The sequence below is a fragment of the Desulforegulaceae bacterium genome (assembly GCA_034006035.1).
Lineage (GTDB): Bacteria > Desulfobacterota > Desulfobacteria > Desulfobacterales > JACKCP01 > JACKCP01.
In genome coordinates, this window is record JAVETN010000007.1 from 1 (window position 1) to 115343 (window position 115343).

The 115343-nt window shown below is 33.2% G+C and carries 109 protein-coding genes, 4 tRNA genes, 1 rRNA gene and 2 riboswitches (1 of these 116 running past the window's edge); of the genes, 59 read left to right on the forward strand and 55 right to left on the reverse strand.

The annotated features are described in order from the left end of the window. Nucleotides 1–2: 2 nt before the first annotated feature. A 5S ribosomal RNA gene (gene rrf / locus RBR53_06720) occupies nt 3–119 on the forward strand. A 317-nt stretch (nt 120–436) separates the two neighbouring features. Here rrf and RBR53_06725 read toward each other — a convergent pair. From RBR53_06725 to RBR53_06735, 3 genes are all read right to left on the reverse strand, one after another. After that, on the reverse strand, nt 437–685 hold the full coding sequence (locus RBR53_06725; protein MDY0132347.1) for a hypothetical protein: 249 nt from the start codon (nt 683–685) through the stop codon (nt 437–439). 51 nt (nt 686–736) lie between these two features. Beyond that, nucleotides 737–1693, reverse strand: coding sequence for an aldo/keto reductase (locus RBR53_06730; protein MDY0132348.1), 957 nt, complete (start codon nt 1691–1693; stop codon nt 737–739). A gap of 131 nt (nt 1694–1824) precedes the next feature. Next, nucleotides 1825–4254 carry a heavy metal translocating P-type ATPase gene (locus RBR53_06735; GenBank protein MDY0132349.1) on the reverse strand — a complete coding sequence of 810 codons (2430 nt, stop codon included), beginning with the start codon at nt 4252–4254 and terminating at the stop codon, nt 1825–1827. A gap of 161 nt (nt 4255–4415) precedes the next feature. Next, nucleotides 4416–4645, forward strand: a riboswitch (cobalamin riboswitch). 88 nt (nt 4646–4733) lie between these two features. On the opposite strand from RBR53_06735, the gene metE reads away from it, so the two are divergent. Next, complete coding sequence (gene metE / locus RBR53_06740; GenBank protein ID MDY0132350.1) at nt 4734–7013, forward strand: 5-methyltetrahydropteroyltriglutamate--homocysteine S-methyltransferase; 2280 nt, start codon at nt 4734–4736, stop codon at nt 7011–7013. Between the two features lie 70 nt (nt 7014–7083). On the opposite strand, the gene hisF is transcribed toward metE, so the two are convergent. The 3 genes from hisF to RBR53_06755 all read right to left on the reverse strand — a co-directional run bounded on the left by hisF (nt 7084) and on the right by RBR53_06755 (nt 11126). Continuing rightward, complete coding sequence (hisF, locus tag RBR53_06745; GenBank protein ID MDY0132351.1) at nt 7084–8667, reverse strand: imidazole glycerol phosphate synthase subunit HisF; 1584 nt, start codon at nt 8665–8667, stop codon at nt 7084–7086. Nucleotides 8668–8981: 314 nt separating this feature from the next. Next, complete coding sequence (locus RBR53_06750) at nt 8982–9179, reverse strand: cold-shock protein (protein ID MDY0132352.1); 198 nt, start codon at nt 9177–9179, stop codon at nt 8982–8984. A gap of 318 nt (nt 9180–9497) precedes the next feature. Beyond that, entirely contained in the window at nt 9498–11126 is a 1629-nt protein-coding gene (locus RBR53_06755) for an FAD-binding dehydrogenase (protein MDY0132353.1), read from the reverse strand. A gap of 404 nt (nt 11127–11530) precedes the next feature. Between RBR53_06755 and trpE the strand changes: the two genes are divergently transcribed. From trpE to trpA, 7 genes are read left to right on the forward strand one after another with little or no spacing between them, the layout of a single operon-like run. Then, nucleotides 11531–13015, forward strand: coding sequence for an anthranilate synthase component I (trpE, locus tag RBR53_06760; GenBank protein MDY0132354.1), 1485 nt, complete (start codon nt 11531–11533; stop codon nt 13013–13015). Next, a complete protein-coding gene (locus tag RBR53_06765; protein MDY0132355.1) occupies nt 13012–13605 on the forward strand; it encodes an aminodeoxychorismate/anthranilate synthase component II in 594 nt (197 codons plus the stop codon). The genes trpE and RBR53_06765 overlap by 4 nt, the downstream gene beginning before the upstream one ends. Beyond that, nucleotides 13596–14618 (forward strand): anthranilate phosphoribosyltransferase, encoded by a 1023-nt coding sequence (gene trpD / locus RBR53_06770; GenBank protein MDY0132356.1) that lies wholly within the window; start codon nt 13596–13598, stop codon nt 14616–14618. The genes RBR53_06765 and trpD overlap by 10 nt, the downstream gene beginning before the upstream one ends. Before the next feature lie 4 nt (nt 14619–14622). Continuing rightward, on the forward strand, nt 14623–15414 hold the full coding sequence (locus RBR53_06775) for an indole-3-glycerol phosphate synthase TrpC (protein MDY0132357.1): 792 nt from the start codon (nt 14623–14625) through the stop codon (nt 15412–15414). Then, nucleotides 15411–16076 carry a phosphoribosylanthranilate isomerase gene (locus tag RBR53_06780; GenBank protein ID MDY0132358.1) on the forward strand — a complete coding sequence of 222 codons (666 nt, stop codon included), beginning with the start codon at nt 15411–15413 and terminating at the stop codon, nt 16074–16076. Before RBR53_06775 ends, RBR53_06780 begins: the two co-directional genes overlap by 4 nt. Then, on the forward strand, nt 16076–17290 hold the full coding sequence (trpB, locus tag RBR53_06785) for a tryptophan synthase subunit beta (GenBank protein ID MDY0132359.1): 1215 nt from the start codon (nt 16076–16078) through the stop codon (nt 17288–17290). The genes RBR53_06780 and trpB overlap by 1 nt, the downstream gene beginning before the upstream one ends. Then, nucleotides 17283–18077 (forward strand): tryptophan synthase subunit alpha, encoded by a 795-nt coding sequence (gene trpA, locus RBR53_06790; protein MDY0132360.1) that lies wholly within the window; start codon nt 17283–17285, stop codon nt 18075–18077. The genes trpB and trpA overlap by 8 nt, the downstream gene beginning before the upstream one ends. A gap of 581 nt (nt 18078–18658) precedes the next feature. On the opposite strand, the gene RBR53_06795 is transcribed toward trpA, so the two are convergent. The 4 genes from RBR53_06795 to RBR53_06810 all read right to left on the reverse strand — a co-directional run bounded on the left by RBR53_06795 (nt 18659) and on the right by RBR53_06810 (nt 20846). Next, nucleotides 18659–19210 (reverse strand): hypothetical protein, encoded by a 552-nt coding sequence (locus RBR53_06795; GenBank protein ID MDY0132361.1) that lies wholly within the window; start codon nt 19208–19210, stop codon nt 18659–18661. 491 nt (nt 19211–19701) lie between these two features. Continuing rightward, entirely contained in the window at nt 19702–20076 is a 375-nt protein-coding gene (locus tag RBR53_06800; protein MDY0132362.1) for a hypothetical protein, read from the reverse strand. Between the two features lie 195 nt (nt 20077–20271). Further along, a complete protein-coding gene (locus RBR53_06805) occupies nt 20272–20568 on the reverse strand; it encodes a type II toxin-antitoxin system RelE/ParE family toxin (GenBank protein MDY0132363.1) in 297 nt (98 codons plus the stop codon). After that, a complete protein-coding gene (locus RBR53_06810; protein ID MDY0132364.1) occupies nt 20565–20846 on the reverse strand; it encodes a type II toxin-antitoxin system Phd/YefM family antitoxin in 282 nt (93 codons plus the stop codon). The genes RBR53_06805 and RBR53_06810 overlap by 4 nt, the downstream gene beginning before the upstream one ends. Before the next feature lie 78 nt (nt 20847–20924). On the opposite strand from RBR53_06810, the gene RBR53_06815 reads away from it, so the two are divergent. After that, nucleotides 20925–21173: a hypothetical protein gene (locus tag RBR53_06815; protein MDY0132365.1), complete on the forward strand. Its 249-nt coding sequence runs from the start codon at nt 20925–20927 to the stop codon at nt 21171–21173. A gap of 438 nt (nt 21174–21611) precedes the next feature. Here the strand turns inward: RBR53_06815 and RBR53_06820 are convergent, their stop codons facing one another. Further along, entirely contained in the window at nt 21612–22868 is a 1257-nt protein-coding gene (locus RBR53_06820; GenBank protein ID MDY0132366.1) for an MFS transporter, read from the reverse strand. A 522-nt stretch (nt 22869–23390) separates the two neighbouring features. Here RBR53_06820 and RBR53_06825 point away from each other — a divergent pair. The 7 genes from RBR53_06825 (at nt 23391) to RBR53_06855 (ending at nt 29773) form a co-directional block, all read left to right on the forward strand. Continuing rightward, complete coding sequence (locus RBR53_06825; GenBank protein ID MDY0132367.1) at nt 23391–23942, forward strand: LemA family protein; 552 nt, start codon at nt 23391–23393, stop codon at nt 23940–23942. A 10-nt stretch (nt 23943–23952) separates the two neighbouring features. After that, nucleotides 23953–25083, forward strand: coding sequence for a DUF2207 domain-containing protein (locus tag RBR53_06830; GenBank protein MDY0132368.1), 1131 nt, complete (start codon nt 23953–23955; stop codon nt 25081–25083). A 34-nt stretch (nt 25084–25117) separates the two neighbouring features. Next, nucleotides 25118–25816 carry a DUF2207 domain-containing protein gene (locus tag RBR53_06835; protein ID MDY0132369.1) on the forward strand — a complete coding sequence of 233 codons (699 nt, stop codon included), beginning with the start codon at nt 25118–25120 and terminating at the stop codon, nt 25814–25816. A gap of 237 nt (nt 25817–26053) precedes the next feature. Beyond that, nucleotides 26054–26482, forward strand: coding sequence for a transposase (locus RBR53_06840; GenBank protein MDY0132370.1), 429 nt, complete (start codon nt 26054–26056; stop codon nt 26480–26482). Then, nucleotides 26466–26627: a hypothetical protein gene (locus tag RBR53_06845; GenBank protein ID MDY0132371.1), complete on the forward strand. Its 162-nt coding sequence runs from the start codon at nt 26466–26468 to the stop codon at nt 26625–26627. Before RBR53_06840 ends, RBR53_06845 begins: the two co-directional genes overlap by 17 nt. 44 nt (nt 26628–26671) lie before the next feature. Continuing rightward, nucleotides 26672–27829 (forward strand): sensor domain-containing diguanylate cyclase, encoded by a 1158-nt coding sequence (locus RBR53_06850; GenBank protein MDY0132372.1) that lies wholly within the window; start codon nt 26672–26674, stop codon nt 27827–27829. Between the two features lie 369 nt (nt 27830–28198). Continuing rightward, nucleotides 28199–29773: a YdiU family protein gene (locus RBR53_06855; protein MDY0132373.1), complete on the forward strand. Its 1575-nt coding sequence runs from the start codon at nt 28199–28201 to the stop codon at nt 29771–29773. 113 nt (nt 29774–29886) lie between these two features. Here the strand turns inward: RBR53_06855 and RBR53_06860 are convergent, their stop codons facing one another. From RBR53_06860 to RBR53_06900, 9 genes are all read right to left on the reverse strand, one after another. Next, entirely contained in the window at nt 29887–31218 is a 1332-nt protein-coding gene (locus RBR53_06860) for a UDP-glucose/GDP-mannose dehydrogenase family protein (protein ID MDY0132374.1), read from the reverse strand. Nucleotides 31219–31227: 9 nt separating this feature from the next. Continuing rightward, nucleotides 31228–32235 (reverse strand): NAD-dependent epimerase, encoded by a 1008-nt coding sequence (locus RBR53_06865; protein ID MDY0132375.1) that lies wholly within the window; start codon nt 32233–32235, stop codon nt 31228–31230. Nucleotides 32236–32276: 41 nt separating this feature from the next. Beyond that, nucleotides 32277–33023 carry a 3-deoxy-manno-octulosonate cytidylyltransferase gene (gene kdsB, locus RBR53_06870; GenBank protein ID MDY0132376.1) on the reverse strand — a complete coding sequence of 249 codons (747 nt, stop codon included), beginning with the start codon at nt 33021–33023 and terminating at the stop codon, nt 32277–32279. Between the two features lie 194 nt (nt 33024–33217). After that, nucleotides 33218–34417 (reverse strand): RtcB family protein, encoded by a 1200-nt coding sequence (locus tag RBR53_06875; protein MDY0132377.1) that lies wholly within the window; start codon nt 34415–34417, stop codon nt 33218–33220. 131 nt (nt 34418–34548) lie between these two features. Beyond that, entirely contained in the window at nt 34549–35565 is a 1017-nt protein-coding gene (locus RBR53_06880; protein ID MDY0132378.1) for a Coenzyme F420 hydrogenase/dehydrogenase, beta subunit C-terminal domain, read from the reverse strand. A 206-nt stretch (nt 35566–35771) separates the two neighbouring features. Then, complete coding sequence (locus RBR53_06885) at nt 35772–36602, reverse strand: Mrp/NBP35 family ATP-binding protein (GenBank protein ID MDY0132379.1); 831 nt, start codon at nt 36600–36602, stop codon at nt 35772–35774. A gap of 82 nt (nt 36603–36684) precedes the next feature. Continuing rightward, a complete protein-coding gene (locus tag RBR53_06890) occupies nt 36685–37395 on the reverse strand; it encodes a hypothetical protein (GenBank protein ID MDY0132380.1) in 711 nt (236 codons plus the stop codon). Further along, the gene (locus RBR53_06895; protein MDY0132381.1) at nt 37392–39053 is read right to left on the reverse strand and encodes a tetratricopeptide repeat protein; all 1662 of its coding nucleotides are present in this window, start codon (nt 39051–39053) and stop codon (nt 37392–37394) included. The genes RBR53_06890 and RBR53_06895 overlap by 4 nt, the downstream gene beginning before the upstream one ends. 91 nt (nt 39054–39144) lie before the next feature. Continuing rightward, the gene (locus tag RBR53_06900; protein MDY0132382.1) at nt 39145–40083 is read right to left on the reverse strand and encodes an RNA polymerase factor sigma-32; all 939 of its coding nucleotides are present in this window, start codon (nt 40081–40083) and stop codon (nt 39145–39147) included. A 357-nt stretch (nt 40084–40440) separates the two neighbouring features. On the opposite strand from RBR53_06900, the gene RBR53_06905 reads away from it, so the two are divergent. The 5 genes from RBR53_06905 (at nt 40441) to RBR53_06925 (ending at nt 42379) form a co-directional block, all read left to right on the forward strand. Continuing rightward, nucleotides 40441–40517: transfer RNA gene (locus RBR53_06905), tRNA-Arg, on the forward strand. Nucleotides 40518–40536: 19 nt separating this feature from the next. Then, nucleotides 40537–40611 (forward strand) — tRNA-Gly (locus tag RBR53_06910). Between the two features lie 186 nt (nt 40612–40797). After that, the gene (gene cysK, locus RBR53_06915) at nt 40798–41721 is read left to right on the forward strand and encodes a cysteine synthase A (GenBank protein ID MDY0132383.1); all 924 of its coding nucleotides are present in this window, start codon (nt 40798–40800) and stop codon (nt 41719–41721) included. 6 nt (nt 41722–41727) lie between these two features. Beyond that, nucleotides 41728–41922 (forward strand): hypothetical protein, encoded by a 195-nt coding sequence (locus tag RBR53_06920; GenBank protein MDY0132384.1) that lies wholly within the window; start codon nt 41728–41730, stop codon nt 41920–41922. Next, nucleotides 41912–42379 carry a chemotaxis protein CheX gene (locus tag RBR53_06925; protein ID MDY0132385.1) on the forward strand — a complete coding sequence of 156 codons (468 nt, stop codon included), beginning with the start codon at nt 41912–41914 and terminating at the stop codon, nt 42377–42379. Before RBR53_06920 ends, RBR53_06925 begins: the two co-directional genes overlap by 11 nt. On the opposite strand, the gene RBR53_06930 is transcribed toward RBR53_06925, so the two are convergent. Together RBR53_06930 and RBR53_06935 are read right to left on the reverse strand one after the other, a co-directional pair. Further along, nucleotides 42376–42948, reverse strand: coding sequence for a hypothetical protein (locus RBR53_06930; protein ID MDY0132386.1), 573 nt, complete (start codon nt 42946–42948; stop codon nt 42376–42378). The genes RBR53_06925 and RBR53_06930 overlap by 4 nt on opposite strands. An 11-nt stretch (nt 42949–42959) precedes the next feature. Further along, entirely contained in the window at nt 42960–43433 is a 474-nt protein-coding gene (locus tag RBR53_06935; GenBank protein ID MDY0132387.1) for a hypothetical protein, read from the reverse strand. 141 nt (nt 43434–43574) lie between these two features. Here RBR53_06935 and rnhA point away from each other — a divergent pair, with 141 nt between their 5' ends. From rnhA to rmuC, 3 genes are all read left to right on the forward strand, one after another. Next, nucleotides 43575–44264, forward strand: coding sequence for a ribonuclease HI (gene rnhA, locus RBR53_06940; GenBank protein ID MDY0132388.1), 690 nt, complete (start codon nt 43575–43577; stop codon nt 44262–44264). Between the two features lie 65 nt (nt 44265–44329). Next, nucleotides 44330–44902: a class I SAM-dependent methyltransferase gene (locus RBR53_06945; GenBank protein ID MDY0132389.1), complete on the forward strand. Its 573-nt coding sequence runs from the start codon at nt 44330–44332 to the stop codon at nt 44900–44902. 211 nt (nt 44903–45113) lie between these two features. Then, a complete protein-coding gene (gene rmuC / locus RBR53_06950) occupies nt 45114–46700 on the forward strand; it encodes a DNA recombination protein RmuC (protein ID MDY0132390.1) in 1587 nt (528 codons plus the stop codon). Nucleotides 46701–46715: 15 nt separating this feature from the next. Here rmuC and RBR53_06955 read toward each other — a convergent pair whose 3' ends face one another. The 3 genes from RBR53_06955 to RBR53_06965 all read right to left on the reverse strand — a co-directional run bounded on the left by RBR53_06955 (nt 46716) and on the right by RBR53_06965 (nt 49332). Then, nucleotides 46716–47492 carry an amino acid ABC transporter ATP-binding protein gene (locus RBR53_06955; protein ID MDY0132391.1) on the reverse strand — a complete coding sequence of 259 codons (777 nt, stop codon included), beginning with the start codon at nt 47490–47492 and terminating at the stop codon, nt 46716–46718. Next, the gene (locus RBR53_06960) at nt 47479–48483 is read right to left on the reverse strand and encodes an ABC transporter permease subunit (GenBank protein MDY0132392.1); all 1005 of its coding nucleotides are present in this window, start codon (nt 48481–48483) and stop codon (nt 47479–47481) included. The genes RBR53_06955 and RBR53_06960 overlap by 14 nt, the downstream gene beginning before the upstream one ends. A gap of 63 nt (nt 48484–48546) precedes the next feature. Further along, a complete protein-coding gene (locus RBR53_06965; GenBank protein MDY0132393.1) occupies nt 48547–49332 on the reverse strand; it encodes an amino acid ABC transporter substrate-binding protein in 786 nt (261 codons plus the stop codon). 425 nt (nt 49333–49757) lie between these two features. On the opposite strand from RBR53_06965, the gene RBR53_06970 reads away from it, so the two are divergent. From RBR53_06970 to RBR53_06985, 4 genes are all read left to right on the forward strand, one after another. Then, the gene (locus tag RBR53_06970) at nt 49758–50699 is read left to right on the forward strand and encodes an acyltransferase (protein MDY0132394.1); all 942 of its coding nucleotides are present in this window, start codon (nt 49758–49760) and stop codon (nt 50697–50699) included. Then, nucleotides 50696–52048, forward strand: coding sequence for a deoxyribodipyrimidine photo-lyase (locus tag RBR53_06975; protein ID MDY0132395.1), 1353 nt, complete (start codon nt 50696–50698; stop codon nt 52046–52048). The genes RBR53_06970 and RBR53_06975 overlap by 4 nt, the downstream gene beginning before the upstream one ends. A gap of 125 nt (nt 52049–52173) precedes the next feature. Beyond that, complete coding sequence (locus tag RBR53_06980) at nt 52174–52869, forward strand: MerR family transcriptional regulator (protein MDY0132396.1); 696 nt, start codon at nt 52174–52176, stop codon at nt 52867–52869. 81 nt (nt 52870–52950) lie between these two features. Continuing rightward, nucleotides 52951–53682, forward strand: coding sequence for a flavodoxin family protein (locus tag RBR53_06985; GenBank protein MDY0132397.1), 732 nt, complete (start codon nt 52951–52953; stop codon nt 53680–53682). A 135-nt stretch (nt 53683–53817) separates the two neighbouring features. Here RBR53_06985 and RBR53_06990 read toward each other — a convergent pair whose 3' ends face one another. Further along, on the reverse strand, nt 53818–54654 hold the full coding sequence (locus tag RBR53_06990) for a formylglycine-generating enzyme family protein (protein MDY0132398.1): 837 nt from the start codon (nt 54652–54654) through the stop codon (nt 53818–53820). 106 nt (nt 54655–54760) lie between these two features. Between RBR53_06990 and RBR53_06995 the strand changes: the two genes are divergently transcribed. Next, complete coding sequence (locus RBR53_06995) at nt 54761–55450, forward strand: LysM peptidoglycan-binding domain-containing protein (protein MDY0132399.1); 690 nt, start codon at nt 54761–54763, stop codon at nt 55448–55450. A 156-nt stretch (nt 55451–55606) separates the two neighbouring features. On the opposite strand, the gene RBR53_07000 is transcribed toward RBR53_06995, so the two are convergent. Further along, nucleotides 55607–56332 carry a metallophosphoesterase family protein gene (locus RBR53_07000; GenBank protein ID MDY0132400.1) on the reverse strand — a complete coding sequence of 242 codons (726 nt, stop codon included), beginning with the start codon at nt 56330–56332 and terminating at the stop codon, nt 55607–55609. A 381-nt stretch (nt 56333–56713) separates the two neighbouring features. On the opposite strand from RBR53_07000, the gene RBR53_07005 reads away from it, so the two are divergent. From RBR53_07005 to RBR53_07015, 3 genes are read left to right on the forward strand one after another with little or no spacing between them, the layout of a single operon-like run. Further along, nucleotides 56714–57568 carry a poly(R)-hydroxyalkanoic acid synthase subunit PhaE gene (locus RBR53_07005; protein ID MDY0132401.1) on the forward strand — a complete coding sequence of 285 codons (855 nt, stop codon included), beginning with the start codon at nt 56714–56716 and terminating at the stop codon, nt 57566–57568. Between the two features lie 16 nt (nt 57569–57584). After that, on the forward strand, nt 57585–58724 hold the full coding sequence (phaC, locus tag RBR53_07010) for a class III poly(R)-hydroxyalkanoic acid synthase subunit PhaC (protein MDY0132402.1): 1140 nt from the start codon (nt 57585–57587) through the stop codon (nt 58722–58724). A gap of 39 nt (nt 58725–58763) precedes the next feature. After that, complete coding sequence (locus RBR53_07015; GenBank protein MDY0132403.1) at nt 58764–59186, forward strand: MaoC family dehydratase; 423 nt, start codon at nt 58764–58766, stop codon at nt 59184–59186. An 80-nt stretch (nt 59187–59266) separates the two neighbouring features. Here the strand turns inward: RBR53_07015 and ppdK are convergent, their stop codons facing one another. Next, complete coding sequence (ppdK, locus tag RBR53_07020; GenBank protein MDY0132404.1) at nt 59267–61990, reverse strand: pyruvate, phosphate dikinase; 2724 nt, start codon at nt 61988–61990, stop codon at nt 59267–59269. 299 nt (nt 61991–62289) lie between these two features. On the opposite strand from ppdK, the gene RBR53_07025 reads away from it, so the two are divergent. From RBR53_07025 to RBR53_07035, 3 genes are all read left to right on the forward strand, one after another. Then, a complete protein-coding gene (locus RBR53_07025; protein ID MDY0132405.1) occupies nt 62290–64128 on the forward strand; it encodes an ABC-F family ATP-binding cassette domain-containing protein in 1839 nt (612 codons plus the stop codon). A gap of 220 nt (nt 64129–64348) precedes the next feature. Further along, nucleotides 64349–64588: a hypothetical protein gene (locus tag RBR53_07030; GenBank protein ID MDY0132406.1), complete on the forward strand. Its 240-nt coding sequence runs from the start codon at nt 64349–64351 to the stop codon at nt 64586–64588. After that, the gene (locus RBR53_07035; protein ID MDY0132407.1) at nt 64585–66876 is read left to right on the forward strand and encodes a GspE/PulE family protein; all 2292 of its coding nucleotides are present in this window, start codon (nt 64585–64587) and stop codon (nt 66874–66876) included. The genes RBR53_07030 and RBR53_07035 overlap by 4 nt, the downstream gene beginning before the upstream one ends. An 84-nt stretch (nt 66877–66960) precedes the next feature. Here the strand turns inward: RBR53_07035 and RBR53_07040 are convergent, their stop codons facing one another. The 9 genes from RBR53_07040 to nth all read right to left on the reverse strand — a co-directional run bounded on the left by RBR53_07040 (nt 66961) and on the right by nth (nt 74870). After that, nucleotides 66961–67389: a peptidylprolyl isomerase gene (locus RBR53_07040; protein MDY0132408.1), complete on the reverse strand. Its 429-nt coding sequence runs from the start codon at nt 67387–67389 to the stop codon at nt 66961–66963. A 319-nt stretch (nt 67390–67708) separates the two neighbouring features. Beyond that, complete coding sequence (locus tag RBR53_07045) at nt 67709–68242, reverse strand: bacterioferritin (protein MDY0132409.1); 534 nt, start codon at nt 68240–68242, stop codon at nt 67709–67711. A 64-nt stretch (nt 68243–68306) separates the two neighbouring features. Further along, the gene (locus tag RBR53_07050) at nt 68307–68963 is read right to left on the reverse strand and encodes a lysophospholipid acyltransferase family protein (protein MDY0132410.1); all 657 of its coding nucleotides are present in this window, start codon (nt 68961–68963) and stop codon (nt 68307–68309) included. Between the two features lie 11 nt (nt 68964–68974). Then, nucleotides 68975–70405, reverse strand: a complete 1431-nt coding sequence (locus RBR53_07055) for a phospholipase D-like domain-containing protein (GenBank protein ID MDY0132411.1) — start codon at nt 70403–70405, stop codon at nt 68975–68977. A gap of 89 nt (nt 70406–70494) precedes the next feature. Then, nucleotides 70495–72300, reverse strand: coding sequence for a M48 family metalloprotease (locus tag RBR53_07060; protein MDY0132412.1), 1806 nt, complete (start codon nt 72298–72300; stop codon nt 70495–70497). A gap of 29 nt (nt 72301–72329) precedes the next feature. After that, on the reverse strand, nt 72330–72875 hold the full coding sequence (locus RBR53_07065) for an epoxyqueuosine reductase QueH (protein MDY0132413.1): 546 nt from the start codon (nt 72873–72875) through the stop codon (nt 72330–72332). Beyond that, nucleotides 72875–73561 carry a YggS family pyridoxal phosphate-dependent enzyme gene (locus RBR53_07070; protein MDY0132414.1) on the reverse strand — a complete coding sequence of 229 codons (687 nt, stop codon included), beginning with the start codon at nt 73559–73561 and terminating at the stop codon, nt 72875–72877. Before RBR53_07070 ends, RBR53_07065 begins: the two co-directional genes overlap by 1 nt. A 1-nt stretch (nt 73562) precedes the next feature. After that, a complete protein-coding gene (locus RBR53_07075; GenBank protein ID MDY0132415.1) occupies nt 73563–74153 on the reverse strand; it encodes a Maf family protein in 591 nt (196 codons plus the stop codon). Between the two features lie 54 nt (nt 74154–74207). Further along, a complete protein-coding gene (nth, locus tag RBR53_07080; protein MDY0132416.1) occupies nt 74208–74870 on the reverse strand; it encodes an endonuclease III in 663 nt (220 codons plus the stop codon). Between the two features lie 224 nt (nt 74871–75094). Here nth and RBR53_07085 point away from each other — a divergent pair, with 224 nt between their 5' ends. The 4 genes from RBR53_07085 to RBR53_07100 all read left to right on the forward strand — a co-directional run bounded on the left by RBR53_07085 (nt 75095) and on the right by RBR53_07100 (nt 79482). Beyond that, nucleotides 75095–75658, forward strand: coding sequence for an acetate uptake transporter (locus RBR53_07085; GenBank protein ID MDY0132417.1), 564 nt, complete (start codon nt 75095–75097; stop codon nt 75656–75658). A gap of 179 nt (nt 75659–75837) precedes the next feature. Further along, a tRNA-Leu gene (locus tag RBR53_07090) sits at nt 75838–75924 on the forward strand. A 1059-nt stretch (nt 75925–76983) separates the two neighbouring features. Further along, nucleotides 76984–78726: a BACON domain-containing carbohydrate-binding protein gene (locus RBR53_07095; GenBank protein MDY0132418.1), complete on the forward strand. Its 1743-nt coding sequence runs from the start codon at nt 76984–76986 to the stop codon at nt 78724–78726. Nucleotides 78727–79353: 627 nt separating this feature from the next. Beyond that, complete coding sequence (locus RBR53_07100; GenBank protein MDY0132419.1) at nt 79354–79482, forward strand: hypothetical protein; 129 nt, start codon at nt 79354–79356, stop codon at nt 79480–79482. A gap of 22 nt (nt 79483–79504) precedes the next feature. Here the strand turns inward: RBR53_07100 and RBR53_07105 are convergent, their stop codons facing one another. After that, the gene (locus RBR53_07105; GenBank protein ID MDY0132420.1) at nt 79505–79687 is read right to left on the reverse strand and encodes a tyrosine-type recombinase/integrase; all 183 of its coding nucleotides are present in this window, start codon (nt 79685–79687) and stop codon (nt 79505–79507) included. A 351-nt stretch (nt 79688–80038) separates the two neighbouring features. Continuing rightward, nucleotides 80039–80920 (reverse strand): hypothetical protein, encoded by an 882-nt coding sequence (locus RBR53_07110; protein MDY0132421.1) that lies wholly within the window; start codon nt 80918–80920, stop codon nt 80039–80041. Nucleotides 80921–81173: 253 nt separating this feature from the next. Between RBR53_07110 and RBR53_07115 the strand changes: the two genes are divergently transcribed. The 3 genes from RBR53_07115 to RBR53_07125 all read left to right on the forward strand — a co-directional run bounded on the left by RBR53_07115 (nt 81174) and on the right by RBR53_07125 (nt 82511). After that, nucleotides 81174–81530, forward strand: a complete 357-nt coding sequence (locus RBR53_07115) for a hypothetical protein (protein MDY0132422.1) — start codon at nt 81174–81176, stop codon at nt 81528–81530. Nucleotides 81531–81705: 175 nt separating this feature from the next. Further along, nucleotides 81706–81975 carry a hypothetical protein gene (locus RBR53_07120; protein ID MDY0132423.1) on the forward strand — a complete coding sequence of 90 codons (270 nt, stop codon included), beginning with the start codon at nt 81706–81708 and terminating at the stop codon, nt 81973–81975. Next, the gene (locus tag RBR53_07125) at nt 81936–82511 is read left to right on the forward strand and encodes a hypothetical protein (protein ID MDY0132424.1); all 576 of its coding nucleotides are present in this window, start codon (nt 81936–81938) and stop codon (nt 82509–82511) included. Before RBR53_07120 ends, RBR53_07125 begins: the two co-directional genes overlap by 40 nt. A 347-nt stretch (nt 82512–82858) precedes the next feature. Here RBR53_07125 and RBR53_07130 read toward each other — a convergent pair whose 3' ends face one another. Then, on the reverse strand, nt 82859–83617 hold the full coding sequence (locus RBR53_07130) for a Fic family protein (GenBank protein ID MDY0132425.1): 759 nt from the start codon (nt 83615–83617) through the stop codon (nt 82859–82861). Between the two features lie 303 nt (nt 83618–83920). On the opposite strand from RBR53_07130, the gene RBR53_07135 reads away from it, so the two are divergent. Both RBR53_07135 and RBR53_07140 read left to right on the forward strand, forming a co-directional pair. Further along, nucleotides 83921–84121 carry a hypothetical protein gene (locus RBR53_07135; protein ID MDY0132426.1) on the forward strand — a complete coding sequence of 67 codons (201 nt, stop codon included), beginning with the start codon at nt 83921–83923 and terminating at the stop codon, nt 84119–84121. Between the two features lie 18 nt (nt 84122–84139). After that, nucleotides 84140–84397: a DUF1016 N-terminal domain-containing protein gene (locus tag RBR53_07140; protein ID MDY0132427.1), complete on the forward strand. Its 258-nt coding sequence runs from the start codon at nt 84140–84142 to the stop codon at nt 84395–84397. A gap of 165 nt (nt 84398–84562) precedes the next feature. On the opposite strand, the gene RBR53_07145 is transcribed toward RBR53_07140, so the two are convergent. After that, nucleotides 84563–86269: a GGDEF domain-containing protein gene (locus RBR53_07145; GenBank protein ID MDY0132428.1), complete on the reverse strand. Its 1707-nt coding sequence runs from the start codon at nt 86267–86269 to the stop codon at nt 84563–84565. A 255-nt stretch (nt 86270–86524) separates the two neighbouring features. Beyond that, a tRNA-Ala gene (locus RBR53_07150) sits at nt 86525–86600 on the reverse strand. Nucleotides 86601–86786: 186 nt separating this feature from the next. Here RBR53_07150 and RBR53_07155 point away from each other — a divergent pair. Together RBR53_07155 and amrA are read left to right on the forward strand one after the other, a co-directional pair. Beyond that, the gene (locus tag RBR53_07155; GenBank protein ID MDY0132429.1) at nt 86787–88688 is read left to right on the forward strand and encodes a SurA N-terminal domain-containing protein; all 1902 of its coding nucleotides are present in this window, start codon (nt 86787–86789) and stop codon (nt 88686–88688) included. 66 nt (nt 88689–88754) lie between these two features. Beyond that, nucleotides 88755–89324, forward strand: coding sequence for an AmmeMemoRadiSam system protein A (amrA, locus tag RBR53_07160; protein MDY0132430.1), 570 nt, complete (start codon nt 88755–88757; stop codon nt 89322–89324). A 59-nt stretch (nt 89325–89383) separates the two neighbouring features. Here amrA and RBR53_07165 read toward each other — a convergent pair whose 3' ends face one another. Then, on the reverse strand, nt 89384–90034 hold the full coding sequence (locus tag RBR53_07165; GenBank protein ID MDY0132431.1) for a hypothetical protein: 651 nt from the start codon (nt 90032–90034) through the stop codon (nt 89384–89386). A 337-nt stretch (nt 90035–90371) separates the two neighbouring features. Here RBR53_07165 and RBR53_07170 point away from each other — a divergent pair, with 337 nt between their 5' ends. Beyond that, a complete protein-coding gene (locus RBR53_07170; protein MDY0132432.1) occupies nt 90372–92021 on the forward strand; it encodes a Na/Pi cotransporter family protein in 1650 nt (549 codons plus the stop codon). A 79-nt stretch (nt 92022–92100) separates the two neighbouring features. On the opposite strand, the gene RBR53_07175 is transcribed toward RBR53_07170, so the two are convergent. From RBR53_07175 to RBR53_07210, 8 genes are all read right to left on the reverse strand, one after another. Continuing rightward, a complete protein-coding gene (locus tag RBR53_07175) occupies nt 92101–95061 on the reverse strand; it encodes an MlaD family protein (GenBank protein ID MDY0132433.1) in 2961 nt (986 codons plus the stop codon). Beyond that, a complete protein-coding gene (locus RBR53_07180; protein MDY0132434.1) occupies nt 95062–95703 on the reverse strand; it encodes a paraquat-inducible protein A in 642 nt (213 codons plus the stop codon). Continuing rightward, nucleotides 95700–96338, reverse strand: coding sequence for a paraquat-inducible protein A (locus tag RBR53_07185; protein MDY0132435.1), 639 nt, complete (start codon nt 96336–96338; stop codon nt 95700–95702). The genes RBR53_07180 and RBR53_07185 overlap by 4 nt, the downstream gene beginning before the upstream one ends. Nucleotides 96339–96397: 59 nt before the next feature. Next, nucleotides 96398–97357, reverse strand: a complete 960-nt coding sequence (locus tag RBR53_07190) for a MinD/ParA family protein (GenBank protein ID MDY0132436.1) — start codon at nt 97355–97357, stop codon at nt 96398–96400. 135 nt (nt 97358–97492) lie between these two features. Then, nucleotides 97493–98476, reverse strand: coding sequence for a hypothetical protein (locus tag RBR53_07195; GenBank protein MDY0132437.1), 984 nt, complete (start codon nt 98474–98476; stop codon nt 97493–97495). 162 nt (nt 98477–98638) lie between these two features. After that, entirely contained in the window at nt 98639–99265 is a 627-nt protein-coding gene (locus tag RBR53_07200; protein MDY0132438.1) for a methyltransferase, read from the reverse strand. After that, the gene (locus RBR53_07205; GenBank protein MDY0132439.1) at nt 99205–99363 is read right to left on the reverse strand and encodes a hypothetical protein; all 159 of its coding nucleotides are present in this window, start codon (nt 99361–99363) and stop codon (nt 99205–99207) included. The genes RBR53_07200 and RBR53_07205 overlap by 61 nt, the downstream gene beginning before the upstream one ends. 2 nt (nt 99364–99365) lie before the next feature. Then, nucleotides 99366–99674, reverse strand: a complete 309-nt coding sequence (locus RBR53_07210; protein MDY0132440.1) for a DUF721 domain-containing protein — start codon at nt 99672–99674, stop codon at nt 99366–99368. A 137-nt stretch (nt 99675–99811) separates the two neighbouring features. Here RBR53_07210 and hflK point away from each other — a divergent pair, with 137 nt between their 5' ends. Both hflK and hflC read left to right on the forward strand, forming a co-directional pair. Beyond that, the gene (gene hflK, locus RBR53_07215) at nt 99812–100876 is read left to right on the forward strand and encodes an FtsH protease activity modulator HflK (GenBank protein MDY0132441.1); all 1065 of its coding nucleotides are present in this window, start codon (nt 99812–99814) and stop codon (nt 100874–100876) included. A gap of 18 nt (nt 100877–100894) precedes the next feature. Next, nucleotides 100895–101830 (forward strand): protease modulator HflC, encoded by a 936-nt coding sequence (gene hflC / locus RBR53_07220; protein ID MDY0132442.1) that lies wholly within the window; start codon nt 100895–100897, stop codon nt 101828–101830. 158 nt (nt 101831–101988) lie between these two features. Here the strand turns inward: hflC and RBR53_07225 are convergent, their stop codons facing one another. Then, entirely contained in the window at nt 101989–102081 is a 93-nt protein-coding gene (locus tag RBR53_07225; GenBank protein ID MDY0132443.1) for an aurora kinase A-interacting protein, read from the reverse strand. A gap of 175 nt (nt 102082–102256) precedes the next feature. On the opposite strand from RBR53_07225, the gene RBR53_07230 reads away from it, so the two are divergent. The 8 genes from RBR53_07230 (at nt 102257) to RBR53_07265 (ending at nt 112326) form a co-directional block, all read left to right on the forward strand. Then, nucleotides 102257–102898, forward strand: coding sequence for a hypothetical protein (locus tag RBR53_07230; protein ID MDY0132444.1), 642 nt, complete (start codon nt 102257–102259; stop codon nt 102896–102898). Between the two features lie 45 nt (nt 102899–102943). Then, a riboswitch (cobalamin riboswitch) is annotated at nt 102944–103125 on the forward strand. 116 nt (nt 103126–103241) lie between these two features. Next, a complete protein-coding gene (locus RBR53_07235) occupies nt 103242–104069 on the forward strand; it encodes an ABC transporter substrate-binding protein (protein MDY0132445.1) in 828 nt (275 codons plus the stop codon). Then, nucleotides 104066–104863 carry an ABC transporter ATP-binding protein gene (locus RBR53_07240; GenBank protein MDY0132446.1) on the forward strand — a complete coding sequence of 266 codons (798 nt, stop codon included), beginning with the start codon at nt 104066–104068 and terminating at the stop codon, nt 104861–104863. The genes RBR53_07235 and RBR53_07240 overlap by 4 nt, the downstream gene beginning before the upstream one ends. Continuing rightward, nucleotides 104863–105834 carry an iron ABC transporter permease gene (locus RBR53_07245; protein MDY0132447.1) on the forward strand — a complete coding sequence of 324 codons (972 nt, stop codon included), beginning with the start codon at nt 104863–104865 and terminating at the stop codon, nt 105832–105834. Before RBR53_07240 ends, RBR53_07245 begins: the two co-directional genes overlap by 1 nt. Before the next feature lie 26 nt (nt 105835–105860). Next, nucleotides 105861–106724 carry a DUF4465 domain-containing protein gene (locus tag RBR53_07250; protein ID MDY0132448.1) on the forward strand — a complete coding sequence of 288 codons (864 nt, stop codon included), beginning with the start codon at nt 105861–105863 and terminating at the stop codon, nt 106722–106724. Next, the gene (locus RBR53_07255) at nt 106714–108657 is read left to right on the forward strand and encodes a TonB-dependent receptor plug domain-containing protein (GenBank protein MDY0132449.1); all 1944 of its coding nucleotides are present in this window, start codon (nt 106714–106716) and stop codon (nt 108655–108657) included. The genes RBR53_07250 and RBR53_07255 overlap by 11 nt, the downstream gene beginning before the upstream one ends. Then, complete coding sequence (locus RBR53_07260) at nt 108658–109467, forward strand: hypothetical protein (GenBank protein MDY0132450.1); 810 nt, start codon at nt 108658–108660, stop codon at nt 109465–109467. Nucleotides 109468–109665: 198 nt separating this feature from the next. Next, on the forward strand, nt 109666–112326 hold the full coding sequence (locus RBR53_07265; GenBank protein ID MDY0132451.1) for a PAS domain S-box protein: 2661 nt from the start codon (nt 109666–109668) through the stop codon (nt 112324–112326). Between the two features lie 13 nt (nt 112327–112339). Here RBR53_07265 and RBR53_07270 read toward each other — a convergent pair whose 3' ends face one another. Then, complete coding sequence (locus tag RBR53_07270; GenBank protein ID MDY0132452.1) at nt 112340–112756, reverse strand: MarR family transcriptional regulator; 417 nt, start codon at nt 112754–112756, stop codon at nt 112340–112342. 258 nt (nt 112757–113014) lie between these two features. Here RBR53_07270 and RBR53_07275 point away from each other — a divergent pair, with 258 nt between their 5' ends. Further along, the gene (locus RBR53_07275; protein MDY0132453.1) at nt 113015–114067 is read left to right on the forward strand and encodes a hypothetical protein; all 1053 of its coding nucleotides are present in this window, start codon (nt 113015–113017) and stop codon (nt 114065–114067) included. Nucleotides 114068–114114: 47 nt separating this feature from the next. Here RBR53_07275 and RBR53_07280 read toward each other — a convergent pair whose 3' ends face one another. Continuing rightward, complete coding sequence (locus RBR53_07280; GenBank protein MDY0132454.1) at nt 114115–115068, reverse strand: DUF4340 domain-containing protein; 954 nt, start codon at nt 115066–115068, stop codon at nt 114115–114117. Nucleotides 115069–115084: 16 nt separating this feature from the next. Next, nucleotides 115085–115343: the 3' end of a Gldg family protein gene (locus RBR53_07285; protein ID MDY0132455.1), read on the reverse strand. Its footprint extends 1517 nt past the window's final position; the window shows 259 of its 1776 coding nt (coding positions 1518–1776); the start codon falls outside the window, past its right edge; the stop codon is at nt 115085–115087.

Sequence of the window (115343 nt, forward strand, 5' to 3'; positions counted from 1 at the left end):
AATTCGGTGGCGATGGAGTAAGGGTCACACCCGTAACCATCCCGAACACGGAAGTTAAGCCTTAGATCGCCGATGGTACTGCATGGTAGACTATGTGGGAGAGTAGGACGCTGCCGGATAAAATATACAAACCCCTGAAGAATTTATTCTTCAGGGGTTTTTTATTTGGTGGAATTGAATTTTGGGCTTGGACTTGTTGTGGGTGTTTTTTTGCAACCGAAATTTGACCCACCTAAAGTATAAACCTTGCAGGTTCCCAGGCTTTGATTTAGACTCGAACTCGTTGCGGGCTCGTTCCCAAGCTCCAGTTTGTGAATGTAACCATATGAAATAACAGGACTTATTCATGCTGACCCATGAGATTTGAAAAATTAAATCCCAAGGGTGTTAATAATTAAGACTGGAAACTTTTAAATAAATTATTTATAAAATAAATTCATTTTGTCAGCTTATATTTTTCAAAAAAATAGCCGCTGGATTCCTCAATATAGTCCCCTTCACACCAATAACCAAGAGCAGCGGCTTTGTTGGATAATTCAACAGGGTCATAAACCTTTGTTCCGTCATCAAGTTTTGTGCTAATTTCTTCTATTTTATTAAGCTCTTCATCTGTAACAAAAAAAAACTTTTCATTTTTTTTTATTGAATTGTTTTTTCTTTCTAAAAGTTCTTTTAAAGTCTCCATTTTTCCTCCAGTTATATAATTGATTATATCAATTAATAATATAAAAATTATTTATCCCCACATTATAGGGCTTTCTTCTGTTAAACTGATAAAGTCTTTTGATTTTTTATTTATAAAATCCATAATTTCTAAAGAAAGGTCTATGTTTAATGCTTTTGAGTTTTCCTTTGACTGTTCTTTATTTCTAGCCCCGGCAATTGCAGCGGTGTTTTCATGCTTTTTTACCCAGGCAAGGGCAAGTTCTGAAAGTGAAATACCAAGGTTGGATGCAATTGGTTTCAGGTCTTCAATAATTTCAAGGGCTTTTTCAAAAGTTTCGCCTTGGAAAAGTTTATTTGAGGCTCGGTTATCTTTTTTGTCAAATTTATGGTCTTTTTTAAATTTGCCTGATAAAAGCCCTTGGGCCATTGATGAATATGAAAGTATTGTGATCTTATTTTCTAAGCAAAAAGGCATTAAATCTTTTTCAATATGCCTCCATAAAATCGAGTAGGGCGGCTGAACAGAATCTATCCGGGAAAAGTTCAAGGCTTCTTTTAATTGCTCCCTGGAAAAGTTTGAAACTCCTATAGCTCTTATTTTTCCTTGTTCCTTAAGTTTTTTCATTGCTTCAAGGGTTTCTGAAACAGGAATTCTTTTGGAGCCGAAACTTCCTGCAGGCCAGTGAATCTGATAAAGATCTATATAATCAGTATCAAGATTTTTTAATGACTTTTCACAGGCTGAAACAAGTTTTTCCTTTGAAAGGTTGTGGGGAGCAGCTTTAGTTGCAATAATAACTTTGTCTCTTACATTTTTAAGGGCTTTTCCAAGAATTCTTTCTGAATGACCTTTCCCATACATTTCAGCGGTGTCAAAAGTTGTGATATTGTTCTCATAGGCAGTTGTTATTGCCTCAATGCTGTCTGAATCCTGAATCCCTGTCCACATTTGCTTTCCTGTCTGCCAGGTTCCCATTATAATCTTTGAAATTTTAATATCAGTTGACCCAAGGTTTAAAAAATTCATTTTTGCTCCATTGTTATAAAAAATAAATCAAGCCGACAAACAAAGTTATTCGGCCTGATAAAGTAAATTCTGTACCCAAGTTTAATTGTATTCCAAAGTTTGTCCAGTGGATAAAATTGTGTTTTTTAAAATCAGTTAATATTATCCCTGCTTTTGTAGAGTAAAAGACTGCTGCTTACAACCATTATGCTGCTCATGCTCATTGCAAATGCTGCAACCATAGGGTTGAGTTGCCTAATCCAATCTGGCATTTCAGGGAATGGGGCAAGTATCCCTGCTGCAATAGGAATAAGAAGGATATTGTAGACAAAAGCCCAGAAAAGGTTCAATTTTATAGTCTTAAGAGTTTTTTTGCTAAGCCTTATACAATAGGGCAAAAGTCTCATTTTATGTCCTGGAAGAATTATATCAGCAGATTCTATAGCAACATCAGTTCCTGTTCCAAGGGCTATTCCTGAATGTGCTGTTGCAAGTGCTGGTGCATCGTTTATTCCGTCACCTACCATTGCAGCAAATCCGTATTTAGCCTGGTAATCTTTTACAAGTTTTGCCTTTGAATCTGGTGTAGCTTCAGCAATATAATCATCAATCCCAAGTGTTTTTGCTGTATTAGCAGCTGTCTTTTCATTGTCGCCTGTAAGAAGGGTGATTTTTAAGCCTAGATTTTTAAGTTCTTTAATTGCTTGTTTGGAGTCTTCTTTTATTTCATCATGAATTTCAAAAACTCCCTTAATTGAATTGTTAGCCGATAAAACAGCGGGAGTGTTTCCCCTTGAATAAACAGTCTCAAGAATTGAAAGAGCTTTTTTGGGCAGGTTGTCAAACCATCCTGGTTTTCCGATTTTGTATTCAATATTTTCAATTTTCCCCTTTACACCCATTCCGCCGACCTCTTCAAAGTCTGAGCATTCAATTATTTCTGCATTTTCACTGATTCCTTTTTTTGTAATAGCAGAAGAAACAGGGTGGTTTGAGTTTTTTTCAATTGAGGTTGCTATGCTTAGCAGTTTTTCTTCATCAAAATCCTTGTCAATTTTATAAATATTTAAAACAGAGGGTTCACCTTTTGTAAGAGTTCCGGTTTTATCAATAATAATAGTTTTTACTGAAGCAAGTTTTTGAATAGCTTTGCCTGACTTGAATAAAACCCCTGAAACAGCTCCTTTTCCTGCTCCTGCCATAAGTGCTGTTGGGGTTGCAAGCCCAAGAGCACATGGGCATGCTATCACAAGAACTGCTGTTAGCCTTACAATTGAAGCTGTAAAATCGCCTGTAAAAAAATACCAGATGGAAAAAGTAATAATTGCTGAAATAATTACAAATGGGACAAAAACAGCGGCAACTCTGTCTGCAACTTCTTGAACAGGGGCTTTACTGCCTTGTGCATGCCTTACAATTTCAACTATTTTTGCAAGAACACTATCTTTTCCTATAGCTGTTGCTTTTATTTTTATTAATCCGTTTATGTTTAAAGTTCCACCTGTTACAAGGTCTCCTGGGTTTTTATCAGCAGGAAGAGACTCACCTGTGAGCATGGATTCGTTAATAGCGGACTTTCCATAAACAATTTCTCCGTCAACAGGGATGTTTTCACCTGGTTTTACAATAATAATATCGTTAACTTCTATTTCTGAAAGATTTTTGCTTTCAGTTGTTCCGTCTTTATTTTCCTTTAAAACCTTTTTGGGAGTAAGATCTAAAAGTTTTTTTACAGCTTCTCCTGTTTTTCCTTTTGTTCTTGCTTCAAGCATTTTACCAAGCTTGATAAGAGTTATTATAACTGCTGACGTTTCAAAATAAAGATGGTCCCCTTTGAAAGAAGTAAATAAGATCACTGTAGAATAAAAATATGCAGCCGAGGAACCAAGAGCCACAAGAACATCCATATTGGAAGACCCGTTTTTAAGACTGGTGTATGCACCTTTATAATAATCAAAGCCAGTGAAAAACTGAACCGGTGTTGCAAGAATGAAAAGAAGCAGACCCATTAAAAAAGACTCAGGATATGAAGGAAGAAGATTGGTCATATCAGCTGTCATGGAAACAAGGAATAAAGGTATGGTAAAAACAAGGCCTGTTATAAATTTAATTTTTTGATTTTTAGCTTCTTTTAAGTCTTGTGAAAGAAAGTCTTCATTATCTTTTATTTCAAAGGCTTTAAATCCTATGGACTCAATTTTTTTTATAATCTCATCAATTGAAATGATTGAATCAATGTATTCTATTGCAAGAGTTTCATCTCCAAGGTTTACGTTTGCAATGATAATTCCAAATATAGAGTTGAGATTTTTCTCTATGCTCATTGAACAATTTGTGCAGTGCATTCCTGAAATTTTTAAAAAACTTGTTTTTGTTAGAAGTTTGAATCCGGCATCTATTACAGAGTTGTTTATTTGATGTAAAACTTCCGGGTTTTCTTTTTTTAAACTGAAATTTAAGGATTCATCAGCATAGCTTACATTTATATTTTCTGGGGATTCAAGTTTAGAGATTTTTTTTTCAACACTGGCAGCACAGTTGTTGCAATGCATTCCATTAATTGGAATTCTGTAGTTTTTCACAAATCCACCTTTCATTTAAAGATTTAATGCCATGTCTATAGAAAGTAAACTTGTTTAATTTAATGTCAATCGTTTTGTTTGCAATTGAAAGAAGTTTTTAGAATCAATTTAGGTCTCACCCTTAAAGGTTTTGGTTGTTGACAATAGTTAAATCCAGATGTATCTATATATCAACATAAATTGATATATTCAGAAACGGAAAACGGTGAAATTCCGTTGCGGACGCGCCGCTGTTACCGGAGCTAATTTTTACCTGAAAAAGCAATTGATATTTTTATCTGAAAATTTACTTAGTTCAGGTTTGCAAATTGTCACTGGATTTTAAAATTCGGGAAGGCAAATTGTTAAAAAAGGCCGGAAGCCAGAAGACGACTGAATACAATCTTGCAGATTTGTCTCGCGTTACAGGCAAAATTATTGTTTTTTATAACCTGAGCGTTTCACTTCTGCTTCTTTAAACTTTTGTAAAGGAGCAAAAAATGAAGTCACACATTTTAGGATTTCCCTCAATAGGGGAAAAAAGAGAGCTTAAAAAGGCCCTTGAGTCGTTTTGGAAAAAAGAAATTTCATTTCAAGATCTTGAAAACAAAGCTGAAGGTATCAAAATTTTTAACTGGGAATTACAAAAGTCCAGCGGATTAACTTATGTTACCACAGGTGATTTTTCTCTTTATGATAATATCCTTGATACTACCTCAATGCTTGGGCTTGTTCCTTCTAGATTTGGATTTAAAAGGGAAAATATTTATCCAAAGTATTATTTTGACATGGCAAGGGGGAATCAGAAAAAAAATATTTTACCCCTTGAAATGAAAAAATGGTTTAATACAAATTATCATTATATGGTTCCTGAGTTTGAAAAAAACTTAAGACCTTTAAAATCTTCACAAAAAATTATTTCTGAAACAAGGCTTTGCAGTCAACTTGGTTATAATCCAAAACCTGTTCTTACAGGAGCCTTTACCTATCTTTTGTCAGGAAATGAAATAAAGGGGTTTGAAAGGTTTGAACTTCTTGATGAAATTTTAAATATTTATTGTGAAATAGTAAAAGAGCTTTCAAATTATACAGATCTTATTCAGATTGATGAGCCAATTCTTTCAACTGATATTGATGTAAATATAAAAAAAGATTTTAAGTGTTTTTACAAAAAACTTAAAAAAGCGTCCGGGAATTCAAAAATAATGATTGCATCATATTTTGATGAATTAAGGGAAAATTTAGATCTTATTTTTGACTGTGGTATTGATGGAATACATTTTGATTTTGTTAATCAAAATAAAGATCTGGAAAAATTAAGTTCAGATCTGCCTGAAAATATGTTTTTATCCCTTGGAATTATAAACGGAAAAAATGTCTGGATAAATAACCTTGAAAATTCAATTGAAATTTTAAGCGGTTTTAAAAAAAGATTTAAAAATGAAATTATGGTTTCTACTTCATGTTCGCTTAAACATGTTCCTGTAAATCTTGAAAATGAAACTTTAATGGATGAAAATATTAAATCTCTTTTTTCATTTGCAAAACAAAAAATTATTGAAACTTCATTTCTTGGCAGGGCATTGGATGGAAATATTGATAATACTTTTCTTGAGAAAAATAAAAAAGCCTTTGAATTTAAAAAAAGCAGCAAAAAGTTAAATATTGAAAGAGTTCGAACCAGAGTAAAAAATATTACAGATCAAATGTTTGAAAGAAAATCTCCTTTTGAAAAGAGAATAAAAATTCAAAAAGAAAAATTAAATCTACCTATTTTTCCTGTAACAACAATTGGTTCTTTTCCACAGACTCCAGATATAAGAAAGCAAAGACAAAAATTCAAAAAAGGGGATATTTCAAAATCAGAATATAATAATTTCATTGAGTCTAAAATTGATGAAATGATAGATTTTCAGGAAAAAACAGGGCTTGATGTTTTTGTCCATGGTGAACCTGAGCGAAATGACATGGTTGAATATTTTGGTGAAAATCTGGAAGGTTTTATAATTAGTCAAAATGGGTGGGTTCAAAGTTATGGAAGCAGATGTGTAAAGCCTCCTGTAATTTATGGGGATATTGAAAGACTAAGTCCTGTAACTTTAAACTGGATTAATTATGCTTCCTCAAAAACAGACAAAATAGTCAAGGGGATGCTCACAGGGCCTGTTACAATTTATTGCTGGAGTTTTCCAAGGGATGATATTTCAAAAAAAGAGATTTTATTTCAGCTTGGTCTTGCAATAAGAGATGAAGTTTGTGATCTGGAAAAATCAGGAATTAAAATAATTCAGATTGACGAAGCTGCTTTAAGAGAAGGGCTTCCTTTAAGAAAATCAAAACATGAAGATTACCTTGAAACAGCTGTTAATTCTTTTTGTCTTGCATCTTCAGGTGTTGGAGATGAAACTCAGATCCACACACATATGTGTTATAGTGAGTTTAATTCAATAATTGAGTGGATTGCAAAAATGGATGCAGATGTTATTACTATTGAAGCATCCAGAAGTAAAATGAAGCTTCTTGATGCATTCAAAAAATTTAATTATCCAAATGAAGCAGGGCCGGGCGTTTATGATATTCATTCCCCAAGAATTCCAGAAACCGAAGAAATTGTAAATCTTTTAAAACTTGCCCTTGAAACAGTTCCTGCCAACAAATTATGGGTAAATCCTGATTGCGGGCTTAAAACAAGGGGATGGGATGAAACTGAAAAGTCTCTTAAAAATTTAGTAAAGGCTGCTCAAATTTTGAGAAAAGAATATGAAAATATTATCATTTAATTGGGTAAATCCAAGGTTTAAATAAAATATTAAATTCTCCTGATTCAGATAGTCAGGAGAATTTTAAAAATCAGTAAATTTTTCTAACCTCAACACCTGTTTTTTCAAGGTGTTTTTTTACATCTTCAATTTCAACTTCTTTTCTATGAAAAATTCCTGCTGCAAGACCTGCTTCAACTTTTGTTTTTGAAAAAACCTCTTCAAAATGTTCAACTTTTCCAGCACCACTTGAAGCAATAACAGGAATGGAAACCTTTTTTTTCACAAGGTTTATAAGGTTTATGTCAAAACCTGAGTTAGTTCCATCTTTGTCTATTGAATTGACAAGAATTTCACCCGCACCAAGTTCCTGACAGATTTTGGCTAGAGTAGGAGCGTCAATATCTCTTCCTTCTCTTCCACCTTTTACAGTGCATTGATACCAGCAGTATTCTTCTCCGTTTGGGCCTTTTTCATCTGATTTTATTACCTGATGTTTTTTTGCATCTTCAGGAGAGTTAACATAAACTTTTTTAGGATCAATTGAAATTACAACAGCCTGACTTCCATAAACAGCTGAAATTTGTTCTATTGAAGACTTTCCTGTTTTATTTTTTGTTTTTAGATATTCTTCTGCAATAATTACAGCATCACTTCCAATGGAAATTTTATCTGCTCCTGACCTGAAATATTGTGAAGCAACTTCAAGGGAAGAATAGAAATTATTATCTTTGTCTGTAAAATCCCGTATTCCTCCGCCTATGGTAAGGGGTACAAAAACATTTTCAGAAGTTTTTTTAAGGACTTCTATCATGGGCAGATCTTTTAAGGGAAAATCCCTGAATCCAGTTATATTTAAAAATGTAATTTCATCAGCGCCTTCATTATAATATCTTTTGGCAAGTTCAACAGGTTTACCAAGATTTCTGACATCACCTTTTTCTCTTACATCGTATTGGTCACCTTTAGTTACTATAAGATCACCCTGGTCATTTGACCTCACATCAAGGCAGGCTATAATTCTTTTTGCAAAGCCTTTTCCCTTTGTTGGAGTATTAAAAAAAGAAAATATTTTTTTATCTGAAATAAAGTTTTCTATAATCTTTAGACCGGCATGGCCGCTTTTTTCAGGGTGGAATTGGGTAGCAATTATATTGTCTTTTTGGATTGCACTTGTAAATTCATAACCATAGTTTGTTGTGGTAAGAATATCTGAGCTGTTTTCAGGTGATGCATGATAGGAATGAACAAAATAAAATTTATCATTTTTGTTTAATTCAGAAAAAATAAAAGAATCTTTTTGTATGTTTAATCCGTTCCAGCCCATATGGGGAATAGAAAGTTCTGTATTAAACTTTTTGACTTTTCCTTTAATTATACCAAGACCTTTTTTATGTGGAGATTCTTCGCTTTCGTCTAAAAGAGCGTGAAGACCAAGACAGATTCCAAAAAAAGGTTTACCAGACCTGATAAATTCTTTTAAAGGCTCAATGTAATTTTTTTCATCAAGAATTTTTATCATGCTTTCAAAATTTCCAACTCCAGGGAAAATAAGTTTGTCAGCGGATAAAATGTCTGAAGGAGTTTTCACTATCTTAATATCTGATTGAAACTGCTTTACTGCATTTATAATGCTTCTTACGTTTCCTGCTCCATAATCAAGTATTGTTATCATTTTAACTCCAGAAATGAATTTATATTAACCTTGAATTTATTACTTTAGTATTCGCAGAAATACAAGAAGGTTTTGATTTGTGAGGATTTATATGTGCAAAAATTGATGATTTTTGGCTTTGGTGTTTCTTTTTTTGATATTTTATCAGATTTGTGAATACAAATTGAATATATAAAAAAATAAAAACTCCATAAGAGTTAAGCTGTTTGTTTTGATTTATTGAAATTTAATTGTGGAGATTGAACCTGGGAGGTTTACTGGGAATTTTGATAAAAAAATGGTGCTTTTATTGAAAAAGCACCATTTTTTAAATATTATTCAGTTACGTTGATAGCTGAAGGGCCTTTTGGGCCTTCCTGAATATCAAATGTAACTTTAGCTCCTTCACGAAGTGATTTGAAACCTGTGCTGTTAATTCCTGTGTGATGAACAAAAACGTCAGTTCCATTTTCTTGTTCAATAAAACCAAATCCTTTTGAGTCGTTAAACCATTTTACTGTTCCACTTGCCATTGTGACTTTTCCTTAATTAATTGTTTGTACATTTTGTTCGATACTTCAGGTGCTGCCACTTTGTAAATGGATTTCCTTTAATAACGAATCACTAATGTTTCTCGAATTGAGATGTTGACCGATAATGACCCTGATTGAATAATAAAGCAAGGGTTATTTTGATAATAATAAAAATCTTTAGGATTATATGAAGATATGGTTGAAAGAAATCTATCTTTTTTAAAAATAAAATATTCTATTCTTTTGAGTGCTGACAAGGCTTGCAGGTAAGCTTTTGATTAGTGAAATTTGAAAACAACTTAAATATTAACAATTAAATTAAATATTTTTTTTTATGGAATTTGCGGCTAATTGGGCAGTAACAAGACATCCTCCTAGAAAAGTTCCTTCAAGGGAACCCTGGCCATGAATCCCGCCGCCTCCAAATCCTGCTGTTTCTCCAATTGCATAAAAAGACTTTATAGGCTTACCAGAAGGGGTTAAAATTCTGCTTTCAAGATCTGTTATAATTCCTCCAAGACTTTTTCTTGTGAGAATGAATTCTCTAATGGCAATAAAAGGCTTTGCCAGCGGGTCAAGGATTGTCTGCAAATTACAGGTTCTGATTCTGTCGCCTCGATATTTTCTATAGGAAACTATTCTTCTTAGCTGGTCGTCATTTATAAGGTTTTTACCTCTAAGTATTCCTGAGTCATATTTTTTAAGCTCTGATTTTAAGACTGATTTGTCAATTTTAAAATCAGGTTCAAGGAAATTCATTTTTTCAACAAGTTCTTCAAGAGAATCTGCAACAACAAAATCATCACAATTATTGGAAAGTTTTTTCACAAGGGCTTTATTTCCAAATAAAAGTTCTTTTAAAAGATTAAATTTTTGTTTTTTTCTAAATGAAGTCATATAATCACAACCGGAAACAGCCAGCTCTTTTTTTGCGATTTTAAAATTCATTATCTGCCATGAAAATTTTCCAGGTTGTTTTAAAATTTCATCAACTAAGAACTTTGTATCGGTGTAACCCATAAGAGGAGAGGGCCCTATTCTTTTTCCATGGGCATTTATCCATACTGCTGATTTTGGTGGTACAAGGCTTAGTCCATGATTTTCCCTTAATGAATCCGGGTAATGAACTCCTGCAGCATAATGCCATTGGTTTTTTAAGTTTTTAAGCTGACCTCCTGCTTTTTCAGCTGCAAAATGAACTATTCCGTCTGCAAATTTATGTCCACCGTTTAAAAGTCTTTGGGGCAGTTCTCCTCTTTCATTTTCAGGCCAGTATTTTTTCACAAGGGAAAGATCACCTCCGCAGATTCCTCCGGCTGCCGCGATAACAAAATCAGCTTTTACTTCAAAAGGGGCGTGGGTTGATTCTATAATTCCAGAGCATCCATTGATCTGATCATTTTTTTTATTAAAGTTATTTACCCTGTGTCTGAATTTAAATGAAAGGTTGTTTGAATTGGGGTGTTTTTCAATTGCTTTAATTATTTTTTTAATTATTTCAAAACCTGTTCCCCAGGCAATATGCCATCTTGGAACTGAATTCCCCTGTTGAAACATTCCTCTTTCAGGCCAGTTTACAACAGGAAGAAATTTTATTCCCTTATCTGTTAGCCATTCATAAATATATTTTGTTGAATACTCTATGTATTTTTTGGCCCATTTTTTTTGAAGCTGGGAATTTGAGTCAAAATTAGCATATCTTTTCCAATCTTGGTAGGCAAGTTCAAATGAGTCTTTTATTCCGGATTTTCTTTGAAGAGGAGTGTCAACAGCCAGAATACCTCCAAAAGATTCTTTTGCAAGGCCTCCCAATTTTTCCTGATTATCCCGATCTAAAATGAGTATTTTTTTACCTGTATCAAGCAGTTCAAATGCAGCAGCAAGGCCGGCTATGCCTCCTCCAACAATTACAATATCTGTGGTGTATTTTTTAGCTAAGTGGGGCATTTCTTCTACTCCAAAAATTAAACTTTGGTATTTGAATTTTATTTAAATAAGTTAATGAAATTTTGCATTTAATTGGTTTTAAGGTCAAGGCTTAAATAAAGATTTTATACAAAGGGTAAGAGTGCTTATTTAATTCGGGAGCAAATAAAACTTGACATAAAATTAAATAAGTGCTTTTTTACAAAAATGTTTCTATAAGAAGAAACACAATGGAGGCAAAATGGAAATTTTTAAATTAAACAATTCTTATTTATGTTGGTGGCGTCTTTACTCATCTGGAGTGGAGCCGCTGTAAAAGTATAGTCAGGCTCCGCATTTTCCGCGGTCCCTGTTAATTTATTTAGTTTAATTCAAGCTGCGGGTTTTTTTAATCTGCGGCTTTTTTTGTTTTTTAAGGAGATAAAATGGAATTAAAATCTTTTCCCTCAAAGGCAAAGTTTGTTGAACTTGCCAAAGATTACAATGTTATTCCTGTTTGTAAAACCATACTTGCCGATTCTGATACCCCTGTATCTCTTTTAAGAAAATCATTTAGATCCGGAGTTCCTCTTTTTCTTCTTGAAAGTGTGGAAGGTGGGGAAAAGTTTGGGCGGTTCAGTTTTTTAGGAATTTCTGCAAGATATGTTATAAAAGTTTTTAATGATAAAATAAGGGTTTCGAGTTTAAATCATATTGATGAATTTGAACACAATAATGATCCTTTTAATGCTTTAAGGGAGTTTAGTTCTCAGTTTAAGGCAGCTCCAATTAAGGAAATTCAAGGGTTTTATTCAGGTTTGGTTGGATATATGACCTATGAAATGATTTCATTTATAGAAAAAATTTCAAACAAACTTCCTTCAAACGAACCCTTGGCTCTTTTTATGGTTCCCGACTCAATGCTTGTTTTTGATAATGTTTCCCATACTGTAACATTGGTGTCTGCAGCTTTTCTTGAAAAAGGGGCAGATCCTGAAATAGCATATGATGCTGCTCTTTCAAGACTTGAGGGAATCATGGCTGTAATTGAATCTGAACTTGAGACAGTAGAAAGGGAGGAAAGATCTCAAATTCCAGGACTTCTTCCTTTGTGCACAAAAGATGAATATCTTGAAAAAGTTGAAAAAATCAAAAAACATATCCATGAAGGAGACATTATTCAGGCTGTAATTTCTCAACCTTTTACAGCACCTTTATTTTTTGATCCGGTATCACTTTACAGAGCACAAAGGTATATAAATCCTTCTCCATATCTTTATTATTTTCAATGCGATGACATTGTAATAGCAGGGTCATCACCAGAAACAATGGTAAAAGTTCAAAAGGGTCAGGCAACTCTTCGTCCCATTGCAGGAACAAGGCCAAGGGGAGAAAACGAGCAGGAAGACAGAACCCTTGCTGATGAACTTTTAAAAGATGAAAAGGAAAAAGCAGAGCATCTTATGCTTGTAGACCTTGGAAGAAACGATCTTGGAAGAATTGCAGATACAGGAAGTGTTCAGGTAACAGACTTAATGTTTGTGGAAAGATATTCCCATGTAATGCATCTTGTATCAAATATTGTTTGCAATATTAAAAAAGACAAAGATGTCTGGGATGTAATAAAAGCATGTTTTCCTGCCGGAACTCTTTCAGGAGCTCCAAAAGTAAGGGCAATGGAACTTATATCAGAATATGAGGATTATCCAAGAGGCCCATATGGCGGAGCAGTGGGATATATAGATTTTAATGGTAACATGGATTTTGCAATCACAATAAGAACAGCTGTAATAAAAGATAATCAGGTAATTGTAAGGGCAGGGGCTGGAATTGTTTCAGATTCAATACCTGAAACTGAATATGAAGAAACAATAAACAAGGCAAAGTCAATTGAAAGAGCTGTAAACCTTATTGGCAGGAGTTTGATATGATTTTGATGATAGATAATTATGATTCATTTACCTACAATCTTGTTCAATATCTTTCAGGTTTTGATGAAGAGGTAATGGTAAAAAGAAATGATGAAATCACAATAAATGAAATAAAAGATCTTGATATTGAAGCAATTATTGTTTCCCCGGGACCTGGAAGGCCGGAAAATGCCGGAATTTCAGTTGATCTGATAAATGAATTTAAGGGCCAAATTCCAATTTTAGGAGTATGCCTTGGACATCAGGCAATAGCTTTTGCATTTGGAGCTCAAATTGTTCATGCCAAAAAAATTATGCATGGAAAATCTTCAATAATTACAGGAGATGAAAAAGGGGTTTTTTCAGGAATAAAAAAGCCTGTTCAGGTAATGAGATATCACTCACTTGCTGTAAATAAAGAAACTCTTCCAAATTGTCTTGAAATATCAGCTTTTACAGAAGACGGGGAAATAATGGGTTTACGTCATAAAAAATATATTGTTGAAGGAATTCAGTTTCATCCGGAATCCATAATGACTCCCCAGGGAAAAAGAATGCTTAGAAATTTTATTAAAATCTCAAAAGAATTTAAGGAGAATCAATGCCTTTAAAATCATATCTTCAAAAACTTGTTTCAGGAAAAAATTTAAGTGAAATGGAAATGAAAGAGGGAATGGATATAATTTTTTCAGGAAATGCTTTTGAATCACAAATAGGGGCTTTTCTTGCCGCTTTAGCATTAAAAAGAGAAACTTATCTTGAAGTTGCAGGGGCAGCCCGTTCAATGAGGGAAAATTCTCTTAAAATTCAAACTCCGGGACAAAATGTAATTGATACCTGCGGAACCGGTGGTGATGGAATGAGTACATTTAATATTTCAACAACTGTTGCTTTTGTTGCAGCAGGTGCCGGAGCTGTTGTTGCAAAACATGGAAACAGGTCAGTTACAAGCAGGAGCGGAAGTGCTGATGTTTTGGAAGCCCTTAATGTAAAAATTGATGTTGATCCTGAAATTGCAGAAGAATGTATATTTGAAACAGGACTTTGTTTTCTTTTTGCTCCAAGATTTCACGGAGCAATGAAACATGCTGCCAAGGTAAGAAAGGATCTGGGATTTAAAAGTATATTTAATATGCTTGGGCCCCTTACAAATCCGGCTGGAACAAGATGTCAGCTTATTGGAGTTTTTGCGCCCGAACTTACAGAAATGTTTGCATTGGCTCTAAAAGAACTTGGTTCGAGAAGGGTTTTTATTGCACATGGCCATGACGGTCTTGATGAAATTTCTGTTTGTGCTCCCACAAGAATATCAGAATTAAACGGAGATCTTATTAAAACCTATGATTTAAATCCTGAAAAATATTTTAAGGAATTTGCAAATAAAGAATCAATCATGGGCGGAACTCCAGAGGAAAATGCAGAAATTACAAAAAATATTCTTTTGGGAAAACAAACCGGTCCAAAGCAAAATATTGTTTTACTAAATTCAGCAGCAGCTCTTGTTGCAGCTGGAATTGCAGAGTCAATTGATCAAGGTCTTGAGCTTTCAAGGGATTCGATAAGTTCTGGAAAAGCAAATGAAAAGCTTGAAGCCTTAGTAGATTTTACCAATGAAAACGGATAATAAAATGTCTATTTTAGAAAAAATAGTTAAATCTAAAAAAATTGAAATAAAAAACAGAAAAAAAGAAAAACCTCTTAATTCTTTTATTGATGAAATAAAAAAGGGAAAAGATTTTTTTCTAAATAAAAACAGCTCCCAAGTTCAGGTTATTGCTGAAATTAAAAGGGCTTCTCCTTCAAAGGGAGATATTTGCTTAAATCTTGATCCCCAAAAAAAAACAAAGGAATATGAAAAAGGCGGAGCATCAGCTGTTTCTGTTCTTACTGATTTTGAGTTTTTTAAGGGAAGTATGGATGATTTTTCCAAAGTACAAAAAGCCGTTTCTATTCCTTTGCTTAGAAAAGACTTTATAATTGATGAGTATCAGCTTTATGAATCAGCTTATTTTAATGCTGATGCTGTTTTGCTCATTGTAAGAATTCTTGAAGAAAAAGAGCTTTTAAAGCTTTACGAAAAAGCCCTGTCACTAAAAATGGTTCCCCTTGTTGAAATTTATTCAGATGATGATCTTGAAAAAATAAAAAGTCTTAAAGATTGTTTTATTGGAATTAACAATAGAAATCTTGATAATTTCAATACCTCTCTTGATAATGCACTTTTTATGGCTGAAAAAATAGATTCTTCAAATCATATAATTTCCTTAAGCGGAATAAACTCAGCAGATAATGCAAAATATCTATTTGATAGGGGAATAAAAAGTTTTCTTATAGGTGAATATCTTTCAAAGTCAGAAAATTCCTCTGAAAAAATTAAGGAAATCTTATCTGTTTGTAAATTATCCGGGTGTAAAAAATGATGATAAATCCTGAAGTTAAAATTTGCGGAATAACAAATTTTGAAGATGCTTTTTTTTGCCGGTTAAATAAAATAGATTGTCTTGGATTTGTTTTTTTTGAAAAAAGCAAAAGATTTATAACTCCAAAAAATGTTGGAAAAATAACAGAAAAACTTGAAAATATTTCTTTTGCAGGGGTTTTTGTTGATTCTTCAATGGATTTTGTACTTGAAGCTGTTGAACTTGGAAATCTTGATTTTATTCAGCTCCATGGAAAAGAATCAATTGACTATATTGAAACTTTACAAAAAAAAACAAAGGCAAAAATAATAAAATGTCTTTATATAAATGATGAGCCAAATGTTGAAAAAATTGAGGAATATAAAAGTTTGACCCATGGCTTTATTGTAGAAGCCCAAAAAAATATACTTCCAGGCGGAAATGGAATTGACTGGGATTATTCCAAAGTATTTGAATTTTCCAAAAAATATAAAATTATTTCTGCAGGAGGAATTAATCCTTCTAATTTTGAAAAAGCTTTAAAATTAAGTGGAGCAACAGCTTTTGATATGAGTTCAGGTGTTGAAATTTCGCCAGGAATTAAAGACCATAAAAAAATTAAGCAAATTGCTGATTTAAAAAATAAAATAAAAATTAAAAATAATTACGGGAGAATTTTTTAATGAGATCTCTGCCTGATAAAAACGGGTATTTTGGTGATTTTGGGGGACGTTTTGTTGGAGAAACCCTTTTTTGTGCAATTGAAGAACTTGAAAAGGCTTTTAATAAAATAGTTCCTACCAGGGAATTTCAAAAGGAGCTTTATGAGCTTCTTTCAGATTATGCAGGAAGGCCCACCCCTCTTTTTTATGCAAAAAGACTTAGTAATTATGCCGATGGTGCAAAAATTTATCTAAAAAGAGAAGACCTTCTTCATACAGGAGCCCATAAAATAAACAACACAATTGGCCAGGCACTTTTAGCCAAAAAAATGGGGAAAAAAAAGGTAATTGCAGAAACAGGAGCAGGTCAGCACGGAGTTGCAACTGCAACTGCAGCGGCTCTTTTAGGACTTGAATGCAAGGTTTTCATGGGAACAGAAGATATAAGAAGGCAGGCTCCAAATGTTCAGAGAATGAATCTTTTAGGTGCTAAGGTTGTTCCGGTTGATGAAGGAAGAGGGACATTAAAAGATGCAATGAATTCAGCATTAAGATATTGGACAGGAGCTGTTGAAGATACTTTTTATATAATAGGCTCGGTTGCAGGGCCCCATCCTTATCCATATATAGTAAGGGAATTTCAGAAAATAATTGGAATTGAAGCAAAGGAGCAGATTTTAAAACAAACAAAAAAACTTCCAGAGCTTTTAATTGCTTGTGTTGGCGGAGGAAGTAATGCCATGGGACTTTTTTATGATTTTATTGAAACAGGCTCAAAACTTCTTGGAGTTGAAGCTGCAGGAAAAGGAATTGAAACAAAAGAACATGCTGCAACTCTTGGAAAGGGAAGTGTAGGGATTTTACATGGAAGCAAGTCTTATCTTCTTCAGGATGATTATGGGCAGATTAATGAAGCCTATTCTGTTTCTGCAGGCCTTGATTATCCAGGAGTTGGCCCTGAACATTCATATTTAAAGGAAACAAAAAGGGCTGAATATATCTCAGTTACAGACTCTGAAGCTCTTGAAGCCTTCCAGCTTCTTTCAAAACTTGAAGGAATTATTCCGGCACTTGAAAGTTCCCACGCCATTGCAGCTGCGTTAAAGGTTTCAAAGGATTATAAAAAAGATGATGTGATTTTAGTAAATCTTTCAGGAAGGGGAGATAAGGATCTTGCCAATGCAATGGAAAATATTGCAGGGCCCTTTTCAGGATCGGGGGTAAAAAATGATTAGTTTGAAAAATAAATTTGAAGAATTAAAAGAAAAAAATGAAAAAGCACTTGTAGGATTTATTACAGCAGGTGATCCAACCCCTGAAATTTCAATAGATATTGTTATTGCAATGGCTGAAAGCGGAGTTGATATAATTGAACTTGGGATTCCTTTTTCAGATCCAACCGCTGATGGGCCTGTAATTCAAAAATCTTCTGAAAGGGCAATTAAAGCAGGAACTAATCTTGAAAAAGTTTTTGAAATGATAAAAAAAATCAGAGAAAAAACCCATGTTCCTTTAGTTCTTTTTTCATATTACAATCCTGTTTTTAAGTTTGGTGAAAAAAAGTTTTGTGAAAAAAGTATTGAATGCGGAGCAAATGGAGTATTAATTGTGGATCTTCCATTTGAAGAAAAATCTTTAATAAAGGATTTTGACAGGGAAAAATTTCCAAAAATAAACCTTTTAGCTCCTACAACAACTGATGAAAGACTTGAAAAAATATCCAAAAACTCCAATGGATTTATTTACCTGGTTTCAAAAACAGGAATAACAGGATCAGCAGGCCTTGATCCGGAGTTAACAAAAAAAGATTTTTTAAGAATAAGAAAACATACAAATACTCCTGTATGTATTGGTTTTGGAGTTAAAACAAATGAAGATGTAAAAAATATTGCAAAATTTGCAGACGGAGTAGTAATTGGAAGTGCTTTTGAATCTTTAATTGAAGAAAATTTAAAGAACAAAAATCTTGTTGAAGTTATTGGTAAAAGGGCAGGGGAGTATAAAAAACAAACTTTGTTTTAGGGGATTTTGTACTAAATTTGGAGTTTATCTGTTTTAAAGTTGGTTCTCAAGTTAAAGTCTGGTTACCAGTTTTACTTGGGAACCTTTTTTGCTGATTTAAACTTTTCTTTAACCTAAATTGAGCGATTTTCAAGTTTGCTGCATATACAAGGCAAATTGCATCAGGCTATACTTTTGCTATGCTTGATGCAATTTAACGCCGAAGATGCAGTAAAATTGAAAAGCCCGCAGGGATTCATATTTTTAAATATAATAAGCTTGATTTATTAAAAATTTTTCAATTTAAAAATATGAAACGCTCAACTTAGGTTTAATTAATAATGTTAGTTTTGCAAAGCCAGTTGTTTTGTGGCAATTAAAAAATAAATCAGGTATGGTGCCAGCAGAACTTTTAAAGAAAAAAACAGATGTCGTTGCGGTTCAGACTCGTTACCAAACTCCAGCTCACATTCAGGCTCGTTCCCAAGCTCCTGCTCTGTCCATTATCCAGAACCACCAGAACTTTTTTCTAAAAGAGATGGCAACGGTCGGGTGTTTGGTTCTTTAAGCCAGGTAAGGCCTTACCTGGCTTTTCTCATTTTTTAACTAAAAGACCGGTTGAACAGATCTTCCATGGCCAACAGGGAATCTTCGGTTAGGTTTCGGGTGCCGGTACCGGCAAAGGTTTTGTGGTGAATGATTGGAGTCACTATCTGCCAATCATTATCTATCCATGAAAACCAAGCCTTTCGGTCCTGTTCGTATACAAAAACAGGGCGGTTGAACAATTTTCCCAGTTCAACAGCCCAACCGGTGCCGCCCTTTACAGTTTTATCCGGAAGGATCCAGCCCACAACAAAAATTTGGTATCCGTTGTTGATCATGTGGAAGATGGACTGGATGACTTTTCTGATTTTATTTCCCTTGGAAAAGGATCTGCCCAGGCGGGTGGATACGATGTCCATGGAGATATTGCCTTTTTCCAGCTCTTCCTGGTTTAATACCCGGACGCCTGAGTTTCGTTCCAGTTTATGGCCGTCAAAGGAAAAATTGATTTCTTTTATCCCGAATTTTTCAGCCAGTTTGCCGAATTCAGCTTCAGCACCCCTGTGGCCACCGCTGTACAAAGTGAATTGAGAAGGATCATTTGTCATGGGTATTTACTCCTTGATTAATTTATTTTGAATTTATCATATTAAAAAAGCTTAAAATAAACAAGCCGGTAATGCAAGTCAAGCCCGGTTGTTTAAAAAAAAGAGATCTTTAGGATTGGGAGATACCATAGTCAATTTCTTTATAATTCTTTAAAAATTTCTGAAAATGATGCAAATCTTCTTAGGGAGGCATTGGATAGGCCTGCTGAAGTAAATTTAGAGCTTAAAGCAGCACTTCAGCGTTATGAAAGTAAAAAGTGATTATGAGAACGATTTTTTTAGATAAATTAAAATATTAGTTACGGGGACACCATACTTAATTCTCCCTACAGTCATTTAAAGGGCGGTTCCTAAGCTTCTACTTGAGGATGTAACTATCTAATATTTAAATACAAAAACTTCAAGCCTGGAGCTTTGTAACGGGTGAATGATTAAAAAATGGTAATTAAGATAATATGGTGTCTCCTAAATTTGGCTCTCCTTTTGTAAATTTAACGCTTGCAGTACGCGTGTCTGCACTTGTTAATTCTTGTTCTCAAAGGTGCTTTTACAGCAGCTAAGGTTAGAGCAGTACCTGCTGCTTTAACTACGGTTTTAATGAAGCTTTTTGCTTCGTCACTACTGAATAATGGCTCTTTTTTAGAAAAAGAAGCAGCGAGCTCCGGTAATGCGTTGGCCATTTCAGATAGCGTATCGGACGATGCCCAAAGATTCTCCTTTGGATCAAGAAACCTATAAGGCTTTAATAAGCGGGTAGTCTTAAACGTCTTATTGTACTGAATACGCCAACCACTCTCGTTTACACAATCACTCCAAAATACACCAGCGTCTGCTGTCGCAGTTCCATATAGTCTTCTAATTGCCATTGTTTTCTTCTTTCAATAGATGATTTAGCTCTCTCTGAGCTGCTGGCACTCGGCTAACAATTTATTGTGTGGAACTGTATAATTTAAATAATATTTAATAGTTGGCGTTAGGGGGACAGTCTACATAGTTTAACAAGATGCTTATTAAAACCAAAGTCCACATTGTTTATCCCCCAAAAAACATGGAACGCCATGTTATGCTATAATTTCATTTATTGGTAATATTTGCTTAGAATGACGTATTGTGAGAATTGATATTTGATCTTTTTCGATGTGATAAATAATATGATAATTACCATAAAGAATTTCTCGAAACTGATTTTTATTTATTTCGGGTACAATTCGCCCCATTTTAGGCGACTCTTTTAAGAGAGTAACTTTTGAAAATACTTTCTCAATCCATTTTTCCGCTGCTGAGCGGTTGTTCATAGCTATATAATCCGCAATTGCAGAGGTTTTATCTATAGCTAATGGTGACCAAATTATTTTCATTTTAATATACGTTTTAATGCTATTTTTTTAGCGTCATCATGCTCTATTCCTGTTCCATTTTCCAACTGCCCTATAGATGTTTGAATATCAGTTAAAAGTTCAATTTTCTCTTGCATAGCTTCATATTCATGAGCACCTAATAAAACAGCAACACTTTTCCCATGTTGAGTAATTATCACGGGTCTTTTAGTGTTGTGTACTTGTTTTATAAAAGTTGCTATTTTAGTTCTTACTTCGGACAGGGGTTTTATATCCTGATCAATTTTTAAGCGTTGCATATTTTACCTCAGATTAATTTGTTTTTGTACATTATAGCGTACAATTTTTAGTATATACAAGTGTTTTTTTCTTGAACAATGGTAACTATTGATATTCAGGGTTTACCTGAAAAATTACAGCAAAGACAAAAGTTTTCAACTTCAGCCGGCTTAATTACACGCTTGGTGGTTAATCAAAAATATAAAGGAAAAGTATTTGGTGAGTGGCTGCTAGTAGATGCTCTTAAGAAACTGCTTTTTGCCAGTGAGATTGTTGCTTTTTCTTTTATAGTTGTGGATGTCAAAGAAGGAGCAAAATTATTTTATGAAAAATATGGTTTCACTTAATTCAAGGATTCCAAAAATAAATTGTTTTTAACAATTGCTGATTTAAGAGCTAGCTTCAAATGATTTTTTAATTAGATATTAGTTCGGGTGGTATCCATGATAAGTATTGTTAATAAAAAATAAGCTTTCTCTATCCAACCCACAATCAATCAGCAGGCGGCTGTTAATAAACTCAGTAAAAATAGGGGTTAATCATTACCTCTTCTTTGAATCTTTATTTGCGGAGCTCTGAGAACACCACACTTAATAAATTTATACTTTTTTCAAAATCTTAACAGTTCAAAATTTTACAGCACCTGGACAATAAATTTAGATGTCATAAACCTTGAATTTTCTAATGATTAAAACAAGGAAAAAGCAGGTAAAAGGTATACTAATTAAGTCTCGGTGTTCCCAGAATTACATAACCATGAATTATCTAAACTGTTTTTCCCAAAGCTATTGAATCTTTGCACGCTGGAATGATTGACGCAAAGCAATTGCCAGCAGCACAACCGCTATTCCACCACCTGCAATAAAGACGGCGACTGAGTTCCAGCCCATAGCGTCTACTACACCACCAACGGCAGCCGGACCGATGAGTTGTCCAAGATTGTTGCCTTGCATTATCAGCCCAAATGATACAGGGGATAGTCGTACACTAGGCACCAGCGTTGGAATGCCGCCCATTATTATTGCAGGAATTAACCCACCAACACCAGAGAAGATAATACAGGCACTAAAAACGGCTAAATTTGGCAGTATGGGCAAGAAGATACCAAAACCTGCAGCACTCATAATTATACTTGCTATAGTGATAATCTTCCATTGAGCCACGTCGCGTTCACGCAAAACACCTGCTGCCAAGTTACCAATAATATTAGCACCAATAGCGGCGGCAGTGAGTACATTGGCTAAAGCTGCCGACACGCCCATGCGTTGTTCGAGCAATACGGGTAAAAAGCTAAATAATGCAAAAAACATCGTGGCATAAAGAGTAAAGGTTGTAGCCAGCAGTAGTGGCCCGTCTGCGGTAATAGTCTGGATGGTATCGCGTCCCAGGCCAGACCATGACCAATTCTCTGATTGCACCATCCCTCGTCTACGGACAAAAGACATTACAGCAATGGTAACAATTGCTGCCAATCCAGCATTTGCAAACCACAAACCACGCCAATCTACCCAAAAAGGTCCAATCAATAAAGCGAGCGCCATACCTATGGGCATAAAACAGCTCCATATTGCCAGTGCTCGATCACGATCTGTGGTAGCAACAATGCGATTGATCAAATCTGGAGCGGCAATGACGATCAATAAGAACCCCAAACCTTCTAGTACCCGAGTGCCAAGCAGCATGGGGTAACTAATTACTAAGCCACCTGCCAGGCTACCGAAAACAATAGCTAAAAGACCTAGGACCAAAATGCGCCTATCGCCGAAGCGATGTACGGCTGCACCAGTTGGAATTCCACCTACAACACCCAATACGGAAAAAATAGATAATATCCATCCGGCAGCACTAAGATTAAGTCCAAGTTCTGCACGCAGTAGCGGTACGGAAACGATAACTTTACCCACTTGCAACGCTGCTATAATACCAGCGGCAACCACTATAGCTACTGCTAGCCAATTCGTTTTAACGGCAGACTCCCTATTTATTGTTTCAGACGAGAATTGAGCGTCAGGTGCTGTGTTTTTAGTTTTAAAATTGCTCATAACTTATCCTCCAAAAATCAATGATTTTTCTACAATAAGTACACTATAGGGATCAGGCCTTAAATTGCAAGATTTCTCTGATATCTTCAGAGAGATAAGAGTTAAAGAGACACAATATTTAATTTTACCTATAGTTTTTTAAAGTTTGGCTCTTAAATTTTACCTGGTAATCTTGATTTGCAGATCTAAGCTTTCCTTAATTAATAACATCAGATAAAGGGTTAAAGTTTACTTTTTCTGCTTTTATTACCCTTTTTTAAATGCTATAAATTTTGCACTAATATTACATATATTATCTTGTAGCAAATGAGGCCTTAGCAGCTCAAATTGTTTTTAATCTAGATTTTTATTTCATAGATGAGTCATGTCTTAAACATTGGCTCATTGATAATTGTAAATAAAGGGTTTGGAAGTGAAGAGTAGTTTGTTTTTTAAAAAAATTATGGATTGGGTGGGATTATGGTGACAATCTACTTAATTCTCCCTGTTATTTTGGACAACAATGAATAGGAGTATAAAAAAATGGTTATAGGATTAAGTTTTGTCGGGGTATTAGTTGTTATCCTTATTTATTTTATTGCAGTGTACAATGGATTTGTAACCCTTAGAAATAAATGCGAAGAGGCATTTGCAACCATGGATGCTTATTTAAAAAAACGTTGGGATCTTATTCCTAATCTTATAGAAACAGTAAAAGGTTATGCTACCCATGAAAAAGATACCCTTGAGGCAGTTATAGAAGCGCGAAATATGGCAATGAATTCTCAAAACATGAGCGAATTAAGTGCCAATGAACAATCACTTGCGGCTAGCTTAAAGTCTGTATTTGCACTTAGTGAATCCTACCCGGATCTTAAAGCTAATGAGAATTTTATTAATTTACAAAACCAGCTTGAAACTGTTGAAACTGATATTCTCCAGTCACGAAAATATTTTAATGCTGTTGTAAAATCATTTAATACAAAAAGAGAGCTTTTCCCCCAATCAATTGTTGCGGGAATGATGAATCTTGAAAAGAAAGACTATTTTGAAATTGATGAAACTGAACGCAGTACTGTAAAAGTTTCGTTTTAAGGAAGAAGATATGTATATTAAAAAAATACTCTTATCTACTGCATTGTTTTTTATTATATTTTCAAGTTCCTTTTTATCTGCAGAAGATTTTACAATTAAAAACTATCAAGTAGATATGGTGGTTCATGAAAATAATTCTTATGATATTGTGGAAACAATTGATGTTTATTTCTTAAGAGAACGTCATGGTATTTTTAGAAATCTCCCCAGATATTTTGATTCAAACCCAATAAAAATTACCAACATTTCTGTAGACGGATTTAAAAAAACAATAACAAAAACAAATACAGATTTAATAATAAAAATAGGCTCTGCTGACACCTATGTAAATGGTAATCTACGCTATATTATAAGTTATACTTATAATGTTGGTAAAGATTTTCTTCCAGATATGGATGAGTTTTATCACAATCTAATTGGAACACAATGGGACACAAGTATTGAGGCCGCCAGTTTTGTCATTAAGCTTCCAAAAGCTTTTAATGCCAATGATGTTAATTGTACATCAGGTGTATATGGTTCTAAAGATAATTCAAATGTAAAATGGGAGGTAAAAAACAACACTATTACAGGTAAGATTCTCAAGCCCTTAAACAAAAATGAAGGACTTACAATAGCTCTTCCACTTCCAGAAAGCTATTGGGTAGATGCTGTTAAGCATAGAGAAAGCGGTTGGTTGTTTTTTACTGTTTTTGGTTACCCACTATATATACTTGTTATAATATTGTCTTTTATACTGTGGTATTTAAAAGGAAGAGATACAAAGCTTTTCCCTTCTGTTCAATTTGAACCGCCTGAAGGCATGACTCCAAGTGAAATCGGATATGTAATAGATGGAGTGGTAGATGACAAAGATGTTACTTCTTTGATTTTATATTGGGCTGATAAAGGATTTCTTGAAATAGAAGAGGTTAAAAGCGGTTTTATGTCAAAGAAAACTCTGGAACTTATAAAAATTGCAGAGCCAGGACCTGATGCACGGGATTATGAACGGCATATTTTCAAAAAATTATTTAGCAACAGCACTGATGGTCGGGTTAGTACCAAGGACCTTACAGATTCTTTTTATAAAACTATTAGCTGGGCACAAAGCGCTATAACTGAAAATTTTACCAGAAATAAAGAAACTGCAATTTGTTAAGGGATCAAGTTTAAATACTTTTCTTGTAGGATTATTGGCTGGCTTACCAATAATTTTTCTTTTTATAGAAACTTTTAAATCATTGGAAATTGATGGCCCTTCAGCTCTTATAGCTATCTCTTTTAGTTTGCTTATAATTATTCCCTTGTTAAAGTTTGCAGATATAGTAGCAGGCCAAAAAAAAGGTGGGATTTCTAAAATTTTATTTCTTCTTGTTTTTGGAGGGTTTTCAGTAGTGTTTTTTGGTTTTTTAGCTCTTGATATTGCAAAAATATCTATGTCTAAATATATTGCAGGGTTGGTAAGTTGTTTTATTTGTTTTGTTTTTACAGTGATAATGTCAAAGCGAACTAAGTATGGTGATGAAATACTTGAAAAAGTGCTTGGATTTAAAGAATTTATAAAAACAGCAGAACAAGACAAGATTGAGCTGATGTTTGAATCCAATCCCAAATACTTTTATTCAATTCTTCCCTATGCCATGGTGCTCAATCTCAGCGACAAATGGGCTTCTCATTTTGACAAATTAGCAGTAGAACCTCCCCAATGGTATAGAGGTTCTACCTACGATACATTCAGAGTTAGTGGCTTTGAGAAAAATTTGAATAAAAATTTTAAAACACTTTCTTCAGCCATGGTTTCCTCCCCTTCTTCCAGTGGAAGCAGTGGAGGCTCTTCTTCTGGCGGTTCTTCTGGTGGTGGTTCCGGTGGAGGCGGTGGCGGTAGCTGGTAAAGATAAAAGTTTTATATATTTTCAGCGGTAGCTTATTTTGATCTGGTTCCCAAGTTTTACTTGCTTAGTTTCGGGGAAACCATGCTTAATTAAGAAAATCTAAAAAAAAGAAAAATAAAATTATGTCAAGAATATAAAAGTAACAACACCGAGTTTACCTCATCATAGTAATCCAGAGAGGCAACAGAAGACAGCAGACTTTTTTGTGAAGAAGATTATCTTTCATATCTAAACCTTATGTCACAGTGGTGTAAAAAACAAAATGTTGAATGTATTGCATATTGTCTCATGCCAAATCATGTACATCTTGTGCTGATTCCATCCGATGAAAAAGGTCTTCAGCTTGCTGTTGGAGAAGCTGACAGGCGTTATACAAGAATGATAAATTTTCGCAAAGGCTGGCGGGGACATTTGTGGCAGAGCAGGTTTGCGTCTTTTATTATGGATGAAAAATATCTTCTGGCATGTACAAAATATATTGAGCTTAATCCAGTGCGTGCAGGTATTGTTGATTCTCCCGAAAAATGGAAATGGAGCAGTGCCAATGCACATCTTTTGAAAAAAGACGATGTTCTTGTAAGTGCTCTTCCTTTGCTTGAAATTGTTGATGAACCTTGGGAAAATTTTTTGCAAACCGATTGCAAACCGATTGCAAACCGATGTTGATGAAAACTATATAGACTTTTTCAGAAAGCATGAAAGAATAGGACGTCCTGCAGGAAATGACATTTTTATTGAAAATCTTGAAAAAAAACTAAACAGAAAACTTGAGCCTAAAAAATCAGGGCCTAAAAATAAATTTGATAATTAAATATGGTGTTAGCAGAATTATGCAGAGCTAGAAAGGGTTTTACAATGATCAATGATGTTAAATATTGGCAAAAAGTGGCAGAAGAAGAAAAGATACGGCGAGAGCAATCTGAAAAGGCTCTTGAGGAGATGCGTCACTTTCTCTTTGATTATTTTTATCTTCTGGGGCCTGATCCCAAGAAAAACATGTCCATTGTCGTTAGCACTCTAGGGAAGGTTCTGGGTTCTGCAGTAGCACTCTATAATCGGATGGAAGCCGGTTCTCTTAAAACCTGGTGCATCGATAATGAGCCAGACGGATATCAGCGAGAAGATTCTCCTGATGGCCATATCTGTTACGACATGACTATTCGGCAGAATAATCACGTCTCTAACCTGAAGGCAGTGAAAATAAACAACCTTGAGGGAACAAAATGGGAGAAGCTGGATTCAAATGTTTCTCAGTATGGTTTAAAGTCATATCTGGGTTTTCCTGTTACTCTTGAGGATAGGGTTGTTGGTTCACTTTGTGTTGTTGATACAAAGGAAAGAAATTTTTCAGAACTAGAGGTATATATTATTCAAGCTTTTGCTTCTGCTATTCGATTGGAGGAAGAGCGTCTGTTAACTCAGGAAAAATTGGCTTTAGCTGTTGTAGATTTAAAGGAAAAAAATAAAAAGATAGAACAACTCGCTTTAACTGATTCGTTAACTGAACTTCCTAATAGACGAGCTCTTATGTTATGTTTTAACAAAGAAATAGCTGATTTTCGCCGGAAGACTTTTGACAGTCCAGATCAGGGGGGTAAAGGGTTTTCTATTGCAATATGTGATATAGATAATTTTAAGACGATTAATGATACATATGGCCATAATTGTGGTGACTATGTTTTGCAAAATATCGCTAAAATATTAGAAAAAGGTATACGGCCGCAAGATAGTATCGGTCGCTGGGGTGGTGAAGAGTTTTTATTACTTTTCCCAAATACGGATGTGACAACTGTTGCCAATATTATTGAACGTCTGCGGCAAGATATTGCACAATTTTCTTTTACCTTTGAAGAACATTCTTTTCAGGTTACAATGACTTTTGGAACGTCCACATTAGATGATATTAATATTACTATTGATTCGTGTGTTAGCGTAGCTGATGCCGCTCTTTATTTTGGGAAAAAGAATGGAAAAAATCAAGTCGTGGCTTCAGAAGAAACAAATGAAGTGTAGGCTAGGCTGTTCAAATTTATATTGTAATCCTGCTCGTTTGTAATTTCATTAAGAATTATTATATCTTTAATGGTTTTTTTCATCAATAACAAAAATAGATCTTGCAAGAAGTCTAAGCTCCTCTATAGAAATTCCAAATGAGACATCTTTATGATCAATCGGAAAGGGTTGTTAGATTGTCAACGTTATTTGCTCCGCACCATCTTTTTTGAGCAAATGGAAGGCTTGTTGAAGTCTCACAAATAAATAGTTGGAAATTTCCTTGTTACCCCTCAATTTTAAAATCTCTCAAGCTTTAATTTCCTTGACTAATTTTTTTTAGTAATAACTTTTTAGAGAAGGCTAAAAAAATTAAATAGCGGGAAAATTATGCAAAATAAAATCAATATAAAAAATTCATTTGTAAATAAACTACCTGGTGATGCTGATTTATCAAACAAGCCAAGGCAGGTTTATAACTCATGCTTTTCCTATGTAAATCCCAAAAAACCTAAAAAACCAGAACTAGTTTTATATTCAAAAGAAACAGGAGAAATTATTGGGCTGAATGAAAATGATTGCAGGTCAAAGGATTTTCTTGAAATATTTTCAGGTAAAAAAAATCTCAAAAATGCAAAACCATTTGCAATGAATTATGGAGGACATCAATTCGGCTCATGGGCAGGACAGCTTGGCGACGGACGAGCTATAAATATTGGAGAAATTAATTCTAATAATCAGAAATATTTTCTGCAGCTCAAGGGAGCAGGGCCTACACCTTACTCAAGAAGCGGAGATGGTTATGCTGTTTTAAGATCTTCTGTCAGGGAGTTCCTTTGCAGTGAAGCAATGCATTATCTTGGAATACCTACAACCAGAGCTTTATCTCTTGTACTTACTGGAAGTAGTGTTTTAAGAGATATGCTTTATGATGGAAATCCCAAATATGAGCCTGGGGCTATAGTTACAAGGGTATCTTCAACCTTTATAAGGTTTGGTAGTTTTGAAATTTTTGCTGCAAGGCAGGAGTATGAAATATTAAAACAACTTGCAGATTATACTATTGAAAATGATTTTCCTGATATTAAATCCAGTGGAAAGGAGAAATATCTTGAGTTTTTTTCAAGAGTTTTGAATCTTACTGCAGATCTTATTGTAAACTGGATGAGAGTAGGGTTTGTTCATGGTGTAATGAATACTGATAATATGTCTGTCAATGGACTGACTATAGATTATGGTCCCTATGGCTGGCTTGAAGTTTATGATCCTGGCTGGACTCCAAATACAACAGATGCACAATTTAAAAGATATGCTTTTGGAAACCAGCCTGAAATAGCTTTTTGGAATTTATCAATGTTTGCAAATGCACTTTATCCTCTGATCAATGAAGCCAAGCCCCTTGAGCTGGAACTTAATAAATTTCAGTCTTTATTTAATTCAAAATACCTTGAAATGATGTCTTCAAAACTTGGAATAGATGATTTTAAAAAAAATGAAACAAAAAATCTAATCAATGAGTTAAATAAAGTTCTTACAATTGTTGAAACAGATATGACTATTTTTTTTAGAAAGCTTTCTGATCTTGATCCCTGGAAGGATTCAGAAATGAATTTTCAAATTTTAAAAGAAGCTTTTTATAATATTTCTGAATTTACGATTGATAAGAAAAAAATATTTTTAAGCTGGATTGAAAAATATTTAGAGATTTTAAAAAAAGAAAATAAACCACCCCATATAAGAAAAAAAGAAATGGATGTTGTAAATCCTTTTTATGTATTAAGAAATTATCTAGCCCATGAATCAGCACAAAGGGCTGAAAAAGGAGAATACAATTACTTAAATGATCTTTTTAATACTCTTAAAAGACCATATAAAGAACAACCCGGTAAAGAAAAATTTGCAGAAAAAATGCCTGAATGGGCAAGACATAAACCAGGGTGTTCAATGCTTTCATGTAGCTCCTGATTAATAGTGGATGTAAAATCCAGTATAAAAAACAAAAGCTCCCCAATATTTGAAAGGGGAGCTTAAATTTGTAATAAAACTAAGATTTGAAAATATTTAGTTATAAAAGATTCTTATCTGCCTATTCCCGAATAATAAAATCCCATCTTTTTAAGCTCTTCAGGTTCGTAAAGATTTCTTCCATCAAAAACACAAGGGGTTTTTAGCATTTTTTTCAAGGCATGGAAGTCTGGCTGTCTAAAAGGCTTCCATTCTGTAACAAGAACAAGAGCGTTTGAATCTTTTACAGCGTCATATTGATGATCACAGAGTTTAATTAAGTTTTCATCAAAATAATTTTTAGGAAATACATTTTTGGCTTCATTCATGGCAACAGGGTCATAAGCCTTGATTTTTGCACCTGATTTAATAAGGGAATTTATAAGTACAACTGAAGAAGCTTCTCTCATGTCATCAGTTCCGGGCTTGAAAGAAAGACCCCAGATTCCAAAGGTTTTTCCTGAAAGGTCGCTACCGAATTTATCTGTAATTTTTTCAAAAAGTCTTTGTTTTTGGAGTTCGTTTCTTTTTTCAACAGCTTCAAGAACAAGGGGTTTAAAATCGTTTTTATTTGCCATTTTAACAAGAGCCTTAACATCCTTTGGAAAGCATGAGCCCCCGTATCCACAGCCTGGATAAATAAAATGATATCCTATTCTTTGGTCTGAGCCTATTCCTTTTCTTACGTTTTCAACATCTGCCCCAAGGATTTCACAAAGATTTGCAATTTCATTCATAAAAGAAATTTTTGTGGCAAGAAGTGAGTTTGCAGCATATTTTGTAAGCTCAGCATCCCTTACTCCCATCGTCATAATTTTATCTTTGCTTCTTGAAAACGGGGAATAAAGCTTGTTCATAATAGTTGCAGCTTTTTCAGACTCAGTTCCGATTATTACCCTGTCAGGCTTCATGAAATCATTGATTGCAGCCCCTTCCTTTAAAAATTCAGGGTTGCTTACAACGTCAAATTCAATTTTTTTATTTCTTTTATCAAGTGTTTTTTGAATGGTTTTTCTTACTTTGTCTGCTGTTCCAACTGGTACCGTTGATTTGTCAACAATTACAGCGTAGTCTTCAAGGTTTTCGCCAATTTCTTCGGCAACTGATAAAACATATTGAAGATCAGCAGAACCGTCTTCTCCAGGAGGCGTTCCCACTGCAATAAAATAAATATCTGATTCTTTCATTGCATCTGGAAGGGAGGTTGTAAATTTTAAAAACCCCTGTTTTACAGAGCTTTCTACAAGATCTTCAAGGCCTGGCTCATAAATTGGTATAATCCCTTTATTGAGATTTTCAATTTTTGTTTTATCAATATCAACACAATTAACATAATTACCCATCTGGGCAAAACAGGTTCCTGTTACAAGGCCTACATAACCTGTTCCAATAACTGTAATATCCATATTTTTTCCTTATACTTTGTAATAATCTTTGTACCAGTTTATAAAATTTCTTACCCCGTCTTTTACATTTGTGTCGGGTTTGAATCCTGTATCTTTGATAAGATTATCAACATTGGCCCAGGTGGCAGGGACATCTCCTGGCTGGAGGGGAAGAAATTCTTTTTTTGCCTTTATTTTAAGTTCATCTTCTATTGCTTCGATAAATTCCATTAAAGTAACTGTGTTATTGTTTCCAATATTGTAAATTTTATAGGGAACTTTTCCGCATGATGGATCAGGGTTTTGAGCTGACCAGTTTGGATCAGGTTTTGGAATGTTTTCCATTACCCTTGAAACTCCTTCAACAATGTCATCTATATAGGTAAAGTCTCTTTTCATTTCTCCGTTGTTAAAAACTTTAATAGGTTTGTTTTCTAAAATTGCTTTTGTGAAAAGAAATAATGCCATATCAGGTCTTCCCCAGGGACCATAAACAGTAAAAAATCTAAGTCCTGTTGTTGGAAGATCATAAAGATAACTATAGGTGTGTGCCATAAGTTCATTTGCTTTTTTTGAAGCGGCATAAAGACTTATTGGATGATCAACATTATTGTGAACTGAAAATGGCATGTTTTCATTAAGTCCGTAAACTGAGCTGCTTGAAGCAAAAACAAGATGTTTTACTTTTGAGTGGCGGCATCCTTCAAGAATATTTCCAAATCCAACCATATTTGTATCAACATAGGATGCTGGATTTTCAATGCTGTACCTTACACCTGCCTGGGCAGCAAGGTTTATTACATAATCAAAACTGTTTTTTTCAAACAGCTCCTTCATTTCTTCTCTGTTTGAAATATCAAGAAGCTCAAATTTAAAATTTTTGTTTGATTCAAGACGCTTTAATCTGTCTTTTTTTAAGTTTACATCATAATAGTCATTTAAATTATCAATGCCTATAACTTCATAGTTATTTTCAAGAAGTTTTTTTGCAAGGGTTGAACCTATAAATCCGGCTGCACCTGTTATCATTACTTTCATAGCTCATCTCCGATGAATTTTTAGGATATTCAAAATTGTTTTTAATTATCAAAGTTGTTTTTTTTCAGCAAGGTTTCAATTTTTTCAATGTCTGACTCAAGGTCAACTTCAGGAGAATCATGCTCTGTAATTACTATATCTATATCGTAACCGTATTCAAGAGCCCTTAACTGCTCAAGTTTTTCAATTTCTTCCAGATCGGATGTTGGAAGGGAAGTGAATGTTTTTAAAAAGGATTTTTTATAAGCATAAAGACCTAGATGCTTATAGTAATAATCTGTGTCTTTGTCCCTTGGATAGGGAATGGTGGCCCTTGAAAAATAAAGGGCTTTTCCTTTTTTTGAAAAAACCACTTTAACATCTTTTGGATCGGTTATTTCATTTTTATTTTTTATTTTATAGGCAAGGGTAGACATTAAAGCTGAAGAACCTTCTAAAAATGGGATTATAACCTGCTCAATTGAGTTTGAGTGAACAAGGGGCTGGTCTCCTTGGACATTTATAATTATATCCTCTTCACCCAGGTTTAAAATTTCAGCAGCTTCAGAAACCCTGTCTGTACCTGACTTGTGTTTTTTTGAGGTCATTATTGAAGGAAGATTGATGGACTTGCAAAAACTTTCAATTCTTTCATCATCTGTTGCTACATAAATTTCATTGATGTTTTCTGCTTTTTGGCATCTTTGGTAAACATGCTCAATTACAGGTTTTCCTAAAATTTTTATTAAAGGCTTGCCTCCAAGCCTTGTAGAGTCGTATCTTGCAGGAATGATAATTACTTTTTTCATTAACCAGGCTCCATTTTATGGGCAAAAAATTGTTTTTCCGGTTTCTTAAACATTTAAAGAAACAATCATATCCATATTCAGTGGTTGTCAATTGGAAAGATTGTTTCTTTTATATAATTTTGGTCAAGATTTGAATCTTTTTTTCTAAGTATTTCCTCAAATTTATTTTACAAGGATTTTGTCTTTAAAAAAGCTTATCCTTTTAAAGAACCAAGTGGGTAAAGTTTGTAAAGTACAGTTACAAGATCTTTTTGAAGCTCAATTACTTCATCAATGTTTTTGTATGCTCCCGGAGATTCACTTAAATCAATTTTTCCCCTTAGTCTTCCTCTTTTAATTTTTTGAAACGGTCTATGGTAAACTCCTCTCATTTTTCTTTTAGAAGTTTCTAAGTCAAGGATTCTGCAAGCTTCATTTCTTCCCATTTTTCTTCCTGCCCCGTGGGAACAGGACATAAATGAGTCTTCATTCCCAAGGCCCTGGACAATGTATGAAGGAGTTCCCATTGATCCTGGTATTATCCCTTTTTCATTTATTTTTGCTGAAGTTGCACCTTTTCTATGGATAAAAACATCTGTATTGAAATGTCTTTCCAGGGCTGCGTAGTTATGGTGAATATTGATTTCTTCTGTAAAATTGCAGGGAACCAGATCTGAAAGGGTGTTTTTAAAAACAATCATCATTTGTCTTCTGTTTTCTGCTGCAAAATTAAGGGCAAAGGTCATATCCCTGAAATATGCTTTTCCATCTGTAGAGTCATATTTAAGCCCAGCCAGTTCATTGGTTGGGAGGTTTATTTTGTTTGTTGAACAAAACTTTATTGCTTTAGAATGATAGTGTTCTGCTATTGTTTTTCCCAGGTTTCTTGAACCTGAATGAAGCATAAGCCATGCAAAGCCTTCTTCATCTTTTTGAAGCTCTATAAAATGGTTCCCTCCTCCAAGAGTTCCAAGACTTTTTCTGGCACGGTCAAAACTTTTTTTAGAGTACCATCCTGGCTTGCCTGAGGAAAAATCGTCTAAAAACTTATCAAACCCTTCCCAGGACTGATTTGAGCCATGGACTGAAAATCCCAGGGGAATCTTTTGTTCAAGGCGGGTAAACAATATTTTTATAATTTCAGGAGTTAATTTTTCAGCTAAGATATCTGTTTTTACTGCAGACATTCCGCATCCGATATCAACTCCAACCGCATTGGGAACAACAAAGTTTTTAAAAGCAGCAACACAGCCGATAGGCATTCCAAACCCCAGATGGCAGTCAGGCATCAGAGCTATATGATGAAAAGCAAAAGGAAGGTTTGAAACATTTTTTGCCTGGTTAAGTGCTTGTTCTTCCAAATCCGCACACCATGAATAAATTGGGAGTTTATTTTCATCTATTATCCATTCCATTGATTTTCCTTTTTCATAAAAATTAAACAAAAAATTGTACACATAAGTTTAGTTTTTTCAAATTCAGTTTGTTAATATTTGCACCTGAATTTAGGTTGTTTGGAGTTGTAAATCTCTAGCTCCTGAAAATATTAGAAAGCACTTGGAGTTTTACTTTTGTTTTGAGCAGCTTTTTCAAGCATGGTTTTTGTATTTTCAGGATAATCTGAAATTTCAAGGTAATTGTTTTTTACAGCATTATTTACAAGCTCCCGGCCTTTTTGGGTTCTTATTATAAGGGTGTTAAAGTTTTTATCAGTTTCGCAGTCACCAACTGAAATGTCAGAGTATTTCCCTGTAAGATCTGTGCAGGAAGCACATCCTTTTCTTATGAATTTTCTTATTTCATCAATGTTTAATTCAGCAGTTGAATTGTCGTTAAGTTCAAAAAAGATTTTGTTTTTATTTGAAGGATTAATAAAACAGCTTTTTATTTCCTTATTCTTGAAGTTTTTTTTAAGATAATTTGAATATTTTTCTGGATTAAGTGACCAGGTGCAAAAAAGGCTTATTTTTATTTCAGGTAAAAAAGGTTTTTGAAAATTTTTGTCCAAAGTTTCAAACTTTGCAAGAGAAAGAATCTGGCAGGGCAGACCTGTGAAAGAATAGTTTTTTTCTTTTGACAGATTTACAAGGCCAAGAGGTGAAGAAGAGCAATAGTTTGTTTTGGAAAAGTTTATAATTTCCTCTTCTGATTCTGCAAAAAAAGGAAATGGGCTTAAATCTTTCTTGGTCTTTGTCATAAGAATTTTTTTGGAAACTTTAGATTTTAAAATAAAGCAGTTCAAGGCTGTAATTGTTTTTTTCGCTGAGAATAAGTTTTCAAATCTTTTTCCTGATTTTGATTTGTAGATTTTCAAAACATTTCCCATATAAGATGTTTGATTTTCAGGAGAAGTGTTTTTTGTCAGGCTTTTAGTGTCTGCGATTGTTTTCGGGCATACAAGATCGCATTTGCCTCCTGAGTTATTACAATTAAAAATTCTTACTGCATTATTTTTGTTAAGCTTTCTATATGGGCAGATATTTATGCAGGCTCCACATCCAATGCAGTTAAAATTTTCAATCACTTCTTTTGAAGTTTTATATAGATTGTTTGTTGAGTTCATTTAAAAGGCCTGTTTGTATTTTTAAGTGTATTTGCTGATAAAGCATAACTTTAATTGAGTTTTAAATCAATAGGCCTGATAAAGACGAAAAAAAATGGAGGATTTAAAGTTTTAAAACAAACCCGGATATAAATTGAAATTTGACTTTGAAAGGAAGTTTAGTTTTAAGATAAAAAAGAGTGCTTTTAAAAAGCACTCTTTAAATTTTAAAGGCTGGACAAAATTTGCTCTGCACAAGCTTCAAGAGCCTGGGTGTAACTATTTGTTTTGTCTTTGGTAATCACAGGATTTCCGCTGTCTCCTGAATTTAGAACTTCAGCATTATAGGGAAGGGTGCCAAGGAATTTTATTCCCATATCAAAAGCTGTTTGTTTTCCTCCCCCTTTTTTAAAAATTGCTATTTCTTCACTACAATGGGGACATTGAAAAGGGCCCATGTTTTCAAGAAGACCAAGAATTTCCATTTTAACTGTTTTGCAGAAATTTATGGATTTTCTCACGTCAGAAAGGGCAACATCTTGGGGTGTTGTAACCACAATAGCTTTTGAATCAGGAATAGTCTGAATTATTGTAAGAGGCTCGTCACCTGTTCCAGGAGGAGCATCTACAATAAGAAAATCAAGCTCTCCCCAGTCAACAGTTGTGATAAACTGCTGAATCATTCCTGATTTTGCAGGACCTCTCCAGATAACTGCTTGATCTGCTTCTCTCATAAAAGACTGCATGGAAACTATTTTTAAGTTTTCTCCATAGGTTGCAGGCTTTGCAAGTTGTTTTTCAGTATCAATTTCAAGAAGGCCGGTTATTCCCATAATCTTAGCTATACTTGGGCCGTGGACATCAATATCCATCAAACCTACTTTAAAACCTTTTTCTGCAAGAAGCACAGCAAGGTTTGCGGCAACAGAACTTTTACCAACACCTCCCTTGCCGCTCATTACAAGCAACTTATTTTTTATTTTGCCAAGAATTTGATCCATCTGCTCTTTTTTTTCATCTTTTTTCTCAGGCATTTTACTTTGAATTTGACTTGCCATTACTCCTCCATATATTGATCATAAAATTTTTATAGGACGGCTTAAGAATTTAAGTCGAGCTAATATTAATAGGAAAACGAATTTACCTAGTCAATGTAAATATATTTCTTAACATTTCATTTTCAATCTTTGAGATTGACTCTGAAGAATAAAAAACTTTGTTTCCAGTTTTTTCAGAAATTAATATGAAATTTCCATTTTCTTTAAAATCGATTGTAAACTTATCTTCTCTGGTTTTAACTTCAGAAAGAAAACCCAAAGAATCTTTTTTTAGCGTTAAAGATTGTTTTTTTCTATCAGAGGAAAGAAAGAGAGTGGTTTCTCCTGAAATTTTATTAGTGAAAGCATTGTCAAAATCAATTAAAAAGATTTTTTTTGTTAAAAGAAAGGAAACAATTCTTAAATCAGGGGAAATTCCTATTGTTTTTTTAAGTACTTTACTCGGATTTGAAAAAGTTTTGGTGTTAGATCCGTCATTATCACGGAAATATAGTTTTTTTCCATCATAGGCAATGCTTAAGGCAGGAAGCCCTAATGGGGATAAAATTTCAAGCCTGACGCTGTTTTGGCCATCAGATGCAAAAGCAATTTTATATTTTTGAATTTTGTCATTAGTTATTACTAGAAGTTGCCCTGTTCCATTTGAAGGAAATTTTGAGTTATTTAGACTTAATATTTCATTTATAAACAGTTCTGCCGGCTGTGTTATTATTTTTTTTTCAGGTGTTTTGGAAGCACAAGAGCATAAAAATAAAAACATTGAAAAAACAGCAATTTGCTTTAATAAGTTCATTGTTCTTTCATCTTCATAAGTTTAGCTTTAACTTCATTGTTTTCAGGATAAAGATTTAAAATTTCATTGTAGATTTCAGCTGCTTTTTCATACTTTTCAATTTTAATATATAAATCTCCCAGGTGCTCAAGAATAACAGGGTCGTTTTTAACAATCTCAGCTGCTTTTTGTAAATAAATCTTTGCTTTTTCATAATTGCCCATTTTAAAATAAACCCAGCCAAGACTGTCGATTATATAGCCGTCATTTTTTCTTGATGATAAGGCTTTTTCAATCATTTCTTTTGCAGCTTCAAGCTCTATCCCCATTTCTGCATAGGTGTAACCAAGATAGTTTAGGGTATCTGGATTTTCAGGATTTAATTCAAGAGCTTTTTTCATATAATCAATGGCTTTGTTTTTCTTGCCTGCCCTGTCATTTATTACCCCTAGTTTATAAAAAAACGTCCATTGTCTTTCAGAGCTTATGGCACTGCCTTTAAGATAAACTGATTCTGCTTTTTCATAATTGTTTTGTCCCTCATAAATACTTCCCAAGGTAGAAAGAAGAAGAAGATTTTCAGGAGTTTTTTTCAGATATTTTGTTAAAATAAAAATTCCTTTTTCAAATTCTCCCATTGATGCCAATACCATTGCTGAAGCTGAAATTGCCTCAGGATGGATTTGACTGGTTTCAGGAACAAACTTATAAGTTTCAAGAGCTTTGTTTTTTAAACCTTCTTTTTCGTAAATGCTTCCAAGAATCATGAAAACAGAATCATCCCCAGTGGCTTGAAAAATTCTGTTTGCTGCAAAGTCAGCCTTGTCTCCGGATTGATTTTTTACATAAAAGTTGAGAAGAACAGCGGTTTCCTGCTTTTCACTATTCCATGATTCGGCAATTGCTTTAAATGTTTCATCTGATTTTTCATATTCGCCATTTTGGTTATAAAAATATGAAAGTTCAATAAGAGGTGCTTTTTCATGGGGCTTTAGTTCAATTATTTCATTGAACAAATCTATTATTTCGTTTTTATGTTCAATGGAGGTTTCCATATTTTTTATTGCTTCAATAAGGCTTAGTTTGGGTTCAATTCTGTAGGGTTCTTCTTTTACTGCTTTGTAGAGAGTTTTTTTGGCTTTTGAATATTTTTTTTCAATTAAATAAGCTTCTCCCAGATAAAAATACAGGAAGTAGTTTTCTTTGGATTTTATTTCAGCTTTTTCAAATATCTCTATCAACTCTTGTCTTTTGTTCATTTTTTCATAGAGAAAGGCAAGGGCTATGGGAGAGCTTTTGTTTTCAGGGTCAATTTCAAGTATTTTTTTATAAATTTCAGCAATCTCAGAAGAATCTTTTTGTTCAAAAGCAAGAATTCTTGCGTGAATAGCTAAAATTTCGGTGTCCTCAGGTGTTTTTTCCAAAATTCCGCTGATAAGTTCCTTGGCAAGCTCAGGTTTTTTATACATTAAATAATAGCTGGCCAGCTTTTTTTTAAGAAAGATGGATTCAGGGTCTTTTTTTTGGGCTTTTATAAGGTAATCAAAAGATTTTTGTCTGTCCTGTCTATATCCCTCGAGTTCAGAAAGTAGATAGTTAAAATATGAATTTCCCTCTGGTATGATAACTTCTTTTTTATTTTTAGTTTTTTCCATATCAGAGGGCTCGATTTTTTTCATATCTGAAAAGGAACATCCGGAAATAAAAAAAACAATTATTGTTAAAACAATAAATTTACCTGGTTTTGTTATAAAACAGTTTGACAATTTTTTAATCATCTTCTCCAAGCCTTGCGTATGACTCAAAATCAGGTATTTCCTTGTGGAGAAATTCCTTAACTTTTTTAATTATTGCCTTTTCTACCTGTCTTACTCTTTCTCTTGAGATTTGATATTTGTCACCTAAAACTTGAAGGGTTAAGGGTTCATCTGAAAACAACCGGTTTTCAAATATATCTTTTTCTCTTTCATTAAGAGTTTTAATAAATTCTTCAACTTTATCATGAAGAATCAGTTTCATTTGTTTATCGGCAACTTTATCTTCAGCAGAAGAAACATTCTCGTCTGTGATAAATGTTATTCTTTCTGTTTCCGAATCGTCTTTAACAGGGGTATTAAGAGAAAGATCCCAGTTGTCAAGACGTTGTTCCATTTCAATTATTTCTTTTTTGGTAACCCCAAGATTTCTGGATAATAACTTGGGATGGGGATCAAACCCTTCTTCAATCAGCCTTTGCTTTTCTTTGTTAAGTTTGAAAAAAAGTTTTCTTTGGGCCTGGGTGGTTCCTATTTTTACAAGCCTCCAATTATCCATGATGAACTTGAGGATATAGGCCTTGATCCAAAAAGATGCGTAATAGGAAAACTTTACTCCTTTGTAGGGGTCAAACTTTTGAACGGCCTGCATCAGGCCGATATTTCCTTCCTGAATCAAATCAAGAAGACTCTGCATCCATGCTTTTTGAAAATCAAGGGCTATTTTAACAACAAGTCTTAAATTTGATGTGGCAAGGATAAAAGCTGCATCAGGGTCATTTTCTTCCTGAATTCTTTTACCAAGCTCAATTTCTTCTTCTCTTGTCAAAAGGTTATATTTGCCGATTTCAGATAAATAAGCCTGAAGCGGATCTCTTCTTACAAGAGCATCACTTGAAGTTTTAACAACAGGCAGATTTTTTGAATTTTTTTCAGATTTTTTTTTCTTGCTCATTTATTTCCCTGATTTTTTATATTATTTTTAATTTAATAACATAGTTTATTAGATTTCTTTGTGAAAGTATACTAAAATTTAAAGTATAAATTTTCCTTTGGATAGAGTTTTCATTAGGTTTTAAGCCAGATTCTTCTCCAGGTTCCTTTATAATGGACTAAATCATTTATACCCTTATATTATACTTATGATAATTGAATTGGCAACCAGGCAAAGCTTAAAAATGTCAGTTTAAACACCTGTTTTTTATCATCATCAAAGTCAAAAAGAGTTTAATTGCTTTTAAATTATGAATAAAATAATACAAAAACCTTGCAATCATTTTTTATTTTTGTTAGAAGAATTCTGTTTTTGTCAGCGCCTGTAGCTCAGCTGGATAGAGCAACGGACTTCTAATCCGTAGGTCAGGGGTTCGAATCCCTTCAGGCGCGCCATTTTTCAAAAGCTCCAAGAGCGGGAGTAACTCAGTGGTAGAGTGCGACCTTGCCAAGGTCGAAGTCGCGAGTTCGAATCTCGTTTCCCGCTCCAAATTCCATTCTATCTAACATTAGAAAAATCATAGTTTTAAATTTTTTTATAGTTTAATGAATTATTACGAATACAATCCCTTCATTTATCTTTAATTATTGCAAATAATTAATTTGCCCCTTGCGAAAAATAAATATACAGGTTTAATCTTTAAAGACTATAAATTTTTGAACGGAGATTAAGCTGATGCAATATTTTGATTCTTTGATTTCTTCCATAGGCAGAACCTCTCTTTTTAAAATTGACCCTCTTCATTCTACAGGCAATAATGTTTTTGTTAAAACTGAATTTTCTAATCCCTTTGGGAGTGTTAAAGACAGGGCTGCCCTGTATATGATTGAAGGCGGAATTAAAGAAGGCAAAATTTATGAAGGTGTCAGGATAGTTGAACCTACAAGCGGAAACACCGGGGTCGCACTAGCGGCTTTATCTAGTATTTTAGGGTATGATATTACTCTTGTAATGCCGTCAAACATGAGTATTGAAAGGCAGAAACTTTTAAAATATTTTGGAGCAAAACTTGAATTGACAGATTCATCTCTTGGGATGAAAGGCTCAGTTGACCATGCCCTTGAAATGATAGCTGACAATAAAGCTGATTTTATACCGGATCAATTTTCAAATAAGTATAATGCTCTTGCCCATTATGAAACAACAGGGCCTGAAATTTACCAAGCTCTTGAAGGAAAAATTGCTGCTTTTATTGCAGGAGTCGGTACAGGGGGGACTATCACGGGGAGCGGCAGATATTTTAAAGAAAAAAACAAAGAAATAAAAATTATTGCTGTTGAACCGGAAAATTCTGCTGTTCTTTCCGGCAAAAAACCTTCCTCTCATCTTATCCAGGGAATAGGAGCCGGGTTTATTCCTGAACTTCTTGATACTTCAATCCTTGATGAGGTTATTGGTATCCCAGATGGAAAAGCTTTGGAATATTCAAAAAAATTGGCTTTAAAATGCGGGCTTTTTTGTGGAATTTCTTCGGGAGCAGCTGTTTATGCCTCAATTCTTTATTCTGAAAAATTTAAAAATCAAAATTTGAATATAGTTACAATTCTTCCAAGTACAGGGGAAAGATATTTAAGCACAGCTCTTTTTGAAGGCCATTGAGGCTAAGTGAATGCTGGTTTTCACCAAGAAGAGCAAGGATTAAAATATAAATCTCAATTGATTAAGGAAAATTTATCTGCTAGATTAACTTTTAAAGTTTGCCCAATTCATAGTTTATCCAAAGGAATGGGTGAAAAGACAGTTTCAGTTTATAGACCAATCAATAATAATCAACTTTGGAGAGCAATTAATGAAGGCTGAACTTGTAAATCCTTTTATAACAGCAACAATAAAAGTTCTTGAAACAATGGCTTTTATCACAGTAATACCTGGGAAACCCTATCTTAAAAAAGAATTTACAGCAACTGGAGATGTAAGCAGTATAGTAGGGCTTACTGGTTCGCCAAGCGGTTCATTTTCATTAAGTTTTGAAAAGAAAATTATTTTAAAAATAGTTTCAAATATGTTTGGTGAAGAAATAACAACTTTTAACGAAGATGTTGCAGAAGCTGCAGGTGAAATTGCCAATATGGTTTCTGGTCAGGCAAGACAGGAGCTTGAAGCTGGTGGTTTTCTTTTTGACGGTTCTATTCCAAGTGTTGTTACAGGTGAAAACCATGAACTTCGTCATATCACCGAAGGCCCAAAAATTGCAGTCCCTTTTCAGGAAAAAGAAACAGAGGGGCGGTTTACCCTGGAAATTTGTTTTGAAAGTTAATTGATTGTTTTCAAGTTCAACAAATCAAGAATAGAATTCAGTTCTTTTTTTTGAAAATTATCCATAAAATTAATATATTGTTTTGACTCAACTAGGAGTTTTTTTAGATCTGCTTTTATAAAGTCAAGTTCTTTCCAAATTGAATTGTTTTGATCAAAAAGCTCTATTTTTTTCCAGGCAGATGATTTTATAGGGGAAAAGCAAATTCTCCATTCATTCATATTAGAATTGCATTGGTTAGCAAAATAGCTTAGATTTTTAAAATTACGGGTGGAAATTTTGCTTATATTTTTGAACTGATTGATTGTAAAAACTCTTACCTTTGAGAGATCTATTTCTATCCTTGCCATTCCAAGGGCATTTATTTCTCTTTCTTTTCTAAGTCTTAAAATATTATCAGTTTTTGAAATTGAAACTGTAAAGTTTTCAAAATCAGGATTTGTTGAAAGCCATACTCCTGGTTTTTCCATTTCGGTAAAACCAGGAGTTAAAGAGATTGTTCTTTCTTTAAGAATTTTAGATAAATTAAGTCTTGTGGTGTAGTGGAAAACATTTGGCTGATTACTCATATCAATCCTTATTAATATTTGGGGCTTGAGCTGTAATAATGTTTTGCAAATTTTATCAATTGGGTAGGAGTCATAATTTCTGTGTTATTCATTAAAAGTCCCCGCCTTTGTATATTGTTGAGGGGTTTTCTTGCAAATGAATCATCTATGCCTGAGCTTGTTGTTTCAAGAACCACTTTTAATCTGACCTGCATTGCCTGGGTGATTACAAACTTTGCATCTTCATCTTTTTTAAGATCATCAATATAATCATCAATCTTTTTTTTATTGTTTTTCAGGTAGTTTTTTGCTTCCAAGGTGCTTGGAGGTAAAGAAAAAACTTCATTTACAACAGCTGCTGCAAAAAGTCCCGGCTCATCTGTGGTTTCTTTAATTTCATCATTAATTCTTGAATAAAGCCCGAATTTAATCCGATCTATTGCTCTGTCAATTTTGTTGAAAAACTTTATTTTCTTTTTTTTTCTAAACTTGTCTAATAGCTTCATCTTTATTCTCCATAAAAAATTTATTAAAGTTTAGCTATATAAAATTTAACAATTTATCAAGGACAGTTTGCATTTTTCAGCAGAAGAGGGTTAAGTTCCTGATAAATAATTATCTTTTCAGATTAAACTTTGGGAGAGTTTATGTCCAAGAAAAAATGGTATGCAGTGGCAAAAGGTAAAAAAACTGGAATTTATGAATTCTGGTTTGGAAAAAACGGGGCAAAAGAGCAGATTGACGGATTTAACGGAGCTGTTTTTAAAGGGTTTTCCTCTTTTGAAGATGCTGAAGGTTTTTTGAATTCAAAAAATGGTTCAAGTACTTCAAATCAAAATTCAGGCTCAAAGGATTGTATTCTTGTTTATACAGACGGTGGATGTATTAACAATCCCGGGCCTGGAGGGTATGGTGCAGTTATAATTGATGGGAATAAAGTTTTTGAACTTTCCGGAGGCAGAAGGCTTACAACCAACAACAGAATGGAAATGCTTGCCTGTGTTGAAGCTCTTGGGCGTTTAAATAAAATCAGAAAAAAAATAATTTTACATACAGATTCTTCATATATAGTAAATGCCATAAATAAAGGCTGGTTGAATTCCTGGATAAAAAACAATTGGATAAAGTCTGATAAAAAGCCTGTTTTAAATTCGGATTTATGGAAAGAAGTTTATAAATATATTAAAAACTTAAATGTTGAATTTAAATGGGTAAAAGGGCATTCAGGAATTAAATATAATGAAAGATGTGATCTGCTTGCCAATTCAGCTGCTAGGAATAATCCTGTTGATATAGATGAAAATTACGAAAAAAGTTTAACTGAAAAATCAGATTAAATTGGTAAAGAGATTTTCTTAACTCAATCCAGGTTAAAATCAAACAACTTATGTTAGGTGAAATTATGACTCAAAACAAATTTAATCCAAAAAATCTTGAAAGACTTAATAATCCAAAAAGACTTGAAGATATCCCGCCAGATAAAATTATAAAAAGGCTTGAAATTGAAAAAGCTGATATAATTGCTGATATTGGTGCTGGAACCGGTTTTTTTAGTATTGCTTTTTATGAGCTTTTAAACCCTTTATCTGTTTATGCCTGCGATTTGTCTGAAGTAATGGTTCAGTGGATAAAGGAAAATGTTTCTCCAAAGTATCCAAATATTATTCCTGTAAAGTCAGAAGAAAACATTTTACCACTTGAAAATGAAATTGCAGATCTTGGTTTTATGATTAACCTTCACCATGAGCTTGATAAGCCTGATTTGATTCTTAAAGAGCTGAGCAGAATCCTTAAACCCGGAGGAAAGTTTTTTATTGTTGACTGGAAAAAAGGGGCTGTGACTGGTGGCCCTCCTCAAAAAATAAGACTTCTTCCGGAAGTAGTGGTAAATCAGGCTGAAAATTGTGGATTTGTAAAGGTTTCAGCCTTTAATGATCTGTCCAAGCATTTTTTTGTTGCAGGAGAAAAGGTGTAAAAATTTAAATTACTAAGATAATTAGGGTGTCAAAGAAAGCTAAGAGCTACTCATTGGTTGGTGTTTTCCTAGCTAAAACAACTAAGTAATTAAAAGGTATTTAAAGGCCACAGACACAGCTTTTTGTAGTACAAAAAGCAGCCGCAGAAACAAAACAGTCTGCGGTCTGGGTAGATGATTAGAAAGATGTTTTTTTATTTGGGGAGTTTAAATGAATTCAGATTTAAATATATACTGCATTTTAACAGCTGTTTTTGGTTTGATTTTTGGAGTAACATTAGTTTTTTTTATATTAAAAAGAAGGTTTAGTTTAAAACAAAATATTTTTCAAAATCAATATAATGAACTTAAATTCAAATATGAATATATGGGAAACGAGGTTAACAAAAGTCAGGAATTTATAAGTGAATTAACTAATAAAAACAGTGAAAAAGACAACCTTTACAATGCTTTAAGAGAAAAGGCAGTAAGGCTTAATGAGCAGGTTTTAATTATACCTGAATTAAAGGGAAAACTTGAAAGTTATTCTTTGCAAATGGAAGAAATAAGGCAGGATTTATCAAAGGAATCTTCTTTAAGGGCCAAAGCAGAAGAAAGAAATCAATATCTTGATAAACTGGAAATTAAACTATCAGAAAAAGAAGAAAAAATAAATTTATTAAATGAAAACTTATCTCAAATCAAATCAAATTACTCAGAGCTTTCAACAAGATTTGAAGAGCAGAAAAAACAAAATGAACAAAGATTAAAAGATTTTGAAGAAGCAAAACATAGTATGAAATTTGAGTTTGAAAATCTGGCAGGGAAAATTCTTGAGGACAAAAGTAAAAAATTTACAGATTTAAATAAACTTAATATAGGTGAATTAATCAAGCCTGTTAAAGAGCAGCTTGGAGATTTTAGTAAAAAAGTAGAGCAGATTCATATTGAAGAAATTAAGGATAGAACAGCTTTAGGCGAGCAGATAAAAAACCTTCATACTATAAATCAGGAAATGAATAAGGAGGCAAGAAATCTCACAAGAGCATTAACAGGAGACAATAAAGTTCAGGGTAATTGGGGAGAAATGATTTTAGAAAAAATACTTGAAAAATCAGGTCTTAGAAAAGGAATTGAATATGAAACCCAGGGCAGTTTCAGAGATAATAATAATAATCTTTTTCGTCCTGATGTTTTAGTTCATCTTCCTGATGGTAAAGATATAATTATAGACTCCAAAGTATCTCTTGTAAGCTACAACAGGTATATTAATTCCGTGGACGACAAAGAAAGAAGTGCAGCACTTTCAGCCCATATTTTATCTGTTAAAAATCATATTAACTCCCTTTCTCAAAAAGATTATCAATCCTTAAAAGGCATAAGATCCCTTGATTTTATTCTTATGTTCATGCCCATTGACGCAGCTTTTATGTCTGCGTTTCAAAATGATGAAAGTCTTTTTAATCTGGCTTTTAGCAAGAGAATAGTAATTGTAACTCCAACAACTTTACTTGCAACTTTAAGAACCATTGAAAATATTTGGAAATATGAACGTCAAAATGAAAATGCCAGGGAAATAGCACAAAGAGCAGGTAAGATTTATGATAAAATAAGAGGGTTTTTAGAAGATTTTGAAAAAATTGGAAGGAATATAATCACCCTTCAGTCCACCTATGAGGACGCAAGAAAAAAGCTTGTAAGTGGAAGGGGTAATCTTGCATCCCAGGCAGAAATTCTAAAAAGCTACGGAGTTCCAATTAAAAAAGAAATTTCAGCTGATATTTGCGGAAGAGATTCTCTTGAATTCTTGGAAAATTAAAACATAAGGTTGGAATTAAAGAATACTTGAAATAAAATCTGAAATTCTTTCGTTTTTCTGGGCAGATGAGAAAAATTCTTCAGGGGTTCCCTGTTCCACAAAAATTCCGTTTTCCATGAAAACCACTCTGTCTGCAACTTCTCTTGCAAATCCCATTTGGTGGGTAACAATTATCATTGTCATTCCTTCTTGTGCAAGGGACTTGATTGTATTGAAGACTTCTCCTACAAGTTCAGGGTCAAGAGCTGATGTTGGTTCGTCAAAAAGCATCAGCTTTGGCTCCATTGCAAGTGCCCTCGCTATGGCAACCCTTTGCTTTTGTCCACCTGAAAGTTTTATTGGATGGGAATCTTTTTTATCTGAAAGTCCTACTTTTGCCAGCACTTCTTCTGCAATTTTAATGGCTTTTGCTTTTGGAATATTTTTTACTGTTATAGGCGCTTCCATTACATTTTGAAGGGCTGTCATATGTGGAAAAAGATTGAAATGCTGAAAAACCATTCCAATCTCGCTTCTTAAAATTGAAATGTTTTTAGGAGTGTCTACAAATCTTTTGCCTTTTTTAAACCTATATCCCACCTCTTTATTTTCAAAATAAATATGACCTTTTTCAACCTTTTCAAGAAGATTTATAGCCCTTAAAAGAGTAGATTTACCTGACCCCGAAGGGCCGACAATAACAACTTTTTCACCCTTTTGCACATCAAGATCAATATTGTCCAAAGCCGTGAGATTTCCAAAATGTTTTGTAATTCCCGTAAGGGTAAGGAGAGTGTTTTCATCGTTTTTCATAGATTCCGACCCGTTTTTCCATATTTTCAAATATAAAAGTGAAAACTGTTGTAAATATAAGGTAGATAATAGCAGCAAGGATTAAAACATTAATATTAAAGTAGGTGTTAAAAAGCCTGTCTGCTGATCTCATAAGCTCAACCATTGATATTGTTGAAACAAGGGCTGTGTCTTTTATAAGTGCAATAAACTCATTTCCAACAGGAGGTATCAGCCTTTTGTATGTCTGTGGAATGATGATTCTTTTCATTGATTGTGAATATGTCATTCCCAGTGCTTTTGCAGCTTCCATCTGCCCTGAGTCAATGGAAAGAATTCCTGCTCTGATTATTTCAGCAAGATAGGCTGAGTAATTCACCCCAAGTCCTATAAGAGCAGCCAAAAGAGGTGATAAAGTGATTCCAAGTGATGGAAGTCCGTAATAAATGAAAAAAAGCTGGAGAAGCAGAGGGGTTCCTCTGAAAAACCAGATTATAAACCAGCATAAAGTAGAAACAGGGGCAAATCCGCTTATTCTGCCAAGAGCTATGAAAAGTCCTCCAAAAGGAGACACTGCCATAGTTACAAGAACAAGAACAAGAGTCATCAGAGCCCCTTTTAACAAAGAAGGAAAAAACCTTAATGAATCTGCAAAAAAAACAGCATATTTGGGTGCTGTTTCTCTTTGGATGGAATTTAAGATTTGTTTTGCTTCTCCACTGTGGGGATTGATTTTAAGTGCTTTTTTACACGCTTTTTCAGCAGTAGAATAATCATTTGTTATACATGCAAGCTGAGCAAGTCTTATTTTTGCTTTTACATAGTTTATAATTTCGGCTTCATTATTTTTGTCTGGATATGGAATTAAGTTTAAAGTTTCCATGGCCATGTCGAAATGTCCTGATGCAATTTGATTTTCAGCTTTTAAAATCAAAGAGTAATCATCAGCAAAACATAGAAAACTTATTAAAACAAAAACAAAGGAATAAAAAAATATTTTTACGGATTTCATAAAATTTCCCTTAAATCATCCCTGGAAAAAACATTCAGGGATGATTTAAATATAAGCTTTAGATTACCATTTTGAAGGATCAGTTATGTCTTCCCCAAACCACTTCTTGGAGATTTTGGCCATTGTGCCGTCTTTGACCATGGCATCAAGGGTTTCTTGAAGCTTTGCTCTAAGACTGTCATCGCCTTTTCTGAATGCAACACCAAAAGGCTCTTTGCTTATGAAACCTGGAAGGGTTTTGAATTTACCAAGTCTTTTTGCAACTGTGTATCTTCCCACAACATTGTCTATGATAACAGCGTCAAGTCTTTTTGCTTCAAGATCAAGAAGTGCCATTGGGTTGTCATTGTATTCCCTTACTTCTTTTGCCGGGTTTTCAAGTTTTTCAACAGCACTGACAGCAGAAGATCCTTTTTGAACTCCTAGAATCTGTCCTCCAAGATCTGCCGGAGATTTGAATCTTTTATCATCAAATCTTACAACTGCAATCTGCCCATCCATTATATAGGGCTTGGTAAAAGCAACTTTTCCTGCTCTGTCTTCAGTGATTGTCATCCCATTCCAGATGCAGTCAAATTTGTTGGCATTTAAAGAAGGAATTACTCCTGACCATGCTGTGGGCTGCCATTTGATTTCAACTCCAAGTCTTTTACCTGCCTCTTCACCGATTTCAATGTCAAATCCAGCCAGTGTTCCGTCTTCAATTGTAAAGCCCATTGGCGGGAAAGCATCATCAAGTCCAACTCTAAGAACCCCGGCTTTTTTGACTTTTTCCCAGGAACCATCTCCCGCATATGAGGTTGAAAATGCGGTAAAAAGTACAAGAACAGAAATTAATAAACGTTTCATTTTTTTCCTCCAGAAATTAATAAACTTAACAATACCCTGAAAAAACTGATTTTCAAACTTATTACCAAAGCTGTGACTGTATCCGTACAATAAATATTTCATTTAATGATACAATCAAGCATAAATGCTTAAAAGTGAAAATTCAGACAGTTTCTGTATTTAAAAAACAAAAATAAAGAACACCTGATTCAGGAATAAATTACCCGGATTTTAATCTCAATCCGTATGCAAAGCTGAACATATATTAATAAAATATTTGAGTAAAGTTATTTGTTTTACAATTGTTTTACAGATATAGATCGCCTCTTGTGGTAACCTTTGCTTGAACTTTGTCGAGTGTATTTTAATCTTTAAAAACTCAATTTAATGGATTTGGAATTTAATACAAAACTGTTTTATTGAACTCAATAAGTTGGAGAAAAATTATGTTTAGTTCAATTTATAAAAAAATAAAGGCTAGTTTTGTTTTTTTACTTATTATTTTAAACACTTTGTCTATTGGTGCAGTTTTTTACGCACTTATGCCATTTAAAATTATTTTTTGGGGGTATCCTGAAGTTTTGATCTCTCGATTGTTTAACTTTCTTGCAACTATTTGGATTTCTATCAATGGTTTTTTTCTTGACAGGATTGCAGGGGTAAAAATTAACACAGATATTCCAGATTCAATTCATACAAAAGGTTGGTATCTTATTGTGTCAAACCATCAGACTTGGAGTGATATTTTAATTCTTCAAAGAATTTTCAATAAAAAAGCTCCTTTTTTAAAGTTTTTTCTAAAAAGACAGCTTATTTATGTTCCTGTTATAGGTCTTGTCTGGTGGGCACTTGATTTTCCTTTCATGAAAAGATTTTCAAAGCAATATCTTGAAAAGAAACCCCATATGAAAGGCAAGGATCTTGAAACAACTATAAAAGCCTGTGAAAAGTTTGCCCACATGCCTGTTGCTGTGATGAATTTTCCCGAAGGAACCAGAAATAGAAAGGGGAAGGCTCAAAAAATGAACAGTCCTTTTAAAAACCTTATAAGACCAAAAGCCGGGGGATTTTCATTTGTTCTTGAGGCAATGGATGGAAAAATTGATAAAATTATTGATGTTACAATTCATTATTCTTCAAAAAGGCCTTCACTGCTTGAATTTCTTTCAGGAAGTATAGAAGATATCAATGTTGATGTTAAAATAATTGACGTTGAAGACTGGATGGTTGGAAGCTATCTTGGAGATCTTTCATATAGACAAAGAATTCAGGAGTTTGTAAATAAACTATGGGAAGAAAAGGATTTACGTCTTTCCCGTCTTTCTGGATCTTTAAAAATTCCTGAGAAAGTAGATTCAGGCTGTGATGTAAGAGAGCTTGAAAATTGATCGACGGCAAAAGAATCAGGCAGATAAACAATAAAACAATTATTAGAAGCAATGATTGTTTTATTTATTGGCTTCAGCATTCCCAAAGGACTCATTTTAACCATGCCCTGGAATATTCAATTGAGCTTGCAAACAGGTTTGAAAAGCCGCTTCTTGTTTATTTTGGAATTACAGATTCTTTTCCTGGGGCAAATCCAAGACATTATAGGTTTATGCTTGAGGGTTTAATGGAAGTTGAAAAAAATCTTTTTGAAAGAGGCATAAGGTTTGTCTGTGAGCTTAAATCTCCGGAAATTGGTGTTTTAGGTGTTTCTCAAAAGGCCTGTGCCATTGTAACTGATCGGGGATACCTTCGTATTGAAAAAGACTGGAGAAAAAAAGTATCTGAAAATCTTGAATGTGCAATGTTTGAGGTTGAAACAGATTTAATTGTTCCCCTTGAAGAGGCATCTTTAAAAGAAGAATACGCAGCATACACAATTAGAAAAAAAATCAATTCAAGGCTTTTAGAGTTTCTTGTTCCTTTGGAAGAAGAACAGATAAATATCAAATCCTCTAAATTCAAGTTTGGTGCAGAGGAGACTGTTGATCTTGAAGACCTGCTAAAAAAATATTCAATAGAAGATAACTTATCTCCTGTTGAGTTTAAAGGCGGCACTTCAAATGCCGTTGAACTTCTTGAAATTTTTATAAAAAATAAGCTTTCCCTTTATAATGATAAAAGAAATGATCCAAGCCTTGAATTTACTTCAAATTTAAGTTCATATTTACATTTTGGCCAGATTTCTCCAATTTATATCGGGTTAAGAATAGGCCAGATTAAAGGAGAGGGAACAGAGGCTTTTCTTGAAGAAATGATAATAAGAAGGGAGCTTTCCTTTAATTTTGTAAATTACAATCCTTATTACGATTCCTTTGATTCACTTCCCAACTGGGCACAAATAACCCTTCTGGAACATGAAAATGATAATCGTCCCTATATTTATTCAAAAGAAGAGTTAGAGAACTCATTGACCCACGACAGATACTGGAATGCAGCCCAACTTGAACTTGTCCTTACTGGAAAAATGCATGGTTATATGAGGATGTACTGGGGTAAAAAAATTATTGAATGGACAACTTTTGTAAGAGATGCTTTTGATACAGCCCTTTATCTTAACAACAAATACGCTCTTGACGGAAGGGACCCGAATTCTTTTTCAGGAGTGGCCTGGTGTTTTGGGAAACATGACAGGCCATGGAAAGAAAGGCCTGTTTTTGGCAAAATAAGATATATGAACTCAAACGGTTTAAAACGAAAATTTAATCCAGATCTTTATGCCGATAAAATCTACTCAATGCTTCCTTGAAGTTTCTTGCCTGATTTAAGTTTTTCAATAATTGGGTAAAGTGTTAAGTGTAACTTGACACTTTGCCTGTCTCGTGTGATATTTTGTTTTTTTATTTTGAAACTTACAAATATCCGGAAAAACAATTGAAAAAAGAAAGCCCAGATTTAAAAGGTTATCTTAAAATGAAAGATCTTAAAGAAAAAACAGGTCTTCCATCTTCCACAATAAACTACTATTTGAGAAATGAGCTTTTGCCAAAACCTGTGAAAACAGGGAAAAATATGGCCTGGTATCATCCTTCCACTGTTTCAAGAATAAATCTGATTAAAAAACTAAAAGAAAAAAACAGGCTTAAAATTTCTGAAATCAAGGAAATTGTTAAAAGCAGAAAAAAACAGGATGACCTCTATGTTATGGAGACTTTGCATGAGTTTGTCTTTGGAACAATTTCTGAAAATTTATATGATAGAGAAAGTTTTTTAAAACTTACCTCCCTTAAAAAAGAAGAACTTGAGTTTTTAATTGAACAAGAGCTTTTAATTCCTGCTGCAAATGAAATGTTTGATGAAACAGATCTTTTCGCTGCCAGTGCGTTTTTAAGGCTTAAGGAATTTGGGATTGAGCCTTTAGAGCTTGTTTTTTATGCAAAAGCAGCAAAAGTTGTTGCAAAAAATGAAATGCTTTTGAGAAAAAAAATTACCAAACATATATCAATGGAAAAAAATGCGGAAATCACCCTTGAGCTTACTGACATTGCCAGAAAATTCAGGACATATATTTTTGAAAGGGCATTCCATCAAAAAGTTCTTGGAAATAAAAAACCTAAACCTAAAAAATGAGTTTCAATTTGATTGTTTTTATTTTTACTAAATTGGAAGTCTCTTAATTTTTTAGGCCAAAACTAAGAAGGAAGTTATAAAATGAAAATTCTTTTTGTAAACGGAAGCCCTACCAAAAAAAAGGGAATGACAGACATTGCTGTTGATCTTTTAATTAAGGGAGCTGAAAGTGCAGGGGCCCAGGCTGAAAAAATTTATCTTGCAGATAAAAAAATAAATTATTGCACAGGATGTTTTTCATGCTGGGTTAAAACTCCAGGTATCTGTATGTTTAAGGATGATATGCCTGAACTTCTTGAGAAAATTAAAAAGGCTGATATTCTTGTTTTGGGGACTCCTCTTTATGTAGATGGAATGACAGCCCAGACTAAAACCTTTGTAGACAGGATTATCCCTCTTGTGGAGCCTGAGTTTGAATTGGTTGACGGCCATTACAGGCACGCAAAACGACTTGACTCTGTGCCAGATATTGCTCTTTTAAGTGTTTGCGGTTTTTATGAGCTTGATAACTTTGACGGTCTTGTTGATCATGTAAAAAGAATTTCTAAAAATTTTCGTTCAAATTATCTGGGTGCAGTTTTAAAGCCGTTTTCATACTCACTTGCAATGGATGAACTTGTACCAGATCATGTTAAAGAAATAAAAGATGCCTTAATTAAGGCCGGAGCTGAACTGGCTGAAAAGAAAAAATTTGACAGCAAAACTCTTGAAAAAATTGCTTCCCAGCCTTTTAAGTCAGAAGACGCACTTAACGGAGCCAATATGTTTTGGGATGCTTGCAGGAAAAAGAAAGAATTTCTCTATCATAAGTAATTCAGTGAAAATTTAAATTTTATTTTAGCTTAATTGAAAGGTTTAATTTTTATGATATCAGGAGTGTTTTGAAGCATAAATTTTATATTTGACTTAAGAAATTTAAAAAGTATAGTTTTGTTTTTTTGAAAAAAACTATCTTGTTTCTCTTACAATCCTGAACCCAATATAATTTCTTTTTACCTTGGGCCCGAAAAAAAATCTTTTTGCGGCCCTTGCCATTTCAGCACTATGTACAAAAGACCCGCCTCTGAGTATTTTTTTCTCACCTTTTTTGCCAAGAGGATCTTTTATTCCATCAATATAGGTTTCAAGTGAGGCCATTACATCTGTTGTAAATAAATGTTTCCATTTTGTTGAGTCAAGGCACCATTCCATTACATTTCCGTGCATATCATAAAGCCCGAATTTGTTTGGTTTTTTAAGTCCAACAGGTTTATGTTTTAAATTGTAATATGGGTTTTGCATCCCTGAGTTGCCGCAATACCATCCAGCTGAATTTAGAGCTTTGTCAAAGCTGCAGTCCAAAGAGGTTCTATCCCCTGTGAAAAAGGCTGAATTTGTTCCTGCTCTGCATGCATATTCCCATTCAGCTTCAGTAGGAAGTCTATAGCTGTTTGTTCCTTCACTTTTGTTTAGTTTATTGATAAATTCAATTGCATCATTCCATGAAACGTTTTCTACAGGACAATCAGGTCGTTTGTTTGTGTTTGAAGAGGGGTTGTTTTTCATAAGATTGTACCATTGCTGCTGGGTGGTTTCAGTTTCTGCTATGTAAAAAGGCTTTGTTATATATACTTTATGAAGTTTTTCATCCCTTTGGTGCCCTTTTTCTTTTTTTGGACTTCCCATATAAAATTCTCCGGCAGGAATGAGCTTGAACCTAATTCCAATACTGTTTTCAAAGGCCTGGGGCTGGCCTTCAATGAAGAAGATAAAAAGGATTGTTAGGACTGCAATTAATTTAGGCATTGATAAAAACCAGAATTTAGAATTTAATCTTGGTGTTTCTATAGTATAAGTTCAAGATATTGGGATAAGTTAAAATTCGCAAGCATTTTATTTTTAGGAGGATCTTATGGGTGACAATAACAGGTTTGATCCCCGGATTGAAGAAAACTATTATGGTGAAGAATCAGTGTCTGTAAAAAAAAGCATCAAAAATTTAAAGGAAGATGATAGGATGAAAAAAATTTTAAAAAGAGCAGACTTTCCATTTTTTCTGCTTGGCGGTTTTGTTTTGATTTTGCTTATTTTTATTCTTGTGAAATTGCCCGGTGAAAACAATCTAGGCAGTGGCAGCTCTATTCCTAAAGGGGACAGTGTAAAAGAACTTAAACAAACTCTTGCGGATATAAAAAGTGAAGTTATTGAAATAAGATATAATTTTTCAAGTTCTGCTTCATCGCCAAAAGACGAGCTTTCAAGTTTTTTAAATGAAATTGACAGAAAAATTGATCAAAGATTTTTTGTAATTGAAAAAAAGATTGACGATCTAAAAGATTTGGTGGAAAAAAACAAAACAGTTTTAAATATCCCATCTCCAAAAGAATCTTCAGTTAAAGACAAAAAGCCTCTTTCTTTAAAAAAAGATGAAAGTTCTATAAAAGTGGAGAATGTAAAAAAAGTTTACCACTCTGTAAAAAAAGGTGATACCTTGTACGGTATTTCACGAAAATACAAAGTAAGTGTTGAGGAAATAAAAAAAATAAATAAGATGAAAAACAATTCTATCCAGCCAGGAGACAAGTTGCTTATTAAAAATTAAGGTTTAGTTCTTAAGCCTGAATTAAGCAAAATTAGGAAGTTTTGCTTAATTCAGGCTTTTTTAGTTAGTTGATATCACTGGGATAAGTTCAAAAAATGTTTTTTTGAAGTTTTTTGAAATATCTTAATTTAAAAACATAAAGTACTTTATTTTAAATTAGAGCATATCGGCGAAAACATGGGGAAATCTCAGTTGAATTATTTTTTTCTTTACAGTTTTTCTATCATATTCAACAGATCTCAGCTCAATTTCCATTTTTTTTTTGTTGAGTATTAAATATTTGGCTTTTTTATCTCCATCCCTTGGCTGGCCTATGCTTCCTGAATTTATTATATATCTTTTATTTCTATCTAGAACTGTAAACTTTTTAATCTGCGATTTGATTATATTGTTGTTTTCCAGGCATATGATTCCAAGTTTGTGGGTGTGTCCTATAAAACAAAGATGTTCGGGATAGTTGGAGAAAAGTTTTTTTAAACCGGAAGGCGAAAATTCAAAGATATATCTTAAAACTTTATCCGGAGGAGCACCGTGGACAAAAAGAATATTGTTTTTTACAAGGTTTTGAGGGTATTCTGAAATTTCTTCAACTGAGTTTTTAGTTAGAATATTTTCTGTAATATCAAGAGCTTCCCGAGATAGAGGATTGAACCATTTTTTTATTTCAGGTTTTAAAATCCCAAGTTCGTGGTTTCCAAGAACCGAAGGAATTGATCTTAATTTAAGTGAACTTATTACCTGATTTGGTTCAGGGCCATAGCCAATATTGTCCCCAAGACTCACAGCTTCAGATACGTTTTGTATTTCCATATCTTCAAACACAGCTTTTAAAGCATCATAATTTCCATGGATGTCTGATAGTATCGCTATTTTATCAGTCAAATCATCACCTTTTGAATTTTTTATTTAAACAAATATTTTTTATTTGTATCAGAAAAATTAGAAACAGGTTACTCTTATTGAAAATATAGATATTAAAATAAAATTTGAAATATACAGTTTTATAGCATTAACAAGGTTCTTTGGAAAAAAGTGCTTGATTGAAAAAAACAAATTTGATATTCTATTGAAAATTCACATAATTCATATACTTCATAAAGATTTTAACACAAGAAATAATTTAACCAAAACTAAAATTAAATAAGTTTGGCTTAATATTTGCAATTATATTTTTTTTAGATCTTGGAGTTGAAATTCCTCATTTGAGTAATATTGTTACTAAAAGAAGATAATAGAGAAAAAACTGAAGATAAAAGGAGCGAAATGTTTGAAAGCTGGGTTAATCTTTCAGAGCAGTTTTTTGATGATTTGTCTAAGACCTGGAATAAAGGAGAGCTTAATTCCTTTAATCATGAAGAATTTGAAAAATCAATGGAACAGGTTAACTCCACGTGGGTTTTGGCGATTAAATCCTGGGAGTCTTTTTTAGGTTCACTAAAAAATCCTGATGAAACTTTTTTGTCAGAAAAGTCAATGGAAGAAAGGCGAAAAGCCTTGGAGGCCATAATGAATTCAATGTCAGAAACTTTTAAGATTTTTCAGGAAAAAAGCAAAGAGCAGTTCGAGGGTTTAAAAAATAATTTCACAGCTTTTGATTTTACTAAAATTGATAAAGGGCTTTTTAAAAAATGGGAAAGCTTTTATGAAAAAGAACTTTCAAGAATTCTTGGAATGCCCCAGGTTGGCTTAGGAAGAGAATATAATGAAAAAATTGCAACAGCATTAGACAAGTTTAATCTGTTTAACTCAGCTGTTATTGAGTTTCTTTATTTTCTTTATCTTCCCATGGAAAAAACTTTTATATTCATGCAAAAAGATCTGGAAAAAATGATGGCAGAGGGGAAACTCCCTGAAAATTCCGAGGAATATTATAATATCTGGCTTAAAAAGCTTGAAGCTAATTATATGTCAATGTTTCATTCCAGTGAGTATGTTTCTGTTATGGCTAAAACTCTTGAAAATATGGCTCAGTTCAAGTCAGCTCGTGATGCTGTGCTTGAAGATTTCCTTTCGACTTTACCTATTCCTACAAAATCAGAACTTGATGAATTGTACAAGGAAATCTCTGAGCTTAAAAGAACAGTAAAAAAGTTGGAAAAAAAAGCGAAAAACAATTAGATCAACGGGGGTAGCAATGGTTGGAATGTCGCAGGTAACTGATAATTTTTTAAAAGATGTTGCAAAGAATGCATCCAAAGTTAATTCATATCTTAATGATGCATATGATGTTTTAACAAGTGAACTTAATGACGGAATAGCTCAAACACCCTATGAAATAGTTCATCAGGAAGATCGGGTAAAGCTTAAATACTACAAATCAAACTCAACGGAGAAAAAGAGAAAAACTCCTCTTCTTATTGTTTACGCCCTGATCAACAGAGAAACAATGCTTGATCTTCAGCCGGGAAGAAGTGTTGTTGAAAAGTTTTTAAATGATGGAGTGGATGTATACATGATTGAGTGGGGATATCCATCAACCAAAGATAAATATCTTACCATTGATGACCATGTAAATGGATATATCGATAATATGGTAGATTTTATAAGAAAAAGAGAGAATTCAAAAAAAGTAAATCTTATGGGAATTTGCATGGGTGGAACTTTTTGTACCATATATTCAGCTCTTCATCCTGAAAAAGTTAAAAATCTTGTTCTTACAGTTACTCCCACAAGCTTTGATACCAATGAAGGTCTTTTGCATGTGTGGATGAATAAAATTGATGTGGACAAAGTGGTTGAGGGATTTGGAAATATTCCCGGCGATATAATGAATTTTGGGTTTCTTCTCCTAAATCCGGCAAGGTTAATGATAGATAAATATAAAGGTTTTTTACACAATATTGATAATAAATCATTTCTTGAGAACTTTGTAAGAATGGAGAAATGGATTTATGACAGTCCTGATTTACCCGGAGAAACCTTTAGGCAGTTTATTAAGGATTTTTATCAGAAAAATCTTCTCATAAAAAATGAACTTGTCATAGGCGGTGAAAAAGTGGATCTTAAGAAAATCACAATGCCGGTATTAAATATTTATGGAAAGTTTGATCATCTTGTTCCTCCTTCTGCTTCAGATAAGATTACATCTGTGATTGGAAGTAAGGATACAGAAGATCTTTGTCTTGAAACAGGACATATAGGAATTTATGTAAGTTCAAGATATCAAAAAGAATTTGCACCAAAAATTTCTTCCTGGCTCCTTGAAAGAGATCTTGAAGAAAAAACAACGGCAAAAAATAAGCAGGGAAAAAAAGCAGAAAGTGAAGCAGCATAAAATAAAAGCTGAAATATTAAACAACTAGAAGAGGTATAGATGGAAACTGGCAAAACTGTATCACAAATGAAAATAGGCGATTCTGCTGAATTTACAAAAACGGTGACAGAATTTGATATATATCAGTTTGCGGGTATAACAGGGGATTTTAACCCAGCCCATGTAAACGAAGAATATGCAAAAAATACAATGTTTAAAACAAGAATTGCCCATGGAATGCTCAGTGCTGGATTTATATCTACAGTGCTTGGAACAAAGCTTCCCGGACCCGGTGTAATTTATCTCAAACAAGATATTGTTTTTCTTGCACCTGTAAAAATAGGCGATACTGTTACAGCAAGGGTTGAAGTTAAAGAGTTAATTCCTGAGAAAAACAGGGTTGTCTTAAGAACTCAGTGTATAAATCAGGATGGAAAAGAATTGATTGATGGTGAGGCTGTAATGATGCCTCCTAAAAAATAGTAGAAGTTTTTTAAATTTATTTAAATAATATAAAGCATCATCTGGATTTTAGAGCTTTTCCAGATGATGCTTTTTTTGTTTTACTTATTCTTTTTTTTTGCCTTAATTTCAGCCTGAGCTGCTGAAAGTCTTGCTATGGGCAGTCTGAATGGTGAGCAGCTTACATAGTCGAGTCCTTTTTCAAAACAATACTCAACTGAATCAGGATCACCTCCATGTTCTCCGCATATTCCTATTTTAAGACCGGGTCTTGCCTGTCTTCCTCTTTCAACAGCATAGGTTATCAGTTGTCCAACCCCTTTTTTATCAATGGTCTGAAAAGGGTCGTCTTCAATTATTTCATAATCAAGATATTGACCCATGAAAACATCTGAATCATCTCTGCTGAATCCATAGGTCATCTGGGTAAGGTCATTGGTTCCAAAAGAAAAGAATTCTGCAATTTCAGCCATTTCATGGGCAAGCAGAGCCGCTCTTGGAATTTCTATCATTGTTCCAAAGGAGTAGTTGATTTTCTCCAGCTTGAACGCTTCCTTAACCTGGGCATAAACTCTATCAGTAATTTCTTTTGCAATTATAAGTTCTTTGGCGTCGCAAGTTACGGGCACCATAATTTCAGGCTTTGGATCTTTTCCTTCTTTAATCATTTCTGCTGCAGCTTCAAGTATTCCTCTTACCTGCATTTCTGTAATTTCAGGAAAAGTAATTCCGAGTCTAAAGCCTCTATGTCCCATCATGGGATTGCTTTCCTTGAGTCCTTCACCCCTTTTTACAACTTCTGATACATCTATATTCAAAGCTTTAGCAACTTCTTCCTGCTGTTCTTTTGAATGGGGAACAAATTCATGCAAGGGAGGATCAAGAAGCCTAATTGTTACTGGAAGTCCGTTCATTACTTCCATGGTTTCCTTAAGGTTTGATTTGACAAAAGGAGCAAGCTCATCAAGAGCCAGTCGTCTTTCATCTTCATTGGAGCTTAGAATCATTTTTCTTAAAAGGAAAAGAGGTTCTTCCGAGTTTTCTCCGTAGAACATATGTTCTGTTCTAAAAAGACCTATGCCTTCTGCACCAAGTTCAAGGGAAGCTTTTGCATCTTTTGTAGTTTCAGCATTAGATCTTACACCCATTGTTCTGAATTTATCTACTATTGACATAAATTTTTGAAAATTGGGGTTCTCTGTAGCATCGAGCATGGGGAGAGTTCCTTCATAAACAAGACCTCTGGTACCGTTTAATGTAAAGGTATCTCCTTCTTTATATATTTTTGAGCCGATTTTAAGTTCTTTTTTTGCAGAGTTTATTTGAAGCATTGAAGCACCTACTATACAGCATTTGCCCCAGCCCCTTGCAACAAGAGCCGCATGACTTGTCATTCCGCCTTTTCCTGTAAGAATTGCATTGGCAGCTCTCATTCCCTCAACATCTTCGGGGTTTGTTTCCTCCCTTAAAAGAATGACTTCTTTTCCTTCTTTGTACCATTTGACTGCGTCTTCAGCAGTAAAAACAATTTGCCCTATTGCACCGCCGGGGCCTGCAGGAAGCCCTTTTGCAACTGGATTTGTTTTAGCTTCAGCTGAAGGATCCACTATGGGATGAAGGAGTTCGTCAAGCTGGGCAGGTTTTAATCTTGTAACACAGGTTTCTTCATTAATTATGCCTTCGGCAAGCATTTCCATTGCCATATTAAGTGCTGCAGCTCCGGTTCTTTTGCCGATTCTGCACTGAAGCATGAAAAGTTTATTTTCCTGGATAGTAAATTCTATGTCCAGCATGTCCTTATAATGCTTTTCAAGGGTATTTCTTATCTCGTAAAGCTCTTCATAAACTTTTGGCATCTGCTGCTGAAGAGAAACAAGGTGCTTGTTTTGATCATTTTTGGTGTCATCATTTAATGGGTTGGGAGTTCTGTATCCGGCAACAACATCTTCGCCTTGTGCATTTACAAGCCACTCACCATAAAATTTGTTTTCACCTGTTGCTGGGTTTCTTGTGAAGGCAACCCCTGTTGCAGATGTTTCGCCCATATTTCCATAAACCATACTCATTACTGTACAGGCTGTTCCCCATTCATCTGGGATACCTTCAATTCTTCTGTATGAATTGGCTTTTTTTCCAAACCAGCTTTTAAATACTGCTCCAATTGAACCCCAAAGCTGTTTTTTGGGATCATCAGGAAATGGAGTGCCAAAGGTGTCAAGGATTTTTTTCTTGAATTCCTCGCAAAGAAACTTCAGATCTTCTACTTTCAGATCTGTGTCATTTTCATATTCTTTTTCAAATTTTAGGTCGTCCATCATATTTTCAAGCTGAACTCTTATTTCCTGTCCATCAACAGGAACTATTTCTTCAGCTTTTTCCATCACAACATCGGAATACATCATGATAAGACGTCTATAAGCATCATATACAAACCACTCATTGCCTGTTTTTTTAATAAGGCCCGGGATAGTTGCAGGACAAAGACCAACATTTAAAACGGTTTCCATCATTCCCGGCATGGACTGCCTTGCTCCAGATCTGCATGAAACAAGTAAAGGAGAGTCTGGATCTCCATATTTCATCTCCATTATTGATTCTACTTCTTTCAAAGCAGTTTCAACTTCCTGGACAAGAGAATCAGGGTATTTGCCGCCGTTTTTAAAGTATTCATTGCAAAAATCTGTTGTAATTGTGAAACCTGGAGGAACAGGCAAGCCCAAAGTTGCCATTTCAGCCAGGTTTGCACCTTTTCCGCCAAGAAGATTTGCCTGGGCGGCATTTCCTTCAGCTATGCCGTTGCCGAAGGTATAAACAAATTTTGTCATTCTATCCCCTTCCTTTCAACTCTTTATTATAAAATATATTGAGATTTAAAAAACTTTTACCATTTTTACTTGTCTTTAGCATTGTGTAATAATATTTAAAATCAAAAGTGCAAAATGTTTTTTGATTTAAAATATAAATATTATTAAAAAAAAGATGTTTGTTCAAGGTATTCATCAGATAAAAAAAATATATAATTTAATATCTTAGACAGATTATTTGTTTTGGATAACTATGGATTTTTAGAATATAAGTCAAGAAAAATATTTAGGTCTATCAAGGACCAAGGAGTATAAATAAAGTGATTTCAGTTTCAGGGGTAACAAAAAGTTTTGGTCAAAATGTTTTGTTTGACTCAATAAACTTTAAAATAAATTCAGGTGAAAAAGTAGGGCTGGTAGGCAAAAACGGGCATGGGAAGTCAACCCTTTTGCGACTTATCACAGGTGGAACTGAACCTGACCAGGGTGAAATAATGACACCTAGAAACTACAAAACAGGCTATTTGACCCAGATATTAGATTTTTCAAAGGAAACTCTTTTAAAAGAAGTTTCTGCCTCCCTTCCGCCAAATGAGAAGGAAAGTATTTGGAAAGCTGAAAAAATTCTTTCAGGGCTTGGTTTTTCAGTTTCAGATTTTGAAAGATCTCCAAAGGAATTTTCAGGGGGGTATCAGGTGAGAATAAATCTTGCAAAACTTCTTGTGGGAGAGCCAGACTTTCTTCTTCTTGACGAGCCTACAAACTATCTTGATATAGTTTCCATAAGATGGTTGAAAGAATTTTTATCCAAATGGCCAAAGGAATTTTTGTTAATCACCCATGACAGAAGATTTATGGATTCTGTGGTAACCCATGTTGCAGGTATTCATCGGAAAAAATTGAAAAAAGTCCAAGGGAATACCCAGTCATATTATGAGAAAATAATTTTAGAAGAAGAAATTTATGAAAAAACAAGGGTAAATGAAGAAAAAAGAAAAAAAGAAGTAGAACTTTTTATTACAAGATTTCGTGCCAAGGCAAGGCTTGCTGGAATGGTTCAGTCAAGGGTGAAATCTTTGGAAAAAATGGGCAGTAAGCAAAAACTGGATAAAATTGAACAGCTGGATTTTTCCTTTAATGAGGTCCCTTTTTCAGGAAAACAGATTTTAAATGTAAAAAATCTTGATTTTTCCTACTCAGAAGAAAAAAAAATTATAAGCAATTTAAGTTTTTCAATTAATTCAGGGGAAAAAATAGGAATAATTGGTGCAAATGGTCGTGGAAAAACAACTCTTGTAAAAATCCTTTCAGGAATCATTCAGCCTGATTCAGGTAAAATAAATTTTAACAACAACGCAAGGCCAGGAGTTTATGTTCAGGATTTTCTTGATGATTTAAAAGATGAAAACACTGTTGAAGATGAAGTGTTTTACGCAAACAATGAACTTGACAGGACAAAGGTAAGATCCATTTGCGGAGCAATGCTTTTTCCAGGAGATGATGCCTTAAAGCCTGTGGGTATTCTTTCAGGGGGAGAAAGAAGCAGGGTGATGCTTGGAAAGCTTTTGGCAAGACCAACAAATTTTTTGTTTCTTGATGAGCCTACCAACCATCTTGATATGGATTCTTGTGATGCTCTTCTTTCAGCACTGGACAATTTTTCAGGAGCGGTTTTAATGGTTACCCATAATGAAATGCTTCTTGATGCGGTTGCTCAAAAACTCATAGTTTTTTATCGTGATAAAATTGAAGTTTTTGAAGGGACTTATCAGGAGTTTCTAGAAAAGGTGGGGTGGGAAGAAGAGCTGGGCGAACAGTCTAAAAAAGAAGTTTCTGAAAACAATCAGGATAAAAAACTGATTAAAAGGCAAAGAGCCATTGTAATTCAGGAAAAATCAAGGGCAGTTCGTCCTTTAAAAAAAGAAATCAAGAAAATTGAAGATAAAATAATTTTATTTGAAGAGGAGGAAAAAAAGCTTGGAGATGATATGCAAAATGCTTCTGAAACAGGAGATGTGGAAAAAATGAGCAGTGTTTCCAAGCGTATTTCAATTGTTCAGGAAGAAATTGAAAGTTTGTTTGATGAGCTTGAGTTAAAAACAATAGAGCTTGAAGAACTTGAATTAAAATTTGAAAAAGACATTGTTAATTTACAATAATTACCCCTGATGAAACTTTGATTTATTTTGTATAAAACTTTCAAGTTTTTAGCCAACTCATCTTAATCTTAAGGGCAAATAGAACTTGAAGAGTTTGGTTTGTCTTTTTATTGTTTTTTAGATTTGAACCAAACTTGAAAGTTACTCAATATCAGAGTATATTTTACCTCAAACCCTTAATTCAGGTTTTAATTAGTTTTGAAAGGATTTATTAAGATAAATGAAAAATAAAAAAGATTTAATAACAGGTATTGTTCTTTTGGCCGCCTCCATTGCTGTTATTGTAAAGTTTTTTGTTCAAAGACAGGAGCTGGAAGCAATTACAGGGTCTGTTTTTTTTGTTAACCTAAGTTTTGTGATTTTTTCTCTTCTTCTTGGGGGAGCAGGAATTAAAAAAATATTTTTTCCGAAAAACAAAATAAAACCTGATAACTCAGACAGGGATAATAGGGATATATGAACGAAAACATCGATGATATTCAGCATCTTAAGTCAGAAGTAGAGTACAGAACCAAGCTTCAGACTATCACCAATAAAATTAATGGTGCTGTAAAACTTGATGAAATTTTAATAAATTTAAAGGATGAAATTACTTCTCTTTTTGAATGTGACAGGCTTACTATTTATTATGTTGACGGTGTAAAAAAAGAGCTTGTTTCAAGATTTAAAACCGGAGATGAAATATCTGAAATTCGAGTTCCAATTTCCCAAACCTCCCTTGCTGGTTATTGTGTTTATAAGCAAGCACTTGTAAACATTGAAAATGTTTATGACGATAAAGAATTGAAAAAAATGGATCCTGAGCTGGAGTTTGACAAAAGCTGGGATAAAAAAACCGGATTTACAACAAGGCAGGTTCTTGTTGTTCCCATAATTTATAAAAAATTTCTTCTTGGAGCTGTTCAGCTTATAAACAAAAAAAGCGGAATGGCCTTTGAAAAAAGGGATGAAATTTATGTTCTTGAGCTTGCCCAGGTTCTTGGAATAGCCCTTCATAATCAAAAAAGACTTGCAACTCAAAGGCGACCGAGAAAATTTGATTACCTTCTTGAAAATCATATTCTAACCAAAAAAGAGCTTGATAACGCAACTTCAAAAGCAAGGAGTTTGAAAAAAAGCGTAGAAGAAATACTTTTAAAAGAGTTTAGGATTTCAAAAGACGATATTGGGGAATCAATAGCAAGATATTTCAAAGTAAATTATGTTAAATTTGAATCAACAATGCCAATTCCAGGCGAACTTATGAGGGGTCTTAAAGTATCTTTTCTTAAGAGCAATAAATGGGTACCTGTAAAAACAGATGAAGAGGGCTATCCCTTAATTGCAATAGACAACCCCGAAGACATCCAGAGGATTTCTGATATTAAGTCTCTTTTTCCGGGACAAAAAGTTAAATATTGTTTTTCTTTTAAAGAAGATATTTTAAAAATGCTTGAACACTTCACCCAAAAAGAGGATCAACTTGACTCTATAGATGAAATTTTGTCACAGATGAGTGAAGAAGAAATTGAGGTGGAAGAAGCAGAATCAGCAGTAAGTGAGGAAAGTTCTGCAATTGTTCAGCTGGTAAATAAAATAATCCTTGATGCCAATTCAAGAAATGTTTCAGATATTCATATAGAACCTTATTTAGGTAAAACCAATACTGAGGTAAGATTTAGAATTGATGGTTCTTGTATGCTTTATCAGACAGTTCCTTATCATTTTAAGAATGCAATTGTTTCAAGGCTTAAAATCATGGCAGATCTTGATATTGCAGAAAAAAGAAAGCCCCAGGACGGAAAAATAAAGTTTAAAAAATTTGGAGGAAAAGACTTAGAGCTTCGTATGGCAACAATTCCAACCCAGGGCGGGGTGGAAGATGTTGTTTTAAGGCTTCTTGCTTCAGGGGATCCTATTCCCCTTGTTGATATGGGATTTTCCAAAAGAAATTTTGATGAATTTATAAAATGCATAGCAATGCCCTATGGAATTGTTCTTGTATGCGGTCCTACAGGTTCGGGTAAAACAACAACTCTTCATTCTGCCCTTGGATATATAAATAAACCTGAAAGAAAAATATGGACAGCTGAAGACCCAGTTGAAATAACTCAGAAAGGTCTTCGCCAGGTTCAGGTCAGGCCCAAAATAGGATTTGATTTTGCGGCTGCCATGAGGTCTTTTCTCAGGGCTGATCCCGATGTTATAATGGTTGGTGAAATGAGGGATAAGGAAACTACTCAAATAGGCATTGAGGCTTCTCTTACAGGTCATCTTGTTTTTTCAACTCTTCATACAAACTCTGCTCCTGAAACTATTACAAGGCTTCTTGATATGGGGATGGATCCTTTTAATTTTGCCGATGCAATTCTTTGTATCATGGCTCAGAGGCTTGTAAGAACACTTTGTAAACACTGCAAGGAAGAGTATCATCCAACTAAAGACGAATATTTTGAACTTGTTCATGAATATGGAGACAAAGCATTTGAAAAGCATCTTAAAATTCCATATTCAAAAGATCTTGTTTTATATAGGCCTAATGGATGCCAAAAGTGTAATCAAACTGGTTATTTAGGACGAACAGGGCTTCATGAGCTTCTTTTAGGCAGCGATAAACTTAAAAAGCTTATTCAAAGACAGTCATTAATGGAAGAACTTAAAAACCAGGGTATTGAAGACGGAATGACAACTCTTAAGCAAGATGGAATTGATAAAGTTTTTCAGGGTAAGTGCGATCTTATTCAGGTTAGAAAAGTCTGTATTAATTAGAAAATTGTTGAAATCATTAATTTTGTTTATTTAAGATAAAAAATTACAGGGTCTAAACCCTGTAATTTAGTTAATCAACAATTTTTATGATACAGCAACAACCTCAACTTCAAAAACAAGTTTTTTTCCTGCCAGGAAATGATTTGCGTCAATAGTAACCTTGTTGGTTTCGATTTTTTTAACTACAAGGGGAATTATTTGTCCTGTTTCTGTTTGTGACTCAAGCTGCATTCCTTCTTTGAGTTCCAGATTTTCTGGAAACATTGATTTATCATATTCTGCAACAAGATCTTCTCTTCTTTCGCCGTATCCTTCTTCAGGAGAAACAACAATTTCTTTGGTTTCACCCACTTTCATCCCGTCTACGCCTTTTTCAAATCCTGGTATCATCTGGCCGGCACCCATTGTAAATTCAAGCGGCTCTCTTCCCTTTGAAGAATCAAAGGTTTCTCCGTTTTCAAGCTTGCCTGTGTAATGCACTTTAATTGTTTTACCGTTTTGGGCTAAAGTCATTAAAATTACCTTTCATTTTTGTTAAAAAAAATGCCTTGTACAGGCAAAATTTTAATCAATAGTTAAATAAAAATTCTGATTTTTGATCAATTAATAATACAAAAAAAGATTAATTCTTAGTTGGTTCTAAAGAATAAAAATAATTTTTGAGGGATTAAAACATAATTGATTTGTCAGAGTTAACTGATTTTTTTAACCAGTTATTTAAACACTAATTGCAGATTTATAAATTTCAAGGATAAAATAAAAAAACAGGACAAAAAATGTCCTGTTTATTGTTTTGAACTTAAAAGATAAATCGAAAAACTTCAGGTAAAAATTAATTGGCTGTGTTTACAAATCCGTTTGCCCCAGTACCTGTATCAGAAGGAGTCCCTGCAATTTTTGCAAGGTAGGTGTTTCCAAGTCTTTCAATATGTTCTTTAACATCATCAAAATAATTGAAATGTGCCTGCTCCTCGTCAATTATCTGCTCAAATATTTTCACGCTTGTGCTGTCTCCGTTTTCCCTGCATATCAGGGCAAACTGATTGTATTTGTCTATAGTGTCATCTTCAAGTTCTGCATCAAAACCAAAGATTAAATTAACATCCTGACCTTTTGTGACTTTATCCAAAGGTTCTGTTACTGGCTCTCCGCCAAGTTCTTTGATTCTTTCAGCAAACATTTCACCATGGCGCATTTCATCTATTGCAATGAGTTTCACCTTGGCTGCAAGTTCGCCATAGTCCATATCGTCTAAATTGTAATGCTGATTCATATACTGATGAATGGCATGAAGTTCCATAGCTCTGGCTTCATTAAGAGCGTCTATAACCTTTTGTCTTCTTTCTTTTTTTTCGGCTGTTGTCATTATTGCCTCCGTTTTTTTATGGGTTTAAAATCAATATGAATAACTATAAAATCAAGTTTTGATTTTAATCAAAATATTTTAAATGAGGTTTTAGTTTGTTTTCAAGTTTTTGTCTGTATTTTTCCAATAATTCAATGTTTTCGGTTTTTTCAACCTTTATAGGCTCTCCGTAAACAATTTTAACTTTTGAAAAAGGTTTTGGAATTATAAATTTATCCCAGCTTGAGGCGTGCCAGTCTTTTTCAGTGATTGAGTGCATGGGAACAAGATAACCACCAATGGTGGCTGCCATTTTAACTGCACCGTTTTTTACTATTCCAACAGGACCTGTGGGTCCGTCCACAATATGGGCTCCAATTCCTGATTTCTCAACTTGTTCAATCATTTCGTTAAGAGCATCTTTTCCACCCCTTGAAGAAGAACCCCGTGCACAATGCCATCCTGTATGTTTTGCAACTCCTGCTATCATTTCACCGTCTTTGCTTTTGCTTATCATAAGTGATGGATTTAGATGGGAGTAGGTTTTGAAATATCTGATATATGAAAAAAACTGCTGATGGAGTGTACATAAAATTACTTTTTCACCTTTATTTAAAAGGTTCATCCATTTTTTTTCATTTACAACTTCAAATCTTAATGTTTTTGAGTATGTCCTGATAAAATGATAAACAAGCCTAATAAATTTTTTGTCAGTAATTAAGTTTTTTGTATTTATTTTCATTTTTTTCCTTTTCAAAAAGTTGAAATTCCTGTTTTTTCCATAAATAAATATAAATATCTTTTTAAAAACAAATTTTTACCAAGTTTATCATAGTCCAGACTGAATTGTTTTGAGTCTGTATTTGAAAATAAGATATTAACATAGTTTACAACATCTTTAAAAAAAGTTGTATCTGTTTTTGCTTTTACAATAACATTGGTTTCAAGATTATAGTTGTCAAGGTTTCTTCTGGTAAGGTTGGCAGAGCCTGTGATAAGAAAATTTTCTCCCGAGGATTTTTTTATGAGAACAAGTTTTGAGTGAAGCTGGTTTCCTTTGGTATTTCCCCATTTTACAAAAATCCCGCTGTTATTTAGTTCTTTTCCAGTAACTCTATTTGGGATTCCATTTTTTTTTCTTCCAAAAGCGTCTTTATTAGCATCAAGCAAAACCTTTACTTTTACTCCTCTTTTTGCAGCTGACTTAAGTGCTTTTATTGTTTTTCTATGGGAAAGATAAAACATTACAAGCTCAAGACTATCTTCTTTTTGAGTTGAATTAATAAGGCTTATTAAGTTTTGTGAAATTTTATTTTCTGTGACTATTTTTATTTTTTCCCTGGTTTCTTGATTGTCAAAATTAAAATTAAATTCAGGAAAGTTTTTAAAACCTGAAATTTCAAGTACTGCCTTTTCAGATTCAAGAAGATCAAGGGCTGCTTTTCCATTGAATAAAACACCGGCATTTAAGTGGTATGAACTTGGGTCATGAGGATTAAAAGAGCTTACAATTGCAAAAATATCTGAAGAAGTGTTGCAGATAAAAGTTTTTCTGTGATTTGCCTTAAAGTTTAAAAGCTTGAAATAGCTTCTTATGGAAACTTTTTCATCTCCAAATGGGCTTTTTATTGTTTCAGCAGGAGAGTTTCCAAAACTTTTTAAAAAAACCCTGTAAAAAGCAGAGTAAACAGGGTTGCTGTCCCTTAATTCATCAAGGTTTGTAAATATCAGCTTGATTTTATTTTTTTCAAGTTCTTCAAATATAGGATTAACAAGGCCGTTGTATACTGTGTTTATTGGATCTGTAATTACACAGATAAAAATATCAGGATTTTGTTTCTTTTTTTCTATTAATGCATTTTTAAGCTTATTGGAAAGGCTTTGATCTTTTTTAAGAGGTTTTCCCATAAAGTCATTGAATAAAAACATATCAATAAGAATAAAGTCTTTTGCCTCATCAATTTTTTTTAAAATAGTATTTAAAATTTCATGATCTTTTTCAAGGGTGTTTTCTTTATTAACCCAGGTCAGATCTTTTAAAAATTTGATTTGAGAAACATTTTGAAAATCACTTTCAAAGTTAGTTCCATCAGGAAGAGGTTTGATAAAATAAAAGATTCCAGTTGATAAAAGTATAGCTGCAATAAAAAACATTAATGGTTTGACTATTGGTCTTTTTTTCATTTTTTATTCACCTGTTTATTATCTGTAAAAAAAGCTTTTTGCCAAGATAAACTCCTTAGTAAGAGTTAGAGGGTTTTGTATAAATATACTCAGTAAATAATTTCACTGTTTTTATCGCAGATTTTTTTTATTTGATCTTTATAATAGGTATTGTTTCCCTTGGATTTTTTATATGCTTCTTTAGCTAAAAAACAGGCTTTTTCCCTATTTCCTTTTCTAAAATATCCTTCGGCAAGAGTGTCAAGGAGATAAGAAGGCGGATCGTCAATGATCTCAGCTGCTTTTTTTGCAAGGTTTACTCCTTTGTTGGCATTTTGAATGTTTTTGTTTTTAGATGTAATATAAATCCAGGCAAGATTGTTAAGGGTTTCAGGTAAGTTTTCATTTAAGTCTAAAGCTTTTTCAAATGCTTTTATAGCTTTTTCCTCTTTTTCCTGTTCCATCATGAGATTACCCAGATAATTGTAAAGTTCAAAGTTATCAGGATTTTTTTGAAGTTCAGATATAATTATTTTTTCAGCTTTATTTTTTATAAACCCGGCTTTATATAGATTTATTTTTGTTCCCCCATAAAATATGAGAGCAATTGTTAAAAAATAAACCAAAAGCAGATAATTAACTTTTTTATCATGTTTTTTTGCCTGGGTATTGTCCATCTGACATTTAAAAAGAAATTCAATCCTTTGTCTTATGCTGTAGTGATGCCAGTTGGGTTCCTCTTCGCTTCCAGGACTCATCCTTGATATTTTTTTAAAGGTTGAAACAAGGGGAAATGATGAGCCTGAAATAATAAAACTGTATCCGTCAGCCTGTCTTTCAAAATTTCTCATGAAAAAACCAAAAACATATCTAAAGTATAAAACGAATGCAGATATGAAAATTATTGCAGTAAAAAGAGAAACAAAACTTTGGGGAAGCATGGAATTTGTAAAAGTTTTAGGCGTTAGGAATAAAAATAGAATTGTAGCAGGTTCAAGAAAAGCATGTAAACAGACTATAAAACCTGCAAATATAAGAAGGTATAAAAAAATATGATTTTTTTTGATATGACCAAATTCATGGGCAATTACAGCTTCTTTTTCATCTGGTGAAAGATAATCACAAAATGCCTGGGTAACCAGAATATATCTGAAGTTTTTGAAAAGTCCCACTACTCCTGCGGTTATCATTTTTCCCTGAAATATAGGCCAAATAAGGGCTTCTTTGTATTTCACTCCGGTTTTTTTAGATAAATTGTTTAAAATTTTTATTGTTTCTTCATCTTCTAATTTTGTGCATTTCCAAAATTTTTTAAGAAGAATAGGAATAAAAACACTGATTAAAAGAATTAAAGAAATTCCATAAACCACCTGTCCTAAAAAAGAATCGTAAAAAATTGTTTTGTTTTTAAATGGAAGAAACTCAAAAATATCAAAAACAACCGAGATAATAAACCAGGGAAAAATTGTGGGAAGAGAAAATCCAAGCTGGGTAAAAATAAATTCTTTTTTTGAAATTTCATTTGTATTGTATTCGGGATTGTTTGAATGAGATCTTTCCCAGATTAGAATCATAAATCCTGTAAATATTGAAATCATTATCAAAGGAGCTATGGTTTCAAATTGTGAAGTTATTATATTTTTTGTAAAAATCCTGGGGATTTCAAAAATATAGAGATTGATTCCAAAAATTATTATTGCAAGTATTGACAGGTTTTTTGAGTAAACTTTAAATAAATCCAGTTCTTTATTTCTAGAGGCTTTTTTGAATAAAAGATCGCAGATAAAGTAAAAAAGAATAAATGAAAGAATTAAAATTCCAAAAGAAAATTTTAAGCTGAAATTATTTGATAGAGAATCAGTGTAAAAAATTGAGAGAATAAGAGCTGAAATAAAATAAATTATATTTTCAAACATAGTTTTTATATTTCCTTGGTGGAATAAACTTAAGTTTTAATATCAAGCATTTTTATATATCTTTGCTTTTCACTGTAAATACATCCGCAGTATTGTTGTCTGTACATTCCAAGTTCCTTTGATTTTTCTATTCCATAATTCCAGCCTTCCCTGAAATCTTTGTAATAAAATTTTACTCCGTTTTGTTTTCCAAGGGCTTTTGCAGTTTCAATTATTTTTTCATGGTTTTGTTGTTTGCTGTATAAAAGAGTAGAGGAAAAGTATTCAAAGTTTCCTTTTTTAGCAATTTTTACAGTGGCATAAAGCCTGTCATAATAACAAATTTGGCATCTGTTTGATTCCCTGAAGCAGACTTTTCTCAAAAATTCTTCCATTTCATATCCTTTTTGCCAGATCATTGGAAGATTTGAGTCTTGGGCATATTTTTTCAGGGTTTCTTCTCTTTTCATGCACTCTGAAAGCGGGTGGATATTGTGTCTGTAAAAAAATCCCATTACCTCAAAGTTCTCTTTTCTGAGCTGCTCCAGGGGAAAAATTGTGCATGGCCCACAGCAGGTGTGTAAAAGAAGTTTCATTAATAGCTTCTTTCCCCAAATATTTTTGTGCCAACTCTTACCATGGTGGAGTTGTATTCAATTGCAAGATGAAAATCATCTGACATTCCCATGGAAAGCTCTGTCATTTTAAGCTTTGGAAATTTTTCATTTAGGTTGTTTAGTGTGTTTTGCAAAAGGCTAAAATGTTTTCTTGCTTCATCTTCTTCCATTCCAAATGGAGGAATTGCCATAAGCCCAAGAATTTTTATATTTTTTAAATTGATGATTTCCTTAAAAAGATTTTCAGAATCTTCAGGCATTATTCCTGATTTTTGCTCTTCTTTACCTGTATTTATCTGGATTAAAATATTTTGGATTTTATCCTGGGCTGCTGCTCGCTTATTAATTTCTTTTGCAAGTTTTAAAGAGTCAACAGAATGGATTAAATCAAAATACTTTACTGCAAATCTGGCTTTGTTGGACTGGAGCCTCCCAATAAAATGCCAGCGGATTTCATTGTTATTTATAGAATCGATTTTATCCGTTGCTTCCTGGATATAATTTTCACCAAAATCAATTTGTCCTGATTCAAATGCCTTGATTATATCTTCAGCTGGTTTTGTTTTGCTCACTGCAATGAGTTTTGGAAAATCATTTCTATTGGAATTTTTACAGGCATTTTTAATTTGATTTTCTATTTCTTCTATATTTTTTTTTATATTCATTTTATTCAAATATCCTTTCTTTTTCCATAATTTCAATTACTTCACTTAAAGGAAGACCAACTACATTTGTATATGAACCTTTTATTGAAGAAGCAAAAGAAGCTGCTTTTGACTGAATTCCATAAGCTCCTGCTTTATCAAAAGGCTCTTTTGTACTTATATACCAATTGATTTCATCTGTGGAAAGCCTTCGGAAGGAAACCTTTGTTTTTACAGAAGCAGTGATGATTTTTTTAATTTCAGGGGAAATAAGTGAAAAACCAGTAATCACTTCATGGGTGTTTTGGCTTAATTTTGAAAGCATATCAAAAGCCTCTTTATCAGACCTGGGTTTTAAAAGAATTTTATTATCAAGTACTACAATGGTATCAGCACCTAGAACATAGTAATTAACCCTTCTTTTTGCAAGGTCAAGGGCTTTGAAGTAGGCAAGCATTTTTGCAAAATCTTCAGGTGGTTGATTATCAATTTCAGGTTCTTCAAATCTGCTTTCCACCACTATTGGATAAATTCCAGCAGAATTTAAAAGCTCAAGTCGTCTAGGTGATTTTGATGCTAATATCAAAGGTTTGTGATTTCTTTTGAATTCCATTTTACCTCTATATTATTTTATATAAATATTTGGATTCTTTGGTTTAATGAAGTTTTATCTTGTTTTATCCACTCCTATTTGTTTGCAATAATCTATTACAGGGCATTTTGAACAAAATGGAGAAACAGGTCTGCAAATTGTTTGCCCAAAGGCCACAAGGATTTCATTGTAAATTATCCAGTACTTTTTGGGCAGTTTTTTTCTAAGAACATCTTCAGTCTGATTAGGATTTTTTGTTTTTACATATCCAATTCTGTTTGAAATTCTATGGACATGTACATCCACGCAGATTGCTGGAATATTATATCCTTCAGCAAGAACAAGGTTGGCAGTTTTTTTGCCCACTCCGGGAAGTTCAAGAAGTTCTTCCATTGTATCTGGAACTTCCCCATTGTATTTATTAATTAGGATTTCGCTTATTTGAAGTATTCTTCCAGCTTTTGTAGGATAAAATCCCACAGGGTAAATCAGTTTTTCTATTTCTTCCTTTGAAAGCTTAAGCATTTCATAAGGAGTGTTGGCTTTTTTAAAAAGCTTTATTGTAGCTTCAATGGTTACTTCGTCTTTTGTTCTAAGTGATAAAAGAGTTGAAATAAGAATTTCATAGGGAGATGCACCTTTGATTGCAATAAATGTTATTACAGGGGCGTTCCATTTTTTGTATTCATTTTCAAGAATTGAGACAAACTTATTTATGGAAAATCTTTTTTTAGTCAATTTAGCTTCCTCATAAAATTTAAATAAGACAGACTGTCCTTTGTGTTACAGTCCTTTATTTAAAAAATCAAAGAAGAAAAGTGTCAGGGGCTTAAAATTTGCTTGTGGGATAAGATAAACAATGATTTTTCTTTTTATTTGTTGTAATAGGTGGTTTGTGTTTGTTTGGTAAAAGTATTCTTTGTGTTTTCAAAAACTTATTAAAATTTAAGGGAGATTGACGTATGGAACATCAGGCTGAGCTGGCGAATCCTGCACCTCTGGGTCTTATGGGGTTTGGAATGACAACAATTCTTTTAAATCTGCACAATGCCGGTTTTTTTGAAATGAGCTCTATTATTCTTTCCATGGGTATTTTTTATGGGGGAATGGCACAGGTCATAGCTGGTTTGATGGAGTTTAAAAAAGGCAACACCTTTGGAACTACAGCATTTACCTCATATGGCTTTTTCTGGCTAAGTTTTGTTGGCTTAGTTTATCTTAATGGAAAGTTTGGTCTGCCGGAAAACTCTCTTTCCTTTATGGGATGGTATCTTCTACTATGGGGAGTTTTTACTTTTTTCATGTGGATAGGAACCTTGAAAATGCCAAAAGCCATGCAGTTTGTTTTTCTTTCTCTTACCATTCTCTTTGCTCTTCTTGCAATAGGTGACTTTTTTGATTTAGGCGGTGTTTTTGCAACAATCACAGGGATTGAGGGAATAATTTGCGGTGCTTCTGCAGTTTATTTTGCAATGGCTCAGGTTATCAATGAAGTTTATGGACGAGAAGTTTTGCCCATAGGTTAAAATTGATAAATTAAAATCCGGCAGAGGTCAGGTGTTGACAACTGCCTGGATTTTCTTTTTTTGATTTTTTAAAACTAAAACACAACCGGGCTTAAAAGATAAAATTTAAAAACCGCTTGCATAAAATTTGGTTTTGGTTTACTCAATTGTTGTGTTTTTTTAAAGCTATTTAAAAATTTGCCTGGATGGCGGAAAAGGTAGACGCAAGGGACTTAAAATCCCTCGGCAGTAATGCTGTCCGAGTTCGATTCTCGGTCCAGGCACCAATAAAACTAAGAGGTTACAGGGTTTTTGAAAATAAAATTTTGTAGCCTTTTTTATTGATAGTAACCGCCTAGTAACCACCGGGTTAGGGGTGTCGCGGGGTCGGACCAAAACAACATCCTGAAATAACAGAATAAACAAAATTAAACCACCCAGTTTTTAGCTTTAGAAGGCTCTTTTCAACCCTAAAACAAGCAATCTAAGCATTTTCTTCCTGATGAAAAAAACTCAATGCTACCAAGAGCAAACAGATATTTTATTCCAGGTCATTTATGGCACATAACCCACAGATGCCATAAAAAAGAATTTTTATTAAAATTTGATAAGAATAGAGAAAATTTGGATCAACTGGCTTTGTAAGCAAAAAAAGATATAAATTTAAATTTTTGAATTATACCCTAATCTCAAACTATACTCACCTTCTGGTCTGAAAGTATTCCTGTAAACTACAATAAATTTGTTGCTCAATTTAAAGAAGACCTTATTATCAAACAAAAAAATTGTAACTGCAAATGAACTTAGTTTTATAAAAGAGGAACAAGCTGATTTTAACAATAGCTTAAATCATAAAATCTACTGCTAGTCATTTTGATATCAAAATGTAAGCTCTAAAGTAAAAAAACTCTTATTTTTAAGCTTTTTTATTGTTATTTTAATATGTTGTGCTGGTCCGACCCTGAAAACAACTCCCTGAAAATACTCTCTATTTGAGTTTGGCACGAAAACTAATTTGAATTTCCATACCAACTTGTATTTTAAGCTGTACTCAAATCCTAAAGTCTGTTTTAATTTCTAAAAAATTTTAATTTGAAAAGATTGGAGGCGCTACTGAAGAAAGATGAATATGATTGGGCTGCAGGATATGACCGAGTTTGCTCACAGAAGAGTAAACTGCGTAGTATGGTTGATGAATAAATTCCTCAACAGGCTGTTACGAAACTACATTTTTCAAAATTGGTGATCAATAAAATCAGTAGGTTACAATTTTAAAAAATGAGAAAAATCAGCATTCTGTAACAGCCTGTCAACTTAACGAATGGATAACTAACAGGAGTATTAAATTGAAATTCAATAGTTCCAGAATATGGGTTATGTTGACAACGTCAGTACTGGTAATGTTCGCAATATTCTCTTTATCCGGATGCGGCTCCGGCGACTCGGCTGGCATATACACAGGAAAGATTTCTTATATTGGAGTCAGTAAGGGCACCCTTGCAGATAAGATCGAGGCGACATTCGTCAATAGCGTTGCCTACGATGGAGAATCTACCGATGCACCGATATTTATAGCCGAATCGTGCATTCAATCACTGAAGTCGACCGAACAAGAAGGCATTCGCAGAACCTACGCTAATTTGAAACCTATTGTATTGATCCATGGCAACGCAGATCAAATAAACACACTACTTGACATCCTTGGACTTGAGCAGAACTATACCCTGCCCGAAGGTTTGCCGGAAAATAAGGATTACGCCGAGCTGTTTGCTATCGATCGAGAAGCTGATGGTTCTGTTTTTATATGGTCGATGTATCCACCCGGCGACGGAGTAATGCAACCTCGCGCTACTACGCCGCCTACAGAAGCACCCACTGAACCGCTGCCTGACCCAGTCACTGACAGCGATTCTGAACAATTCCGCAGAACTGAAATGTTGCGCAATTGGATTGATAATAACGGTAATCGCTTAACATCAAAGCTGGAAGGATATAGACAGGATGCAATCCAGGCTCTTGTTGTAGCCACTGACACGACAGCGGAACTAACCCAGATTGTACCTGCTTTTGTATATGAAAAAAACTTCTCCAATGGTGGGAATCATTATACACTCTACTATTACATCTATTCATGCCACTCCTTCAATGAAGCCGATGCCAGGGATTACGACTGGTTCTATGTACGCCAGGAAGGGATGTTTAATGCATCAGGTGGATATAATGGGCCTCAGAAAAATACAAAGACTATTTGGAACGATCAGGAAGTCCATTACTATGTCGGCAAATACTCAATGAATAACTGGATGGAAGGGCTGGACTTCCCAGGAAGCGGGGTCTCGCTCATGACAGCACAGCCAGAAAACGCCAACAATAAGGAAACGGTCACCAGTGGTGTCAATTGGAACATCGGTGGCTCTGTGGGTTTTTTTGGTACCAGTGCGACTGGCACCATGGACGCAGGAGTCAGCATCACCAACTCGTCAACTTTCACCGTGACTGATTGCACACTAACAAACAGATCCGCAGAAAAAACCAATAACGCCCGCTGGAGCTATGAATTCAATAAAACCACACATACGGTTTCTGTTGGTAAAACTGAAATCAATACTCCCACGCTATTGTCGCGGTCAAATTTTCAGCCGGTGAATCAGTGGATATGGAAATTCTCTCCCGACATTCGTGAGGAAAAAGTAAATTCGTTTGTTTCAGAGTTTGATGTGGATCTGATTCAAAGTGTGAGCGGGCACCTCATATTGCCATGGGTAGCTCTTGATGCACAACACAATGTCTTTGATGGGGGATTATGGACAATAAATGTGCCTTTACCCTTCCCGCCACTGCTGGTGGCCCCGCACAATCTTGATTTCAGTGCGGAGGGGCAATACAAAACGCTGAATTTAGCTGTTGCCCGCAGCTGGACAGCTTCCAGCGACCAGGATTGGTGTAGTGTAAAACCAGGTGCCGACTCCCTTGTTTATATCACTGTTGATTCAAATACCACTGGGGAGGATCGGGAAGCCGAAATCACCTATACAACGGATGACGGCAATGCCTCCGACAAGACTAAAGTTATACAGTCGAGGTTCTAAGGTATTGGATATCTTGTCGCTTTTTACTTAATCTGGGGATTGCTTTGAATTGAGCAAGGAGTCCCCAGATTTTATTCATAAACAACATATTAACCCCTGCCACGCTCTTTAGGATCATAAAGTACTTTATCTTCTAAAAAAATCAGATCTTCATGCTTTTTTACAGCTGAGAGTTCATCACCTGAAAATCAAATAAAGCTCACACTTTGGGGAAGAACGAATTCGGACCAAAATTACTTAGAGATAAAAAAGCAAATGGGTATTATATTTCTTTGGGTTGCAAAAAACAATAGGACACCCACAAAGCAGACGTAAGTTCCCTTATAAATCTCAATCTTTTTTTATTCCTAAAAATCAGCTACTTGAAAGGAACTTATAATTGATGGAAATGCGGGGTCGAATTGAAATAATAGAATAAACGTAACCGTTGAATAAACCCCATCTTACAACTATAAAAAGATCATTGTAACCGCTCAATAAACCCCACCTTACAACTATAAAAAGACCATTTATAATACAAGCCATAATAACCAACAAATAAAGGCTTGTAAAAATAAAATCAAACAGTTCAAATCCAGATTAAAAAACTTTTGAAAAACCCATATATCAACAAACCAGATTGAAGTTATGGGAAAAGGGCTGACTGATTTTACTGCTGGAAGTACCCTTGATATTTTTTGGGGAACAAAACTCAAGTATCAAGAACTTGATGAAAAATACAGACAGATAAACAATAACAGATGCAGCATAATTTAAAAAAATTATCTTTCCTATAATTTTAATCCAGAGGACTTTTCACACTGTTAATATCTTTTTGCATTAAATGGGTATAGATTTCTGTTGTTTTAACATCAGAGTGCCCCATAAGTTCCTGCAAAACTCTTATATTTACTCCGTTTTCAAGCTCCTTGCTTGGGAACCCAAATCCCAGATAAAAGAGCCTGGTGCTTAATCTGTTCACTTTATGAATCTAGGCAAATAAGTTTTTTTATTTCAAATACTTACATTTCAAGCTGGAGCTTGGGAACGAGCCCAAATTTTCTTGTTTTTTATGACAAGGTTTCAGGAGTAAGGCACTAAAAAGTCACGCAAAATATGAAGTGGCATCGGTGAATCAGCTTTAAGCATGGCAATCGCAAACCTATATCTTAATCCTTTGGGTGTGGAGAGATCCCGGCCTCGGCTATCACCTTTAACGTTTCTATCTGTAACGCCGCCATTTGCGGGATTTGTTTGATGGCGGCATTTATGCATGTTTTGGATATAATGGTGAGACAGCAAACAAAGATCCACAAGATGGCCTTGTTAAGCTCTAGTTTTTGGCAGTACTCTCAATTATTTCTTTCAATGTCTCAATATCTTTAGACACTAAAGTAGAGTTGCCATTTGATGATATCTCATAATCAAGCTTTGCTTTATAAATAACCTTTGCACCATTTCTATATGGGTAAATTTCGACATTTACCGGAAAGTCTTTGTTATTCATGCTTAGTTTGTAAGTATTCTCTTTCTTGAACTCTTTAATTGACTCACTTCTTCCCCATTCGTATTTACCTAGTAAGCGATCAAAATTCGCATAGACTGATTCAGGTGAAAATTCGACGTTAATATCACCTTCAAGATTATATGTATAACGTTGAGACACTTCAGATGAAGACAATTTTGAAAAAATATTAATTACATCTGATTTTAAATTCTGCAAAGAATCAAGCGGTGGAAACTCTAATCCAAATACACTTTCCATTGGCTCTATTGAAAAGTTTGAATCTAGGGTAAATGATAAATTACCATCTGATTCAAGTTTTGAGTTTGCTACAAATACAATTTTTGTTGCATAAGTACGTCGAATATTTGGAAAGTATCTACCTTTTGCATAGAATATTTCATACAAATTACCCTTTTTGTTTGTGCCAATTCCATTGTAATCAACAGCACTATCATAAGCATTCTTACTCGCTTTTTTATATTTACTTAGAGCTACAATTTGATCTGAAAAATTATATTTTTCAGCATCAAATTCAAACCTTTTACCCGTGACTGGATCAATTTCTGGAAAATTAAGATTGAATACTCCAGATACTGGTCCTTCCTCAATTACTCCTTGTGTTTTAGGCAAAATATTTGCACATCCAACTAAATAAGCCACAATTAACATTATCAGTGGATAGCGTATATTTGAATATTTATTTGTCATTTCTTCCTCACCCTTACGTAGTTTAAAGTTTATATTGTTTGCTTAACAAGTAATTGCGTGGATTCTGTATAATCCACATCAATAAATTGGTTTATTATATTTAACAAAAAATAAAAGTCAAGTATGGTTTATTAGTTTTGGTAGACTAAAATTGACCCACTAAAGCATAAAATTGCAGCTGAAAATTGACCCACCCAAAGTAAACTTCTGATAATCTAAAAATATACAAAGACCAGATATCAGGAGAGAGGAGATGATAAACTTGGATCAATATGAATACATAAGAACAGCTTATAGAAGTTATGATAAAAAAATCAGAGAAATTGCAAAAGAAACCGGACATTCAAGAAATACAATAAGAAAAGCCCTAAGAAAAGAATACATAGGGTACTCAGAAAGACAAAGCCAGCCTTATTCTGTATTGGGCCCTTACATAAAAACAATAGACAACTGGCTTAAACAGGATAAAGACAAACCAAAGAAACAACGTCATACAGGAACAAGAATCTATAACAGGCTAAAATCTGAAAAAGGTTATACAGGCTCGCTTTCAACAATTCTTCACTATGCAAAAACAGCAAGGCAAAGAATCGGGGTAAACCCAAAATAGGTTTTTATTCCACTGGAACCCAAAGTTGGGCAAGAAGCAGAAATTGATTGGGGAAGCTGCATTGCTATAATAGGAGGCCATGAGCAAAAACTTAAAATTTTTTGCATGAGATCAAAATATTCAGGCAAGCATTTTGTAAGATGTTATCCCTGCGAAAAGCAACAGGCTTTTTTTGATGCACATATTCATGGCTTTGTTTTTTTCGGGGGGAATATTTCCTAATTTAATTTATGATAATCTTACAATAGCAGTACAAAAAGTATTGTCAGGTAAAAAACGAATACTTCAGGAAGAATACAAAAAGTTTAATGCCTACTATAATTTCAATGCTAAATTTTGTAATCCTGCTAAAGGCCATGAAAAAGGCGGTGTTGAAGGGCTTGTAGGCTTTGCAAGAAGAATTATATGGTTCCGGTTCCTGAAGCTTCTACCTTGGACGAATTGAATAAAATGCTTCTTGAGCAATGTATAAAATACGGAGAACATACCATTCAAGGCAGAGATAAAACAGTAAACGAACTATATAAAGAAGAGCAAAAATATCTTTATACTCTCCCTGAAGAAGAATTCAGCAATCTTCAATCTGTATCCGTAAAGGCAGATAAGTATTCCACAGTGATGATAGATAAAAACAGATATTCTGTCCCAATTGAAGATGCATGTCTAAAGCTTAATGCAGTTTTAAAGGTAAACATTATTGAAATTTACCGGGGAAATAAAAAAATAGCAGAACATAAACGTTTTTACAATGTAAACAGATGGAGCCTTAACCCTTTTCATTACTTAAATCTTATACAACAAAGACCAGAGTCTTTTTCTTCAGCAAGACCTTTAAAATACTGGAGAAAAACATGGCCGGAAGATTACAGTAAACTTCTGGATAAGCTTTGTGTAAGTCACGGGGAAACAAACGGCACTAAAAAATTTATAAAAATTCATTCATTCAATACGGGGTCGGACCAAAACAACATCCTGAAATAGTAGAATAAACAAAATTAAACCACCCAGGTTTTAGCCTTACAAGGCTCTTTTCAACCCTAAAATAAGCAATCTAAGCATTTTCTTCCTGATGAAAAAAACTCAATGCCAAGAGCAAGAGGTATTTTATTTCAGGTCATGTATGGCAGATAACCCACAGATGCCATAAAAAAGAATTTTTATTAAAATTTGATAAGGACAGAAAAAAAGGATACTCTCTTATTGACTTGGAATCTTTAAAAACATTTTAGATTTTCATGATATTAAGTCTTTTCAAGACTATTATATGTTTTGAGCTAAACAATAATTAAAAGCTCTTGTTGGCTGAGGATCTTGCTTGGAATTACTCCTTAAAAAGTTGAGTTATTTACTCCTAAAACATAAAAATAAGGCTTAAAACTGTTTTTAACTGCTTCAGCAGTAAGCTTTAAAAAAGGTTGATAATCATTTTTAGTGTGAGCAAGGTCAAGAAATTCATAGTAATTTAATCTTTTTTCCACCGGTAAAATAACCGGAGGAAAACCATTCTTCATAAGTTCAAGATTCATTAAAAGTCTTGCAGTTCTTCCATTCCCATCTATAAAAGGATGAATTTTTACAAAATCAACATGAGCCCTTGCAGCTTTTTCCACAGGATGCATTTTTATAAAAATCTTTTTGTATGCTTCTATAAAAGATTCCATTAAATCAGGAACCTGGGTGAAATCTGGAGGAAGATGATCTGCACCAGAAATAATCACATTGTTTTTTCTATAAGCTCCGGCACTTTTATCATCTATATTTTTTAATATTAATTGATGAATCGATTTTATCTGCCATTGGGATAAAGGCTCGTTTTTTTTTACCAGTTCTTCAACAAAAAAAATTGCTTCTCTATGATTTATAGCTTCAAAGTGTTCTTTTATGGTTTTGCCACCAATAGTAATTCCTTCCAGAGCAACCTTAGTTTCTTTTAAAGTGAGAGTGTTGCCTTCGATTGCATTGGAATTGAAAGTCCATCTTAGAATAAGATCTTCATGAAGATTTTTAAGAACTTCTAAAGGTAACGGCCTGAAAGAATCCAGTTTTTTCTTGAGCTTATCAATTTCTTCAAAGTTCAAATCCGGCATAAGTTTTACCTATATTTTATTTGGGAATATATTTCTTACTTCATCGCCTGTTATTCCAGGCTACTGCGTGGTGACAGACGGGTTTGAATGATTGTATTTTTTACACAAAATTTTTCCATAAAGAAGACATTAATTGCAAAACAACAAAGCCCAAAGTTTCCTTTGAGCTTTGTATTTATCTTACAGGCTAATTCTAAAAAAACAATATAAATGTATTTGATTTTTTAAACAAAAACTGGACAACTAGCTTGACAAACACCTTTCTTAACCTTGACCTTTCATTTCCTGTGGAGACAAAAAAATATGGGGAGTAAGGTTTTTATAGTTCAGACTAATGCACTTACAGCTTGTTTTGATGATAAAATTGACTTTGAAATAATTGATGAAATAAAACCTTGTAGAATTGTTTTTAAGGATTCACCGTTTAAAGATGACAAAGGCAGAATTAATCTTGAAGAAAGATTTAAAAGGTTATCGCCTGATACAAGAATAATCGTTATTTAATACATGAGAATTTTATTTATGAGCAAAAAGCTAACAAAAATCAGTGAAAGGCTTTTTCAAAGTATAAAAAAGCTTATCAGCGAAAGTAAAAATAACGTAGCTGTAACTGTTAATTCAGAGCTTACGTTTTTATACTGGAACATTGGAAAATATATAAAACAGGAAATTATAAAAACTGACAGAGCTGATTACGGAAAACAAGTATTGTTTTTTTTATCAAAGCAGTTGACTGAAGAGTTTGGACGAGGCTGGAGTGAAAATCAGCAGAGACACTGAATAAGATTTGGCGAAACAATAGATGCAACAATTCTTTCCGCACTGCAGAGAAAGTTGACCTAAATTCACATAAAAACAATAATATACATTGATGACGAGCTTAAGACTCGAGATATCAGGAAGTTTACTTAATTTGCCCAAGCACTAATTCTAAAAAAGACCTTCCTATCCCAAAACTGCTTTTCCTCCTCCAGATCTTTTGGCTTTATATAAAGCATCATCTGCCTGTTTAAACAAATCTGCAGGTTCTTTTTTATCTTTTAACAATGCTATGCCAATGCTTAATTTAAGATTTAATTTTTTATCTGTTTCTTGAACAAGGGCAATTAAACTTTCACATTTGGAACGAATGAAATTAATTGAAGGAATGTTTTCCATATATACAGAAAATTCATCTCCTCCTATCCTGCCTATAACGTCTGTTTCCCTAAAGGTGTTTTTCAAAGCTTCACTTACAATTTTCAATGCCCGATCTCCTGCTAAATGACCAAAGGTGTCGTTGATGTCTTTAAATTCATCACAATCTATTATTAACAGAGTATCGGTTGAGTCGTTTTTTTTGTTTTTTACACTTTGTTCTATTAATTTTTTAGTAGTCGCAGCATTGTATAACCCTGTTAAACCATCTGTTTGGGCTTTGATTTTAAGTTTTTCTTTTTCAGCAATTTCTTTACTGATGTTAATTAGTTTACCAACTATATAGTATCGTTTTCTTTTTTTATCATACATGGTCGATTTAATAATTTTAAATACACCTGAATCCCCATTGTTAAAGGGAAGTTTTATTCTTGGAATTATTTCATCAGATTCTTTTTCTAATACCATGTTTTTTAATGTCTTGGTTACTTTATCAAGATTTTCTTTTGATCCAAATAAAGACATAGATTTTTTAGACATTTTTAAGTCATCAGCTTTTATATTGTATTCAAACAGATATTCATCGGAAATATGAGACAAAATCTCATGTATTGTGTTTTGCAGTCTTAAATTTTTTTTGGCACGGATATTTAAAATAAGGCTTCTTAGCAACAAGCTGATTACTATAATAAAGATGCCAACAATTCTTTTGCCATAAGCATCCATAATCATTGAAAAAGTTACTTTTCTTTCAACTTGTGAAGATATATTTAAAACTATATTGCTCAACTGATTGTCATCAATTGAGTCAATAGATTTGTTTATAATAGAAAGTAATTTAGGATCTTCTTTGATAAATCCTATGGAATATTCTCTGTTTTCTTTTCTTATTGGAATTGCAATTATGTTTTTATAATTATTTTGCAAACTATAAAATGCAAGAGAGTATTCATTTCCATAGCCATAATCAGCATGACCATTTTCTACTGCGTTTAATGTAGCTTCTCTTGAATTGTAGTAAATAGTATTTTCTTCTTTTACCCCATCTGGCAGGCTGCCACCTTTTATAGATGCGTATATTTTGCCTTCTAACTCATTTGAATCCATAGAAGAATTGAAAAACAATATTGTTTGGGATTTTAAATAAGGACGGGATAAAATCATATCTTTGGGAGCATACTGAGAGGTTATTCCAAAAATTATATCATAATTACTTTCAAAGACGTCATAAATTGAGTCGTAAAGTTTATATTCAAATTGAATTCCTGTTATCTCCCCTATATTATCCAGTATACTTACAGCAATTCCTACTATTTCACCTTTTGAGTTTAAATAGTGAAGAGGAGCCCCTCCATCAATTGAGCACGCCCTTACTGTCTTTTTTTTCTCTAAATAAGCTATTTCTTCTTCAGTTAAGAATAACTCTTTTGCCAGGGACGCAGTTCTTCCTATTAAAATGAAAACCAAAAGCAAAGGTACCATCCAAAGTTTTTTCATTTTCTTGTGATTATCCATAAAAACAGCCCTTTGATTAGGTTAAATTTAGTTAATTTGCTGATATTTTGTAAAATAAGACAGTATTGTTTTTAATTCCTCTGTGTTCATTAGATGAATCAAAACAACAATATTTAAAATAGGGGTGTAGAAAGCAAGTAAAAAATGAAAACAGACACCAGGTAATTCGGATGAATTTAAAAAAATTATAATAAAAAAACGTGTGTTTACTGTTTTTTGTAAGTGGATGGTGAAAATTGAAATTATTGTATGATGTGGTGGAGCCAAGGGGGATCGAACCCCTGACCTCATGGCTGCCAGCCATGCGCTCTCCCAGCTGAGCTATGGCCCCGAAGGAAACTGAGAAACAAAAGTTTATTTATTCAATTGTTGTGGTAAAGTCAACAAAAAAGATTAATTATAAAATCTATCACCTATTTTATCAATGAATAAAAAAAGAGTTTGAAAAAAAACGAAAATCATTTATTTTACCAAAATTGGTAATTAATATTTATTTATAAATTTTTAAGGGGAAAATATGCTTCAGTTTATCAGAAACAGAGCTTCAAGCTGGATTGTAAAATTCATTCTTTCATTGATCATCGTTGTTTTTGTTTTTTTTGGCTGGGGAACATATAAGTCAGGCAAGATGAATCAAATTGCAAGTGTTAACGGAGAAGTTATTACCCCAGGAGAGTATAGAACTACATATAATCATGTTCTTGAAAGTATAAAAGAACAATTTGGAGGCAATCTTTCGCCTGAGCTTATTGAAATGTTTCAAATTGAAAGACAGGCTTTAAATCGTTTAATTGAAGAAAAAATTATTCTTCAGAATGCAAAAGAACACAATCTCATGGTTTCAGATTTGGAGCTTGCAGATTATGTTTTTAATATGGAATTTTTTCAGACCGATGGAAGATTTGATGGGAAAAAATACAAACAAGTCTTAGCTGCTAATAGAATGTCTGTAGAAGAATTTGAAATGAGTGTAAGAAAAGATCTTTTACTCCAAAGGATGGCCTCTCTTATTACAGGAGCAGTTAAAGTTACTGAAAAAGAGCTTGAGGCTTTTTACAACTATTCAAATAAAACAGCAGATATTAAATATGCTGCTTTTGATCCTTACCAATATAAAGAAAGTGAACTACCTGTTAGTGAGGAAGAAATCACCAGATATTATGATGAAAATAAAGAAGATTTTCAGTCTGAGGAAAAACTTAAGGTAAGTTTTTTAAGGTTTGACTCCGATGATTTTAAAAAAAATATTGAAGTATCAGACAGAGAAATTGAATCATATTACCAGGAAAATATAAAAAATTATTCTTCTCCTGAAAAAATTAAGGCAAGGCATATTCTTGTAAAAGTAGCTGAAGGAGCCGGAGAAAAGGAAATTGAAGATAAAAAAATTCAGATAGAAAAAATTCGCAGTAAAATTATTCAAGGCAGTGACTTTGGGGAAATGGCTAAGAAACACTCAGAAGGGCCTTCAGGGCTCCAAGGTGGAGACCTTGGTGAATTTCAAAGGGAAGACATGGTTAAGCCTTTTGCAGACGCAGCTTTTGAGCTTAGCGAAGGAGAGGTTAGTCAGCCTGTAAGAACACAATTTGGCTGGCATTTGATCAAGGTGGAAAAAAAGATGGAAAAATCTTTAAAAGAAATCAAGGATGTTAAAGATTCAATTAAAAGCTTTCTTTTGACTAGAAAATCAAAAATGGCAGCCTATGACATTGCAGATGCTGTTTATGCCTCAACCCTGGCTGGGTCGTCTATCAATGAAGAAGCTGAGGCCAGAGGACTTTTAAAAGAAGAAACAAATTACTTCACCATAGAAGGACCTTCTTTTGGAATTGCCAATGCAAAGGAATTTGCCAGGGAGGCATTTACATACGAGGTTGGAGAAACATCAAGAATTCTTGAGCTTGGAGAAACCATGTATATTCTTCAGGTTGATGATAGAAGAATGCCCGAAGTTCTTCCCCTTGACCAGGTAAAAACTAAAATAAAAGAAATTGTTTTAGAAAATAAAAAGGAAGATAAGGCCAGATCAGATGCAGAAGCATTTCTTGCCAAACTGATTGAAACAGATTCTTTTGATGAAGGCAAAAAGGTTGTTTTGTCAGATGTTAAAGAAGTAAAGGGTATTCAAAGACATGGAGTTATAAAAGAGCTTGGCTCTTTGCCTGAACTTCAGGAAAAAATATTTGAAACCGCTTCAAAAGATAAGACAATTTGTGAAACAGCTGTAAAAACTTCCAAAGGATATTTTGTGTTTTCAGTTTTAAATACAAATCTTCCAAGCCGGGAATCCTTTGAAGCTGAAAAAGACAGCTTAAAGGAAAAAATGCTTGAAAGAAAAAGAAATCAATTCTTTTCCAAATGGATGGAAGATTGCAAAAAGAATTCTGAAATAAATATTTCAAATAAATTTGAAGGTTGATTTGTTGTTAAATAGGGCAGCTTTTGCGGTTGCCCCCTTATTTGTTAAATAACCAAGAGGATAAAAATGGATAAAAACTTAAATACCCATGAAAGAAAAATCCTTTTAGAGGCTGCAAGAACAGCTATATATAAAAAAATTTCCAATGAAAGCTTTTCTTTTTCAGATGAACTTAAAAAGTTTTCCCATAAAAGAGGGGTTTTTGTAACTTTGAAAAAAAATGGAAATTTAAGGGGATGTATTGGAAATATTCTTCCTGAAAAAGAACTTTTCAAGGGTATAGTGGAAAATGCCCTTAATTCTGCATTTCAAGATCCAAGGTTTAATTCTCTTTCAAAGGATGAGCTTGATAAAGTTGAAATTGAAATCAGTGTTTTAACTGTTCCTGAAAAAATTGACTATAAAACGGCCGAGGATCTTAAAAATATAATTATTCCTTTTGAGCATGGGGTGATTCTAAGCTTTGGTCCAAGACAATCCACTTTTCTTCCTTCTGTCTGGGAAGAGCTTCCTGAGTTTGAATTGTTTATGTCCCATCTTTCCATGAAGGCAGGAGTAAATCCAGATGATTGGAAAAAGCTTTCTCCTAATGTTTTTGTTTATAAATCAGAATCTTTTTCTGAGTCTGATTACTAAAAATAAGCCTGATTTTAAATTTTTAAATCAGGCTTAATCTTTAAAGCTTAAGTATCAGGTCAAAGAGAAATCAATGAGCTTGCAACCCAGACGCAATCTCTTGTTTTTTCCCCAATATATCCAATCATATCTGCAAGAAAAACAAGGTGGGTCAAGGAAGCAGGGTTGGTTTCTGTTTCAAGGATTTTTCTTTTCATTCTAAGTGAAAGGTCATAGGTTTTTTTACTTTTTTCAATAATTTCATCAATAAGTTTTGCTGCTGATTTTTTTGCTTTTTTGTTTTTAAATCTTTTTGATGCCTTAGATAGTTCACTTGAAAGTATGGTTAGTTTTTCTATTGTTTCTGCTGCAGAATCTGCAAGCACAAAAAGCTCTGTTTCAATTGAGTCAGAGTTTATGGGCGATTGACGGGTAAGAATCCAGTCAAGAACAGAAGACATTTTTGCTGTTATTTGAATTTTATACTGAAGATAAAGATAATAAAGAGAAGAACCTGCTCCTTTAGCAGAATTTTGAAAACAAACCAAAAGAGAGTAGTTGTCTATTTCGGTTTTATTTTTAATCATTTCTTCCTTGAAATTTGATGCAAGTTCTGTTTTACCTTCAATTATACATTCAATAGCCTGCTGAAAATTAATTGTGAATTCTTTTAAAAGTTTATCCTGAAAAATTAGCTTTTCAAAAGGATATGCTCTTTTTAGTATTTTCATTGAACCTCCATTAAATCAATTTAATTTTTTACAATAATATACTTGCTAAATCTCAGCTGTTTTTTTATTTTTATTTCAGAAAAGCTTAAGTTTTTAATTTTCAAGTTCCACTGAATACCAAAATTCTGAATTTAGGCAATTAGAATACATTTAAACTTTATCAATTCAATAAAAACTTTTTAAATATATAGAATTTAGTTGAAATTCCAGTTGTAGATAAAAAGTAAAACAAAAGTTATCATTAAAATCTCTTAATTGACATTTGATTATTAATTGTTTATTTCCAAGGTAAAAATAATTTAACAATATTTGGGTTTAATTTTTAATAGGGAAAAGAATGGAAAACTTTGAAGTTTTACCTTTCCTTTATGCGATTGTAGGCGGTTTAGGCCTTTTCTTATACGGAATGAAGCTGATGTCCGACGGGCTTCAAAAATCAGCAGGGGAAGGTCTTAGAAAAGTTCTTGAAAAACTTACAAGCAATAGAGTTATTGGTGCTTTTGTAGGTGTTGTAATCACTTCAATTATCCAGAGCAGCTCTGCCACCACAGTTATGGTAGTAGGTTTTGTTAATGCCGGACTTTTAAAGCTTACCCAGGCTTTGTCAGTTGTTCTCGGAGCCAACATAGGTACAACAATCACAGGGCAGATAATTGCTTTTCAGATCACAGATCTTGCACTTCCTGCAATAGGTATTGGTGTTTTTCTGCGTATTTTTCTCAAACATCCCAGGTTTCATTATCTAGGAGAGGTTTTTATAGGCTTTGGAATGCTTTTTCTAGGCCTTGATATAATGAAAGGCAGTTTTGCCCCTTTAAATGGAAGCGAAGAATTCAAGCAGCTTTTTATAACTTTTAGTAAAAATCCTTTAATGGCTGTTTTTGCAGGGGCTCTTCTCACTATGATTATCCAGAGCAGCTCTGCTACACTTGGTATTACAATGGTTCTGGCTTTTAATGGTATTATAGATTTTTATACTGCAGCAGCTTTTGTACTTGGAGAAAACATAGGAACAACAGTAACTGCCAATATAGCAGCCATAGGCACAAGCAGGGCGGCAAGAAGGGCGGCTTTGGGGCATTTTCTTTTCAATGTCATAGGTGTTACTTATATGCTTATCTTCTTGAAGTATATGCTGGTTGCAGTAAATTCTTTTACTCCGGGCGATGCGGATTTTGTAACTGCTGCAGGCACCAAACCTTATATTTCCAGACATATTGCCAATTTTCACACCCTTTTTAATATAATCAACACAATTATTTTTCTTCCATTTATAGGCAAGCTTGCAGATCTTTGTCTGATTCTGATCCCTGGCAAGGAAAAGGGCGGAAGGGAAATTATTTTGGACGATAATCTTTTAAATACTCCTGAAATGGCAATTTCAAACGCCAAAAATGAAGTTTTGCAAATGTCAGATCAGGTAATTAAAATGCTCGAGCTTTCAAAAAAAGGTTTTTTTGAGCATGACCTGAAAGCCATTAAAGAGGTTTTTGAGTTGGAGCATTCAGTTGATTTAATGGAAAAACATATAAGCGAATATCTCACCAAACTTTTCCATAAACCCATAAGTGAATCAAACTCCTTTAGGATAAATACAATGATTCATGTGATTCATGATCTTGAAAAAGTAGGGGATTATGCTGAAAGTATAGCAAAATATGCAGATAGAATGATAAGAGAAAATATTGTTTTTTCAGAAGATGCAAATGATGAGGCAGAATACCTTTTTGATGTTGCAATCCGGTTTGCCAAGCATGTTCTAGATATTTATAACAACGATAAAAGCCCTGAAGAACTAAGTACTGCTGACGAAGACTTGATAGATGAACTTAAAATTAATCTTAAGAACAATCATCTTGGACGGCTTAACCAGGGTATTTGCACAGCGGATCATGGTATTTTATATGTTGACCTGGTAAATAAGCTTGAAAAAACAGGGGATAATATTTTCAATATTGCCCAGGCCATTGAAGGGACTTACAAGTAGTTTAAAGTTGAATTTTTTATAAAGCTTTAAGCTAAATTTTTATAAACCAATTGATTCTAAGTCCCCAGGGTAGTTTAGATTAATTTTTTTCTATCACAGGTTTCCATCTAAACCATCTTTTTTCAGGATTTTCATAAAGTTTAAAAACAGCTCCATTTTTAGCAGGAAGACCCATTCTGTTATTATCAGGAGTTGCAAACTCAACACCTCCTTTTAGAATTGATTCCAGAGTGCCGGTTTTTATTTTTGCACCTAAAAGATTTACTTTTATTCCAATTGCCCCTGAATACCAAAATTTTGTATTTTCTCTTACTATTTCTTTGTATCTATCTTCAACAACAGCATAAATCATTACTTTATCAAAGGTCTTGCTTAGCTCTACTTTTGTTATTTCTCCAACTTTTATCTGTCTGTACATCAAAGGTTTGCCAGGTGTAAGAGAACCTGGAGCTTCAGCTTCAAGAACAATTTCAAGTCCTTTTATCTTCTTTTTTTTCATAACATGAAATTCATTTTTAAACTCACCATCTCCTTTGGTAAGTTCAATAAAGTTTCCTGTTAAAATTGTTTGGGGATTTTTAACTCCGCCCATTGAAATTTCTGGTCCTTTTAAATAAAACTCAGAGCCTTGTCTTAAAAGACTTTTTGCCTCTTTATTTATAAAAGCCTTTGCTGTAAAAGTTTTATTTTCAGGGTTAAATTTTATATTTTCAACTTTGCCTATTGTTAGTCCTTTGTATATAATTTTTGTATTGTTTTCTTTTATCCCCTCAACATTTTCAAAAATCAGGCTTACAAAAAAACCTTTTGCCATTGCTTTGTTTTTGGAGTCATAGAGGTTGAAATTTGATTTTTCTGTTTTTATGGAGTTGTCTTCAATGTTTTCAAACCCAATTCCTCCTGAAATAATTGATGAAAGGGATTTAGTGCTAATTTCTAAGTTAAAAAGGTCTGCTTTTATATCTATTCCTGAAATATTAAAAAATCTTGTTTTTGAAGAAATAAGATTTTTAAATTCATCATAAATCAATACCTCCATTTGGACTTCTTCTTTGTTTTTGGAAATATTTACAGTTTTTACAATGCCTGCTTCAATACTTGAATAAAATACAGGAGTTCCCGGCTTTAAAAAGTTGTTTTTTCCTGTGTTAAGAGTGATGGATTGACCTTTCATGTCGGGGTGAAATAGAGGAGGGTGCTCAAGGGCTTCAAATTCGTCTTGAAATTCCCCTTTTCCGATAAAGGTGTTTATATAGGATCCAGAAAGAATTGTTTCAATTCCGCTTATTCCTTTTAAGCTTACTTTTGGACTTACAAGAAAAAACACAGTTCCTTTTTTTGAAATATCCGGGGCATCGGGAAAAAGAGTGATTTTAGCACGGATTTTTTCCATGTTTTCTGTGTATTCAAGATTTGTAATTTCTCCTATTTCCATTCCTTTGTATTTTAAAGGAGTACTTCCTTTTTTCAGTCCCTCTGCTGTTTTAAATATAATGCTTATTGCTGACTGGGTTGATAGGGCAGATTTTTTATCGGGATAAAGTTTAAATACTTCGCTTGAGGAGGCTTTTAATTTCTTTGGCAGGGGAGTTTCAAAGGCAATCGAGCCTGAAACAAGGGATTGGAGGCTTTGAGTTTGAATATCAATTCCAGATAAATTCCCGCTGATTTTAATTCCGGAATCATTCCAAAATCTTGTGTTTGAACAAACAAGGTTTGAGTATTTGTCAAAAATATAAATACTTATATTTACTCCATCTTTTGAAAGTTCATATCCTTCAACTCTTCCTGCTTCAATTCCTTTTGTATACACAGGTGATCCTTTAAAAAAACCTCCTTTGGATTTTGATTTCAATATTATGTGAAGCCCTGGTGAATCAGGAACAAAAAAAGGAGGTTCTCTCAAAGCTTTAAACTCGGTTTGAGGTTTTCCTCCACCAGCCTGAACTTCAATGTATTGGCCTGAAATTATAGTGCTCAGCCCTGAAATTCCCTTAAGGTCAAGTCTTGGTTTTACCATCCAGAATTTGGAGTTTTCTGTTGCTGCAGCTTTTGCTTTTTCATGTACAAGAACTGTGGCAACTACTTTTTTATTTTCTTTGTTTATATTGATATCAATAACTTTACCAATGGTTATTCCTTTGTATTTTAAGGGAGTTGAGCTTTTTATAAGACCTTCTCCGGTTTCAAATTCTATTTTTATTGGAAAACCTTTTTCCATTGCTTTTTCTTTGGTTTCATAGAGATAGAATTCGTCTTTGTTTTTTGCCGGGATGTTGTTTAACTCGTCTGATTCCAGGTTTTCAAAGGCAATTCCTCCATCAAGAACTGAAGCAAAGGAGTCAGCTTTAATTTTTATTCCTGAAAGATCCCCTGAAACTTCAAACCCGCTTACATTCCAAAATCTTGTATCTTTTTTTACAAGGTGGCTATATTCAGGTTCTATTAAAATTTTTATAAAAACTTCATCACCTTTTTCTGAAAGTGTATGGGATTCAACTTTTCCAACCCTGATTTTTTTATAAAGAACAGGGGAGCCTGAAACTAAACCTGAGAAAATTTTTGATCTGAGTATAAGGTGAAGTCCAGGAGCATTTTCTGCACTTGGGGGAGGATATTCCAAAGCCTGGAAAGAAAAGTTTTTTTCACCGTTTCCCGGTCTTACAGCTATGTATTGACCTGTAAATATTGTTTCAACACCAGAAATAGCACCTACTTCAAGCCTTGGTTTTACAAGCCAGAATAAAGAGTCTTTTTTTGCAAAATGAAGGTATTGTTTTTCTATTAAAGCACTTACTATCACAGTTGAAAAATCATCGCTTAAGCTTACCTTTTCAACCCTGCCTATTTGAATCCCTGAATATTTCAATGCTGTTTTACCAGCAACAATTCCGCCTCCGTTTTTAAATTCAATGGTTATACTTATTCCTTTATCTGAATAATAATCATAAATCATCCAAAGCCCTGTAAAAAGAGCTATAACTGGAATAAGCCAGATAAGTGAAAACTTTGTTTTTTTAATTTCTGCTTCAGGCATCATTTATTTGTCTTTCTGTTTACAATTATCATCCCAGATAAATCTTGGATCAAAGGTCATGGCGGCAAAAAGGGTTAATAAAACCACAATTGCAAAATAGGTTATCCCCGGGCCTGGATTAACAGCTGCAATATTGCCCAGCTTAACCACTGAGGTCATCAAAGATATAAGAAACACATCAAGCATTGACCACTTGCCAATGAACTCAACTATAAAATAGAGCTTGGTTCTTTCTTTATGAAAAGATTTCCATTTGTATTTAATTGAAAGTATAAGAAAAACAAGTCCAAAAATTTTAGCAAGGGGAACAAATACACTTGCAGTAAATACAACTAAAGCAAGATGCCATAATCCTGACTCAACAAATCCGCTTACCCCGGAAAAAATAGTATCTTCTCTTGATTGGCCAAGGGCTGTAAATGTCATTATGGGATAAATATTTGCAGGAATATAAAAAATAAGAGCAGCAATTAACAAGGCCCAGGTTCTTTGGAAAGAGTCTGGCTTCCTAGGGTTAATTTTTGCTGAGCATCTTGAGCATTTTAAACTATACTTATTTGGATTTGAATAAGGGTTTGATTTTTGACACACAGGACATACAATTATATCTTTTTCAAGTCCTGATTTATAATTTGTTTTTTTCATATATTTTCAAGCCTTTCCCATATTTCTGATTCAGTTATATAAGATACAGCGGATACAGATAAAACTATTAAGCAGATGAAAAAATAAAAACCCGGTTCAATAGAATAGTCAGCAATTGAGTCCATTTTAGTTAGTGCTGTAAGGGTTGCCATTAAAAAAACTTCTTCCATGGAAAAAGTTTTTATCTGACAATAAATTTTGAATGATTTAAAACAATAGGGCAGTTTTTTTCTTAAAAACACAGACAAAAGAGAATAAAAAAAAGTAGAAAGTTTTACAAAGGGAATAAAAACAGCAAAAATAAATACAAGGGAAGAAATGAAAAAATAACCTGAATTTAAGAGTTCAACAGCTCCGCTTAAAACACTTCCAGCCTTGGTTTCTCCAAATAGTTTCAAAGTAATCAGAGGATAAATAACAGCTGGGAAAAAAAGAATAAGTGAGGCTGTTGTTAGAGCCAATGATTTGTTTAAAGCTCCGCTTTGTCTGGATATAAGAAGAGAAGCACATCTTTTGCACCTTGCATTGTATCCTGGATTAAGTCTTGGGACAGTTTGCAAAAGGTCACAATTAAGACATACTCTGTTTTCTGAAGGAATAGAAAATTTTTTGGTTTTGGAGGTTTCTGAAATCATTTTTTTAGCTCTGGACTTTAATTTAGACTGATAAAGTTAATTTAAAAGTTGAATTGTTTTCATTGGTTTTTTTTAATCATTTTTTTTAGGTCTTCTAATTCTTTGTTGATTTGATTATTTTTTCTAATCATGAGGTCTATTTTTTTTAATACAAGGTCTTTTTTTAGTCCGGTTTTACCTTGAGTTTCGTCTTTTTGGTTTTTGACTTTTAGAGGACTTTGGCAAAACCCTGAGTATGATTTTATAAAAGAACCTAAAGAAGTGTCTTGGGCTGAAATTTGTTTTTCCCTGGCTCCAGTTATAATATCAGTTATTTCAAGTATTTTTTTTGATGCTGGAGAGTTTGGAAAAAGTGTAATAAAAGGTAATTGTCTTAACACAGCTTCAGGAATATTTTCATCTTTTGGAATGGATGCTAAATAGTCAAGTTCAAGGCTTAGATATTTGTTTACTGTGGATTTGAATCTATCATAAATCTTTTCTCCCACATAATCAGATTTTACTTTGTTTGTCACAAGATGAACCTGACTTGTTAATCCATTGAGTTCTAACACTTTTAAAAGAGAAAATGCATCTGTAAGTGAGGTTGGATCTGGAACAATAGTAACAATAAGTATTGAAGAAGCAAGGCAGAAAGCAACAACTGCTTTGGAAATCCCGGCTCCTGTGTCAACTATTATATAGTCATATTCATCAAGACTGGAAAATTGTCCAAGAATATTGGCAAGCCCTTTTCCTTTAAGTGTTTCAAATTGTTCAACTCCAGAGCTTCCAGGAATAATGTCAATTTTGTTCCAGTTTTTTATTATAATTTCTTTTAAAAGCTTTGATCCTGAGATTACATCTTCAAGAGTATGATCCCCAACAACTCCCATTGAAATATTTACATTGGAAAGTCCCGTGTCAGCATCAAAAAGGCAGGTTTTATATCCTTTTTCAGCCAGTGAAATTGCAAGATTTATAGCAATATTTGTTTTGCCTACTCCGCCTTTTCCACTTGTGATTGTAATAATTTTCAAACCAATTTCTCCCCGGACAATTTAATTTTAAATTAAGGTTGTTTTTTTATTTAGATTTTTTGGAGTTATAATCAGTTTTGAGGAAAGTTTAAAGTTAAAAAATGGCCGGACCCAGGAGTTCCGGCCAAGTGTATATTAAAACGGTCTTGAAAGCTGGAATTTAAACTCAAGGTCTCTGTCTGGATCTTTTGGATCAGGCCCGTCTCCTCCGTTCCAAGAATCTGAAACCGGAATTACAACCTTGGCTGTTATTCCAAGATTATATTTTTTTAAAAGATAGGTAAATGATGGGATAAAATCAAAGGTATTTAAGCCTGAGTACTTACTTTTGAACCAAGGATCCGAATATTCATCCTCCTTGTGAGCATTATAAATAAATTCCCCTCCTGCAAAGATATAATCTGTAATATTATATTCACCGCCTGCTGAGATTATATATTCATCACCGTATTTTATTTTTTCATCTTTCTTCGAATAGTTTCCTGTAAGAACATAGCCCAATCCCCCTTTTATTGAAAATCTGTCAAAATACATTTTGGCATTGACTGAAAGTCCATAGTCTGTTGAGCCTGTGCCAAGTGGAACATCAGCGTCGTCATAATCTCCTGAGGCAAATTTTATAAGAAAAACACTATTAATAAGAAGATTGTCAAATTTTGTAAGATAATCTGCACTTAGTTTTATATCTCCAAGTCCGCTGTCGTTCAGATTGCCAATTTCACGGCTTGTATAGGGGACTTTTAATGAAAAATTAAGATATTCCCTGTCAGCTTTTAAAAAATTTACAGGAAGACCGTATGAAAGAGGAATATTATAAGTTTTTACGCTTTTTGAAATAGCTGCTTCAGCACCAATTGATAAAGTATGCTGGTCTGGAAGCTGTTCTTTTCCTAAGCTGTCTCTGAAAACTATATTTTCAGATGTACCTATAAGAGCAGATGTTGTTTTGTCTGCTGCTCTTATATTCTGAACTTCGGTTGCTCTGTCTCCATCTTCTTCAAGATAAGGTTCTCCATGCCCAGTGTGCTCTCCTGGACGATACATAATAGAAGGACTTGCTGAATAACAAGTTGAAGATAAAACTAAAGCCAAAAAAACTGTAAAAAATAATTTTCTCATGGATCCCCCCTTTTTTTTGAGTCTGAAAAAGTTTAATCAAGAATAAACAAAAATCAGTGTTAAATAAACTTGCTTTATATATATAAAGTATTTTAGCAAATTTGTGAATAAATTTAGACAGGAGTTGGTGTTTAGTTAGAAAGATAAAATCTTTGTAAAAATTTATTTAAGCATTTTTAAAACTTCATTTGTATAAATCCCCCTGCTTTTATAAATATATAAAGGAGGCAGAATTTTAACCCCAGAGCCTGAATTTGAAACTCCCTGACAAATAACCATCACAGCATCTGTTTTTTCAAAAGAATGAACAAACCTTAGTTTTTTTGGAGTTATTTTAATTTTTTCCATTTCATAAATCAGCTCTGAAGCCCTTCTTGCAGGGTAGATTATAAAAAACTTTCCTTTGTTTTTTAAAATAGATTTGGTTTTTTCAAGAAGGGTTTGAAGGGTTAGTTTAATTTCATGGCGGGCAATTGCTTTTTCAGACATTGGATTAATTCTTCCAGCACCTGGTTTTTGGTAGGGAGGATTTGAAATTGCAATATCGCAGGGACCTTTGGTATTGCTTTGGGAAATTTTTGTAAAATCTTTATTTAAAATTGAAATTTTATTATCAAGCTTATTTTCTTTAATATTTTTTCTTGCTAAATCTGCCAATGAATTTTGGAGCTCTATCCCATAGATTTCAAGGTTTGTATTTTTGTTTTTATAGGCAATTGAAATTGGAATTATTCCACAACCTGTTCCAATATCAATGATTTTATCGTTTTCTTTTGGGGAACCTGGGATGAAAGAAGAATAGGATCCAGGGAGAATCTGTATCCATTAATATTTTGATAAATGGTTATTGAATCATCGAAAAAATAAGTTTTAGTCAGATTATTCATTATTATTGCTTGAACTTTATATCTTTTATCTTATCTTCTTTAAGATGGCTGTTTAAATGAGATATAATTTGATCTTTGGAGAATTGAAGCTCCTGAATAAATGCAGAGCCAGGTACTTTTACATTTAAAGTCCCGTTTCTTAAGGAAATGGGAGTGGAGTTCAAGCTTATCCAATCTTCAAAAGACGGCCAAATACCGGTGATTTCCTTAAAAGCATTATCATCAAAAACAATGGGGTCTACAAGATTTTCAATCAGGGACTTAATATGTGAAAATCTTTTGTTTTTAGCTCTTTTCTTAAAATTTTTCATAAATTTAAAACCTTTTGTTCTTGACTTAATCTAGACCAATATTTTATTTTAATTGTTTACATATCTTTTTCAGGTTAAAGGTTCAAGTCTGTATTATATAATTAAAAACTAATTTTTTAAAAAAGGTGGTTATAAAAATGAACTGGGATTGGGACAAGCTGAGAGAACAGCAAAAAAAACAACAGAATTATAGTCAGGGTCCGGGCGGAGGAGGAAGTGGACTTCCTCCAATGGATGATTTTGTAAATTTCTTTAAAGGAAAAAAAATGTCAGGAGGAGTTATTCTGGCAGTAATTGTTGTTTTTCTTCTTATCTTTGGTAAAAGCATGTTTTTTACAATTGATACTTCTGAAGTAGGTATTGTTCAAAGATTTGGACAATATGACAGAACTGTTTATCCAGGTCTTAACTTCAAGCTTCCAGCAGGAGTTGAAAAAGTAGTAAAAGTTAAGATTAAAAGGGTATTCAAGGAGGAATTTGGGTTTACAACACTTAGTACAGGGCAGACAAGTAGCATAATCTCCAGTCAGGATGGAAGTGATATAGATAATGTTTCTCTCATGCTCACAGGAGACCTTAATGTTGCCCTTGTTCCCTGGATTGTTCAGTTTAGGGTAAAAGATCCTTATAAATATCTTTTTAAAATTCATGATGCAAGACAGGTTTTAAGGGATCTTTCTGAAAGTACAATGAGGCTTGTTGTTGGAGACAGAAGTATAAACGAAGTAATTTCAAAGCGTGAGGAAATTGCTATCCAGGCAATGGAAAATCTTCAGCAAGCTCTTGATGGTGCCGACTCAGGAATTGATATTGTAACAATAGAAATGAAAAGAACAAACGTTCCAGAACCTGTTCAGCCTTCTTTTAACCAGGTTAACCAGGCAACCCAGGAAAAGGAAGAAATGATTTATAATGCTCAGAAAGATTATAACAAAGCAATTCCTACTGCAATAGGTGAAGCTGAAAGAGAAATAAGACAGGCTGAAGGTTATTCTTTGAATAGAATAAACAGAGCAAAGGGTGATGCTCAGAGATTTACATCTATTTATGCAGAATACAAAGATGCCAAGGATATAACTAAAAGAAGACTTTATCTTGAAATGCTAAATGAGCTTATTCCAAAAATGCGGGAAAAATATATAATTGACGAAGATCAAGGAAACATTCTTCCCTTTTTGAATTTGGGCAGTTCCAATAAATAATTTATGGAGTGTAAACTGATGAAGAAAAATTTCATTACAGCGGCAATGTTTATTATAATTTTTGTGGCAGGATTTCTCGGGTATAATTCTGCTTATATCGTAGATGAAACAGAGCAGGTGGTAATAACCCAGTTTGGTAGGGTTATTGGCGAAACAATTTATGAGCCAGGACTTAAATTTAAGCTTCCTTTTGTACAAAAAGCAATGTTTTTCAAAAAAAATCTTCAGCATTGGAATGGAGATAAAGGTCAGATTCCAACTGAAGACAAAACCTATATTTGGGTAGACAGTTTTGCATTTTGGAAAATCAGTGATCCTGTAAAATACTATCAGAGTGTGGGAACAAGACAGGCAGCTATTTCAAGGCTTGATGATATTCTTGATGCTGCAGTTAGAAACGCAGTTACCTCAAATCCCCTTGTTGAAACAGTAAGATGGACCAATAGAGAACTTGATTTAGATACAGGTTCTGAAAGAAAGTCTTCTTTTGAAATAAAGACAGGTAGAAAAAAAATAGAGGAATTAATTCTCATAAGTGCGCAACCAAAACTTGATGAGTTTGGAATAGAACTTGTTGAGGTACAATTTAAAAGAATTAACTATGTAAGTGACGTTAGAACTTCTGTTTACAAAAGAATGATTGCAGAAAGAAATCAGATAGCTGAGAAGTTCAGATCTGAAGGTCGTGGTAAGTCTGCTGAAATAATGGGTAAAAAGGAAAAGGAACTTAAAAGAATTACTTCTGAAGCCTATCAAAAAGCACAGGCACTTAAAGGTGAGGCAGATGCTGAAGTAACCAAAATATTTGCCAAGGCTTATGGTCTTGATCCTGAATTTTACTCATTTACAGAAAGTCTTGATATTTATAAAGACAAGCTTGCTCAAGGTGATACAAAGTTTGTTTTTTCAACAAACTCAGACTTTTTAAAATATCTTAAAGGTGTAAATAAGTAAGAGATAAATCCAAAATATTTGTTTAGATAAATTAAAAATAAAAATGCCGGTTTTTAAATTGAACCGGCATTTTTTTATTTAAAAATTTTTTACTTGATTTTCAAAATAAAAAAAGCTTCGTAAAAAACAAAGCTTTTAAACTTTTTTATACCGCCTTCTTATTTCTTACGTTGATGGCGTGTACGAGCAAGTTGTTTTCTATGTTTATGTTTGCTCATTTTTTTACGTCTTTTTTTGATTACGCTGCCCAAAATCTCACCTCCTGAAATAAATTGCCTAGATTTTTCAAATTAAAACTAACTAATTTTATAACTTAATTAATATACTCTCCATTTGAGAATTTGTCCAGGGTTAAGTTTTGCATATATATGTTTTATTAATTATAATAAAAGGTATAAACTGTAATTTTTAGAAAAAGGGAAGCTTATGAAACTTAGAAAAGAAGAAATATCAAGAAAATTGCTTCACTTATTTGCCCTTTTAATGCCCCTTGGGATTTTTTATTTACCAATTGTTTTTAATCTTTCAAAATGGTTTCCAGCCTTTGTGCTTGGAGTAATTTTTCTTTTATCATTAATTATAGAAATTTTAAGATTTAAATTCAGCCAGATTCAGAAATGTTTTTTAAAGTTTTTTGGCTCAATGATGAGAAAAAAGGAAGAATTTTCAATTACAGGCTCAACCTATATAATTGGCTCGGGTTTTTTATGTTCCCTTTTTTTTGTAAACAGATCTGAAATTGCTTTTATTTCACTTTTTTCATTTATTATATCTGATGCTGTTGCAGCTTTGGTGGGAATAGAGTTTGGGAAAATAAAAATAAGAGGTAAATCACTTGAGGGAAGTTTGGCCTGTTTTTTAACTGCATTTATACTTTTATATTTTCTCTATCCTTTATTTCCATTTGTAATGGAAAATTTTGGAGGCTTTTTTTCTTTAAAATCAAGTGTTAAAATTGCATTTATCATAGCTTTACTTGAAATTTATACATTGAAATTTTTTGAGTTTGAAATAAATGATAATCTTTATGTTCCTGTTTTATGTGGGTTTGCAATTTCATTTGTTTGACATTTTATAATTTTAAAGATATTGACACTTCGTTGGTTAATTTTTTATAAAATTTAAGTTTGGGGTGTGCTTCAGGCACTTAAAAGGGAACTCCTGTGAAAGTCAGGGACGGGCCCGCCGCTGTAACCGAAAAGAGATTTTACAAAATGCCACTGAAATATTTGGGAAGGCGTAAAATTTTGCCAGATTCGGGAGTCAGAAGACCTGCCTTTAAATGAATATAAATTTTATTTTTTGTTCTCGTGGAACAGGACAAAGATTTTAAATAGCTTTAAAAATAATCTGGGTAAAAACGGTACCCTGGATCTATTTATAGATCCAGGGTTTTTTGTTTGGGGGTGAGATGAAAAAATTTTTTATTATTTGTTTAATTATATTAACTACTTCTACTGCTTTTTCCTTTGAAAGAATTCTTCCCATGGCTCCTAATTTGGTAGAAGTTGTTTATGCTTTAAAAAAAGGAGATTTAGTTTGCGGAGTTCCTCTTTTTACTGATTATCCCAAAGAAGCACTTGAAAAAACTATAGTTGGAGGATTTTTAAATCCCTCATTTGAAAAAATTTTAAAGCTTTCTCCTGACCTTATTCTTGTTCAGGGAGAATTTAAAACCATGGAAAAGTTTGCCAATAAATATGAAATAGAATTGTTAAGGGTAAATATGGACAGCCTTGAAACAATATATTCAGGGATTTTAAAAATAGGGGAAAAACTTTCCTGTGAAAGTGAGGCCTTTGAACTTATTGAGAAAATAAAATATAATTTAAAGCTTGAAAAAGATATAAAATTTAAAAAAGTATTTTTATGCGTTGGACGATTAAGCAATTCTCCAAGGCAGATTTCAACAACTGGAAATAAAAGCTTTTTATCTGAAATTTTACACCTTTCAGGAGGTAACAATATTTTTTTGGATATAAACAAAAATTATTTAATTGTTTCAAAGGAAGAGATTTTAAAACGAAGACCTGAAATAATTATAGACCTTCTTCCAGGGGAAAATCTAACTCCTGAAAAAACACAGGAAATAAAACAAATGTGGAAACAACTTTTCCCTAAAAACTTTATTAAAGATGAAAACATTCATATTTTAACAGATAAAAGACTTCTTATTCCAGGACCTGGGATTGTTAAAATAGGAAATCTTTTTAAAAATATTATTAAGAGCACCCCATGAATAATGGATTTTATATAAAAAATTTAGAATTTTTTTATAAAGGCCACAATTTTTTTTTCAATGCAGAAGAAATTATTATTGAAAAAAACAAGTTTGTATCAATAATAGGGCCAAACGGGAGTGGGAAATCAACTTTTTTAAAGCTTTTGTCAGGTCATGAAAAAAACTTTAAAGGTGAAATTTCTCTTTATAAAAAAAATATAAAAAATATAAAAAGACTTGATTTTGCAAAGTTTTGTGCACTTCTTCCCCAGGAGTGCGATAGGGGAGAAAATTATAAAGTTTTTGATATTGTTATGATGGGAAGATATCCCCATCAAAATAAAAAAGATTATAGTTTTAAAAAAGAAAAAGAAATTGTTCTTTTATCTTTAAAAGAAGCAGGGGCTCTTGAATTTAAAAATCGCTATTTTTCTTCACTTTCAGGAGGTGAAAAAAAACGGGTTTTAATTGCATCAGTAATTGCCCAGGAAACTGATTTTCTTCTTCTTGATGAACCTTCATCAAGTCTTGATATTTCTGGACAGGCAGAAATTTTTTCCCTTTTAAAAAATCTAAAAAATCAGGGCAGGGGTGTTGTTGTTGCAACCCACAATATTAATCTGGCATCTTTTTTTTCAGATCATATAATTCTTTTTGAAAAGGGAAAAATTCTTAAAAAAGGAACTCCAGCCCAGGTAATAAAAGAAAAATACCTTAAAAAAGCCTATGGAGAAAATATCTCCATTATTGATAATCCTCAAATCAATAATATGAAAATAGTTCTTCCTAAAACAAAAGGAGAAATAATTTAATGACTCCTTTAAAAAACAAAACCCATCTTTTATTTTATTTTGGCATATTTCTTTTATCAGGATTAACTTCACCTTTTTTTGGCTCTTCAGAAATTTCATTAAAAGAAATAATAACAAACCCTGAAGGAGCTGATTTTCTAATTCTTTTTTATCAAAGAATTCCTAGAATTATAACAGGGCTTTTATGCGGAGCAGGGCTTGGAGTTACAGGAGCCTGTCTTCAGGTTGTTTTAAAAAACCCTCTTGCAGAACCCTATGTCCTTGGTATTTCGGGGATAAGTTCACTTTTTTTGAGTTTTTCAATTATTGTTTTAAACGGGCTTATACCTTCTGGGATAGCATCTTTAACCGGAGCTCTTTTAGCTGTTTTTATAATTGATTTTTCCTTTAGGGCATTTAAGTCAGATTCCGATTCCACAATCCTTGCAGGTGTAAGTTTAAATATTTTATCAGCTTCTTTAATTATGTTTTTAAAGTATTTTGCTTCTCCAAATAAGCTTGTAGCTGTTGAACGATGGTTTATGGGAAACCTTGATGTTATTGGATATGACAATTTAATCTGGCTTTTTTTAATTTGTTTTTCAGGGATTTTATTGGTTTTTTTCAAAGCTGAAGAATTAAATATAATGGGCTTTGATGTAAATTTAGCAGTTTCAAGGGGAATAAACCCAGTAAAAATAAGAAGAATTATTTATTTTGCCACAGGTTTAATAACTGCTGGAGTTGTTTGGATAGCTGGTCCTGTTGGCTTTGTGGGGTTAATAATTCCACACATTGTAAAAAGTATTTCAGGAAATGAAATGAAAACCGTAATTTTGGGAAGTGCTTTTCTTGGCGGCGGTTTTTTAGTTTTATGTGATATTTTTTCAAGGATTTTAATTGCTCCAGCAGAACTTCCTGTTGGGATTATCACCTCAATAAGCGGAGCACCTGTTTTTTTGTATATTTTGTTTAGGATGAAAAAAAAATAATATTTATAAATAATAAGGAGAAAAGTATGAAAAAATTTACACTTATTTTAATTAGTTTACTTTTATTTGGTTTTAAGCCTGGTTTTGCAGGGGATGTTTGTACTTTTGAATCTTTTTTTACAGAAGACGACATTCATTTTGAGTCCACAGAAGTTAAAAATTTCAAATCACAGGATTTTACTTTTTCCTATGAAGGTACAGACTGGGAAGGAGGAATGTTTTCATGGACAGGTTTTGCCTGGTCATCTCACAGGGACACTTTTACTAAAAGTTTTGAAAATCAGTATAGTGCAATAACAAAATATGGTTACGATAAAAGTGATGTTTATTGTATTGCATATCCAAATAGTGAAGATTTTATTTTACTGGATGAAGAATCTGAAATTTCAGGGTTTTATGTGACAAATACAACTTATGCATATTATTCAATGCTTGAAGGTGATGGTTTTGCAAAAAGATTTGGAGGTGATTCAGGAGCTGACTCAGATTTTTTCAAACTTACTATTGAAGGCTATAATAATTCTAATTCAAAAACAGGTGAAGTCCATTTTTATCTTGCTGATTACAGATTTGCTGATAATTCAAAAGACTATATTGTTGATGATTGGGAATGGGTTGATTTGTCTTCCCTTGGAAAGGTTAAAAAGCTTAAGTTTTCACTTTCTTCATCAGATGAAGGTGATTTTGGAATGAATACACCCGGATATTTTGCAATGGATAATTTAAACGGGAAAGTTTCTTCGAGTTCAGATAGTGATAATTTTATATCATGTTTTATTTCAGGGCTGGAAATTCCCGGTGAATTAAATAAAAAAAATATTTTCTTTTTTGCTTTTGTTTCATTGTTTTTACTTTTTGTATCCATAAAAAGAGAGAAAAATGAAGATTAAACTTTTAATTTTTAATTTAATTTTATTTTTCCCTTTAATTTGCTTTGCCAAGGTTCCCAGCCTTTTTCTTGACGAAATTATTGTTGAGGAAAAGGCTTTATTTGAGTCTGATAAAAAATCAGGTCTTAATACCATAATTACAAGGGAAGAAATTGAAAGAAGGGGATATGTTTCTCTTTTTAATCTTCTTGAAAAGGAAAACTCAATTTCCATAAGATCTGATTCAGGCTCAGAAAAATTTTCTGTTATTGATTTACGGGGAATGGGTGAAGCTTCAGGTTCCAATGTTTTAATTTTAGTGGATGGAGAAATAATCAATTCTTCAGATATGGCAGGGGCTGATTTAAATGATATTCCTGCCCATCTTATAGAGTCTGTTGAAATTATAAGGGGAAGCGGAGGAGTTTTAAATGGAGGCGGTGCTGTTTCCGGCGTGATTAAAATAAAAACAATTGAACCCCAAAAAGATCAAGCTGTTTTTAATTTTAATTATGGCTCTTATAATACATCTGAAAAATCCCTTTTTCTTTCACACAAAGATAAAGTTCAGGCTTTGTCTTTAAGCTCAGTTTTTTATGACACAGATGGTTATAGGGATAATGGTTTTTATGAAAAATCCAATGCTTTGGTTAAATATGAAAATAACTACTTAGATTCAATGAAGTTTAATTTAACTGGTTTTGTTTTAAAAGATAAATACGGTCTTCCAGGAGCTGTTTCAATAGATAATTCAGATGATGAAAATCAAAGAAAAAAAACCAATTTTCCCTTTGATAATGGTTCAACCCATAGAAAAAAAATAGGATTTGGGCTTACAAAAGATTTTTATAAGTACGGAAGTGTAAACATCTCAAGGGGATATTCCTATAAAGATAATGACTATTTAATGGGATATTCTCCCCTTATTGAAATACAAGATCAGACTGACTCAATTTCATCTGTTTCCAAGGATTTAAGAATTTCTTATAATTTTGACAAGGGTGATTTTTCTTTGGTTTCAGGTTTTGACTGGTTTTTTGATGATTATATAAGAAGATCCCAAGTTCAAAATGAAAGAAAAAATGGGCAGCTTGATTCAAAGGATATTTATTTGGCTGGGTTTTTAAAAAAAGAAAAATTTAAACTTAATTTGGGATTTAGATATTCTTCTTCAAGCTCAAAATTTCGTAATGATGAGCTTAAAAATGGAAGAGGAATTAAAGGAGATCTTTTAAAAGAAGATTATAATAATAATGCTGCAGAATTTGGAATAACCTATTTACCTTTTGATTTACCTTTGGAATTGTTTGCCTTGTTTTCAAAGTCTTTTAGAAATCCAAATATAGATGAGCTTGGGTTTTCTTCGGGAAGTTTAAGACCCCAAAAATCATTTAATTATGAAACAGGATTAAGGTTTTTTCCTTCTTATTTTTTCAGAGCAGAAGCTTCCTTTTTTTATTTGAAAACAAATGATGAAATTTATTATGGAGAAGATAAAAGCGGAGGAAGATTTAATAAAAATTATGGAGATTCTACCATAAGAAAAGGAATTGATTTAAATTTAAAATTTAATTTATCAACTAAACTTTATGCTTCTACAGGAATAAGTTTAATCAGTGCAGAGTTTGAAGATTCAGGAGAAGAAATTCCCCTTGTATCTGACTTTAATTACTTTGCCTTTATTGAATATGAGCCCTTTGAAAATTTTTTTGCTACCCTTGATTATTCATATTTTGCCTCAAAAAACCAAGGCTCTGATTTAAGGGGAGATTTGGAAGAAATTCCCTCATACAATACAACAGACCTTTCTTTAAGATATAAAATTAAAAATTTATCAGTTTTTGTAAAAGTAAAAAATATTTTCAATGAAAAATATTTTACTTCAGCCTATGAAAATTCTTGTTACCCCATGGCTGAAAGAAATTTTATATCTGGAATTAAACTGGAGTTTTAAATGAATAGAGTTTTATTGTTTTTCCTAATTTTTTTATCATGTTTTTCTTTTGCTTTTGCAGGTGAGTTTGCCCCCGCAGCTGAAAAGCCTGGTTCACTTGCTGTAAAACTTGGAGATCCCAAAATTTTAAACTGGGCAAGTGGTTATCGTGATTATTTACCAGGTGATAATTTAAATGATATTTGGACAGATACTTCAAAAGCCATTGGTCCAGCTTCAGGGAATAGTTATGATGTGGTATCCCTTGGAGAAGGCGGAGAAATAACCCTTATTTTTAATGAACCAATCAAAAATAAGGAAGGTTTTGATTTTGCTGTATTTGAAAATTCCTTTTCAGATGGTTTTCTTGAGCTTGCAGAGGTTTTTGTATCAACAAATGGGGATGATTTTATTGGGTTTGATACTTTTTCCAATACACCCAAACTTGTTTCAGGCTATGGAACAATAAATCCTGAAAATATTAAAAATTTTGCAGGTAAATACAGGAAAGGATATGGAACTTGTTTTGATCTTGAAGAATTAAAAGAAAAACCTTTTATTTTATCAGGCGTTGTCGATTTAGATGAAATAAAATATATCAAAATAAAAGATATAATTGGTGATGGAAGAATTAAGGATTCAAGGGGAAATCCAGTCTATGATCCATATCCTACCCATGGCAGTGCAGGATTTGATCTTGACGGAGTATGTTCTCTTGACGGACTTGTTATAAGTTTTACTGAAAAAGATAATCAGGAAAAAAATAAAGAGTATTCCAGCGAGGGATTTGGGAATGAAGGCGGATGTTTTATTGGTTTGTTGTTTAATTAAAATTTGAACCAGGGTTGTTTTTTAATCTTATCTCGTGCATATTATTAACTTGGATGTTCGCAACTTTAGGTGAATAATTTAGTCTGTTGTCATATCTGAAGCATTTTAGGAATTAAATTAAAAATAAAGTAAAGATGGATAAAAAAGTAAAATTTTTGTTCCAAGCTATATTTAAAAATAAATAGTGAGGAGAAGTAATTGAAGTCCATTTTAAGTAAATTCAAACTCTTGTTTCCGTCTAAAAACAAGATCTGTTATGAAGTCATACCTTTTTTTGATGTCTCTTTAGATCTTTTGTGTATTTCAGATTTTGAAGGAAAAATTTTAAAGGTAAATAAAGCCTGGGAAAAAACTTTGCAATTTAATGAAAAAGATTTTGTAAATACCAACTACCTTAATTTTGTTCATAGCCAGGATAAGGAAAAAACTGTTGATGCAATGGAAAAGCTTAGAATCGAGGGGAAATTATTAAACTTCACTAATAGGTATCTAGCTAAAGATGGAACATATAAATATATTGAATGGAAGGCACAGGTTCATAAAAATTATGTTTATGGTGCAGGTTCTGATGTAACTGATAAGATAAAGGTTCAGCAAAAGTTAAGACAAAGTGAAAACACATATAAGCTTATATTTGAAAACTCTCCCCTTGGAATTCTTCATTATGATAATAATGGAATTATAACTAAAATAAATAATAGCTTTGTTGAAACAGTTGGAAGCAGCAAAGAAGTTTTGTTAGGTCTTGATATGTTGGCTCTTAAAGATAATAGAATTTTATGGGCTGTGAAAAACTCACTTGAAAAACAATTAGTTTCAAGGCTTGAAATAGTTTATTCAGCTGAGACATCAAGTAATGTCAGGCCTGTAAGAATTCTTTTTGCACCTATAATCACCATTTCTGGAGATATAAACGGTGGAGTTGGAATAATTGAAGATATCAGTGAAAGGGTAGAGTCTGAAAAAAAAGTTAAGGAAAGTTTAAACAAATACCTTTTTATTTTTGAGCAGGCAGCAGACGGTATTTTGGTTGGAAATGAAAAAGGGATAATCATAGATGCAAATCCAAGTATTTGCAAAATGACTGGATATTTGAAAGAAGAACTTCTTGGAAAAGAAATTTCTTTTCTTTTTTTAGATAAAAACCTTGAAAAAAAGCCGCTTGATTATAGTTCTATTCTTAAGGGCGAGTCTATTTTATCCCAGAGAATAATTAAAACAAAAAACGGCTCTTTGATTTATATTGAGATGAATTCAAAAAAAGTCGGGGATGGAAGGCTTCAGACCTATATCAGGGATATAACAGAGAGAATAACAAGTGAGGAAAAATTAAGAAAAAGTGAAGAGGATTTAAGAATAACTCTTAATTCCATAGGAGATGGAGTTATAGCTGTTGATATGGAATTTAAGATTACAAAAATGAATCCAGTAGCTGAGGAAATGACTGGATGGAAATTAGAAGAAGCTCTTGGCCATAAAATTGATTTGGTTTTTAATATAAAAGATTCAATCACATCTAAAAAAGCAGAAAATCCTGTTTATTCAGCAGTTAATACAGGAAAAAGCGTTGAACTGAAAAACTCACCCATTCTTTATTCAAAAGATGGAAGGGAATATTATATTTCAGATTCAGCCTCTCCAATCAAAGATCAAAATTCTGATATTATTGGGTCAGTCCTTGTTTTCAGGGATGTTACAGAACAGTATTTTTTAAAGGAAAGACTAAGGCATTCTGAAAAAATGGAAGCCATAGGTCAGCTTACAGGCGGCATTGCCCATGATTATAACAATATGCTTTCAGGAATTTTTGGGGGAGTTGAGCTTTTGGAGAAAGCTAAAACCCCTGAAGACTTTTCCAGGTATATTGAAATTATAAAAAAGGCTGCCCAAAGAACCTCAGAATTGAATGCCAAACTTTTATCCTTTGGAAGAAAATCCGATCTTGTTTTTTCACCTGTTAATATTAATGAGGCTGTTGAAAATACAATTGATATTTTAAAATATACTCTTGATAGAAAAATCAGGATAAGTTTTGAAAAAGAAAAAGATGAAATTATAGTCAATGGAAGTTTATCCCAATTGCAAAATGTTTTTATGAATCTTGGAATAAACTCAGGGTTTTCAATGAAAAACGGGGGCCAGCTTGTTTTTGAAACTAGGGTTTTATATCTTGATGAAAATTATTTTAAAGTAATTCCAGGAGAATTTTCACCTGGGTATTATGCACTTATAAGTGTTTCAGACCAGGGCGAGGGTATTCCTCAGGAATACAGGGCAAAGATTTTTGAACCTTTTTTTACAACAAAAAACGAAAAACAAGGTTCGGGATTAGGTCTTGTCACTTCCTATGGAATAATATCCGAACATAAAGGAATTATTAATTTTTACAGTGAGGAAAATACCGGAACAATTTTTCATATTTATCTTCCAATTATTGAATCTCCTCATTTAAATTCTGATAAAAACAATGAACCAACTGAACTTTTGAAAAGAAGCGGAACCATTCTTCTGGTTGAAGATGAAGAAATTGTCAGGACTATTGTGAGCACAATGCTTTCAGAAATAGGTTTTGATGTTTTTGAAGCAGAAAATGGAAAACATGGATACGAAATTTATAAAAATAATCATGATAAAATAGATCTGGTTATTCTTGATATGGTCATGCCTGAGATGAACGGAAAAGAATGTTTTTATGCAATAAGAGAGTTTAATCCCGATGCAAAAATAATTTTAAGTTCCGGATTTTCAAAAGAAGAAGATTTGATTGAACTAAAAGAGCAAGGCCTAAATCGGTTTATAAAAAAGCCGTTTTTTATTTCAGACCTTGGAAAAATTCTTAACAAGCTTTTAATCTCTTAGTTTTAAAAAAAGTTTATCCAGTTTTTAAAAATTTATTGAGCATGTTTTTTAAAAGAACCCTTTCGTCCAAAGAATAGTTTTTTAATAATTCTTCATTTGCTTTTTCCCTTTCAAGAAGAATTTCCTCTTTAAGCTCATCAACTTTTTTTCCAGGGAAAATTCTTGAAACACGTTTGTCGCTGGGGTCGCTTGTTCTTCTTATCCATCCATGTTCTTCCATTCTTTCAAGAACTCCTGAAACCGTTGCATTATCTGACACAAGTCTTTTGCTTATTTCTCCGGGAGTAAGTCCTTCATATTCAACAACAACTTCAAGAATAAGGTGCTGAACAGCTGTAAGCCCATAAGGCTGAAGCTTTTTTTTTAAAAAATTCTGGGATTTCTGGTTTGCTTTTGCCAGAAGAAATGCAATGCAGTCTGTATACTTCATTTTTTGTCCTCTTTTCTTTGATTAAATTAAAAATATCCCCAGACATCTAGAGTGTCAAGCTCAAATAGGGTTTTATAAATCTTATTAGGCTTATTAAATCCTGGTTAATGAAGTTAAATTTGATTTAATAAATTTAAAAGGTTTTAAGTTTTGTGATTTTACCTAAAATATTACTGGTTTTCAGTCTTAGCCTGGTTTATAAACAGGACTGAATTGATTTTCAGATTTGGTGACAATTAATTTTTAAAAAGGTGTATAATGCAAAAATTTTTGTTTTTGATTTGCTTTTGTATAATTCCATTTTCTTTTTTATCAGCCCGGGATTTAAGTCATGATAAAAATACATTTGAATTTAACTTTTCACAACTTGAAAATTTGGTTCAGGAAGATGAAAAACAAGACTTTATTGAAAAAATAGAAAAAAGTCTTTTAAAATATTTGGATTTTAATGAGTTTACTAAAAACAATTTTGATAAAATTGTTAAATACAAGTTTTGGAAAAAAGTTTTAATTTTTTCAGAAAAAGAATTTGTAAAAGAAATAGCTGAAAACAATAATTATAATAAAACAATTCAAAATTTTGCTCTGGTTCAGGTTAGTGAAGATCTTGAAAAGCTAGATGAAATCTATAATTTTTTTGAAAATGAAAAAGATTTAGAAAACAAAAATTACACAAAAAAACAGGCAATCTATGCTCTTTTTAATCAATCTGAAAACTATGAACAATTTAAAAACAATTTAAAGTCTTTTAAATATATAAAAGCCCTGGATAGTTTTGATGGGTTTTTCCCCAATCACAGCTTTGTTCTTGATTTTAAGGCGGAAATAAAAAAAGAAGAGGAAAGTTTTCAAGCTGAACTTCAGGAAAAATTAAATAAAGAAAAAAAGAAGCAGATTTATTATTATGGTGGACTTGGGACTTTAGTTTTTATTTTAATCATAGCTTTGTTTAGTCTTCTAAAGTCAAGAAAAGCTAAAACCACTAAATCTGATAATAATCAAAATCTAAGTTTTAGAGAAACTTTGGAAAATGCCCCTGAAATGGAACTTTTCAGGGTAACTCATAAAAAAATAGATGATTTGATTAAAAACACCCCAACTCTTGAAGATGCTCTTTTACCCTTTGCCAGTGATTATGGAATAGATTTTCAAGATTGTGTTTTAATAAGTGAATACATTCAAAGTAACAGTATGATCACTGTTTCTGGAATTGAAAAACTTAAAGAACTTTGTGCTGATTGTAAATCAGGAGTTGTGTATTCAAAAAAAGAAGATGGATTTATAGTTTTGTGCAGAAAAGAAGTTGATTGATTTTATTATCCCGGCTTCCGTTTTAACCTGGAAGCCGGGTAGTAAAATCAGTCTTCAGTAATTAAATCTTCAGGTGAAAACAAAAGCATATTAAAATCATAGTCCAAAATAGAAAAAACATAGTTATTCTTTTTTGTATCATAGTTTAATTTTGAATCTTTTGTTTCATCTGTATAAATTGAAATTAGTTTTTTGTCTTTGTCCAAAACAGATATGATTATTTTTCCGCTGGTTTCAAGATAAAATTCAAACCTGAATATTTCTTTTTCATTTGTTTTTTCTTTTTCTATATCATTGAAATCAAGGCTTTGGGGGAAATTGAAAAAATCTTTTATTTTCCATTTGTCAAAATCTTTTATATTTTCAGGATAAACAACCTCAAATTCTTCTTCCAGGTTTTTTATTTCAAGAACTTTTTTTGATTTAGAATCAAAAACAACAACTTTGGTAATTTCTTCGTCGTTTATATTTATAAGATCATTTAAAACCCAGGTTTTTGGGTGGGGATCTATAAAAATAGTGTTTTTAGAAAGATGAATTTTTTTGTTTCCAGAAATTAAAAAATAACTTCCTCCTTTTTCCCGTTCTTTTCCATAAAATCCCTGAAAAATTATATTATTATTTTTATCTTTAAAATTAACAATTGTTGGTTTTTTTGTTTTATCTTCAGGATCAAGCTCAAGATCTTTTAAAAGATTTTGAGTTTTTGCAAAAGAATGGATAGAGTTTATTGATTGAAGTTTTTCTATCAAATCGCTGACTTTTTCAAAATCTGCATCAAAATTATCTTTGTTTTTAACCTTCCATTTGTTTTCCAATAATTTAAGAATAACTTTTTTACTATTATTTTTAATTTCAATTTCACTGGTTTTAGCTAAAACTTCATAAGAAGGAAAAAGAAGTTCTTTATTATCTGATTTATCATAATTTAAAGTCTTAAAAATCAATCCTGAAATAAGAACAAGAAAAACAAAAGCAAGAACAATTATATTTTTATTCATTTAAAAACTCCTGTGATTACATATTTTTTCTTTTTCTTCTAATTCCGCTGATTATTCCAATTAAGGCAATAATTGAGGGCATCAGAAAAATATTGAGCATTTTTATTTTAGTTCCAAGGCTTTCAATATCTGCTCTAAGCTGTCTTCTTACTTTTTTAAGTTCTTTATCTATTTGCTTTTTTTCTTCCCTGAATTTTTTTATTTCATCTTCCTGCTCTTTACTTAAAACAAGATTTTGACCTTCAATTCTCTGTGACTGGAGAGCTTCAAGTTTT

Coding starts and splice junctions, on each gene's coding strand:
- RBR53_07110 (MDY0132421.1), bottom strand. CDS start 80,920: ATGACAAATAAATATTCAAATATACGCTATCCACTGATAATGTTAATT.
- RBR53_06755 (MDY0132353.1), bottom strand. CDS start 11,126: ATGCCCCACTTAGCTAAAAAATACACCACAGATATTGTAATTGTTGGA.
- RBR53_07175 (MDY0132433.1), bottom strand. CDS start 95,061: ATGATGCCTGAAGCAGAAATTAAAAAAACAAAGTTTTCACTTATCTGG.
- kdsB (MDY0132376.1), bottom strand. CDS start 33,023: ATGAAAAAAGTAATTATCATTCCTGCAAGATACGACTCTACAAGGCTT.
- RBR53_06895 (MDY0132381.1), bottom strand. CDS start 39,053: ATGAAAAAAATCGAGCCCTCTGATATGGAAAAAACTAAAAATAAAAAA.
- rnhA (MDY0132388.1), top strand. CDS start 43,575: ATGTCCAAGAAAAAATGGTATGCAGTGGCAAAAGGTAAAAAAACTGGA.
- RBR53_06750 (MDY0132352.1), bottom strand. CDS start 9,179: ATGGCAAGTGGAACAGTAAAATGGTTTAACGACTCAAAAGGATTTGGT.
- RBR53_07205 (MDY0132439.1), bottom strand. CDS start 99,363: ATGAATAATCTGACTAAAACTTATTTTTTCGATGATTCAATAACCATT.
- RBR53_07165 (MDY0132431.1), bottom strand. CDS start 90,034: ATGAAAATACTAAAAAGAGCATATCCTTTTGAAAAGCTAATTTTTCAG.
- RBR53_07170 (MDY0132432.1), top strand. CDS start 90,372: ATGGAAAACTTTGAAGTTTTACCTTTCCTTTATGCGATTGTAGGCGGT.
- RBR53_07140 (MDY0132427.1), top strand. CDS start 84,140: ATGAGCAAAAAGCTAACAAAAATCAGTGAAAGGCTTTTTCAAAGTATA.
- trpE (MDY0132354.1), top strand. CDS start 11,531: ATGGAATTAAAATCTTTTCCCTCAAAGGCAAAGTTTGTTGAACTTGCC.
- rmuC (MDY0132390.1), top strand. CDS start 45,114: ATGAATTCAGATTTAAATATATACTGCATTTTAACAGCTGTTTTTGGT.
- RBR53_07030 (MDY0132406.1), top strand. CDS start 64,349: ATGAAAAATAAAAAAGATTTAATAACAGGTATTGTTCTTTTGGCCGCC.
- trpD (MDY0132356.1), top strand. CDS start 13,596: ATGCCTTTAAAATCATATCTTCAAAAACTTGTTTCAGGAAAAAATTTA.
- RBR53_07135 (MDY0132426.1), top strand. CDS start 83,921: ATGGGGAGTAAGGTTTTTATAGTTCAGACTAATGCACTTACAGCTTGT.
- RBR53_07180 (MDY0132434.1), bottom strand. CDS start 95,703: ATGAAAAAAACAAATTATAAATCAGGACTTGAAAAAGATATAATTGTA.
- RBR53_07250 (MDY0132448.1), top strand. CDS start 105,861: ATGAAAAAATTTACACTTATTTTAATTAGTTTACTTTTATTTGGTTTT.
- RBR53_06765 (MDY0132355.1), top strand. CDS start 13,012: ATGATTTTGATGATAGATAATTATGATTCATTTACCTACAATCTTGTT.
- RBR53_06995 (MDY0132399.1), top strand. CDS start 54,761: ATGGGTGACAATAACAGGTTTGATCCCCGGATTGAAGAAAACTATTAT.
- RBR53_07075 (MDY0132415.1), bottom strand. CDS start 74,153: ATGGAATTCAAAAGAAATCACAAACCTTTGATATTAGCATCAAAATCA.
- RBR53_07070 (MDY0132414.1), bottom strand. CDS start 73,561: ATGAATATAAAAAAAAATATAGAAGAAATAGAAAATCAAATTAAAAAT.
- RBR53_06960 (MDY0132392.1), bottom strand. CDS start 48,483: ATGAAATCCGTAAAAATATTTTTTTATTCCTTTGTTTTTGTTTTAATA.
- cysK (MDY0132383.1), top strand. CDS start 40,798: ATGCAATATTTTGATTCTTTGATTTCTTCCATAGGCAGAACCTCTCTT.
- RBR53_06810 (MDY0132364.1), bottom strand. CDS start 20,846: ATGCAACGCTTAAAAATTGATCAGGATATAAAACCCCTGTCCGAAGTA.
- RBR53_07255 (MDY0132449.1), top strand. CDS start 106,714: ATGAAGATTAAACTTTTAATTTTTAATTTAATTTTATTTTTCCCTTTA.
- RBR53_06880 (MDY0132378.1), bottom strand. CDS start 35,565: ATGAACTCAACAAACAATCTATATAAAACTTCAAAAGAAGTGATTGAA.
- RBR53_06830 (MDY0132368.1), top strand. CDS start 23,953: ATGTATATTAAAAAAATACTCTTATCTACTGCATTGTTTTTTATTATA.
- RBR53_06730 (MDY0132348.1), bottom strand. CDS start 1,693: ATGAATTTTTTAAACCTTGGGTCAACTGATATTAAAATTTCAAAGATT.
- RBR53_07230 (MDY0132444.1), top strand. CDS start 102,257: ATGAAACTTAGAAAAGAAGAAATATCAAGAAAATTGCTTCACTTATTT.
- ppdK (MDY0132404.1), bottom strand. CDS start 61,990: ATGACAAAATTTGTTTATACCTTCGGCAACGGCATAGCTGAAGGAAAT.
- RBR53_06865 (MDY0132375.1), bottom strand. CDS start 32,235: ATGAAAGTAATGATAACAGGTGCAGCCGGATTTATAGGTTCAACCCTT.
- RBR53_06955 (MDY0132391.1), bottom strand. CDS start 47,492: ATGAAAAACGATGAAAACACTCTCCTTACCCTTACGGGAATTACAAAA.
- RBR53_06985 (MDY0132397.1), top strand. CDS start 52,951: ATGAAAATTCTTTTTGTAAACGGAAGCCCTACCAAAAAAAAGGGAATG.
- RBR53_07235 (MDY0132445.1), top strand. CDS start 103,242: ATGAAAAAATTTTTTATTATTTGTTTAATTATATTAACTACTTCTACT.
- RBR53_07130 (MDY0132425.1), bottom strand. CDS start 83,617: ATGCCGGATTTGAACTTTGAAGAAATTGATAAGCTCAAGAAAAAACTG.
- RBR53_06875 (MDY0132377.1), bottom strand. CDS start 34,417: ATGGAATGGATAATAGATGAAAATAAACTCCCAATTTATTCATGGTGT.
- RBR53_07270 (MDY0132452.1), bottom strand. CDS start 112,756: ATGAAGTATACAGACTGCATTGCATTTCTTCTGGCAAAAGCAAACCAG.
- RBR53_06800 (MDY0132362.1), bottom strand. CDS start 20,076: ATGGCAATTAGAAGACTATATGGAACTGCGACAGCAGACGCTGGTGTA.
- RBR53_06930 (MDY0132386.1), bottom strand. CDS start 42,948: ATGAGTAATCAGCCAAATGTTTTCCACTACACCACAAGACTTAATTTA.
- RBR53_07045 (MDY0132409.1), bottom strand. CDS start 68,242: ATGACAACAGCCGAAAAAAAAGAAAGAAGACAAAAGGTTATAGACGCT.
- RBR53_06825 (MDY0132367.1), top strand. CDS start 23,391: ATGGTTATAGGATTAAGTTTTGTCGGGGTATTAGTTGTTATCCTTATT.
- RBR53_07275 (MDY0132453.1), top strand. CDS start 113,015: ATGCAAAAATTTTTGTTTTTGATTTGCTTTTGTATAATTCCATTTTCT.
- RBR53_06840 (MDY0132370.1), top strand. CDS start 26,054: ATGTCACAGTGGTGTAAAAAACAAAATGTTGAATGTATTGCATATTGT.
- RBR53_06900 (MDY0132382.1), bottom strand. CDS start 40,083: ATGAGCAAGAAAAAAAAATCTGAAAAAAATTCAAAAAATCTGCCTGTT.
- metE (MDY0132350.1), top strand. CDS start 4,734: ATGAAGTCACACATTTTAGGATTTCCCTCAATAGGGGAAAAAAGAGAG.
- trpA (MDY0132360.1), top strand. CDS start 17,283: ATGATTAGTTTGAAAAATAAATTTGAAGAATTAAAAGAAAAAAATGAA.
- RBR53_07040 (MDY0132408.1), bottom strand. CDS start 67,389: ATGACTTTAGCCCAAAACGGTAAAACAATTAAAGTGCATTACACAGGC.
- RBR53_07210 (MDY0132440.1), bottom strand. CDS start 99,674: ATGAAAAATTTTAAGAAAAGAGCTAAAAACAAAAGATTTTCACATATT.
- amrA (MDY0132430.1), top strand. CDS start 88,755: ATGGATAAAAACTTAAATACCCATGAAAGAAAAATCCTTTTAGAGGCT.
- trpB (MDY0132359.1), top strand. CDS start 16,076: ATGAGATCTCTGCCTGATAAAAACGGGTATTTTGGTGATTTTGGGGGA.
- RBR53_06815 (MDY0132365.1), top strand. CDS start 20,925: ATGGTAACTATTGATATTCAGGGTTTACCTGAAAAATTACAGCAAAGA.
- RBR53_07145 (MDY0132428.1), bottom strand. CDS start 86,269: ATGGATAATCACAAGAAAATGAAAAAACTTTGGATGGTACCTTTGCTT.
- RBR53_07240 (MDY0132446.1), top strand. CDS start 104,066: ATGAATAATGGATTTTATATAAAAAATTTAGAATTTTTTTATAAAGGC.
- RBR53_06885 (MDY0132379.1), bottom strand. CDS start 36,602: ATGGCAAGTCAAATTCAAAGTAAAATGCCTGAGAAAAAAGATGAAAAA.
- RBR53_06970 (MDY0132394.1), top strand. CDS start 49,758: ATGTTTAGTTCAATTTATAAAAAAATAAAGGCTAGTTTTGTTTTTTTA.
- RBR53_07015 (MDY0132403.1), top strand. CDS start 58,764: ATGGAAACTGGCAAAACTGTATCACAAATGAAAATAGGCGATTCTGCT.
- RBR53_06890 (MDY0132380.1), bottom strand. CDS start 37,395: ATGAACTTATTAAAGCAAATTGCTGTTTTTTCAATGTTTTTATTTTTA.
- RBR53_06990 (MDY0132398.1), bottom strand. CDS start 54,654: ATGCCTAAATTAATTGCAGTCCTAACAATCCTTTTTATCTTCTTCATT.
- RBR53_07115 (MDY0132422.1), top strand. CDS start 81,174: ATGATAAACTTGGATCAATATGAATACATAAGAACAGCTTATAGAAGT.
- RBR53_07120 (MDY0132423.1), top strand. CDS start 81,706: ATGCACATATTCATGGCTTTGTTTTTTTCGGGGGGAATATTTCCTAAT.
- RBR53_07055 (MDY0132411.1), bottom strand. CDS start 70,405: ATGAAAAAAAGACCAATAGTCAAACCATTAATGTTTTTTATTGCAGCT.
- RBR53_07260 (MDY0132450.1), top strand. CDS start 108,658: ATGAATAGAGTTTTATTGTTTTTCCTAATTTTTTTATCATGTTTTTCT.
- RBR53_06935 (MDY0132387.1), bottom strand. CDS start 43,433: ATGAAGCTATTAGACAAGTTTAGAAAAAAAAAGAAAATAAAGTTTTTC.
- hisF (MDY0132351.1), bottom strand. CDS start 8,667: ATGATAACAATACTTGATTATGGAGCAGGAAACGTAAGAAGCATTATA.
- RBR53_07005 (MDY0132401.1), top strand. CDS start 56,714: ATGTTTGAAAGCTGGGTTAATCTTTCAGAGCAGTTTTTTGATGATTTG.
- RBR53_06725 (MDY0132347.1), bottom strand. CDS start 685: ATGGAGACTTTAAAAGAACTTTTAGAAAGAAAAAACAATTCAATAAAA.
- RBR53_06780 (MDY0132358.1), top strand. CDS start 15,411: ATGATGATAAATCCTGAAGTTAAAATTTGCGGAATAACAAATTTTGAA.
- RBR53_07085 (MDY0132417.1), top strand. CDS start 75,095: ATGGAACATCAGGCTGAGCTGGCGAATCCTGCACCTCTGGGTCTTATG.
- RBR53_07245 (MDY0132447.1), top strand. CDS start 104,863: ATGACTCCTTTAAAAAACAAAACCCATCTTTTATTTTATTTTGGCATA.
- RBR53_07125 (MDY0132424.1), top strand. CDS start 81,936: ATGGTTCCGGTTCCTGAAGCTTCTACCTTGGACGAATTGAATAAAATG.
- RBR53_07100 (MDY0132419.1), top strand. CDS start 79,354: ATGGGAAAAGGGCTGACTGATTTTACTGCTGGAAGTACCCTTGATATT.
- RBR53_07060 (MDY0132412.1), bottom strand. CDS start 72,300: ATGTTTGAAAATATAATTTATTTTATTTCAGCTCTTATTCTCTCAATT.
- RBR53_06820 (MDY0132366.1), bottom strand. CDS start 22,868: ATGAGCAATTTTAAAACTAAAAACACAGCACCTGACGCTCAATTCTCG.
- RBR53_07065 (MDY0132413.1), bottom strand. CDS start 72,875: ATGAAACTTCTTTTACACACCTGCTGTGGGCCATGCACAATTTTTCCC.
- RBR53_07185 (MDY0132435.1), bottom strand. CDS start 96,338: ATGATTTCAGAAACCTCCAAAACCAAAAAATTTTCTATTCCTTCAGAA.
- RBR53_06860 (MDY0132374.1), bottom strand. CDS start 31,218: ATGGATATTACAGTTATTGGAACAGGTTATGTAGGCCTTGTAACAGGA.
- RBR53_06945 (MDY0132389.1), top strand. CDS start 44,330: ATGACTCAAAACAAATTTAATCCAAAAAATCTTGAAAGACTTAATAAT.
- RBR53_06855 (MDY0132373.1), top strand. CDS start 28,199: ATGCAAAATAAAATCAATATAAAAAATTCATTTGTAAATAAACTACCT.
- RBR53_07195 (MDY0132437.1), bottom strand. CDS start 98,476: ATGAGAAAATTATTTTTTACAGTTTTTTTGGCTTTAGTTTTATCTTCA.
- RBR53_06850 (MDY0132372.1), top strand. CDS start 26,672: ATGATCAATGATGTTAAATATTGGCAAAAAGTGGCAGAAGAAGAAAAG.
- RBR53_06775 (MDY0132357.1), top strand. CDS start 14,623: ATGTCTATTTTAGAAAAAATAGTTAAATCTAAAAAAATTGAAATAAAA.
- phaC (MDY0132402.1), top strand. CDS start 57,585: ATGGTTGGAATGTCGCAGGTAACTGATAATTTTTTAAAAGATGTTGCA.
- RBR53_06805 (MDY0132363.1), bottom strand. CDS start 20,568: ATGAAAATAATTTGGTCACCATTAGCTATAGATAAAACCTCTGCAATT.
- RBR53_07155 (MDY0132429.1), top strand. CDS start 86,787: ATGCTTCAGTTTATCAGAAACAGAGCTTCAAGCTGGATTGTAAAATTC.
- RBR53_06965 (MDY0132393.1), bottom strand. CDS start 49,332: ATGAAACGTTTATTAATTTCTGTTCTTGTACTTTTTACCGCATTTTCA.
- RBR53_06925 (MDY0132385.1), top strand. CDS start 41,912: ATGAAGGCTGAACTTGTAAATCCTTTTATAACAGCAACAATAAAAGTT.
- RBR53_07035 (MDY0132407.1), top strand. CDS start 64,585: ATGAACGAAAACATCGATGATATTCAGCATCTTAAGTCAGAAGTAGAG.
- RBR53_07050 (MDY0132410.1), bottom strand. CDS start 68,963: ATGAAAATAAATACAAAAAACTTAATTACTGACAAAAAATTTATTAGG.
- RBR53_06795 (MDY0132361.1), bottom strand. CDS start 19,210: ATGACAAATGATCCTTCTCAATTCACTTTGTACAGCGGTGGCCACAGG.
- RBR53_07280 (MDY0132454.1), bottom strand. CDS start 115,068: ATGAATAAAAATATAATTGTTCTTGCTTTTGTTTTTCTTGTTCTTATT.
- hflK (MDY0132441.1), top strand. CDS start 99,812: ATGAACTGGGATTGGGACAAGCTGAGAGAACAGCAAAAAAAACAACAG.
- hflC (MDY0132442.1), top strand. CDS start 100,895: ATGAAGAAAAATTTCATTACAGCGGCAATGTTTATTATAATTTTTGTG.